This is a genomic window from Burkholderia sp. MSMB617WGS, from assembly GCF_001532025.2.
In the GTDB taxonomy this organism is placed as follows: Bacteria; Pseudomonadota; Gammaproteobacteria; order Burkholderiales; family Burkholderiaceae; genus Burkholderia; species Burkholderia savannae.
The window spans coordinates 2,000,713-2,116,055 of sequence record NZ_CP013458.1; the positions used below are offsets into that span (position 1 = coordinate 2,000,713).

General features: G+C 67.1%; 91 protein-coding genes and 3 pseudogenes (2 of these 94 only partly in view). 33 read left to right on the plus strand and 61 right to left on the minus strand.

Annotation, left to right across the window (positions count from 1 at the left end; genetic code table 11):
* Positions 1 to 734 carry the 5' portion of a rod shape-determining protein gene (locus tag WT60_RS29740; protein ID WP_038752503.1) on the minus strand. Its footprint begins 331 nt before the window's first position, so the window shows 734 of its 1,065 coding nt (coding positions 1-734); it begins with the start codon at positions 732 to 734; the stop codon falls past the left edge of the window.
* 296 nt (positions 735 to 1,030) lie between these two features.
* Here WT60_RS29740 and WT60_RS29750 point away from each other — a divergent pair, with 296 nt between their 5' ends.
* A complete protein-coding gene (locus WT60_RS29750) occupies positions 1,031 to 3,730 on the plus strand; it encodes a patatin-like phospholipase family protein (protein ID WP_060355762.1) in 2,700 nt (899 codons plus the stop codon).
* A gap of 425 nt (positions 3,731 to 4,155) precedes the next feature.
* On the opposite strand, the gene WT60_RS29755 is transcribed toward WT60_RS29750, so the two are convergent.
* Both WT60_RS29755 and WT60_RS29760 read right to left on the minus strand, forming a co-directional pair.
* On the minus strand, positions 4,156 to 5,271 hold the full coding sequence (locus WT60_RS29755; RefSeq protein ID WP_038752508.1) for an ATP-binding protein: 1,116 nt from the start codon (positions 5,269 to 5,271) through the stop codon (positions 4,156 to 4,158).
* Between the two features lie 391 nt (positions 5,272 to 5,662).
* Positions 5,663 to 6,373, minus strand: a complete 711-nt coding sequence (locus WT60_RS29760) for a response regulator (protein ID WP_038752513.1) — start codon at positions 6,371 to 6,373, stop codon at positions 5,663 to 5,665.
* 369 nt (positions 6,374 to 6,742) lie between these two features.
* On the opposite strand from WT60_RS29760, the gene WT60_RS29770 reads away from it, so the two are divergent.
* A complete protein-coding gene (locus WT60_RS29770) occupies positions 6,743 to 7,657 on the plus strand; it encodes a glutaminase (RefSeq protein WP_038752516.1) in 915 nt (304 codons plus the stop codon).
* Between the two features lie 570 nt (positions 7,658 to 8,227).
* Here the strand turns inward: WT60_RS29770 and WT60_RS29775 are convergent.
* From WT60_RS29775 to sfnG, 5 genes are all read right to left on the minus strand, one after another.
* Positions 8,228 to 10,033, minus strand: a complete 1,806-nt coding sequence (locus tag WT60_RS29775) for a tetratricopeptide repeat protein (RefSeq protein WP_060355763.1) — start codon at positions 10,031 to 10,033, stop codon at positions 8,228 to 8,230.
* Positions 10,034 to 10,324: 291 nt separating this feature from the next.
* Positions 10,325 to 10,612 carry a hypothetical protein gene (locus WT60_RS29780; protein ID WP_052145147.1) on the minus strand — a complete coding sequence of 96 codons (288 nt, stop codon included), beginning with the start codon at positions 10,610 to 10,612 and terminating at the stop codon, positions 10,325 to 10,327.
* Complete coding sequence (locus WT60_RS29785) at positions 10,609 to 11,115, minus strand: hypothetical protein (RefSeq protein ID WP_082758118.1); 507 nt, start codon at positions 11,113 to 11,115, stop codon at positions 10,609 to 10,611. The genes WT60_RS29780 and WT60_RS29785 overlap by 4 nt, the downstream gene beginning before the upstream one ends.
* A gap of 54 nt (positions 11,116 to 11,169) precedes the next feature.
* On the minus strand, positions 11,170 to 11,892 hold the full coding sequence (locus WT60_RS29790) for a ribonuclease T2 (RefSeq protein WP_038752524.1): 723 nt from the start codon (positions 11,890 to 11,892) through the stop codon (positions 11,170 to 11,172).
* A gap of 363 nt (positions 11,893 to 12,255) precedes the next feature.
* Positions 12,256 to 13,350, minus strand: coding sequence for a dimethylsulfone monooxygenase SfnG (gene sfnG, locus WT60_RS29800; RefSeq protein WP_038752527.1), 1,095 nt, complete (start codon positions 13,348 to 13,350; stop codon positions 12,256 to 12,258).
* 370 nt (positions 13,351 to 13,720) lie between these two features.
* On the opposite strand from sfnG, the gene WT60_RS29805 reads away from it, so the two are divergent.
* The 6 genes from WT60_RS29805 (at position 13,721) to WT60_RS29830 (ending at position 21,867) form a co-directional block, all read left to right on the plus strand.
* Positions 13,721 to 14,929 carry an efflux RND transporter periplasmic adaptor subunit gene (locus WT60_RS29805; protein WP_038752531.1) on the plus strand — a complete coding sequence of 403 codons (1,209 nt, stop codon included), beginning with the start codon at positions 13,721 to 13,723 and terminating at the stop codon, positions 14,927 to 14,929.
* Positions 14,930 to 14,931: 2 nt separating this feature from the next.
* Complete coding sequence (macB, locus tag WT60_RS29810; RefSeq protein ID WP_059648234.1) at positions 14,932 to 16,893, plus strand: macrolide ABC transporter ATP-binding protein/permease MacB; 1,962 nt, start codon at positions 14,932 to 14,934, stop codon at positions 16,891 to 16,893.
* A 9-nt stretch (positions 16,894 to 16,902) separates the two neighbouring features.
* Positions 16,903 to 18,294 carry an efflux transporter outer membrane subunit gene (locus WT60_RS29815; RefSeq protein ID WP_060355764.1) on the plus strand — a complete coding sequence of 464 codons (1,392 nt, stop codon included), beginning with the start codon at positions 16,903 to 16,905 and terminating at the stop codon, positions 18,292 to 18,294.
* A gap of 112 nt (positions 18,295 to 18,406) precedes the next feature.
* Entirely contained in the window at positions 18,407 to 19,021 is a 615-nt protein-coding gene (locus WT60_RS29820) for a TetR/AcrR family transcriptional regulator (RefSeq protein ID WP_236860896.1), read from the plus strand.
* A 43-nt stretch (positions 19,022 to 19,064) separates the two neighbouring features.
* Positions 19,065 to 20,093: an oxygenase MpaB family protein gene (locus tag WT60_RS29825; RefSeq protein WP_186448627.1), complete on the plus strand. Its 1,029-nt coding sequence runs from the start codon at positions 19,065 to 19,067 to the stop codon at positions 20,091 to 20,093.
* Positions 20,094 to 20,193: 100 nt separating this feature from the next.
* Positions 20,194 to 21,867, plus strand: coding sequence for a long-chain fatty acid--CoA ligase (locus WT60_RS29830; RefSeq protein WP_059578834.1), 1,674 nt, complete (start codon positions 20,194 to 20,196; stop codon positions 21,865 to 21,867).
* Between the two features lie 121 nt (positions 21,868 to 21,988).
* Here the strand turns inward: WT60_RS29830 and WT60_RS29835 are convergent, their stop codons facing one another.
* From WT60_RS29835 to WT60_RS29860, 6 genes are all read right to left on the minus strand, one after another.
* On the minus strand, positions 21,989 to 23,131 hold the full coding sequence (locus WT60_RS29835) for an enoyl-CoA hydratase/isomerase family protein (RefSeq protein ID WP_060355766.1): 1,143 nt from the start codon (positions 23,129 to 23,131) through the stop codon (positions 21,989 to 21,991).
* The gene (locus tag WT60_RS29840; protein ID WP_059578843.1) at positions 23,128 to 23,919 is read right to left on the minus strand and encodes an enoyl-CoA hydratase; all 792 of its coding nucleotides are present in this window, start codon (positions 23,917 to 23,919) and stop codon (positions 23,128 to 23,130) included. Before WT60_RS29840 ends, WT60_RS29835 begins: the two co-directional genes overlap by 4 nt.
* Positions 23,919 to 24,815, minus strand: coding sequence for a 3-hydroxyisobutyrate dehydrogenase (gene mmsB, locus WT60_RS29845; RefSeq protein ID WP_038752548.1), 897 nt, complete (start codon positions 24,813 to 24,815; stop codon positions 23,919 to 23,921). The genes WT60_RS29840 and mmsB overlap by 1 nt, the downstream gene beginning before the upstream one ends.
* Positions 24,816 to 24,828: 13 nt before the next feature.
* Positions 24,829 to 26,358: a CoA-acylating methylmalonate-semialdehyde dehydrogenase gene (locus WT60_RS29850; RefSeq protein ID WP_038752551.1), complete on the minus strand. Its 1,530-nt coding sequence runs from the start codon at positions 26,356 to 26,358 to the stop codon at positions 24,829 to 24,831.
* A 78-nt stretch (positions 26,359 to 26,436) separates the two neighbouring features.
* A complete protein-coding gene (locus tag WT60_RS29855) occupies positions 26,437 to 28,140 on the minus strand; it encodes an AMP-binding protein (RefSeq protein WP_059670022.1) in 1,704 nt (567 codons plus the stop codon).
* Between the two features lie 109 nt (positions 28,141 to 28,249).
* Entirely contained in the window at positions 28,250 to 29,383 is a 1,134-nt protein-coding gene (locus tag WT60_RS29860; RefSeq protein ID WP_059578852.1) for an acyl-CoA dehydrogenase family protein, read from the minus strand.
* Positions 29,384 to 29,545: 162 nt separating this feature from the next.
* On the opposite strand from WT60_RS29860, the gene WT60_RS29865 reads away from it, so the two are divergent.
* The 10 genes from WT60_RS29865 (at position 29,546) to phnY (ending at position 42,213) form a co-directional block, all read left to right on the plus strand.
* Positions 29,546 to 30,610: an AraC family transcriptional regulator gene (locus WT60_RS29865; protein ID WP_060355767.1), complete on the plus strand. Its 1,065-nt coding sequence runs from the start codon at positions 29,546 to 29,548 to the stop codon at positions 30,608 to 30,610.
* 77 nt (positions 30,611 to 30,687) lie between these two features.
* Complete coding sequence (locus tag WT60_RS29870) at positions 30,688 to 32,178, plus strand: nodulation protein NfeD (RefSeq protein WP_060355768.1); 1,491 nt, start codon at positions 30,688 to 30,690, stop codon at positions 32,176 to 32,178.
* Positions 32,175 to 32,945, plus strand: coding sequence for a slipin family protein (locus tag WT60_RS29875; protein WP_038752564.1), 771 nt, complete (start codon positions 32,175 to 32,177; stop codon positions 32,943 to 32,945). Before WT60_RS29870 ends, WT60_RS29875 begins: the two co-directional genes overlap by 4 nt.
* Positions 32,946 to 33,410: 465 nt before the next feature.
* Entirely contained in the window at positions 33,411 to 34,298 is an 888-nt protein-coding gene (locus tag WT60_RS29880) for a M24 family metallopeptidase (protein ID WP_038752566.1), read from the plus strand.
* A 49-nt stretch (positions 34,299 to 34,347) separates the two neighbouring features.
* Positions 34,348 to 36,138, plus strand: coding sequence for an SDR family oxidoreductase (locus tag WT60_RS29885; protein ID WP_038752569.1), 1,791 nt, complete (start codon positions 34,348 to 34,350; stop codon positions 36,136 to 36,138).
* Between the two features lie 36 nt (positions 36,139 to 36,174).
* Entirely contained in the window at positions 36,175 to 37,083 is a 909-nt protein-coding gene (locus WT60_RS29890; protein ID WP_038752706.1) for a metal-dependent hydrolase, read from the plus strand.
* A 677-nt stretch (positions 37,084 to 37,760) separates the two neighbouring features.
* A complete protein-coding gene (gene aepX, locus WT60_RS29895) occupies positions 37,761 to 38,672 on the plus strand; it encodes a phosphoenolpyruvate mutase (protein WP_038752572.1) in 912 nt (303 codons plus the stop codon).
* A 2-nt stretch (positions 38,673 to 38,674) separates the two neighbouring features.
* Positions 38,675 to 39,889 carry a phosphonopyruvate decarboxylase gene (gene aepY, locus WT60_RS29900; RefSeq protein ID WP_060355769.1) on the plus strand — a complete coding sequence of 405 codons (1,215 nt, stop codon included), beginning with the start codon at positions 38,675 to 38,677 and terminating at the stop codon, positions 39,887 to 39,889.
* Positions 39,825 to 40,703 carry a TauD/TfdA family dioxygenase gene (locus WT60_RS29905; protein WP_081989974.1) on the plus strand — a complete coding sequence of 293 codons (879 nt, stop codon included), beginning with the start codon at positions 39,825 to 39,827 and terminating at the stop codon, positions 40,701 to 40,703. Before aepY ends, WT60_RS29905 begins: the two co-directional genes overlap by 65 nt.
* 37 nt (positions 40,704 to 40,740) lie before the next feature.
* Positions 40,741 to 42,213 carry a phosphonoacetaldehyde dehydrogenase gene (gene phnY / locus WT60_RS29910; RefSeq protein WP_059578865.1) on the plus strand — a complete coding sequence of 491 codons (1,473 nt, stop codon included), beginning with the start codon at positions 40,741 to 40,743 and terminating at the stop codon, positions 42,211 to 42,213.
* A gap of 29 nt (positions 42,214 to 42,242) precedes the next feature.
* Here phnY and WT60_RS29915 read toward each other — a convergent pair whose 3' ends face one another.
* Complete coding sequence (locus WT60_RS29915; RefSeq protein ID WP_059578869.1) at positions 42,243 to 43,124, minus strand: LysR substrate-binding domain-containing protein; 882 nt, start codon at positions 43,122 to 43,124, stop codon at positions 42,243 to 42,245.
* Positions 43,125 to 43,240: 116 nt separating this feature from the next.
* On the opposite strand from WT60_RS29915, the gene WT60_RS29920 reads away from it, so the two are divergent.
* Both WT60_RS29920 and WT60_RS29930 read left to right on the plus strand, forming a co-directional pair.
* On the plus strand, positions 43,241 to 43,966 hold the full coding sequence (locus tag WT60_RS29920) for a sulfite exporter TauE/SafE family protein (protein ID WP_038752587.1): 726 nt from the start codon (positions 43,241 to 43,243) through the stop codon (positions 43,964 to 43,966).
* A 660-nt stretch (positions 43,967 to 44,626) separates the two neighbouring features.
* Positions 44,627 to 45,013: a DUF2917 domain-containing protein gene (locus WT60_RS29930; protein ID WP_038752589.1), complete on the plus strand. Its 387-nt coding sequence runs from the start codon at positions 44,627 to 44,629 to the stop codon at positions 45,011 to 45,013.
* 733 nt (positions 45,014 to 45,746) lie between these two features.
* Here the strand turns inward: WT60_RS29930 and WT60_RS29940 are convergent.
* From WT60_RS29940 to WT60_RS29955, 3 genes are all read right to left on the minus strand, one after another.
* Complete coding sequence (locus tag WT60_RS29940; protein WP_038752594.1) at positions 45,747 to 46,031, minus strand: hypothetical protein; 285 nt, start codon at positions 46,029 to 46,031, stop codon at positions 45,747 to 45,749.
* A 427-nt stretch (positions 46,032 to 46,458) separates the two neighbouring features.
* Positions 46,459 to 46,743, minus strand: a complete 285-nt coding sequence (locus WT60_RS34835) for a hypothetical protein (RefSeq protein WP_156432312.1) — start codon at positions 46,741 to 46,743, stop codon at positions 46,459 to 46,461.
* Positions 46,744 to 46,932: 189 nt separating this feature from the next.
* Positions 46,933 to 47,415 carry a TIGR02594 family protein gene (locus WT60_RS29955; protein WP_060355785.1) on the minus strand — a complete coding sequence of 161 codons (483 nt, stop codon included), beginning with the start codon at positions 47,413 to 47,415 and terminating at the stop codon, positions 46,933 to 46,935.
* Positions 47,416 to 47,814: 399 nt separating this feature from the next.
* On the opposite strand from WT60_RS29955, the gene WT60_RS29965 reads away from it, so the two are divergent.
* Positions 47,815 to 49,116, plus strand: coding sequence for an NCS2 family permease (locus WT60_RS29965; RefSeq protein WP_038752600.1), 1,302 nt, complete (start codon positions 47,815 to 47,817; stop codon positions 49,114 to 49,116).
* A gap of 1,029 nt (positions 49,117 to 50,145) precedes the next feature.
* Here WT60_RS29965 and WT60_RS29970 read toward each other — a convergent pair.
* Both WT60_RS29970 and WT60_RS29975 read right to left on the minus strand, forming a co-directional pair.
* Positions 50,146 to 50,433 carry a DUF1488 domain-containing protein gene (locus WT60_RS29970; protein ID WP_038752603.1) on the minus strand — a complete coding sequence of 96 codons (288 nt, stop codon included), beginning with the start codon at positions 50,431 to 50,433 and terminating at the stop codon, positions 50,146 to 50,148.
* A 605-nt stretch (positions 50,434 to 51,038) separates the two neighbouring features.
* Positions 51,039 to 51,233: a DUF2964 domain-containing protein gene (locus tag WT60_RS29975; protein ID WP_038752606.1), complete on the minus strand. Its 195-nt coding sequence runs from the start codon at positions 51,231 to 51,233 to the stop codon at positions 51,039 to 51,041.
* 268 nt (positions 51,234 to 51,501) lie between these two features.
* Between WT60_RS29975 and WT60_RS29980 the strand changes: the two genes are divergently transcribed.
* On the plus strand, positions 51,502 to 53,451 hold the full coding sequence (locus WT60_RS29980; protein ID WP_059670012.1) for a sigma-54-dependent Fis family transcriptional regulator: 1,950 nt from the start codon (positions 51,502 to 51,504) through the stop codon (positions 53,449 to 53,451).
* 175 nt (positions 53,452 to 53,626) lie between these two features.
* Complete coding sequence (locus tag WT60_RS29985; protein WP_059578903.1) at positions 53,627 to 53,917, plus strand: 2Fe-2S iron-sulfur cluster-binding protein; 291 nt, start codon at positions 53,627 to 53,629, stop codon at positions 53,915 to 53,917.
* A gap of 245 nt (positions 53,918 to 54,162) precedes the next feature.
* Here WT60_RS29985 and WT60_RS29990 read toward each other — a convergent pair whose 3' ends face one another.
* The 6 genes from WT60_RS29990 to WT60_RS30020 all read right to left on the minus strand — a co-directional run bounded on the left by WT60_RS29990 (position 54,163) and on the right by WT60_RS30020 (position 61,135).
* Positions 54,163 to 55,410, minus strand: coding sequence for a peptidoglycan DD-metalloendopeptidase family protein (locus tag WT60_RS29990; protein ID WP_060355770.1), 1,248 nt, complete (start codon positions 55,408 to 55,410; stop codon positions 54,163 to 54,165).
* 728 nt (positions 55,411 to 56,138) lie between these two features.
* The gene (locus WT60_RS29995) at positions 56,139 to 56,840 is read right to left on the minus strand and encodes an ABC transporter ATP-binding protein (protein ID WP_038752616.1); all 702 of its coding nucleotides are present in this window, start codon (positions 56,838 to 56,840) and stop codon (positions 56,139 to 56,141) included.
* Positions 56,840 to 57,613: a high-affinity branched-chain amino acid ABC transporter ATP-binding protein LivG gene (gene livG / locus WT60_RS30000; protein ID WP_038752619.1), complete on the minus strand. Its 774-nt coding sequence runs from the start codon at positions 57,611 to 57,613 to the stop codon at positions 56,840 to 56,842. Before livG ends, WT60_RS29995 begins: the two co-directional genes overlap by 1 nt.
* Positions 57,610 to 58,881 carry a high-affinity branched-chain amino acid ABC transporter permease LivM gene (locus WT60_RS30005; RefSeq protein ID WP_038752622.1) on the minus strand — a complete coding sequence of 424 codons (1,272 nt, stop codon included), beginning with the start codon at positions 58,879 to 58,881 and terminating at the stop codon, positions 57,610 to 57,612. Before WT60_RS30005 ends, livG begins: the two co-directional genes overlap by 4 nt.
* 8 nt (positions 58,882 to 58,889) lie before the next feature.
* On the minus strand, positions 58,890 to 59,816 hold the full coding sequence (gene livH, locus WT60_RS30010) for a high-affinity branched-chain amino acid ABC transporter permease LivH (RefSeq protein ID WP_038752624.1): 927 nt from the start codon (positions 59,814 to 59,816) through the stop codon (positions 58,890 to 58,892).
* A gap of 203 nt (positions 59,817 to 60,019) precedes the next feature.
* Entirely contained in the window at positions 60,020 to 61,135 is a 1,116-nt protein-coding gene (locus WT60_RS30020; RefSeq protein ID WP_038752628.1) for a branched-chain amino acid ABC transporter substrate-binding protein, read from the minus strand.
* Between the two features lie 859 nt (positions 61,136 to 61,994).
* Between WT60_RS30020 and WT60_RS30025 the strand changes: the two are divergent.
* A pseudogene (locus WT60_RS30025) lies at positions 61,995 to 63,120 on the plus strand (FAD-binding oxidoreductase); the annotation flags it as partial.
* Positions 63,106 to 63,240, plus strand: a complete 135-nt coding sequence (locus WT60_RS35790) for a hypothetical protein (protein ID WP_348982048.1) — start codon at positions 63,106 to 63,108, stop codon at positions 63,238 to 63,240. The pseudogene WT60_RS30025 and the gene WT60_RS35790, both read left to right, overlap by 15 nt.
* Before the next feature lie 312 nt (positions 63,241 to 63,552).
* On the opposite strand, the gene WT60_RS34125 is transcribed toward WT60_RS35790, so the two are convergent.
* A complete protein-coding gene (locus tag WT60_RS34125) occupies positions 63,553 to 63,786 on the minus strand; it encodes a hypothetical protein (protein ID WP_145986918.1) in 234 nt (77 codons plus the stop codon).
* A gap of 285 nt (positions 63,787 to 64,071) precedes the next feature.
* On the opposite strand from WT60_RS34125, the gene WT60_RS30030 reads away from it, so the two are divergent.
* From WT60_RS30030 to WT60_RS30040, 3 genes are all read left to right on the plus strand, one after another.
* Positions 64,072 to 64,362: a DUF3331 domain-containing protein gene (locus WT60_RS30030; RefSeq protein WP_038752632.1), complete on the plus strand. Its 291-nt coding sequence runs from the start codon at positions 64,072 to 64,074 to the stop codon at positions 64,360 to 64,362.
* A gap of 216 nt (positions 64,363 to 64,578) precedes the next feature.
* Positions 64,579 to 65,565 (plus strand): oxidoreductase, encoded by a 987-nt coding sequence (locus WT60_RS30035; RefSeq protein ID WP_038752710.1) that lies wholly within the window; start codon positions 64,579 to 64,581, stop codon positions 65,563 to 65,565.
* Between the two features lie 228 nt (positions 65,566 to 65,793).
* The gene (locus WT60_RS30040; RefSeq protein WP_059648261.1) at positions 65,794 to 66,105 is read left to right on the plus strand and encodes a DUF4148 domain-containing protein; all 312 of its coding nucleotides are present in this window, start codon (positions 65,794 to 65,796) and stop codon (positions 66,103 to 66,105) included.
* A gap of 574 nt (positions 66,106 to 66,679) precedes the next feature.
* On the opposite strand, the gene WT60_RS30045 is transcribed toward WT60_RS30040, so the two are convergent.
* The 5 genes from WT60_RS30045 to WT60_RS30065 all read right to left on the minus strand — a co-directional run bounded on the left by WT60_RS30045 (position 66,680) and on the right by WT60_RS30065 (position 71,203).
* Complete coding sequence (locus tag WT60_RS30045) at positions 66,680 to 67,636, minus strand: alpha/beta hydrolase (RefSeq protein ID WP_060355771.1); 957 nt, start codon at positions 67,634 to 67,636, stop codon at positions 66,680 to 66,682.
* A gap of 35 nt (positions 67,637 to 67,671) precedes the next feature.
* Positions 67,672 to 68,169 carry a thioesterase family protein gene (locus WT60_RS30050; RefSeq protein ID WP_059578917.1) on the minus strand — a complete coding sequence of 166 codons (498 nt, stop codon included), beginning with the start codon at positions 68,167 to 68,169 and terminating at the stop codon, positions 67,672 to 67,674.
* A gap of 2 nt (positions 68,170 to 68,171) precedes the next feature.
* Entirely contained in the window at positions 68,172 to 69,137 is a 966-nt protein-coding gene (locus tag WT60_RS30055; protein WP_038752642.1) for an L-carnitine dehydrogenase, read from the minus strand.
* A gap of 106 nt (positions 69,138 to 69,243) precedes the next feature.
* Positions 69,244 to 70,173 carry a 3-keto-5-aminohexanoate cleavage protein gene (locus tag WT60_RS30060; protein ID WP_038752712.1) on the minus strand — a complete coding sequence of 310 codons (930 nt, stop codon included), beginning with the start codon at positions 70,171 to 70,173 and terminating at the stop codon, positions 69,244 to 69,246.
* 79 nt (positions 70,174 to 70,252) lie between these two features.
* On the minus strand, positions 70,253 to 71,203 hold the full coding sequence (locus WT60_RS30065; RefSeq protein ID WP_059648266.1) for a choline ABC transporter substrate-binding protein: 951 nt from the start codon (positions 71,201 to 71,203) through the stop codon (positions 70,253 to 70,255).
* Positions 71,204 to 71,467: 264 nt separating this feature from the next.
* Here WT60_RS30065 and WT60_RS30070 point away from each other — a divergent pair, with 264 nt between their 5' ends.
* The 3 genes from WT60_RS30070 to WT60_RS30080 all read left to right on the plus strand — a co-directional run bounded on the left by WT60_RS30070 (position 71,468) and on the right by WT60_RS30080 (position 75,937).
* Complete coding sequence (locus WT60_RS30070) at positions 71,468 to 72,412, plus strand: GlxA family transcriptional regulator (RefSeq protein WP_059578921.1); 945 nt, start codon at positions 71,468 to 71,470, stop codon at positions 72,410 to 72,412.
* 486 nt (positions 72,413 to 72,898) lie between these two features.
* Positions 72,899 to 74,602, plus strand: coding sequence for a M36 family metallopeptidase (locus WT60_RS30075; protein ID WP_060355772.1), 1,704 nt, complete (start codon positions 72,899 to 72,901; stop codon positions 74,600 to 74,602).
* Positions 74,603 to 74,710: 108 nt separating this feature from the next.
* Positions 74,711 to 75,937, plus strand: coding sequence for a M28 family metallopeptidase (locus WT60_RS30080; RefSeq protein WP_060355773.1), 1,227 nt, complete (start codon positions 74,711 to 74,713; stop codon positions 75,935 to 75,937).
* 60 nt (positions 75,938 to 75,997) lie between these two features.
* On the opposite strand, the gene WT60_RS30085 is transcribed toward WT60_RS30080, so the two are convergent.
* Positions 75,998 to 77,140 carry a porin gene (locus WT60_RS30085; RefSeq protein WP_059648300.1) on the minus strand — a complete coding sequence of 381 codons (1,143 nt, stop codon included), beginning with the start codon at positions 77,138 to 77,140 and terminating at the stop codon, positions 75,998 to 76,000.
* A gap of 222 nt (positions 77,141 to 77,362) precedes the next feature.
* Positions 77,363 to 77,844: pseudogene (locus tag WT60_RS30090) on the minus strand (glycine betaine ABC transporter substrate-binding protein); the annotation flags it as partial.
* A gap of 223 nt (positions 77,845 to 78,067) precedes the next feature.
* Between WT60_RS30090 and purU the strand changes: the two are divergent.
* On the plus strand, positions 78,068 to 78,943 hold the full coding sequence (gene purU, locus WT60_RS30095) for a formyltetrahydrofolate deformylase (protein WP_059578928.1): 876 nt from the start codon (positions 78,068 to 78,070) through the stop codon (positions 78,941 to 78,943).
* Positions 78,944 to 79,020: 77 nt separating this feature from the next.
* Here purU and WT60_RS30100 read toward each other — a convergent pair whose 3' ends face one another.
* From WT60_RS30100 to WT60_RS30150, 11 genes are all read right to left on the minus strand, one after another.
* Complete coding sequence (locus WT60_RS30100; protein WP_060355774.1) at positions 79,021 to 80,676, minus strand: APC family permease; 1,656 nt, start codon at positions 80,674 to 80,676, stop codon at positions 79,021 to 79,023.
* Positions 80,677 to 80,855: 179 nt separating this feature from the next.
* Positions 80,856 to 81,719: a glycine betaine ABC transporter substrate-binding protein gene (locus tag WT60_RS30105; protein ID WP_038752661.1), complete on the minus strand. Its 864-nt coding sequence runs from the start codon at positions 81,717 to 81,719 to the stop codon at positions 80,856 to 80,858.
* A 109-nt stretch (positions 81,720 to 81,828) separates the two neighbouring features.
* Positions 81,829 to 82,989, minus strand: a complete 1,161-nt coding sequence (locus WT60_RS30110) for a hybrid-cluster NAD(P)-dependent oxidoreductase (RefSeq protein WP_059648286.1) — start codon at positions 82,987 to 82,989, stop codon at positions 81,829 to 81,831.
* Between the two features lie 19 nt (positions 82,990 to 83,008).
* Positions 83,009 to 84,277: an aromatic ring-hydroxylating dioxygenase subunit alpha gene (locus WT60_RS30115; protein ID WP_100185421.1), complete on the minus strand. Its 1,269-nt coding sequence runs from the start codon at positions 84,275 to 84,277 to the stop codon at positions 83,009 to 83,011.
* Positions 84,278 to 84,301: 24 nt separating this feature from the next.
* On the minus strand, positions 84,302 to 85,087 hold the full coding sequence (locus WT60_RS30120; protein ID WP_060355775.1) for a drug:proton antiporter: 786 nt from the start codon (positions 85,085 to 85,087) through the stop codon (positions 84,302 to 84,304).
* Entirely contained in the window at positions 85,084 to 86,256 is a 1,173-nt protein-coding gene (locus WT60_RS30125) for an electron transfer flavoprotein subunit alpha/FixB family protein (protein WP_060355776.1), read from the minus strand. Before WT60_RS30125 ends, WT60_RS30120 begins: the two co-directional genes overlap by 4 nt.
* Positions 86,257 to 86,260: 4 nt before the next feature.
* Positions 86,261 to 88,186 (minus strand): (Fe-S)-binding protein, encoded by a 1,926-nt coding sequence (locus WT60_RS30130; RefSeq protein ID WP_060355777.1) that lies wholly within the window; start codon positions 88,184 to 88,186, stop codon positions 86,261 to 86,263.
* 2 nt (positions 88,187 to 88,188) lie between these two features.
* On the minus strand, positions 88,189 to 90,252 hold the full coding sequence (locus WT60_RS30135; RefSeq protein WP_060355778.1) for an NADH:flavin oxidoreductase: 2,064 nt from the start codon (positions 90,250 to 90,252) through the stop codon (positions 88,189 to 88,191).
* A 55-nt stretch (positions 90,253 to 90,307) separates the two neighbouring features.
* Entirely contained in the window at positions 90,308 to 90,841 is a 534-nt protein-coding gene (locus tag WT60_RS30140; protein WP_059578959.1) for a DUF5943 domain-containing protein, read from the minus strand.
* 124 nt (positions 90,842 to 90,965) lie between these two features.
* A complete protein-coding gene (locus WT60_RS30145; RefSeq protein WP_059578962.1) occupies positions 90,966 to 91,937 on the minus strand; it encodes a dipeptidase in 972 nt (323 codons plus the stop codon).
* Between the two features lie 55 nt (positions 91,938 to 91,992).
* On the minus strand, positions 91,993 to 93,267 hold the full coding sequence (locus WT60_RS30150) for a serine hydroxymethyltransferase (RefSeq protein WP_060355779.1): 1,275 nt from the start codon (positions 93,265 to 93,267) through the stop codon (positions 91,993 to 91,995).
* Between the two features lie 460 nt (positions 93,268 to 93,727).
* On the opposite strand from WT60_RS30150, the gene WT60_RS30160 reads away from it, so the two are divergent.
* The gene (locus tag WT60_RS30160) at positions 93,728 to 94,753 is read left to right on the plus strand and encodes a GlxA family transcriptional regulator (RefSeq protein ID WP_038752680.1); all 1,026 of its coding nucleotides are present in this window, start codon (positions 93,728 to 93,730) and stop codon (positions 94,751 to 94,753) included.
* A 173-nt stretch (positions 94,754 to 94,926) separates the two neighbouring features.
* Here WT60_RS30160 and fdhA read toward each other — a convergent pair whose 3' ends face one another.
* From fdhA to WT60_RS30250, 16 genes and pseudogenes are all read right to left on the minus strand, one after another.
* Positions 94,927 to 96,126: a formaldehyde dehydrogenase, glutathione-independent gene (fdhA, locus tag WT60_RS30165; protein ID WP_038752682.1), complete on the minus strand. Its 1,200-nt coding sequence runs from the start codon at positions 96,124 to 96,126 to the stop codon at positions 94,927 to 94,929.
* Positions 96,127 to 96,622: 496 nt separating this feature from the next.
* Positions 96,623 to 97,252, minus strand: a pseudogene (locus tag WT60_RS30170) (substrate-binding domain-containing protein); the annotation flags it as partial.
* Between the two features lie 45 nt (positions 97,253 to 97,297).
* Positions 97,298 to 98,551, minus strand: a complete 1,254-nt coding sequence (locus WT60_RS30175; RefSeq protein WP_059582761.1) for an HlyD family efflux transporter periplasmic adaptor subunit — start codon at positions 98,549 to 98,551, stop codon at positions 97,298 to 97,300.
* A gap of 352 nt (positions 98,552 to 98,903) precedes the next feature.
* Entirely contained in the window at positions 98,904 to 100,466 is a 1,563-nt protein-coding gene (locus tag WT60_RS30180) for an efflux transporter outer membrane subunit (RefSeq protein ID WP_186448629.1), read from the minus strand.
* Between the two features lie 117 nt (positions 100,467 to 100,583).
* The gene (locus WT60_RS30185) at positions 100,584 to 101,633 is read right to left on the minus strand and encodes a glycosyltransferase family 2 protein (RefSeq protein ID WP_060822742.1); all 1,050 of its coding nucleotides are present in this window, start codon (positions 101,631 to 101,633) and stop codon (positions 100,584 to 100,586) included.
* 107 nt (positions 101,634 to 101,740) lie between these two features.
* Positions 101,741 to 103,318: a DHA2 family efflux MFS transporter permease subunit gene (locus tag WT60_RS30190; protein ID WP_038744240.1), complete on the minus strand. Its 1,578-nt coding sequence runs from the start codon at positions 103,316 to 103,318 to the stop codon at positions 101,741 to 101,743.
* Positions 103,315 to 104,634, minus strand: a complete 1,320-nt coding sequence (locus WT60_RS30195) for a nucleotide disphospho-sugar-binding domain-containing protein (protein WP_038744242.1) — start codon at positions 104,632 to 104,634, stop codon at positions 103,315 to 103,317. The genes WT60_RS30190 and WT60_RS30195 overlap by 4 nt, the downstream gene beginning before the upstream one ends.
* 249 nt (positions 104,635 to 104,883) lie before the next feature.
* Positions 104,884 to 105,783 carry an alpha/beta hydrolase gene (locus tag WT60_RS30200; protein WP_038744245.1) on the minus strand — a complete coding sequence of 300 codons (900 nt, stop codon included), beginning with the start codon at positions 105,781 to 105,783 and terminating at the stop codon, positions 104,884 to 104,886.
* 574 nt (positions 105,784 to 106,357) lie between these two features.
* The gene (locus WT60_RS30210) at positions 106,358 to 106,633 is read right to left on the minus strand and encodes a hypothetical protein (protein ID WP_059579720.1); all 276 of its coding nucleotides are present in this window, start codon (positions 106,631 to 106,633) and stop codon (positions 106,358 to 106,360) included.
* A gap of 311 nt (positions 106,634 to 106,944) precedes the next feature.
* A complete protein-coding gene (locus WT60_RS30220; RefSeq protein WP_059579704.1) occupies positions 106,945 to 107,256 on the minus strand; it encodes a hypothetical protein in 312 nt (103 codons plus the stop codon).
* 147 nt (positions 107,257 to 107,403) lie between these two features.
* Positions 107,404 to 107,763 (minus strand): DUF6277 family protein, encoded by a 360-nt coding sequence (locus WT60_RS30225; RefSeq protein WP_038755417.1) that lies wholly within the window; start codon positions 107,761 to 107,763, stop codon positions 107,404 to 107,406.
* 58 nt (positions 107,764 to 107,821) lie between these two features.
* A complete protein-coding gene (gene tssM, locus WT60_RS30230) occupies positions 107,822 to 111,325 on the minus strand; it encodes a type VI secretion system membrane subunit TssM (RefSeq protein WP_038755419.1) in 3,504 nt (1,167 codons plus the stop codon).
* A complete protein-coding gene (gene icmH / locus WT60_RS30235; protein ID WP_038755421.1) occupies positions 111,322 to 112,977 on the minus strand; it encodes a type IVB secretion system protein IcmH/DotU in 1,656 nt (551 codons plus the stop codon). The genes tssM and icmH overlap by 4 nt, the downstream gene beginning before the upstream one ends.
* Positions 112,978 to 113,059: 82 nt before the next feature.
* Positions 113,060 to 114,421: a type VI secretion system baseplate subunit TssK gene (tssK, locus tag WT60_RS30240; protein ID WP_038755423.1), complete on the minus strand. Its 1,362-nt coding sequence runs from the start codon at positions 114,419 to 114,421 to the stop codon at positions 113,060 to 113,062.
* Positions 114,418 to 115,011, minus strand: coding sequence for a type VI secretion lipoprotein TssJ (locus WT60_RS30245; protein WP_060355704.1), 594 nt, complete (start codon positions 115,009 to 115,011; stop codon positions 114,418 to 114,420). Before WT60_RS30245 ends, tssK begins: the two co-directional genes overlap by 4 nt.
* 5 nt (positions 115,012 to 115,016) lie before the next feature.
* Positions 115,017 to 115,343, minus strand: the 3' portion of a protein-coding gene (locus WT60_RS30250; RefSeq protein WP_038755427.1) for a DUF4150 domain-containing protein. The gene runs 63 nt beyond the window's last position; only the last 327 of its 390 coding nucleotides appear in the window; the start codon falls outside the window, past its right edge; the stop codon is at positions 115,017 to 115,019.

Genomic DNA, 115,343 nt, shown 5'->3' on the forward strand with positions numbered 1-115,343 from the left:
TCGGCGACGCTGCGCCCAACCGCATGGATCGATTCGCGCGGCACCCGGTAGCTCGCGGTGCCGATCGCCTTCTTCACGTGCTCGGCGGTGTGCTCGCCGAGCAGCACGCCGTACAGGTTGCGGACGTGATTGACGATCGCCGCGTCGAACTGGTCGCCGCCCACGCGAATCGCCTCGCGATAGACGATCCCGCCAAGCGCGATCACCGCGACCTCGGTCGTGCCGCCGCCGATGTCGACGACCATCGAGCCGACCGCCTCCGTCACCGGCAGCCCCGCGCCGAGCGCGGCCGCGAGCGGCTCGCTGATCAGGCTGACCCGCGACGCGCCCGCCGCGAGCGCCGCTTCGCGGATCGCGCGCTGCTCGACCGCGGTCGCGTTCGACGGCACGCAGATCGTGAACTCGACGCGCCGCCCGAACAGCGAGCGCGCATGCGACATATCGACGAACTGCCGCATCATCTGCTCGGCCGCGTGATAGTTCGCAACGACGCCGTGCCTGAGCGGCCGGACGGCTTCGAGATGCTCGGGCGAGCGCCCGAGGAGCGCCTTCGCCTGCTCGCCGACCGCCTCGACGCGCGCCTTGTCGGCCGGGCCGCCCCGCTTGCGGAAGCAGACGACCGACGGCTGATTCAGCACGACGCCGCGATCGCGGACGTAGATCTGCGTGCTCGCGGTGCCCGGATCGACCGCGACGTTGTGCGCAAAAAACCTTCCGAGAAAGGGTGCCGCCATCGTGAAGCCTCTATCGAATCTGGTGGAAGGATTGCGCGGATGCGTCGCCGGCCGCCCCCCCGGGCCGGTTGCCGGCGACGAGCACAATCCACTCAGTCGCTTAGCGGCAGGATGCCTGAATACTTTAGGAGATTTCATGAAATTTCTATAGAGCGTCAGGTCGCTTTGCACCGTGGGCCGGGGCGGATCGCGCCCGACGCGTGGCCGCGGGCGGGCAAAAGCGGTACTCTCTCGCTTTTGCCGATTCCGGATCGGTCCTCCCGACTGTTCAGCCCGACCACGCCATAGCAACGATAATGACGGTGTTCGCCTCTTCCGCCCGTCCGGGCGCTCGCGCCGCCGGCCTCGTGGCCGTCCTTCTGTTCGTCTGCGTCGCGGCGGGCCGGCCCGCGGCCGCCCATGCGGCCGACGCCGCGCCCATGGCGGGCGCCGTCGCGGCGCCGACTGCCGCGACGGCCGACGCGACGACACGCGCAATGGCCTCGCCGGGCGGCGCGCCGTCGGCCGGGACGTCGCCCGCCCCGGCATCGGCCGCATCGGCCGCGCCCGCCGACGCGGCGCCCGCCTGGTTCTGGGCCGCCCGGCAGCAGGCCGCAGCCGCGGTCTCGAATGCCGCCTCGAATCCCGTATCAAATCCCGCCTCGAATCCCGCCTCGAATCTCGCCTCGAATCCCGCCTCGAATCCCGCCTCGAATCCCGCGCCGAACATCGCCGCGAACGCCACCGCAGCGCCCACCGCTGCGGCGCCCGATCGGGCCGCCGCGCAAACGCCCGCGCAGGCCGCGACATCGCCGGCCGCCGCGGGCGAGCCCGTCTGCACGCCGGACGGCGGCAAGCCCGGCCGGCCGGCGATCGGCCTCGTGCTGTCGGGCGGCGGCGCGCGCGGCTACGCGCATCTCGGCGTGCTGAAGGTGCTCGAGGCGCACCGGATTCCCGTCGACTGCATCGCGGCGACGAGCATGGGCGCCGTCGTCGGCGGCCTGTACGCGACCGGAATGACCGCGCAGGAAATGGAGCGGCGGCTGTCGCAGGTGAACCTCGCCGACATCGCGTTCGACGTGACCGACCGTGCGGACCTGCCGCAAAAGAAGCGCGAGGACGAGCGCCTGTACATCGACAGCCTGACGATCGGCTTCGATTCGAAAGGCTTCAAGGCGCCCGTCGGGCTCGTGCAGGGCAACCGGCTGCAGGCGCTCCTCGCGAACTGGACGGCCGCCGTGCCGACCAACCAGCCGTTCGACCGGCTGCCGATTCCGTACCGCGCGATCGCGACCGACCTGCAAACCGGCCAGAAGGTCGTGCTCGACCACGGCTCGCTGCCGCTCGCGATCCGCGCGAGCATGGCGCTGCCGGGGCTCTTCTCGCCCGCCGAGATCGACGGCCGCGCGCTCGTGGACGGCGGGCTCGTCAGCAACCTGCCCGTCGACGCCGCGCGCCGGATGGGCGCAGACGTCGTGATCGCCGTCGACATCGGCTCGCCGCTGCGCCCGCTGAACGCGCTCGCGTCGCCCGCCGACGTGATGCAGCAGATGATCGGCATCCTGATCCGGCAGAACGTCGCCGAGCAGCGCAAGCAGCTGCGGCCGGACGACATCCTGCTTGCGCCGGACCTCGGCAAGCAGACCTTCACCGATTTCCAGACCGCGAACCAGTCGATCGCCGCGGGCGAGGCCGCCGCCGTCGCCGCGCTGCCGCGTCTCGAGCGCTACGCGCTGTCGCCCGAGCAATACGACGCATACCGCGCCTCGCACCGGCGGCCGCCGCCGCAGCCGATCCGCATCACGTCGATCGAGATCCGGACCAACGGCTCGTCGGTGCCGACGCAGATCGTGCGCAACGCGCTGCGCGTGAAACCGGGCGACCTCTACGATCCGCAGGCGGTGAGCGCCGACCTGCTGTCGCTCACGACGAGCGGCAATTTCGAGAACGTCACGCAGCAGATCGTCAACGAAAGCGACGAGCACCGGCTCGTGATCGACGCGCAGGAGAAGTACTGGGGGCCGAACTTCCTGCTGTTCGGGCTCGGGATGTCGAGCAGTTCGACGGACGAAGGCGGCTTCCGGCTGCATCTCGGCTACCGGCGGCCGTGGCTCACGCCGTCCGGCCTCGAATTCCGCGTGGATACGACGCTGGGCAGCGATCTGCAGTCGGCGCACGTCGAGCTGCGGCAACCGCTGTCGAACAAGATCGGCTACTACGTCGCACCGTATGCGGATTACCAGCGGCGTTTCGCGAACCTCTACAACGGGGAAAGCGACATCAAGGTCACGCAATACCGTATCCAGACGGCACGAGTCGGCCTCGATTTCGGGCTGCCGCTCGCGCGGCTCGGAGATTTCCGCGTCGGGCTCGCGTATACGCACCTGTCGGCCGCGCCGACGTACAACCTCCTGCTCGGCGAGTGGGTCGACGGCGACGCGTGGCTCCCGTCCTGGTACGCGCGACAGATCAACGCGCGCGCCCGGCTCGTCATCGACCAGCTCGACGATCAGGTCTTTCCGCGCAAGGGTTATTTTGCGGAATTCCGCGCCGAACGATCCCTCGCGACGAGCGACGACAAGTTCACCGACGTCTACGGCAAGCTGATGGTCGCCGAGCGTTTCGGCCGGCATAGCGTGAGCGCGAGCATCGAAGCGGGCAAGAGCTTCGGCGGCGTGAACCTCAGCAATCCGCTCGGCTACACGCTCGGCGGCTTCCAGCATCTGTCGGCGTACGCGGCCGACCAGTTGAGCGGCGATGCGCTCGTCTACGGGCAGATCACGTACATGAACCAGCTCGCGACGTTCAACGCGTCGCCGATCAAGGCGCTCTACGTCGGCGCGAGCGCGGAAGCCGGGAACGTGTGGTCGCTCGACTCGACGCCCAGCGGTCCGCTCAAGCAGAGCTACACGCTCTTCACGAGCCTCACGACCGCGTTCGGGCCGGTGTACGTCGGTGTCGCGTTCGCGCCGGGCGGGCGGCGCAACCTTTACTTCCAGCTCGGCCGCACGTATTGAGCCCGGGGGGCGTGAATCGGGAGCCGGCGACGCGACAAGATGCGGCGGGCACGATGCGAATCCGCACGGAACGAGCCGCCCCCCAAAAGCCATCTCCAAAAGACGCATGTGCATGCGGCAGGCCGGCTCGTCGACGAAAGCGCCGCGCGGCGCGGCGCGGGGCCGCGCCGTGGCGACGTCGCACGATTTCCTGCACCTGGTGCCGCGCCGAACCGCCAGCGCGTTGCCGCCCGGCGGTGCGAATCAGGGATGCAAACCGGCGGAGGCGCATCAGGCGGCGCGAGCCAACCGTGCGAACCGGGGGGCGAGAATCGGAAGTGCCAATCTGAGGTACGAATCGGAGACACTAATCGGAGGCGCCAACCGGAAGCGCGCATGCGCTGCCGCGCTCCGCTCGCCGCAAACGCGCGCGCCCGCGGCGCACGTCACACCGGCCAGCTCATCTCGAAGCGCGCGCCCCGCAGCAGCAACGGATCGACGACGGCGACGCGCCCGTTGTGCGCCTGCAGCACCTGCCGCGTGATCGCGAGGCCGAGGCCGTAGCCGGCCGTATGGCGATCGAGCCGCACGAACGCCTCGAAGATCCGCTCGCGCTCGTCGAGCGGCACGCCGGCCCCGTCGTCCTCGACGTAGATCTCGATATTGCCGTGGCGCATCCGCAGGCCCGCCGCGATCTGCCCGCGCGCGTGCTTGCTCGCGTTGCGCAGCAGGTTGCGCATCGCATACGACATCAGCCGCTTGTCCATCTTCACGCGCAAATCGGCGGGCAGCGCGACGCGCGCATCGATCGTCTTGCTCGGGTACAGCAGCGCGGCGTCGGCGACCTGCTTGTCGAACCACGCGACGAGCGCCGTCTGCTCGAGATTCGACTGCAGCGAGCTGTACTCGAGCCGCGCGTACGTGAGGCTCATGTCGATCAGCTCGTCGAGCTCGGTCACGTCCTGCTCGATGCTGTCGATCGCGTTCTGATATTCGGCCGCCGATCCCGGCTCGCGCAGGCTCTCGAGCGCGAAGCGCACGCGCGCGAGCGGCGTGCGCAGTTCGTGCGAGATGCCGTTCGTCAGGTCGCGCTGCGCGGCGATCAGCCGTTCCATGCGCATCGCGAGCGCGTTCAGCGTGCGCGCGAGCGGCCCGATGATCACACTGCGCGATTCGCGCGCGCGCGTGTTGAAGCGGCCGCCCGTGAAGTCGATCGCACGCTCGCGCACCATCACGAGATCCGACCACACGGGCCGCATCCACCGATAGCCGGCGAGCGCCGGCACCGCGAGCACGAACGCGGCGAGCGGCAGCGCGCCGCCCGGCAGCGCGTCGAGCGCGCGCCACACCGCGCGCGCGCCGAGCGCCGAGCACAGCGCCGCGATCGTCCCGCCGACCGTCACCAGCACGAGGCCGACGAGATGCAGATAGGTCCGCAGATAAAGGCGCGACCAGCTCGGAATCCGGTCGGCGCGCGTGTCTGTCCACGAGCGGCGGAAATGGAGCCAGCGCCATTTGCAATAGCGGAACGGGGACAATCGGTGCGCTTGCGTGCTGTTCATCATCGAGTCGCGAATGTCGGAAATCGGTGCGGTGAATCGTCGAGCGGAAACCGGCTGCGCCGGCGGCGGCGGCGGCGGCGGCGGCGGCGAACGGCCCCGGCTAGCCGGCGGCGGGCGCGCGGCCGGCTCGTCGGCCGTGCGGGCGGGCGCGAACGCAGCGGCGTTGCATCGGACAAAGCCGTCGCGAAAATCGCGTCGCCCCGTGTCATGTCATGTCATGTCGCGTCGCGCAACGTCGCCGCGCATCGCCGCGCCACGCGGCGATGCGCGCAAGGTTCGAGATCGCCGGCGCGGCACACGCCGTTTCGAACCGTCGAACCGTAAGACGCGCGGTCCAGCGTGCGGCCCGCCCGTGCGCGAGCCGCCGGCGCCGCACAGCTCGACGCGCAACTTACTCCCACGCGTTCTTGCTGAACTGATAACCCTTGCTGCGGATGGTCTTGATCCGCTGCGGGCTGCTCGCGTCGTCGCGCAGCTTGCGGCGCAGCTTCGAGATCCGGCCGTCGATCGTCCGGTCGAGGCCGTCGAATTCGACGCCGCGCAGTTGCAGCATCAGATCGTCGCGGCTCACGACCTCGCCCGCATGGCAGACGAGCACCCACAGCAGGTCGAACTCCGCCGAAGTCAGCTCGGGCGTCGTGCCGTCGGGCAGGTTGACGGTCCGGTTCGTGCGGTCGATCGTGAACTTGCCGAACGCGTAGCGCTCCGGCTGCCCGCTCGCGCCGTCCGCCTGGCGCACCGGCGCGCGACGCAGCTGCGCCTTGATCCGGGCGAGCAGGATGCGCGGCTCGACCGGCTTGTGCACGTAGTCGTCCGCGCCGAATTCGAGGCCGAGCAGCTCGTCGAACGGCTCGTCGCGGGCCGTCACCATGATGATGACGCCGTCGTAATGCTCGCGCGCCTCGCGGCAGATCTCGAAGCCGTCCTTGCCGGGCAGGTTCACATCGAGGATCACGAGATCGGGGCGCCCCGTGAGAATCGCGCCGACGGCGTCGTCGCCGTTCAGCACGGTGTCGACGACGTATTCGTGCTTGCGCAGGTAGCCCGCGATCAGCGTGGACAGGCGATTGTCGTCCTCGACGAGGAGAATCCGGAAAGGCATGGGCAAATCAGTCGATATGGAAGCCAAAGGTTTTTTGAAACAATCACTTAGCGCGAACAGGCGAAACTGACGCACCTACTTTGTAAGATCCTGAAACATTTGGAATGATACTGCGACACGCGCCGGCCGACGAACCTCTTGTGTCGGCGGCCCCGAAACCCCGCGTTCGCCGCCCGCGCGGCGCGGCTTCGGAACGCCCGGCGTGACGGCCGTCGCGGATGCGGCGCGTCGCTCGGCGAGGCAATCGGCCGCGGCCGCGCGTTCTCCCCCGCGCAGGCATGCGCCGCGCCACCGGTGCTTGACGAATTGCCGCCGAGAAGGTTCCATACGGGCTCGCTTGATACCCGCGGCGCGCCGCGTACCGATTCGATGAATTACCCAGCGATCCTAGAACGCATCCACGCCGAACTCGCGCCCTGGATCGGCGCAGGCCGCGTCGCCGATTACATCCCCGAACTCGCGAAAGTGCCCGCCGAGCGCTTCGGCATGGCCGTCGTCACGCTCGACGGCACAGTCCACACGGTCGGCGACGCACGCGAGCGCTTCTCGATCCAGAGCATCTCGAAGCTGTTCGCGTGCACGCTCGCGTTCCAGCTGCTCGGCGACGAACTGTGGCAGCGCGTCGGACGCGAACCGTCCGGCACCGCGTTCAACTCGCTCGTGCAGCTCGAAAGCGAACGCGGCAAGCCGCGCAATCCGTTCATCAACGCGGGCGCGCTCGTCGTCACCGACGTGCTGAGCCGCCGCTTCGTGCGCGCCGAGACAGCGCTCGTCGAATTCATCCGGCGCCTGACCGGCATCGCCGACATCGACTACGATTCGCGCGTCGCGCTGTCCGAGCTGCAGCACGCGGAGCGCAACCGCGCGATGGCGCATTTCATGGCGAGCTTCGGCAACATGCGGATGCCGCCGGAGACGGTCGTCGACGCGTATTGCCGCCAATGCGCGATTTCGATGAATTGCGTCGAGCTCGCGCAGGCCGCGCTCTTTCTCGCGAACGGCGGCGTCGCGCCCGCGACGGGCGCGCGGATTCTCGATCCGAGCTCGGCGAAGCGGCTGTCGGCGCTGATGTTGACCTGCGGCACCTACGACGCCGCGGGCGACTTCGTCTACCGCGTCGGGCTGCCGGCGAAGAGCGGCGTCGGCGGCGGAATCGTCGCGGTGCTGCCAGGCGAAATGGCGGTGTGCGTGTGGTCGCCGGGGCTCGATACGAACGGCAACTCGCTTGCGGGCACGTTGGCGTTGGAATGGTTGACCACCTATTCGGGGCGGTCGATCTTTTGAAGCGTCAAAGTCAGGCGCCACTCATTCTTTGCAACGGTGACAGGTCAATTCGGCACGCACCGGCACACTGAACGGGAAATTCGTCCTTTCGCGGCGATCGACCCAAAAGAGCCGGTCAAACAGCATTTTCGATCGGCGGCTGTAGGGCAAGCAAATATGAGCCGTTCGATCCCTAGGCGCGCGCGAACCCCCAGGGCCTGATCCGGGCAGCTCAAGCAGCATCCTGTTCACGGCGACGGGCAATCGAGGGATGGAGGAAAACGGAGCGTTCCGTGGAGTTTCCCACTTGCGCACAGGCATCTCGCTCATAGCGGGCATAGCCCTTCCGAGGACACGCCCGAAGCTCGTTCCTTGCACGAGCATGGAAAAAATGACGATCACGTAGGTCGCGGTGCCGTCAGATAAAAAACCGGGGAAAATGACTTCGACGAAAGGGGGGAGTATCTGTCCGACGCTGACACCAGCCATTCCCCCCAACGCGACAGCGTTAGGGGGAGACGCTGATTCAGCGACTGCAGCCGGAGTAACGCGCAACCACTTGCCCTGGCGCCCATCACAGAGCGTCGTCTTTCAGATCTGGTCGAGCCCGACGCGAGATAGCAGTTCAGAGAATCTGGGATCGAAGCGAGCGCTGTCGAAGGTAGGTTCTGTCCTGAGCTCAATGAAGTCAGGACTGTGCTCATCGTAGGCTTTTTCCAGCCAGCCGAAGGTCTGCTCTTTGTCCCCGAGCGATCCAAACACTTTCGCCATGTTGTAGGGGTGGACGTAGTGCTTCTCGGATTCCGTCTCCAGCGCATCCATGATCTGCTGCATGTCCGCGCGCATGCCGGCGGCAGCGTAGGTCTGGGCCAGCCCCATCAGCGTCTCAGTGCTCCTGCCGGAAAGCGTGACAGCCTTCTGCATTTCCTCGATTGCTTCATGGAACAACTTCTGTTGCTGGTAAACCAACCCCAGCCTGAAGTGAAGCAGAAAGTGGGTTGGATCGATTTCCAGGGCTTTACGGAGTTCTTCCCGTGCCGGGTCGTATTGCCGAGCAAGGTACAAGATGATGGCAACCGATGAATTCAGCACGGAATTCAAGGGGTCCATCTGTTGGGACTGCCTGACCCTGGCAATGGCTTCTTCGGCTCTGCCGGCCATCATGAGGTATTCCGCGTACCAGTAGTAGGCGATCGCGTGTCCTGGATTCAGTTCAATGGCGCGCAGGAAATCCTGTTCCAGATCGACCCAATCCCAATCGTGCAAACGTACATGGGCCAGTGACGCATAAGCCTCACCCAAATCGGGTTCAATCTGCAGCGCTTTCCTGGCTGCCATTTTTGCTTGATGAAACGTTTCGCGCGCAGGGCTCACGCCGCGACACGCAAGCATCGTGTAAGCATCGGCCACTCCGTCGTAGGCGGCCGCAAAGTTCGGCTGGTGTTCAATAGCGAGCTGAAAATACTCAATGCTCTTTCGCATTCCTTCTTCGGTGCGCTTGGACCAGAAGTGACGCCCCTTGAGATACGCTTCGTGCGCCTGCGCATCAATGACAGGAGCACGGTCTAAACGCCCTTGCTCGTGCGGCGTGAGCTTGATCTCGATTTCGCGGGCAATTGCCTTGGCCACCTCGATCTGGAGTGCCAGGATGTCACGTCGGTTCCCCTCGTAGGTCTCGGCCCAAAGGTGCGTTTCGTCGCTTACCCGGATGAGCTGCGCCGCAACCCGTACCCGATCTCCGGCACGCCGGACGCTTCCCTCAAGCACGTGGGAAACCCCGAGGTCTTGGCCGATCTGATGAATGGTCTTGGTCGTGGATTTGTAGCGCATCGCCGAAGTCCGGGCGATGACACCCAGGCGCTCCGGGCTGAGCCGGGCAAGTTGGGTGATCATGTCTTCAGTTAAGCCCTCACTGAAGTAATCATATTTGTCGCCGCCACCAAGACTTTCGAACGGAAGCACGACCAGTATCACTCGCCCCTCCGATAGCCATGGATGATTTGGGAGCGGTAATGCTTCCGGTTCACTCGGTTCGCTTTCCACCAGCGCCCCGTCGTTAGGTTGCAAGCGCCCCGCTCCATCCTCCGTGAGCGGCGGCCTTCCTGGGATGGCAGTGACCGGTCGGTGCCGGTTCCGATACAGCGCATCAGCCACAATGATTGCGATGCCAACAAAGACAATCACCGGCCGGGCATCGAGCGCTAAACGCGACAAATGCTCCACCCTCTCCGGTGCCGCAATATTGCGGACGAGTCGAGCAATGAATTCCTGCGGCGCGAAGCCGGTAAGCGCCAAGAGAACGCCCCCAATGAACCATTCGCTAACCCGCTCTCGCAACATCGCCCACAGGCGCCTCCTTATTCGCTGCGGGGTTCGTCCGTCTTTTTCGTCTTCCATGGCGTCCCCGCATAGAGTCGTGTCGACCAGGCGTTACGGTCCCTGACGCGGCACAGGAAGTGGGAGGTGGGCTAAGGCGTACACCCCGTCGCAATCTTCGCACGACATTGTCTATGCCTACACAAACAGCGCTCATTGTTCCTGTGGCACGAGATAGCGCAGCACTGCGGTCCGCAAATAGCCTTCAAGTGACTCGAACGATTCGTGCGCGCGGGAGGATCAAGAAGATTGCAATTCGTACCACGCCAACATAGCTACATGAATAACTATCTGCTTTTCTCAAACGAAAATCTACACACCACCGCGCAGACCACCCAGCCCGTGGAAATCAACAGATCCATGCCGTAGCGCTCGCGGATACCGGCGAGCCACGGCCCCGAATTGAAGGAAGGCCTCGGCATCGGCACGCGTCTTCCACCGATAGACGCCGCCTGCCCAGCCGTCCTCGGCATAAATGAACTGCTTGCAGGTGAGCCCCGGTACCGTCCGAAAGCCCGGCGCGATCTTGCGGAAATGCTCTTCGCAGGCCTTGATGTCGATGCTCGGCGGCAGACGATATTGGACGATTGCAGTGATCATGGCGCGTTCAGACTATCTGAACCGGAAACTCGTGGATCGTGTTGTTGCCGTACCTCAATCGGTTCCACTCGACGCATTCGGCGCTGAGTCCGGCCGGCAAGGTCCGTGGCGCGGGCGCGCAGAGCAACAACGCCCGGTTCACGGACTCGCGTGATCAGTTCCCACCATTGCCAACTGCGACGCTTGCGCTCGCCGACGAGATGCGATTCCTGCCAGCTTCCGTCGCCCACGCTTGCCTCCACGCGGGCAATCGGCCCGGCGCCGGACCAGGCAACCCCGCGGATGGCCAGTTCGCCGCACTGAACCTCCTGGCCGGGCGCCGGTTCGGTGATCAAAGCCCACACCTGCCGGAGCGTGACAGGCTCACGGACCGCCACGCCGCGCAAGAACGCAACGAAGAAACGACGTTCAAGCGGCATCGCGCCGACACCATCGACACCGATGCCGCCGCCCGGCTGTCCCGCCGCATCCGGACGATCCGCCGAACAAGCGCGCCCGTCCATGGATCGCGCAGCCCGTCCGAGCCGTTTCGCGCGGATCGAGCGAACGCCGCTCGCCTACTTCGCGATGTAGATCCCGGTCGTCGGGCACGTGCCCTGCGTGCCCGCATCCGTCACGAGCGACGCCGCGCTCGGGAACTGCGACGTCGCATCCGTCTTCACCGAAATCCACGCTTCGGTGAAGTAGCTGACATAGTTGACCTTCACGCATTTGAGCGACACCGCGCCGCGCGTGTTGCTGCCGAACGCGCCTTCGAACGCGTTCAGCAACTGCGTGCGCGTCACGGTGTTGCCCGCGTTCGATTGCAGGAACGTGTTGAACGACGTGGTCGACAGACGGCTCACCATCCCCGTCGCATTGTTCCAGTACGCATCGGCCGACGGCGCCTGCGCGCAAGTGCCGTGCTTGTACCACTCGTGCTTGTCGAGGCACGACGCAACGCCCGGCATGTACGTCGACAGCGTGGCGAGCGTCGACGAGCTGACCGGGTACGGGTCCATGCTGCACCACTGATGGCCGTTGTCGAGGTCGACCTCGTTTTGCGGCACACCGCAGAAGAACGGCTGGTTGCCGTCGTAATTGTTCGGCCACAGGCCGTGCAGCGACAGGTTCGTCGACGCGTACGAACCCGACAGCGCATTGCATTCGGTCGCGCTGTGCGTCGCGCAGAAGCCAGGCTCCCAGGACGATGCGAGCAACAGATAGTCGTATGCGTTGGCGGTGTTGCAAGCCGACGCGACGGCAAGCGCGCACGCGGTGCGCGCGAAGGTACGAAACATACCGGCCCCCCTCAGTATGGACGCGGCGGCCGCGCGAGCGACGCCGCGATGTTGGTGAACTGTCGGGTGCCTATTGTGCTTTCGTCAATATTGCAGCGGTGTGACTTTGCGAGGGCGCGACGACACAAGCCGCGCGATGGAGACGACGGTCGGCGCAAGACGAGCGAGGTTCGCGGCTGAGCCTGTGATCGCACGCGTCGGCGAGGATGTTCGGCGTGAAGGTTTCAAACGAGAACGCCAAACGGCGCGCCGTAAAGCGACACCTGCGCGCGCCGGCGGCTTCATCGTCGTCGAAAAAATACGTCGCATGCCGAATAATCACGCGGCCCCGCCGTCCCTCGTTCGACGGGACCGCCTTTCGCGTCAGGCCGGCTGCGCGTCGCGCTGCCGCTCCAGTTCACGCACGAGCGGCAGCACGCGCTTGCCGAAATACTCGACTTCCTCGAGATAGTGGAGGAATCCGCCCAGCACGAGATCGACGCCGATCGCCTTCAGCGCGACGATCCGCTCGGCGATCTGCTCTGGCGTGCCGATCAGGTTCGTCTTGAAACCGTCGTTGTACTGAACGAGATCGGCGAACTTCGAATCGGCCCACATCCCCTGCCCTTCGGGCGCGGCCTTGCCCGCCTGCTTGACCGCGTGGCCGAACGCATTGACGGCGTCGACGTCCGCGTGGAGCACGATCTCGTCGAGCACGTCGCGCGCCTCGCGTTCGGTGTCGCGCGCGATGATGAACGCGTTGACGCCGAACTTCACCTGCCGCCCCTGCGCGGCCGCTGCCGCGCGGATCTCGTCGATCTGCGCGCGGTGGCCGTCGAGCGTGTTGCCGTTCATGAAGTACCAGTCGGACACGGCGGCCGCCATCCGGCGCGCGGCCGGCGAATTGCCGCCCTGGAAGACTTCCGGATGCGGATGCTGCAGCGGCTTCGGCTTGAGCGTGTAGTCGTTGAATCGATAGAAGTCGCCCTTGAACGTGAAGTTGTCCTGCGTCCAGACGCCCTTCACCGCGCGAATGAATTCCTCGGAGCGGCGATAGCGCTCGTCGTGCTCGAGCCACGGCTCGCCGATCGCGGTGAATTCGCCCTTGAACCAGCCGCTCACGACGTTGATCGCGACGCGCCCCTGATTCAATTGATCGATCGTCGCGAGCTGCTTCGCGACGACGGCCGGATGCCACGGCCCCGGCAGGATCGCGGCGATCACCTTGAGGCGCTCGGTCGCGGCCAGCAGCGCGTGGCTGAACGCGACGGATTCGTGCTGATATTCGGCGCCGTAGCCGGCCGTGAAGCGGATCTGCGACAGCGCGTAGTCGAAGCCGCTCTTCTCGGCGAGCTGCGCGAGACGGCGGTTGTAGTCGATATCCCAGCTCGTGCGCTGCTCGATCTTGCTGACGACCAGGCCGCCGCTGACGTTGGGCACCCAGTAGGCGAACTTGAGGGGGTCCGGCTCGTGACTCATCGGATCGTTCCTTGAAGCATGAAGGGGACGGCGGGAAATCGGCGGCGCGCGGCCGGCCGGTCGGCGATGGCCCTCGGGCGCGCCGCCCGCGCGCGGCGTTCTGTCTCGGCGCATCGTAGGGCGGCCCGGTATTTCGGCCAACCAATGAATCCAGCTATCGATGCCCGCTGCGGCGAGATATGTAAATGACGCATTTCGGCGGCCAAAACGGCGCCGTTGCGCCGCTTCGGCCCGCGCCGTGTCACGAACTGTCGAAATATTGAGGAAATTTGTCGCCGCATTGAACCCGGCGCGCGTTTCCGTATTCCAATGTCCGGTTTGCATTTTCATTACAATTGCTCGCCTGCCACGCCTTACCGTTCTGCCTCCCATGAAAAAAAACCAACGCCGCTGGATCGCCGCGGCGGCCGGCGCCGTCGTGCTCGCCTCGCTCGCCGTGCTCTATCAGCGCTTCGTTGCGAAGGACAAAGCGCCGCGCTATCTGACCGCGAAGGTCGCCCGCGCCGATCTCGAGAACGCCGTGCTGGCCACGGGCACGCTGCACGCGTTCAAGCAGGTCGACGTCGGCGCGCAGGTGTCCGGCCAGCTGAAATCGCTGAAGGTGAAGCTCGGCGACAAGGTGACGAAGGATCAATGGCTCGCCGAGATCGACCCGGTGATCTCGCAGAACGAGTTGCGCCAGGCCGAGGCAAACGTCGACAACCTGGTCGCGCAGAAGCGCTCGAGCGCCGCGCAGTTCAAGCAGGCCGAGCTCGCGTTCAAGCGGCAGCAGCAGATGCTGCCCGACGACGCGACGTCGCGCCAGGATTACGAGGCGGCCGCCGCGACGCTCGACGTGCAGCGCGCGAGCCTCGTCGCGCTCGACGCGCAGATCCGCGCGGCGCGAATCAAGATCGAGACCGCGCGCGCGAACCTCGGCTATACGCGCATCGTCGCGCCGATGGGCGGCGAGGTAGTCGCGATCGTCACGCAGCAGGGCCAGACGGTGATCGCGCAGCAGCAGGCGCCCGTGATCCTGAAGCTCGCCGAGCTCGACACGATGACGGTCAAGGCGCAGGTGTCGGAGGCGGACGTGATCCGCATCCATCCCGATCAGGCCGCGTACTTCACGATCCTGGGCGAACCCGACAAGCGTTACTACGGCAAGCTGCGCGCGATCGAGCCCGCGCCGCAGAACTTCCTCGACACGCAAGGCGGCATCGGCGGCATGAGCGGCGGCGGCTCGTCGAAAGCGAACACCGCGGTGTTCTACAACGCGCTCTTCGAAGTGCCGAATCCCGGCCGCCGGCTGCGCATCTCGATGACCGCGCAAGTGAACATCCTGCTCGGCACCGCGCGCCGCGCGCTCAACATCCCCGTCGCCGCGCTCGGCGCGAAGGACAAGGACGGCACGTATCCGGTGCGCGTCGTCGGCGCCGACGACAAGGTCGCGACGCGCAAGATCCGCACCGGCATCAACAACAGCGTGAAGGTCGAGGTGCTCTCGGGCCTCGCGGAAGGCGAGCGCGTGATCATCGGCGATGCGAACGAGCCCGCGGCCGCGGGCGCGGGCGCGGCCGCGTCCGACGCGGGGAGCTGACGATGGCCGAGCCGCTGCTCCAGCTCACACAGGTCACGCGGCGCTTTCCCGCGGGCGACAAGGACGTCGTCGTGCTCGACGACGTGAATCTGTCGATCGACGCGGGCGAGATCGTCGCGATCATCGGCGCGTCCGGCTCGGGCAAGTCGACGCTGATGAACATCCTCGGCTGCCTCGATCACCCGAGCTCGGGCAGCTACCGGGTCGGCGGCCGCGAGACGAGCGAGCTCGAAAGCGACGAGCTCGCGCGCCTGCGCCGCGAACACTTCGGCTTCATCTTCCAGCGCTATCACCTGCTGCCGCATCTGTCGGCGGCCGCGAACGTCGAGATGCCGGCCGTCTACGCGGGCAGCGCGCACGCGCAGCGCCGCGAGCGCGCGCTGAAGCTGCTCGCGCGGCTCGGCCTGTCGGATCGCGCCGACCATCGGCCGAGCCAGCTGTCGGGCGGCCAGCAGCAGCGCGTCAGCATCGCGCGCGCGCTGATGAACGGCGGCGAAGTGATCCTCGCCGACGAACCGACGGGCGCGCTCGATTCGAAGAGCGGCCGCGAGGTGATCCGGGTCCTGCGCGAGCTGAACGCGCTGGGGCACACCGTCATCATCGTCACGCACGACGAGCACGTCGCCGCGCACGCGCGCCGCATCATCGAGATCAGCGACGGCCGGATCGTCGGCGACCGGCTCAACCCGCGCGCGGACGATGCCGACGGCGCGCGCGACGCGAGCGGCGACGCCGCGCCGCACCGCGCGCGCCGGCTGTCGGCGGGCGTCGGCCGCTTCGCCGAAGCGTTCCGGATGGCGTGGATCGCGCTCGTGTCGCATCGGCTGCGCACGCTGCTCACGATGCTCGGGATCATCATCGGCATCACGTCGGTCGTGTCGATCGTCGCGATCGGCGAAGGCGCGAAGCGCTACATGCTCGACGAGATCGGCAGCATCGGCACGAACACGATCAACGTCTATCCGGGCCGCGACTGGGGCGACAGCCGCGCGGACACGATCCAGACGCTCGTGCCCGCCGACGCCTCCGCGCTCGCCGAACAGATCTACGTCGACAGCGCGACGCCCGAAACGTCGCGCAGCCTGCTGCTGCGCTATCGGAACGTCGACGTCAACGCGCTCGTGAGCGGCGTGGGCGAGCGCTTCTTCCAGGTGCGCGGGATGAAGATGGCGCAAGGCATCGCGTTCGGCCCCGACGAAGTGCGCCGCCAGGCGCAGGTCGCGGTGATCGACGAGAACACGCGCCGCAAGCTGTTCGGCGCGAATCCGAACCCGCTCGGCGAAGTGATCCTGATCGACAACCTGCCGTGCGTCGTGATCGGCGTGACCGCGGAAAAGAAGAGCGCGTTCGGCGACATGAAGAACCTCAACGCCTGGGTGCCGTACACGACCGCATCCGGGCGTCTGTTCGGCCAGCGCCATCTCGACAGCATCACGGTGCGCGTGCGCGACGGCCAACCGAGCGACGCCGCCGAGAAGAGCCTGACGAAGCTGATGCTGCAGCGGCACGGCCGCAAGGATTTCTTCACGTACAACATGGACAGCGTCGTCAAGACGGTCGAGAAGACCGGGCAGTCGCTCACGTTGCTGCTGTCGCTGATCGCGGTGATCTCGCTCGTCGTCGGCGGAATCGGCGTGATGAACATCATGCTCGTGTCGGTGACCGAGCGCACGCGCGAAATCGGCATCCGGATGGCGGTCGGCGCGCGGCAGGCGGACATCATGCAGCAGTTCCTCGTCGAAGCCGTGACCGTCTGCCTGATGGGCGGCGCAATCGGCATCGTGCTGTCGTTCGGCATGAGCTTCGTGTTTTCTCTGTTCGTCGATCAATGGAAGATGGTGTTCTCGGTCGGCTCGATCGCGTCCGCGTTCCTGTGCTCGACGCTGATCGGCGTCGTGTTCGGCTTCATGCCCGCGCGCAACGCGTCGCGGCTCGATCCGATCGATGCGCTCGCGCGCGATTGAGGTGAAGCGATGACGATTCTCACGCCCCGCCGCTTCGCCCGTCGCGCCGTCGCGCTCGCCTGCGCGGGCGCGCTGCTGTCCGGCTGCGCGACGTCGTCGCGCCACGCGCCGCCGCCCGCGGTCGAGCTGCCCGCGCACTGGGCGTCGCCCGTCGCCGCGCAGGCGAGCGCCGCGCCCGACGACTGGTGGCGCCGCTTCGGCGACCCGACGCTCGATCGCCTGATCGACGGCGCGCTGCGCACCAACAACGATCTGGCGGCCGCGGCGATCCGCGTCTATCGCGCGCAATTGCAGGCGGGGCTCGCGGACACGAACCTGACGCCGAACGTCACGCTCGGCGCGAACGGCAACGTATCGCGCACGCTCGACACGCATCGGATGAGCCGCGCGAGCGGCGTCACCGCGACGCTCGGCTACGAGCTCGACCTGTGGGGCAAGCTCGCCGCGCAGCGCGACGCCGCACGCTGGGAGCTCGAAGCGACGCAGGCCGATCGCGACGCGGCGCGGCTGTCGCTGATCGGCACGACGGCGGCGCTGTACTGGCAGATCGCCTATCTGAATCAGCAGATCGCGTTCGGCGACGCGAACATCGCCTACGCGGCGCGCACGTTGAGGCTCGTGCAATCGCGTCACGACGCGGGCGCGACGTCCGGCCTCGACGTCGCGCAGGCCGAGCGCAACCTGTCCGCGCTGCGCGCCGACCAGACGCAGCTGATCCAGCAGCGCACCGAGAATCGCAACGCGCTCGCGATCCTGTTCGACCGCCCGCCGCAACGGCAAGCGGCCGAGCGCGACGCGTTGCCGGACGCGCCGCTGCCGGAAATCGCCGCAGGCATGCCCGCCGAGCTGCTCGGCCGCCGCCCCGATCTGCGCGCGGCCGAGTTCCGGCTGCGCGAGTCGCTCGCGAACGTCGACGTGACGCGCACGAGCTTCTATCCGACCTTCACGCTGACGGGCAGCGTCGGCACCGCGAGCACGAGCCTCGAGCGCGTGCTGCAGAACCCGGTCGCGACGCTCGGCCTCGGGCTCGCGCTGCCGTTCATCCAGTGGAACACGATGCAGTTGCAGATCAAGGTGTCGAAAACGCAGTACGAGGAAGCGGTCGTCAATTTCCGCCAGAACCTGTATCGCGCGCTCGGCGAGGTCGAGAACGCGCTGTCCGCGCGCGTGCAGCTCGACGCCGAGGCCGACGAACGCACGCTCGCGCTCGCACAGGCGCGGCGTGCGGAAACGCTTGCGAGGGCGCGCTTCGTCGCCGGCGCGACAGGCGTGCAGCCGTGGCTCGACGAACAGCAGCGGCTGCGCGATGCGCAAAGCGCGCTGGCGCGCGCCCAATTGGGCCGCCTCAACAATCGGATGAGCCTCTACAAGGCGCTGGGCGGCGCGGACCGGCCGTCCTGAGCGCAGCCCCAATCCGCGCGCGCCTCGCCGTTTCGAGTCCGCGCTCGAACGAATTCGCTTGCCGAAATCCTACGCCGCTGCATATATTTCCTACGCATGTGAAGGAACAGCGATGCAAGAACGTACTCGTGCCGCCCATTTGGGCCCCGAGCGCAGACGGCCGCAGGTGCTGGACGCCGCGCTGCGCATTGCCGTCACGCGCGGATTGGCGGGCGTGTCGATGGAAGCGATCGCGCAGGCGCTCGGCGTCACGCGGCCGGTCGTCTACGCGTGCTTCGCATCGCGCGAAGAATTGATCGACGCGCTGCTCGAACGCGAAGAGCGCCGCCTGTTCGACGGCGTGATTTCCGCGTTGCCGCACGAGCCGCCGTTCGGCGATCCGAAGCAATGGATGACGGCCGGATTCCAGGCGCTGCTGAAGGTCGTCGCCGAACACGCCGATTCGTGGCGGCTCGTGCTCGCCGCGGATCACGATCGCGACGCGGTCGAACGCTACGGCAATGCGCGACGCCGCGTCGCGCAGCAGGTCGGCGCGCTGATGGGGCCGATGATGAAGAAGGCGGGCGTCAAGCAGATCGACAAGAAGCTGCCCGTGCTCGTCGAAATCTTCATGTCGCTCGGCGACGGCGCGGTGCGCGCGATGCTAGGCGACGAACAGCAGTGGACGCCGGACGAACTCGGCGCATACGTGGGCCGGATCGTGCTCGGCGGATTCATGAAAGCCTGACGGCCGGATTCTTCCGATGGCGGCGCATACAGGAGACATTGCGATGGATTTAGTCAGGAATATTGATCGTCAGGATCGGAAACGACAGGAAGACTACGGTTTCTTCGGCCCCGATTCCCCGACCTGGCGCGTGTGGACCTGCCCCACCGCGCTCACCATCGGCTTTCAGCGCTCCGTCGTCGTCGAGGAGCTCGATCCGTTCCTGCTCGCGGCCGTCAACTCCCGGCGCGGCATCTACACGAACCCGAAGCTGCGCTACGACCGGACGATCCGGTATTTCGCGACGGTGGCGGTCGGCGACGCGCGCAGCGCGCTCGACGCGTCCGAGATACTCGTGAAAGTGCACGCGAAAGCGGTCGGCATCGAGCCCGTCAGCGGCAAGCGCTTCGACGCGAACGATCCGGATTCGCAGCTGTGGATTCTGCTCACCGGCTGGCATTCGGTGCTGATCGCGTACGAGCGCTTCGGCCCCGGCAAGCTGTCCGCGGCCGACGAAGCGCGCTATTGGGAAGAATGCGCGATCGCGGCCGAGCTGCAGACATGCCCGTCGTCCGCCGTGCCGCGCACGCGGCAAGGCATCCGCCAGTATTTCGCCGAGATGCGCCCGCGGCTCGCCGCATCGGAACTCACGCAATCGACGATGCGGTATCTGCTCGACGGCTCCCGGATCACGATCGACGCCAACACGTCGCGCGCCGCACGCCCGTTCCTGAAGCTCGCGGCATGGGTCATGCGCGCCGCGACGCTGTCGACGATGCCCGCGTACATGCGCGAGCTCGCCGGCATTCGCCAGCCGCATTGGATCGGCGCCGCCATCGCGCCGCTCGTGCGCGCCGCGATGAAGTTACTCGCGACGCAGCGTGCTTCGCTCGCGCTCGTCGACGCGATCACGCCGTCGACCCGCCCGGTCATCGAGCCCGTGATTCGAGGCGTGGCGCCCGAGCGCGGCGAAACGCTGACGCCCGCCGAGGCGCGCGAACGCTACGGCCGGATCAGCGCGGCGGACATCTATCGGCGAATCCTGCAAGGCGGCGCGGGCGAAGGCGCCGCGGAACCCGCGGCGGCGCGTTGACGCGCCGCGACGCAGGCTCGCGCCACGCATCGCCGATGCAGCCGAGCGATGCCGCGAGCCACTCGCGGCACGCCGAATACACCAACGAGGAGACACGAGAATGAACAGGATCTGGCTCGCGGCCTATCCGCCCGGCGTGCCGGCCGACATCGACACGTCGCGCTATGCGTCGCTCGTCGCGCTGATGGAGGCGAGCTTTCGCGACTATCGCGCGCGCGACGCGTTCGTCTGCATGGGCAAATCGATCACGTACGGCGAGCTCGACGCGCTGTCGCGCAAGCTCGGCGCGTGGCTTCAGTCGCGCGGCCTGTCGCGCGGCGCGCGGGTCGCGATCATGCTGCCGAACGTGCTGCAGTACCCGGTGGCGATCGCCGCGATCCTGCGCGCGGGCTATGTGGTCGTCAACGTGAACCCGCTCTACACGCCGCGCGAACTCGAGCACCAACTGAAGGACAGCGGCGCCGAGGCGATCGTGATCCTCGAGAACTTCGCGACGACGCTGCAGGCGGTGATCGCGAAGACGTCGGTCAAGCACGTCGTCGTCGCCGCGATGGGCGATCTGCTCGGCGTGAAGGGCGTCCTCGTCAATTACGTCGTGCGCCGCGTGAAGAAGATGGTGCCGGCATGGAGCCTGCCGTCGTACACGCGCTTCAATGCGGCGCTCGCGCAGGGCGCGCGGCATGCGCTGCGGCGCATCCCGATCGAGCCGAACGACATCGCATTCCTGCAATACACGGGCGGCACGACGGGCGTATCGAAGGGCGCGACGCTGCTGCATCGGAACATCGTCGCCAACGTGCTGCAGTCCGAAGCATGGCGCGCGCCGCTCGTCGAAGGCCGGCCGAAGGACGTGCAGTTCGTGACCGCGATCGCGCTGCCGTTCTATCACGTGTTCGCGCTGACGGTGTGCGGCTTCATGACGATCCACGCGGGCGGGCTCGGCGTGCTGATCCCGAATCCGCGCGACATCGGCGGGATGATCGCCGCGCTCGAAGGCTATCCGATCTCCGCGTTCCCGGCCGTCAACACGCTCTACAACGCGGTGCTGCATCATGCGGACTTCCCGAAGCTCGACTTCTCGAAGCTCATTGTCGCGAACGGCGGCGGGATGGCGATCCAGGACAGCGTCGCGAAGCGCTGGCACGAGCGCACGCGCGTGCCGATCGTCGAAGGCTACGGCCTGTCGGAGACGTCGCCGAGCGCGACCTGCAATCCGGTGACGATCGCCGCGCACACCGGCACCGTCGGCGTGCCGCTGCCGTCGACCGAGATCGCGATCCGCGACGATGCCGGCCGCGACGTGCCGCTCGGCCAGCCGGGCGAAATCTGCATCCGCGGTCCGCAGGTGATGGCGGGCTACTGGAATCGGCCGGACGAAACCGCGATGGTCATGACGCCGGACGGCTTCTTCAAGTCCGGCGACGTCGGCGTGATGGACGAACGCGGCTACGTGAAGATCGTCGATCGCAAGAAGGACATGATTCTCGTATCGGGCTTCAACGTCTATCCGAACGAGATCGAGGACGTGGTCGCGTCCCATCCGGGCGTGTACGAAGTCGCGGCGATCGGCGTGCCCGACGAGCATTCGGGCGAGGCGGTGAAGCTGTTCGTCGTGAAGAAGGACCCGGCGCTCACCACCCAGGACGTGCTCGCGTACTGCAAGGAACGCCTCACGAACTACAAGCGGCCGAAGCACATCGAGTTCCGCGCCGATCTGCCGAAGAGCAACGTCGGCAAGATCCTGCGGCGCGAGCTGCGCGACGCGGCTCGCTGAGCGCCGCATCGCGCGACGGCGCATCGATGCGCCGTCGCCCCCTTGCGGCGTCGCGCCGGACGGCGCGGCCCGGCGCACCCGGCGGCGCGCCGTCCGCCACGTCATTTCACGTCATGTCATGTCACGCCGCGCCGAGATCGGCGAGCGGATGCGTGTCGCGCTTCCACGGCGACGCGAGAAAATGCTGGACACGCTCGCGCTGCACCTCGACGAGCGACGCGGGCGCCCAGCCCGGCCTGCGATCCTTGTCGACGAGATGCGCGCGCACGCCTTCGCAGAAATCGCCCTCCTCGATCGCGTGCGCGACGATCCCGAGCTCCATCCGGAACGATTCGGCGAGCGTCATCTGCCGGCCGCGCAACAGCGCCTCGCGCGTGACTTCGAGCATCGTCGGCGAATGGCTCGTCAATGCGTCGAGCGTCGTCTGCAGCCATTGCCGGTGCTCGCGCGACAGCTCGTCGCGCATCAGATCCTGCCGCAGCGTCGCGACGATCCGCTCGACGCCCGAGCGCTTGTCGAAATGCCGGACGATCCACGGCATCTGGCTGTCGAGCGCCGCGTGCGGCACGACGTTGCACGGCGGCTCGAACACCGCGCGCAACGCGCGCAACGCGTCGCCCGACCAGTCCGCGCGCTCGAGCCGCGTCTCGAACGTGTCGAGCCACGACGACGGCACCGACAGATCGGCGAGCTTCGCGACGAGCGCGTCCGCGCCCGACAGCGTCGCGCCCGTCAGGCCGACGAAGAGCGACAGCTCGACAGGCAGCTGCGCGAGAAAGTGCGTCGCGCCGACGTCGGGCACGAAGCCGATTCGCGTCTCCGGCATCGCGATCTTGCTGCGCTCGGTCGACACGCGCAGCGCGGCGCCCTGCGCGAGCCCCATTCCGCCGCCCATCGTGATGCCGTCCATCAGCGCGACGACGGGCTTCGGGAACGTGTGAATCGCGTAATCGAGCCGGTATTCGTCGACGAAGAACGGCAGCCAGCCGCGGCCGCCCGCCTTCGCCATCCGGTAGAGCGCGCGCACGTCGCCGCCCGCGCAAAAGCCCTTGTCGCCCGCGCCGCGCAGCACGGCCGCGACGATCGAGCGATCGTCGCGGCAGCGTTCGAGCAACGCGGCGAGCGCGCGCACCATGTCGTGCGACAGCGCGTTGAGCGCGGCCGGCCGGTTCAGCGTGATCAGCGCGACGCGGTTTACGACGCGCATCTGCACGTCGCGCGCCGCCGTGTCGTGGCGAGCGTCGTGCATCACCGGCGTGCTCATTGCGGGTGCCCTCCGTCGGTGCGCCATTGCGGCTCGCGCTTGCCGAGGAACGCGGCGACGCCTTCGCGCGGTTCGTCGCCGTCGAACAGCTCGACGAAGCGCTCGCGCTCCACCGCGAGCGCCGCGCCGCGCGGCACGCCTTGCCGCACGAGGCCGATCAGCTCCTTCGCGACGCCGACCGCGCGCGGGCCGAGCGCGACCGTGCGGCGCGCGAGCTCGAGCGCCGCGTCGGGCGCGCGGCCCGTGTCGACGACTTCCTCGACGAGGCCGATGCGCAGCGCGGTTTGCGCATCGACGCGCACGCCCGCGAGAATCATCCGCTTCGCCCAGCCTTCGCCGACGAGCCAGGGCAGCGTCTGCGTGCCGAGCCCGCACGGCGTGAGGCCCACCGACGGCTCGGGCAGCGCCATCTGCGCGTGCCGCTCGGCGATGCGCATGTCGCACGCGAGCGCGCATTCGAGGCCGCCGCCCATCGCATAGCCGTTGATCGCGGCGATCGTCGGAAAGCGCGCGTCGTGCAACGCCTCGAACGCCGCGCCGAAGCGCGCGGCCATCGTGCGCGCCATCGCGTGATCGCCTTGCGCGAACGAGTTCAGATCCGCGCCCGCGCTGAAGAACTTCGGGCCGTCGCCCGTGACGACGAGCGCGCGCACGCGGGAATCGGCCTCGAGCCGCTCGATCGTGCGCTGCAGTTGAAGGAGCCCGTCCGCGCTGAACGTATTCGCGGACGGGCGCTTGAGCGTGACGAGCGCGATCGCGCCGTCGTCGGCGTAGTCGAGCTCGATCATCAGGCGTCCTTCTTGACCGGTTGATACAGGCGGATCACCGCGGAGAAATCGAGCTTGCCGTCGCCGCGGCTGCTCATCGTCTGATACAGCTGCTGCGCGAGCGCGCCGAGATACACCGGCTGCCGGACCTGCTTGGCCGCGTCGTTCGCGAGGCCGAGATCCTTCAGCATCAGATCGGTGCCGAAGCCGCCCGTGTAGCCGCGCGACGACGGCGCGGTCTCGATCACGCCCGGATACGGGTTGTACGTGTCCGAGCTCCAGCAGCGGCCCGTCGACGTGTTGATGATGCCCGCGAGCACCTTCGGATCGATGCCGAGCGACGCGCCGAGCGCCATCGCCTCGGACACGCCCGCCATCGTGATCCCGAGCACGAGGTTGTTGCAGACCTTCGCGACCTGCCCCATCCCGGCCGCGCCGCAGTGGACGATGTTCTTGCCCATCGCCGCGAGCACGGGCTTCACGCGCTCGTAGTCGGCGTCGCTGCCGCCGACCATGAACGTCAGCGTGCCCGCCGCCGCGCCGCCCGTGCCGCCCGACACGGGCGCGTCGACGAACGCGCCGCCGTTCTCGCGCACGAGCTCGCCGAACGCCTGCGCGCTCGCCGGATCGATCGTGCTCGAATCGATCACCATCGCGCCCGCGGCAAGTCCCGCCAGCACGCCGTTCTCCTGCGTGAGCACGGCGCGCACGTGCGCGGCCGCGGGCAGCATCGTGACGACGAACTCGGCGCCCGCCGCCGCTTCGCGCGGCGAGCCGGCGACCTGCGCGCCGCCGTCCTTCACGAGGCGCAGCGCGTCCTCGCTGAGATCGAACGCGCGCACCTCATGGCCCGCCTTCAGCAGATTGAGCGCCATCGGCGCGCCCATGTGGCCCAAGCCGATAAAACCGATCTTCATCGCGCCTCCCCGATCAGTGCAAGCGAATCGTCGTGTTGACGGCGCCCGCCGTCGCGTCGTCGTCGAACCAGCGCGCGGTGACGGTCTTCGTCTGCGTGTAGAACTGCACGACCTGCTTGCCGTACGGCCCGAGATCGCCGAGCTTCGAGCCGCGCGAGCCCGTGAAGCTGAAGAACGGCACCGGCACCGGAATCGGAATGTTGATGCCGACCTGGCCGATGTCGATGTCGCTCTGGAACTTGCGCGCCGCCGCGCCGCTTTGCGTGAAGAGGCCCACGCCGTTGCCGAACGGATTCGCGTTGACGAGCGCGATCGCCTCGTCGAGCGTGTCGACCGACATCACGCACAGCACCGGGCCGAAGATCTCGTGCGTGTAGATCGACATCTCCGGCGTCACGTCGGCGAAGACCGTCGGGCCGATGAAGTTGCCGTGCGGATAGCCGTCGACGCTCACTTCTCGGCCGTCGAGCGCGAGCGTCGCGCCTTCCTTCTCGCCGGTTTCGATGAGGCCGAGAATCCGCTGCTTCGCCGCGCGCGATACGACGGGGCCGACGTCGGTGCCGGCTTCCGCGCCCGCGTTGACCTTCAGCGTCTTCGCCTTCGCGACGATGTCGGGCAGCCAGTCGCGCGCCGCGCCGACGAGCACCGCGACCGACGTCGCCATGCAGCGCTGGCCCGCCGCGCCGAACGCCGCGCCGACGAGCGCGTTGACCGTCTGCTCGCGGTTCGCGTCGGGCAGGATCACCGCGTGGTTCTTCGCGCCCATCATCGACTGCACGCGCTTGCCGTGCTCGCTGCCGAGCCGGTACACGTGCGTGCCGACGGCCGTCGAGCCGACGAACGAGATCGCCTTCACGAGCGGATGGGTGCACAGCGCGTCGACGACTTCCTTGCCGCCGTGCACGACGTTGAGCACGCCCTTCGGCACGCCCGCCTCGATCGCGAGCTCGACGAGCTGCATCGTCGACAGCGGGTCCTGCTCGGAAGGCTTCAGCACGAACGTATTGCCGCAGACGATCGCCATCGGGAACATCCACAGCGGAATCATCGCCGGGAAGTTGAACGGCGTGATGCCGACGCACACGCCGAGCGGCTGGCGCAGCGAGTAGGTGTCCACGCCGCCCGCGACGTTCTCGGCGAATTCGCCCAATTGCAGCGAGCCGACCGAGCACGCGTGCTCGACGACCTCGAGGCCGCGAAACACGTCGCCTTCGGCGTCGGGCAACGTCTTGCCCTGCTCGGCCGTCAACGTCTTCGCGATCTGCGGCAGGTTCGCGCGCACGAGCTCCTGGAACTTCAGCATGATCCGCATCCGCGCGGAAAGCGGCGTGTTCTTCCACTTCGCGAACGCGGCCTGCGCTGCCTCGACGGCCGCGTCGACTTCGGCGGCCGTCGCGAACGGCACGCGCGCGAGCAGCTCCTGCGTCGCCGGATTGACGATGTCGCGCCACTCGGTCGCGTGGGATTCGACGAATTCGCCGGCGATCAACAGCTTCACAGTCGGCACGTGATGTCCCTTCTGGGACGACGGAGTTGCGTTCATCGTGAGATTCTCCTGGCTATGGCCGGCGGCGCGTCGCGCGCGCCGCCGGCCGGTTGATGCGAAGCGGCATGACGGGCGTCACTTGCCCTCGGCCGCGAAATCCTCTTCCCAATACTCGCCGGGCATCCGGCTCGACGCGTCGCCGCCGCGCTCCAGCTCGAGGCGGCGCAATTCGACGCGTCGGATCTTGCCGGAGATCGTCTTCGGCAGCTCGGCGAACTGCAACCTCCGAATCCGCTTGTACGGCGCGAGCCGCTCGCGCGAGAAGCGGAAGATGTCGCGCGCGAGCGCCTCGCTCGGCTCGTAGCCCGCGCGCAGCGTGATGAACGTCTTCGGCACCGACAGCCTCACCGGGTCCGGGCTCGGCACGACGGCCGCCTCGGCGATCGCCTCGTGCTCGATCAGCACGCTTTCGAGCTCGAACGGGCTCAGCCGGTAATCGGACGACTTGAACACGTCGTCCGCGCGGCCGACGTAGACGAAGTAGCCGTCGTCGCGGCGCAGCGCGATGTCGGACGTGCGGTAGTGGCCGCCGCGCATCGCGTGCGCGGTCGCCTCCGGATTGTTCGCGTAGCCCTTCATCAGGCCGACCGGACGCTCGACGCCCGGGCCCACCGGCAGCGCGACCTCGCCTTCGCTCGCGGGGGCGCCGTCCGGATCGAGCAGCGCGATCGCGTAGCCCGGCATCGGCCGGCCCATCGCGCCCGGCACGACCGGCTGCCCCGGCGAGTTGCCGATGAGGCAGGTGGTTTCGGTCTGCCCGTAGCCGTCGCGAATCGTCACGCCCCACGCCTTCTTCACGCGCTCGATGATCTCCGGATTGAGCGGCTCGCCCGCGCCGACGATCTCGCGCAGCTTCACCGCGAACGTCGCGAGCGGCTGCTGGACGAGCATCCGCCAGACGGTCGGCGGCGCGCACATCGTCGTCACCTGATATTTGACGAGCGCATCGAGCACGACCTTCGGCTCGAAGCGCGCATAGTTGAACGCGAACACGCACGCCTGCGCGTTCCACGGCGCGTAGAAGCAGCTCCACGCGTGCTTCGCCCAGCCGGGCGAGCTGATGTTCCAGTGGACGTCGCCCGGCTGCAGGCCGACCCAGTACATCGTCGACAGGCTGCCGACCGGATACGTGCGGTGCGTGTGCTCGACGAGCTTCGGCTTCGACGTCGTGCCCGACGTGAAATACAGCAGCATCGGATCGCTCGCGTGCGTGCGCCCGTCGGGCGTGAAGTCCGCGGGGGCCGCGTAGCCGTCGGCGAGCGGAAGCCACCCCGCGCGCGGCGCGCCCGCGACGATCTTCGTCACGTCAAGCCCCGGCTGCTCGAACTTCGCGGCTTCGTTCTCGTCGACGATCGCATAGCGCGCGCCGCCGATCTGCACGCGCTCGCGCACGTCGTCGGCGGACAGCTGCGTCGTCGCGGGCAGCACCACCGCGCCGAGCTTCATCGCCGCGAGCATCGTGTCCCACAGCTCGACGCGGTTCGGCAGCATCAGCAGAATGCGCTCGCCGCGCGCAACGCCGATGCCGCGCAGCCAGTTCGCGATCCGCGCGGAGCGCTCCGACATCTGCGCGAACGTGTACTGCGCGCCGTCGCCCGTCGCGGCGTCGACGATCCACAGCGCCGGGCGGTCGTTGCCGCGCGCGATCGCGTCGAAGTAGTCGAGCGCCCAGTTGAATTCGTCGAGCGCCGGCCACTTGAAATCGCGATATGCGCTCTCGTAGTCGGTGCGGTGGCGCAGCAGGAAATCGCGTGCGTCGAGAAACGCCTGTGCCGTCATCGTGTCGTCTCCTGTCGATCGGAGTCGGCGCTTTGGCGCTTACTCCGATCCCATGCAAAGCCATCCATGTTGCGCGAGTGCCTCTTCGCGGTGATTCGCGCGGCGGCGCTCAGAGCTGCCGCGCGATCACCATTCTTTGCACTTCGCTGGTCCCCTCGTAGATCTGCGTGATCCGCGCATCGCGGTAATGGCGCTCGACCTCGTAGTCGACGAGGAAACCGTAGCCGCCGTGGATCTGGATCGCGTCCGAGCACACCGCCTCGGCCATCTCGGACGCGAAGAGCTTCGCCTGCGACGCTTCGGACAGGCACGGCAGGCCCGCCGTGCGCAGCCGCGCCGCGTGATGCGTGAGAAGGCGCGCGGCGTTGATCTGCGTCGCCATGTTCGCGAGCTTCTCGGCGATCGCCTGATGCTCGGCGATCGGCTTGCCGAACTGGACCCGCTCGCGCGCATAGCGGCGCGCGCGATCGAACGCGGCGCGCGCGATGCCGATCGCCTGCGCGGCGATGCCGATGCGCCCGCCCTCGAGATTCGACAGCGCGATCTTCAGCCCCTCGCCGCGCTTGCCGAGCAGATTCTCCTGCGGAATTGCGCAGTTCTCGAGCGTGATCGCGCAGGTGTCCGACGCGCGGATGCCCATCTTCTTCTCGGGCTTGCCGACGATGAAGCCCGGCGTGTCGGCCGGCACGACGAATGCGGACAGCCCGCGCTTGCCTTCGCCCGGATCGGTCATGGCAAAAACGATCGTGAGGCCCGCGCGCGCGCCGTTCGTGACGAACTGCTTGCTGCCGTTCAGTATCCACTTGCCGTCGCGCAGCTCCGCGCGCGTGCGCAGGTTGTGCGCCTCGGAACCCGCGTGCGGCTCGGTGAGGCTGAACGCGCCGATCGTCTTGCCGGTCGCGAGATCGCGCAGCCAGCGCTCTTTCTGCTCCTGCGTGCCGTAATTCAGCACCGGCCCGCAGCCGACCGAGTTGTGCACGCTCACGAGCGTCGCACACGACGCGCAGCCGGCCGCGATCTCTTCGAGCGCGAGCGCATAGGCGACGTAGTCGGTGTACGATCCGCCCCAGTCGGCGGGCACGATCATGCCGAGAAAGCCGAGCTCGCCCATCTGCGCGACGACCTCGTCGGGCAGATGCGATTCGCGGTCCCACTGCGCGGCGTTCGGCGCGAGCGCCTCGGCGGAGAAGGCGCGCGCGGCGTCGAGGATCATCCGTTGATCTTCGGTGTAGAGATCGTCCATTGCTGTGTGTCTCCCGGGCGGCCAGCCGCGTCGTCGCGCGGCGCGCCTCGTTCGTTTTGTCTCGATAAGTCAAGTGTAGGCAACGCGCGGATTCTGTTCGATGCTCGCTTCGCTCAATTACACTGATCGTTTTTGCCATACCGCGCCACGGCACGCCCTGCGATGAAGCACGAAGAGAAGAAAGGCACCGTTTCGATCGCGCTCGTCGAGTCGAGCCTCGCGCTGTCGCGCCGGCGCGGCGTCGACGACGCGCCGCTCCTCGCGCAGGCGGGCATTGCCGCCGCGCTGCTCGCGCAGCCGAACGCGCGCGTGTCCGCGCGGCAATACGGCGCGCTGTGGAACGCGATCGCGCGCGCGCTCGACGACGAGTTCTTCGGCCAGGATTCGCATCCGATGCGCTGCGGCAGCTTCATCGCGATGAGCCAGGCGGCGCTCTCCGCGCGCAACGGGCTGCGCGCGCTCGCGCGCGCGGTCAACTTCATGCACTGCGTGCTCGACGATCTGCACGCCGAGATCGACGCGAACGCCGAGCGCGTGCGGCTGCGTTTCGTGCATCGCAACAAAGCGAACGCGCCGGCGATGTTCGCGTACGCAACCTATTTCATCATCGTCTACGGGCTCACGTGCTGGCTGATCGGGCGGCGCATTCCGCTGCTGCACGCGAGCTTTCGGTGCGGCGAGCCGCTCGCCGTCCACGAATATCAGCTGATGTTCTGCGACGACATGCGCTTCGATCAGCCCGATTCGTACGTCGATTTCGATCCGGCGTTCGCCGCGCTGCCCGTCGTGCAGACGGCGAAGACGCTGAAGCCGTTCCTGCGCGACGCGCCCGCGAGCTTCATCGTGAAGTATCGCAATCCGCACGCGTTCGGCGAGCGCGTGCGCGCGACGCTGCGCGGGCTGCCGCCCGCCGCGTGGCCGACCTCGCACGCGCTCGCCGCGCGGCTGCACGTCGCCGAGGCGACGCTGCGGCGCAAGCTGAAGCAGGAGGGCCTTTCGTATCAGTCGATCAAGGACGCGCTGCGCCGCGATCTCGCGTGCGAGGCGCTCGCCGATCCGGCCCGCACCGTCGCCGACGTCGCGGCGGCGGCGGGCTTCGCCGAGCCGAGCGCGTTCTACCGCGCGTTCCGCAAGTGGCGCGGAATGAGCCCCGCCGACTACCGCGACGCCGCACTCGCCGCGCGCGCCGCCGCTTCGCGCTTTCGCCGGAAACCGCCTACTCTTTAAACACCGGGCGCACGCCCTTCTCACGGCCCGGCTGCGGCGCCGCACCATGCGGCCGCGCGCCGCCGGCCGACACCGCGATGCAAACGCCCCACCCTTCGCCGCGCCCGCCGCCCAGGCACGGCAGGCTTCCCGCGCGGCTCGCGCGCGCGGCCGTGCTGGTCGGCCTGCTGCTCGCCTGCGCGGCCGCCGCCGCCGCGACGCGCGAGCCCGTCGTCGTGATTCCGGTCACGGGCGCGATCGGGCCCGCGAGCGCCGACTTCATCGTCCGCGGCCTCGAGCGAGCCGCGCGCGAGCACGCGCAGCTCGCGATCCTCCAGCTCGACACGCCGGGCGGCCTCGACACGTCGATGCGGCAGATCATCAAGGCGATCGTCGGCTCGGGCGTGCCCGTCGCCGCGTTCGTCGCGCCGGGCGGCGCGCGCGCGGCGAGCGCCGGCACCTACATCGTCTATGCGAGCCACATCGCGGCGATGGCGCCCGGCACGAATCTCGGCGCGGCGTCGCCCGTGCAGTTCGGCGTCGGCGGCCCGGCGCCGCCCGCCGCGCGGCGCGAGCCCGGCGCCGCATCCGGCGCGGCCGCGACCGACGCCGAGTCGACCGAATCCCGCAAGGCGCTGCACGACGCGGCCGCATACATCCGCAGTCTCGCGCAACTGCGAGGCCGCAACGTCGAATGGGCGGAGCGCGCGGTGCGCGAAGCGGTGAGCCTGCCCGCGAACGACGCGCTCGCGCAGCACGTCGTCGACCTGATCGCGAACGATCCGGCCGATCTCGCCGCGAAGCTCGACGGCAGCAAGATCGTCACCGCGACGGGCACGCACCGGCTCGACACCGCGCAGGCGCCGATCGAGACGATCGAGCCCGACTGGCGCAGCCGCCTGCTCGCGACGATCGCCGATCCGAGCGTCGCGCTCGTGCTCGTCACGCTGGGGATGTACGGAATCTTCTTCGAATTCGCGAATCCGGGCTTCGTGCTGCCGGGCGTCGCGGGCGCGATCAGCCTGCTCGTCGGCCTGTTCGCGCTGCAATTGCTGCCGATCAACTACGCGGGCCTCGCGCTCGTGATGCTCGGCATCGCGTTCCTGATCGCCGAGGCATTCCTGCCGACTTTCGGCACGCTCGGCGTCGGCGGCATCGTCGCGTTCGCGATCGGCGCGCTGATGCTGATCGACACCGACGTGCCCGGCTACGGCGTGCCGTGGCCCGTGATCGTCTCGCTGGCGGCCTCGGGCGCGATCCTCGTGTTCGGCGTGTCGGGCTTCGCGCTGCGCGCGCGGCGGCGGCCCGTCGTCACGGGCGCGGAGGCGATCGTCGGCAGCGTCGGCGAAGTGCTCGACGACGGGCTCGTCCCCGATCAGCCGCCCGAAATCGGCCCGAGCGCCGATCCGGCCGCACCGCTCGCGCCGTCCGCGGCCGGCTGGGCGCGCGTGCACGGCGAGCGCTGGCGCGTCGCGAGCGCGACGCCGATCGCGGCCGGCCGCCGCGTGCGCGTGACGGGCCGCAACGGCCTCACGCTGACCGTCGCCCCGCTGTACGACACCGCCCCACCACAAGGAGAACAATCATGATGGGCTTCACGTTCGGCTTCAGCAGCCTGCTGTTCGTATTCGCGCTGTTCGTGATCGCGTCGGCGATCCGCATCTTCCGGGAATACGAGCGCGGCGTCGTGTTCCTGCTCGGGCGCTTCTGGAAGGTCAAGGGGCCGGGCCTCGTGCTGATCATCCCGGTCGTCCAGCAAGTGGTGCGGATCGACCTGCGCACCGTCGTGTTCGACGTGCCCGCGCAAGACGTGATCACGCGCGACAACGTGTCGGTGAAGGTGAGCGCTGTCGTGTATTTCCGCGTCGTCGATCCGGAAAAGGCGGTGATCCAGGTTCAGCGCTACTTCGACGCGACGAGCCAGCTCGCGCAGACGACGCTGCGCTCCGTGCTCGGCAAGCACGAGCTCGACGCGCTCCTCGCCGAGCGCGAGCAATTGAACGCCGACATCCAGAAAACGCTCGACGCGCAGACGGACGCGTGGGGGATCAAGGTATCGGTGGTGGAGATCAAGCACGTCGACCTGAACGAGACGATGATCCGCGCGATCGCGCGGCAGGCCGAGGCCGAGCGCGAGCGGCGCGCGAAGGTGATCCACGCGGAAGGCGAGCTGCAGGCGTCCGAGCAGTTGCTGAAGGCCGCGCAGCGGCTCGCGCTGCAGCCGCAGGCGATGCAGCTGCGTTATCTGCAGACGCTCACGACGATCGCCGCCGACAAGAACTCGACGATCGTCTTTCCGTTGCCGATCGACCTGCTCAGTTCGGTGCTTGAACGCTTCGGCGGCGCACCGCGGTAATCCGTTGTGCCCGTCGCGGGCTGCCCCGTCGCGGCCCGCCGTTCGCCGCCTGGCGTCCGCCGTCGGCCGCGCCGTCCGCCGTCCGCCGTCCGCTGTCCGCTGTCCGCTGTCTGCCGTCTGCCCATCCGCCATCCGCCGATCGTCCGATCCGCCGGCTCGATGATTCGATGATTCGGCCGCCCGCCGGCCCGACCGCTCACTCGCCGGCCGTTCGTCCGGCAGATCGCTCCCCATTTCAACTTCCGTTTCGACGCCCATTTCGCCCCGTAGCAGCCCACGCCGCGCCGCCGCGCTTTTCGCCGACGAATTAGGAGAAGTACTCATCACAAACGCACGCTCGCGCGCGGTCAGTTGCTATAAGATGCTTACATTGATCAATGTCACATTTGCTGACGCAGCGCAATGACGGCACGCATCCGCGGCCGGCATCGCCGTTCAGAACGACGAAGAAAGGGAGACGACGCCATGGCCGAGCATCCGCTGCCGGAAATCCATATCGAAGAGCTGGACCAGTTCCGCTCCGTCCAGCAGCTCGCGTACCGCTGCGTCGAGACGGTCGGCGACATGCTGTACCCCGGCATCACCGAGAAGCAGGCCGCGAAGCTGATGATCGAATGGGCGCAGGACCACGGCGTGCACGACTGGCTGCACAAGCCGTTCGCGTGGTTCGGCGATCGCACCGCGTTCGAGGGCTTCTCGGGACTGAAGCACCTGGGCGGCTTCAACCTCGCATTCTTCCCGAGCAACCGCACGCTCGAGCCCGACATGCCGGTGATCCTCGACGTCGCGCCCGTCGTCGACGGAATCGTCGCCGACGTCGGCTACGCAACCTGTCTCGGCCACAACCCGGTCCTCGAGCAACTGCAGGACGACCTGATCGCGCACCGCGAGATGATCGTGAAGCTCGTCAAGGAGCGCCGCACGCTCGCCGAAGTCGCGCAGGAAGTCGACGCGCTGTGCCGCCGCCAGGGCGTCGAGCCGCGCCACAAGGCGTATCCGTTCAAGGTGCTCGCGCATCGCGTCGCGAAGCTGCACAAGCTGTCGAAGCCGCGTTTCGTCGCACGCTTCGGCCTCAACTCGACGCGCAACCTGCTGCTCGAGCAAACGCGCGCGGGCAAGGAACAGGGCTGGTCGCCGCTGTGGTCGATCGACGCGCGCTCCGATCACGCGCCGACGCCCGGCCTCTGGGCGGTCGAGCCGCATCTCGGCTTCGCCGGCGTCGGCGCGAAATTCGAGGAGTTGCTCGTCATCACCGACGACGACGCGTACTGGCTCGACGACGACCTGCCGCACGTGCGCCGCTGGCACGCGCGCGAGGCGAGCAAGCAGCTTGCGCAAGAACAGGCCGCGTGACCGGATTCGCCGCGCGCCCTCCTTTCCGACAACAAGACAAGACATCACGATGCAGCCTCTTTCCGACGAAGCGCCGCTCGCGCTGTTCGAATCGGTTCACGCCGAAACCGCCGTTCCGGCCGGCGACGTCACGCTCGCCGCGAAGACCTGGGGCGACGCGTCGCGTCCCGCCGTCGTGCTCGTGCACGGCTACCCCGACAGCAGCAGCGTCTGGCACCGCGTCGCGCCGCTGCTTGCGAAGTCTTACTACGTGATCGCGTACGACGTGCGCGGCGCGGGCCTGTCGACGAAACCCGCGCGCACGGCCGACTACCGGCTCGAGCGGCTCGTCGACGATTTCGTCGCGGTGATCGACGCGCTCGCGCCGAAGCGCGCGGTCCACGTGATCGGCCACGACTGGGGCTCGATTCAGGGCTGGGAGTTCGTCACCGAGCCGCGGCTCGCGGGGCGCATCCTGTCGTACACGTCGTGCTCCGGGCCGAATCTCGACCACGTCGGCTACTGGCTGCGCCAGCAGCTCGCGCGTCCGTCGCCCGCGTCGATCAAGCGTCTCGGCGGCCAGCTCGTGCGCTCGTGGTACGTGTATCTGTTCCATCTGCCGTTCATCCCCGAGCTCAATTGGCGTCTGTGGCTCGGCCGCGCGTGGCCTTCGCTGATGCGCCGGCTCGAGCGCACCGACGTCGGCCCGCGCCCGACGCAGACCGAGGACGGCGTGAACGGCGTGCGCCTCTATCGCGCGAACTTCATCCGCCGCGTGTTCGCGCCGCGCGAGCGCTACGCGCACGCGCCCGTGCAGGTCGTCGTGCCGCTGCGCGACAAGTTCGTGAGCCCCGCGCTGTCGGCCGACATCGCGCGCTGGGTGCCGGCCTATTACCGCCGCGAAGTGGCCGAGCGGCACTGGCTGCCGATGTCCGAACCCGAACGCTTCGCCGCGCTCGCGCAGGAGCTGATCGAAGCGGTCGAGACGGGCGCGGAGCCGCCCGCGCTCGCGCTTGCGCGCCGCGCGAGCGGCACCGGGCCGTTCGTCGGCAAACGCGTCGTGATCACGGGCGCGGGCAGCGGCATCGGCCGCTGCGCGGCCGTCGAATTCGCGAAGCAAGGCGCGTCGATCGTCGCCGTCGACATCGACGAGCAGGCGGCCGAGCGCACCGCGCTCCTCGTGCGCCTGCTCGGCGTCGAGGCGCACGTGCGGCGCGTCGACGTCGGCTCGGCCGACGACATGGAAGCGCTCGCGAATTGGGTCGGCGACGAGCTGGGCGGCGCGGACATCGTCGTCAACAACGCGGGCATCGGCATGGCGGGCGGCATTCTCGACACGTCGGCCGCGCACTGGGAGCGCATCCTGCGCGTGAACCTGTGGGGCGTGATCCACGGCTCGCGCCTGTTCGCGAAGCAGATGGCCGCGCGCGGCGCGGGCGGCCACATCCTCAACACGGCGTCGGCGGCCGCGTTCGGCCCGTCGCGCGACCTGCCCGCCTACGCAACGACAAAGGCCGCGGTGCTGATGCTCAGCGAATGCATGCGCGCCGAGCTCGCGGATCACGGCATCGGCGTGACGGCCGTGTGCCCCGGCTTCGCCGAGACCGGCATCATGGCGTCGACCCAGTACGCGGGCGCGAAGAGCGCGCAGGACGAAGCGCGGCTGCGCAAGCGCGCGACGAAGCTTTATCAGATGCGCGGCCTGAAGCCGGAGACGGTCGCGAAGGCGATGGTCGACGGCGTGCTGCAGAACAAGGCGGTCGTCGCGATCGGCGCGGAGGCGCACGCGATGCGTTTCGTCGGGCGCTTCACGCCGTGGCTCGGCCGGATGATCGCCCGCATCAGCATGGCGTCGCATTGAGCGGCAAAGCCGCCCCGACCGTTGGAGGAGACATCGATGAATGCCCCGGAAAATCACTACCTGATTAAAGCGCGCCACGTCAAATTCGATTTCGCCAAGACACCGATCCAGTGGATCGAAGGCGATCCCGAAAGCACGCACATCATCAACACGCTGAACCTGCTGTTCCCGGAAGGCGAGCTGTGGTTCTGCCGCGTGTACAACAAGGCGCTGCCCCTCATCACCGATCCGGCGCTGCACGCGGACGCCGACGGCTTCCTGCGTCAGGAAGCCGTGCATTCGCGCTCGCACGGCAGCGTGCTCAAGCACTACTACGAGCGGCATGGGATCGACACCAAACCGTTCACGCAGCGGATCAACTGGCTCTTCACGAAGGTACTGGGCGAACGCCCGCTCGGCCTGAAGATCGGCCACACGCGCTTCTGGCTGCGCCAGCAGCTCGCGGTGATCGCATCGCTCGAGCACTTCTTCGGCTATCTCGGCAACTGGGTGCTGAACGCGCGTGGGCTCGACGACGGCCGCGCCGATCCGACGGTCGTCGATCTGCTGCGCTGGCACGGTGCGGAGGAAGTCGAGCACCGGGCCGTGGCGTTCGACATTTACCAGCATCTCGGCGGCCACTATGTCGAGCGCGCGGTCCACATGACGTTCGTGATCCTGGTGCTGCTCTACTTCATCACGTCGGGCGCGAAGTACATGTACGAGCGCGATCCGAGCACCGGCCGCTATCCGGGCTTCGTGCTGTCGTGGTGGCGCGGGTCGCGCCGCGGCCATCTGCCGTCGTTCTGGAAGACGATCGGCGCGGCGCTGCGCTATTACCGGCCGAGCTACACGCCGCACGGCGAAGGCTCCACCGAGGTCGCGCTCGCATATCTCGCGCGCTCGCCAGCGGCGCAGGCCGCCGCGCACGGCGGCAACTGGGGAACGGGGAAGGCAGCGCCCTGACGCGACGGCGGACGGGCACCGTGCGAGCACGCGCGGGGCCCGATTCGATTCACTTTGTGTGCCCGCGTGCCGTCCGCTTCGCCGGCGCAGCACTCGTCGCTTCAGTTCAGCGGCGTCTCGGCCGCTCGCATCACCGCCTGGCCGGGTCGTCGCGCTTCGCCGGCTTGCCGTACTTCTCGCCTTCTCGCCTTCTCGCCTTCTCGCCTTCTCGCCTTCTCGCCTTCTCGCCTTCTCGCCTTTGAGCCTTTGAGCCTTTGAGCCTTTGAGCCTTTGAGCCTTCCGGCGCATCGAACGACGCACGTACCCACCTTGCTCGATTCGTGTCGCGCCGCGGCCGCCGCCCGCAGTCGCCGCGCATGCCACCGGAACCTGCGCCATTGGACAACCTCGGCACCTCGCGCTCGCCGCGCCGTGCCGCGCCGCCTTTCGATCCATTCGCCCCGCGCCATCCCGGCACACCTGGAAAACGCCTGTGCGCGCCGAGCCCCATGCCGCCGATGCCGAAAACGGAATGAACGCGCCGCTTGTTGCCGTCTCCGTCGATCCGTACATTCGCGGCACGCACGCGTGACTTTATTTCACGGAAGCCGGTTTGACATTGTCATCCAATCTTCATAAACAATAACAATGACGCCGAACTTAAATTATTAAATTGCTTCATTTACAAGGAGCAAATCGTGCCGATAAGAGAATTAATAAGCGCGCCGATTACCAACGAACAAAGACGTCGATCATTTCGGGACAAACTGGCGGCCGGCCGCGCGCTGCGCTTCATCGAAAGCCACAGTCCGATTTCCGCAATGATCAGCGAGAAGGTTTACGTGGCGGACGGTGCCACGCAATCCGAGTTCGACGGCTTCTGGTCGAGCTCGCTGACCGACTCGACGCTGCGTGGCCGACCCGACATCGAGATCCTGGACATCGCGAGCCGGCTGCCGAACGTCCAGCACATTTTCGATGTCACGACCAAGCCGCTCATCATCGACGGCGACACGGGCGGCAAGCCCGAACACTTCGCGCTGAATGTCCAGTCTCTGGAACGATCCGGCGTGTCGGCGGTGATTATCGAAGACAAAACGGGGTTGAAGAAAAATTCGCTGCTCGGCAACGACGTGATTCAACACCAGGAATCGATCGACGACTTCTGCGAAAAGATTCGCGTCGGCAAAGCGGCGCAGATCACCGACGATTTTCAGATCATCGCCCGCGTCGAAAGCCTGATTCTCGACAAGGGCATGCCGGACGCGCTCGAACGCGCGGCCGCCTACTGCGAAGCCGGCGCCGACGGCATCATGATCCACAGCCGGAAGAAGGACGCGGACGAAGTCGTCGAATTCGCGCAGCGGTTTCGCGCGCTCGGCCACGACGCGTATCTCGTCTGCGTTCCGACGAGCTTCAATGCGATCTCGTTCGGCGAGCTCGCGCGGCACTTCAGCGTCGTCATCTACGCGAATCATCTGTTGCGCGCCGCTTATCCGGCGATGCTGGCGGTCGCGGAAGGCATCCTCGCGCACGGCCGCACGCTCGAAATCGAGGAGCGCTGCCTGCCTGTCAATGAAATCCTGAAGCTCATTCCGGGAACCGCCTGACCATGAAATCGGAAGACCTGATCGGCATACTGACCGATGCCGGCGTCGACCTCGCGGCCGGCGTTCCGGATTCCTTATTGAAATCGTTCTGCGGTCGCTTGAACGATCCGGATTGTCCGCTTCGTCACATCGTCGCGAGCAGCGAGGGGGCCGCGATCGGCATCGCGATCGGCCACCATCTCGCGACGGGCCGCGTGCCGGCCGTCTACATGCAGAACTCCGGCATCGGCAATGCGATCAATCCGCTCGTGTCGCTCGCGGATCGCGCGGTGTACGGCATTCCGCTCGTGCTGATCGTCGGCTGGCGCGCGGAAATCGCGGCGGACGGCTCGCAAGCGCACGACGAGCCGCAGCACGCGACGCAGGGCCGCATCACGCTGCCGCTGCTCGACGCACTGTCGATCCGTCATCTCGTGTTGAACCGCGCGTACGACGATGACGCGGCGATCGCGCGGCTGATCGATGACGCGCGGCGCACGTCGCAGCCCGTCGCACTCGTCGCGCGCAAGGATACGTTCGACGATGCGCCCGCCCACCGGACGAACGTCGCACACGCGCAGCTCGGCAAAATGACGCGCGAACGCGCGATCGAGCTGATCGTCGAGCATGCGGGCGACGCGACGGCGATCGTGTCGACGACGGGCGTCGCGTCGCGCGAGCTCTATGAGCTGCGCGAACGGCTCGGCCAGTCGCACGCGCGCGATTTCCTGACGGTCGGCGGCATGGGCCACGCGTCGCAGATCGCGGTCGGCATCGCGCTCGCCCGCCCACGACAACAGGTGATCTGCATCGACGGAGACGGCGCGCTGCTGATGCATATGGGCGGCCTCGCGTACTGCGCAAGCGCGCCGAACCTCGTGCACGTCGTCATCAACAACGGCGTCCACGATTCCGTCGGCGGACAGCGCACGCTCGCCGCGCAGTTGCGGCTTTCGCACATCGCGGCATCGTGCGGCTACGCGTTCGCCCGGACCGTCGCGACGCCGATCGAGCTGGAGAGCGCGCTTCATCACGCAAGCCTCCTGGACGGCAGCGCGTTCATCGAAGTGACGTGCCGGCCAGGCTATCGAAGCGATCTCGGCAGGCCGCGCACGTCGCCCGCCGAGAACAAGCGCGGTTTCATGGCGTTCCTATCCCACAACGGAGCAACACATGATCGAAACGACCACGCGCAGGAAAGTGGCGTACAGGACGCTGTCCAGTGCGCTCGGCAGTGAGGTGTACGGCTTCGACACGCCGTTCCCTAACGATTCCGACGCCGTTCGGACGCTGATCGACGCGTGGCATGCGGGCGGCATCTGCCGGCTTCGCCAGCAGCGGCTCGGCATGGCGGAGTTCGTCGAGTTCAGCCGGATCTTCGGCAAGCCCGAACGCGCGCTGAACCAAGAGCAGAAGCTGACGTCGCGCGACGATCTGCCCGAGCTGATGATCGTGTCGAACATCTTGGAGAACGGCGTGTCGATCGGGCATCTCGGCTCGAAGGAAGCGTACTGGCACACCGACATGTGCTACACCGACGTGCCGCCCATCGCGAGCATCCTGTATGCGATCGAGGTTCCCGCGCATGGCGGCAACACCGAGTTCATGAACATGTACAGCGTCCACGACGCGCTGCCCGCGTCGCTGCGCAAACGGGTCGCCGGCCTGTCGATCAAGCACGATCGCAGCTACACCGCGGTCGGCGAGCTGCGCTACGGGTTCGACTCCGTCGTCGACGTGACCGCCTGCCCCGGCTCGGTCCATCCGATCGTGCGCGTCCATCCGGTCACGCAGCGGCCGTATCTGTATCTCGGGCGCCGATTGAACGCGTACGTCGTGGGCCTGCCCGTCGACGAATCGGAAGCGCTCCTCGACGAACTGTGGCGCTACACCCGGCTCGACGGCATCACCTGGACGCAGCGATGGGAAGTCGGCGACATCATGATCTGGGACAACCGCTGCACCATGCATCGGCGCGATGCGTTCGACGAGCATGCGCGGCGCCTGATGTGGCGCACGCAAATCGAGGCCGATCCCGCGCGGCCGCTGTAGCACCCGCGCATCCGACACGAACGATTGCGAGGCCCAATTGACCGCTCATCGCACCGCCGCTTTCGACCGCGTCGCGCGCGCGCTCGGCGCCCGTGGCAAAACGTCGTCCGGCACGACGCTCATCGTCAGCAATCCGTACAATCGCGAAACGATCGCCGAACTGCCGCTTAACGACGGCGACGACGCGCGGCGCAAACTGCAGGCCGCCGCGCGTTTCAGGAGCACGCTCAGCCGCCACGACCGCATCGCCGTGTTCGAAAAGGCAATCGCGTTGCTCGCGGCCGAAAAGCGCGACGCGTCGATCCTCGTCACGCTCGAATCGGGCCTGTGCCGCAAGGACACGATGTACGAGATCGACCGCGTGATCAACGTGCTGCGCGCGGCGATCGTCGAGCTGAACCGAGACGACAGCCAGACATTCTCGTGCGACAACACGTCGAGCGCCGACAAGCGCAAGATCTTCACCGTTCGCGAGCCGCTGCGCGGCGTCGTCGCCGCGATCACGCCGTTCAACCACCCGATGAACCAGGTCGCGCACAAGATCTGTCCGGCGATCGCGTCGAACAACCGCGTCGTGCTGAAGCCGTCGGACAAGACGCCGCTGTCGGCGCTGTACCTGCTCGATCTGTTTCGCGAGGCCGGATTGCCGGAACCGATGTTCGACGTCGTGATCGGCGAGCCGGACGTGGTCGGCTCCGAACTCGTTCGCAACGAGCATGTCGAACTCGTCGCGTTCACCGGCAGCGTCGCGGTCGGCAAGCGGATCGCCGAGATGGCCGGCTATCGGCGCGCGATCCTCGAGCTCGGCGGCAACGATCCGCTGATCGTGATGGAGGACGCCGACCTCGACCGCGCCGCGCGACTCGCCGCCAGGGGCTCCTACAAGAATTCCGGTCAGCGCTGCACCGCGGTCAAGCGCATCCTTGTCGAGCGATCCGTCGCGGGCAAGTTCATCGAACTGCTCGTCGAACACAGCCGAAGCTGGAAAACCGGCGATCCGATGGACGAGCACGTCGACATCGGCACGCTGATCGACGATGCGGCCGCGACCGAATGCGCGCGACGCGTCGACGAGGCGGCAGACGCCGGCGCACGCGTGTTGTTCGGCCATCGCCGCGACGGCGCCGCCTATGCGCCGACCGTGCTCGACCGCGTCGATCCGGCGCTGCGGCTCGTCCAAGAGGAGACGTTCGGCCCCGTGTCGCCCGTGATCACGTTCTCTGGCGTCGACGAAGCAATCGCGATCGCGAACGGCACGCGATACGGATTGTCATCGGGCGTGTGCACGAACCGGTTCGACTACATCATGCACTTGATCGCCCATCTCGATGTCGGCACCGTCAACGTGTGGGAGGTGCCGGGCTTCCGGATGGAAAGCACGCCGTTTGGCGGCGTCAAGGATTCAGGGCTCGGCAGCAAGGAAGGCATGCAGGAGGCGATCAAGAACTTCACGAACCTGAAGACCTATTCGCTGCCGTGGGGCCCGCTCGCGCAACCCGATGCGGCATGAAGGAACGGGCATGCGCGATGCGGCGCGCGTCAGCCGGCAGCCGCCGCCGCGAGCCAGTCCTCGAACTTGCGATGCAGCGCCGTCTTCTGAATGCCGATCGGCGTGACCACATAGTAATCGTGCGGCGCCACCCGGATGTCGCCGAACGGCGCGACGATCCTGCCGCTCGCGAAATCGCGGCTCAGCGTGACGACCGGCCCGATGCCGACGCCGAGATCGTCGACGATGCCCTGGAACGTCACATGAAAATGATCGAAGCGCTGCCGCCTCGTGAAGCGGTTCGCGTCCAGTTTCGCCGCAGCGAACCAGTCGTCCCAGTGGCGCGGGCGCGTTTCGGTTTCGAGGATCGTATGGCGTGCGAGATCCTCGAGACGATCGAGCGGCACGCGGCTCAGCAGCGACGGCGATGCGACGACCGTGTGATGATCGCTGAGAAAGCGGATCGCCGATTGGGGATTGAAGACCTGATCGTCGCGTCTTATCGCGACGTCGCAACTCCCGCCGCTCGGCTGTTGCTGCGTCGTGACGGTCAACACCTGCACCATCGCGTCCGGATGCGCGTCGCGAAACGCCGCGAGACGGGGAATCAGCCAGCGCATGCCGAACGTCGTCGGCACGCTGATGCGCAGCACTTGCCGCGCGCTGCCCTTGCCGTAGCGCTGAACGATGTCCGTCAGCGCGTCAAGCGCGCCGCCGAGCTCCTGCGCGAACGCTCGCGCATGCACGGACGGGACCATCCGCTGACCGTCCTTCTCGAAGAGGCTCGTGCCGAGCCACGATTCCAGCGTCTGAATCTGGCGGCTGACCGCGCTGTGCGTGACGCACAGCTCGTCGGCTGCCGCCGTGAAGCTTCCCGCGCGGCACGCGACCAAAAACGTTCGGATTGCCGCCAATGGGGGGAGTGCCGACATGGCTCGTACTTTATGTCACGGATGCGTGAAATTTTAGCACTGTGCCCGACTTGCCGATTGACTACGATGCAAGATCGTCCCCAATCCGGAGGTCGACTGGTCGAAGAGGATTTTCAATGACTGCTTATGCGATCGTATTGCTGATCGGCGTCGTCGCGGGCGTCGTCAGCGGCGTCATCGGAACCGGTGCGTCGATCATGCTGCTGCCGCCGCTCGTGTTCTATTTCGGTCCGAAGCAGGCCGTGCCGATCATGGCGATCGCCGCCGTGCTGGGCAACGTCTCGCGCGCGTACGTGTGGCGCCGCGACATCGCATGGAAAGCGTTCTTCGCCTATTCGATCGCCGCCGCGCCGGCCGCCATGCTCGGCGCGCGGACGCTGTGGGTGCTCAAGCCGCAATGGGTCGACTGCGCGCTCGGCGTGTTCTTCCTGTCGATGATCCCATACCGATACGTAGCAAGCCGAAACGAATTTTCATTGTCGGCGTGGCAGTTGTCCGCAGCGGGCGCGGTCGTCGGCTATCTGACCGGCATCGTGTTCTCCACCGGCCCGCTGACGCTGCCGATCTTCTCCGCCTACGGGCTGCTCAAGGGCGGCCTGCTTGCAACCGAAGCAGCGGCGTCGCTCGTCGTCTATGCGAGCAAGCTTGCCGCGTTCGGGCAGCTTGGCGGCCTGCCGCTCGACGTGGTGATCAAGGGCACGCTCGTCGGCGCATCGCTATCCGCGGGCATCTCGATCGGCAAGGCGGTCACGCTGCGCCTGTCGACGAGCGCGTTCCACCGGCTGCTCGATCTCGTGATGCTGTCGGCCGGCACGACGCTGCTGTGGGGCGCTATGCGCTGATTCGAAGCCCGTGCGTCAGCCGGACCGAATAGCCGCTGCGCGCTCGGCGCGCCACGTGCCATTCGCGTTTGCGGCGAAGCCACGTTGCCGATTCGGCAACGATCCGGCAACGATCCGTTTGCGGCTCGCGCTGCCGTCGCGGAGTCGAACGACTCGCCGTGCGCCGGTCCGCTCGATTCCGCGATACGGCACACGCGATCGCTTCACGTGGCCTCGCATTGCGCCACCGATCTGATGTCGACATCCCCCTTTCGACGACTCGGCGCCCGCGCCAGTCCGGCCGTGACGCGAACCACGCTGCCGCGGCGCAACGGATTCGTTCCGCCCTACTGAGGACCGCGCGCCGCGGCGGCATGCGCGCCGGCTGGCATCGTCGTCGCGAACGCCGCGTCGCGCCGGCGAACACGGCAATCGCGCTTGCCACAATATTTTCGTTGACAAGCCAACGAAGGATGACGAAACTCATCGACATGGATACGCGCCTGCACATCGCCATCGTAAATGCCCACCCGCCAATGAACGCCCGTTGTGGCGTGTCACCGGGGGCGCTCGCGCGTTAGCTATCCGCAACATCGGATGTCAAGAGGCCCCCGCCGGAAACGGTTGGGGCCTTTTTCATTGCGCTGCGCTCCTTCCGCCGGCTCTATTCAGGAGAAGACGATGGACCAGGCAAGCCGGTTGTTATTTCGTCCCGATTCGACGCGGCACGACGGATATGACGCGATCCAGCTGCCGCGCATGACGCTTCACTTCGCGCTCGAGCCGCGCGCGATGATGACGTGGCTTGCGCGCAGCCACACCGAGATCCGCGTGCTGAGCTCGCGCGTCTGGCTCACGCGCTCGTACAGCGTCGACGACTACTGGCTGCAGCCGGGTGACGTGCTGCACGTGCCGCGCGGCGAGCGCATCTGGCTCAGCGCCGACGGGCCGTCCGCCGCGGAGGTCTCACTGACGACGGCGTACGCGCGCCGGCGCGGCTGGATCGGCGGCATGATCGACGGGCTGCTCGACATCGCGGCGGATCTGACCAGTCCGCGCCCGCGTTGACGCGTCGTGCGAGCAGACGCAGAGGCATGCCGCGCCGGCTCGACGCGACAAACGCCGTTGTGAACCGTTTGGCGTCTGTTGCTTCGCGCGATGAAGCGAAGCAACGGACGCCTCGCGAAAGCGACGGTGAAGCTCACCGTCGCGTCGCATAAATTTCGCGCAGTCGCGTCGGCTTCTATCATCAGGACCGCTATGCATTTCGAAGCCGAGAGAAGCGAAATCAACAAGCGGCCGATCGATGCCGGTACCGCGTGACGCAACTTCGCCCGTCGCCCGCGTCGGTCGAATACCGTCGGCCGTGCGTCGTCATCGGATGCATCGGATCGGAGCGCTCACGCACGACCGATCGAACAAAATCGCGCGCGCCCTTCGAATCGCGATGCGCGCACGATGATCCGTCGACGCACGACAACTGCGAACTCGGTTCGCGCGGATGCCCCGCCGACGGCCAGCCGCCAGCCGCATCGCGCACGTCGTGCCGAATCGCGTGACCGCGAGCACGCGATTCGTGCATGCAAGCGCGCACGGCGTTTCAGGAAAAATGAGGAAACGTTGCGCGCACCGGTTCGGTCCGTTCCCCGAACGAACGCACGCAACGCATGTGTTGAACGACGACGCCCCGATCGATGAACGGCGCGCTCGAAATGGCGGCGAAGCGCGCACGACAAAGCGCGCCGAAAACATCGCGGCCGGCGGGCACGTGCCGCACGCCGCGAACCGTTCGCACGCGACGTTACGTGCTCGCCGCGAGACGCGGCCCCGACGCGCCGCGCACGGCCGTCGACGGCTCTTCGTCGGTCTTTTGCACCTGCGCGCTCACCCAAGGATCGATGCCTTGCTTCTGCACCTCTTCGAGAAACGACACGCGCGCGCGCCAGTAATCGGCCTGCAGCTTCGCGTCGATCACGCGCTGCTCGGCGGCGAACAACTCCATCCGTGCAGTCACGAGCATCGACGCCGCGCTCTTCTCGGGAGTGGGGGCGTGACGCAACGCCCATCGGCTGATCCAGTTCAACATGCTTGCCTCCGTATTGACGGATGAAATCGCGTGGGGCGCGTCCCACCTGCGAAACCCTGCCCCTGCACTCACCTTCAGCTGCCACTGCGAAATGCGCCGATTCCCGCGTCCGCTCCCGGCACCCGACGGCCCCGACGCGAGCATTGTCTCTATCCTAGTGAGAGAATCGCGTTAATGCGATGACGACTTGCATTCTTTTACACAAGCCACCTTATTGCAACATCCTAAAAAACAACGATATCCCATTGATCCAGAAGAAAAATATCCGTCGAAAAATATATGTAAACACCTATCTCTAAAATCAACGGATTTGTAGCAGGAATTGGGTGAATTTCCGGATGTCGATCGTTCGGCAGCGCATGCTTTCGACCGAAACCTTACGCCGATTCTCATGGACTTTTTTCTTTTCATGCGATTGGCGCGGGCATCATGCGGCCGCAAAGCCGGCGAGCTTGCCTGCCGTGCAATCCGCCAGGAATCGCGCGAGGCTGGCCATGCAGCCGCATGTTTCGACCGCGTACGTTCGAACATGACGCCGTACCGGCATGCACGACAATGGGGCGTCGCGCCGTCGCAGCGCGCGAGCACGCGCCATTGCGGCATGAAAGTCCATCACGTCGCATTCGGCCGATTTCGATGCGCCCACTCGGTCGCGCCTGCGATACGGCTCGCCGTTGCTTTCGAAGATATTACGATCGGCAATGCGAACCATGCGTGACGGTCCACCACTCGCACGCAACTTGTTCGCCACTCGTGCGCATATCAAGCCGTCATTCGTGCGCGGCGCGTCGACCCGCCACGCACCGCATGTCGTCGCCGGCTCGGCGTCGCGTGCGGCGCGCACAACGCGCGCAATGCGTCAGTCACGCGCAACGTTCATCCGCAAGCCGCATTCCGTCCGTCATCCGAGCCCGCCTTCGTCGGGCCACCGGTAACCGAGCAGCCTCGAACGCGCATACGCGAACTCGCGTACCGCGCCGCGCTGATTGCCGCCGAACAGATACACGCGTTCGTCGTCGTGCCGCACATAGAAGCCGACATGCCCTCGCCAGCTCGTCGGACGATCGCGCGTCAGCACGGCGACGCATCCATAGGCCGGCTCGCTCAGCGCACGGCCCCACTCGAGCCACGATCGCGCGAGCGCCGAGCCCGTTCCCGATATCCCGACGCGCGCGAAACACCAGTTGACGAACGACGAGCACCACGAAATCTTGTCGTCGTAGCCGGCGAGATTCGTGCAGCCGTTGTATTCGATGATGCGCGGATTGCTTGCGCCGACCCTGAAACGCCGAACGCCCTGTTCCGCGAGCGCGACGGACATCCAGGCAGGATGGCCGGCATCGGCTTGCTGTTCGCCGTGCGCCGGCACGACGCTTTCATGCATTCGAGCGATCGACGTCAAGCTGAACTCTCCAGTTCGTGAATAGGCGGCGCACCGGCACGGGCGTCGACGCCGTTCGTTGTTCGTTGTTCGACGCCGCCAGGGCGCCGCACGCGGCGCACGCCCTTCTCGCTACCGGCAAGCGGTCATTTTAACGACTCGCCGACGAACGCGTACGCGGACGCCACCCGCCCGAATTCTCGCCGCGCTCGCTGCGCGAGCCGCCGCGAGCGCGATGTCGAATCGCGATCAATCGCCGCAAATATATCGTCCCGCCTATGTCCGCTATTACAATCCGCCGATAGCCGCCCAATAGTGGCTGGTTACAGTACGTCCGCCACGCGGGCAACACAACTCACAAAGCATTCAGCAACACGACTACTCGACCGGAGAATCGCCCACATGGAATCGATCAAACGGTACTTCGGCTTCGCGGAAGCCGGAACCGACTTGCGCACCGAAATACTCGCGGGCGTCACCACGTTCCTGACGATGGCCTACATCATCTTCGTCAACCCCGCGATTCTCGGTGATGCGGGCATGCCGAAGGAATCCGTCTTCGTCGCCACGTGCCTCGTCGCCGCGCTCGCATCGGTCATCATGGGCCTGTACGCGAACTACCCGATCGCCTGCGCGCCGGGCATGGGCCTCAACGCGTATTTCGCTTACACCGTCGTCAAGGGCATGGGCTTTACGTGGCAGGCCGCGCTCGGCGCGGTGTTCATCTCCGGCTGCCTGTTCCTGCTCGTCACGCTGTTTCGCGTGCGCGAAGTGATCGTCAATGGGATTCCGAAGTCGCTGCGCATCGCGATCACCGCGGGCATCGGCCTTTTCCTCGGCATCATTTCGCTGAAGACGGCGGGCGTGATCGTCGGCAGCCCGGCGACGCTCGTCACGCTCGGCGATCTGCACAAGCCGACGACGGTCCTCGCGATCATCGGCTTCTTCGCGATCGTCACGCTCGATTACCTGCGCGTGCGCGGCGCGATCCTGATCGGCATCATCGGCGTGACGATCCTGTCGTTCTTCTTCGGCGGCAACGAGTTTCACGGAATCTTCTCCGCACCGCCGTCGATCGACGCGACGCTGTTCAAGCTCGACATCGGCGCCGCGCTGTCGACGGGCATCATCAACGTGATCCTCGTGTTCTTCCTCGTCGAGCTGTTCGATGCGACGGGCACGCTGATGGGCGTCGCGAATCGCGCGGGGCTCCTCGTCGAAGGCAAGATGCATCGCCTGAACAAGGCACTCCTCGCCGACAGCACCGCGATCGTCGCGGGCTCGGTGCTCGGCACGTCGTCGACGACCGCATACATCGAAAGCGCATCCGGCGTGCAGGCGGGCGGGCGCACCGGCGTTACCGCGATCACGGTCGCCGTGCTGTTCATTGCATGCCTCTTCATCGCGCCGCTCGCGAGCGTCGTGCCCGGCTACGCGACTGCGCCGGCGCTGCTGTACGTGTCGTGCCTGATGCTGCGCGACATGGTCGACGTGCCGTGGGACGATGCGACGGAGGCCGTGCCCGCCGCGCTCACCGCGTTGCTGATGCCGTTCACGTACTCGATCGCGAACGGCGTCGCGTTCGGCTTCATCGCCTACGGCGGCCTCAAGCTGCTGACGGGCCACGCGAAGCAGGTGAAGCCGATCGTCTGGATCATCGCAGCGATCTTCCTGTTCCGCTACTTCTACCTCGGCGCCGAATAACGGCGCGACGCGCGGCGGCGAACGCGCAAGCGACTGCCGCCGCAAACGGCTCGTCCGCGTCTGGACGCGCGGGCGACGACGCAGCCGTATGGGGAACGGTAATGCCGCGCGACGATGCGCGATCTCGGAAGCCGACGCAACGACGGCATGCGCCGGGCGACAGATTCGTCGGCAATGCTTGAATTCCCAACTAGCCCGCCGCCCGCGCGACAGTTGCGCGCCGGCAAGACGTCTCGCCGCGATCCGGCGGCGATTGTCACGCGTGCGGCTCCCATGCGCGCTTGCTCGTGCGTTCGCGAGGCTGCTATGGCCGCGACAGAACGCAATAGGAACGTCACCGCTGACGCATCCGCACACCGGCGAGAGTCCGACGTAATATCCGACCGAAGGACGTCAACGAAGCCGGCGTCCTCACTGCGAATTCCATTCGGCGCAGACAGCGACGCATTCGTCTTTAGGATAACCGATCGAACGAAGCTCGACCGCGAGCGACCGATTCGGCGCGCGGCCAATAAGCTCGCTTGCGCGGCGGAACGGCTCGTCGGCAACCGATGATTCGACGGTGCGAGAGTCGACTGCGAAGAGAGATCCGCGAAACATGCAACGCCGCGACAGTCGCGCCCGGAAGGAGCACGTGTTCTCATCGCGACCATTCGAAGCGCGCCTGCGCGCTCGTCGACAGGCGGCTCGATAAGCGAATCGATTAGCGGCTCAAAAAGCGGTTCGATAAACGGCTCGCAAGCGACCGAACGAAGCCCGACGAACAACCGACGCAGCGCTCGCGCAAGCGCAGCCGGCCACGGCCACGGCCACGCAACGCAACGCAACGCAACGCAACGCAACGCATCGTCGCGCGCATGCCGTCCACTGCCGCGAATCCTCAAATCAACGACCCGCAGAAGCGAACACGCCCGCGTGTCGACGCAGGCCTGCACGCCGCATCTCGCAAGCATGCCGAACGAATCCGCTCCGGCTCAAAAAAAACGAGCGCCACCCGCGGGCAGCGCTCGTTCGCGAAGTCGGCGCAATCTAGCGCACGTTCGCCTCGTAAAACCTGACGTACCCGCTTCTCAACACCACGCATTGCGCGCGGGTCTCGGACAACAGGCGTCGCGCCGCGGCCTCGATACGGAGCCGGTGCGCATCGAACGCCCCCACCATATCCTCGAAGCGCGGCGAAGCGGCACCGTAATGGTCCTCGAGCGCCTCGGCGGTGATATGGCATTGAACCGGCTCGCCGTCGACCATCGCCATGAACGCGAGCGTCAATTCGCGCCCCGAATATTCGGGCGCATCGTTCGTGAACTGGATCTGCATCGGAACCGCCTTTGCCGTAGCTCGAGAATGCAAGAAACCGCGTGCCGCCGGAAGGGTTCGCCGGCCGGAAGCGCGCGGGCTGACCGGAGCGGCTGTCGTGCGGCGAGCGGCGCGCGCTCGCCGGATGCTCCGGTTGACTTCACTTTAGTCGCTTTCCGGCACGACACAAGATTTCGTCAAAAAACCCTGCGCGCGCGCAGGCTCACGCGCATTCTTCTGTCAATTGACCGCGCAACGGCTTGACTGCAGGAAGAATCGTGCGATGAATCGTCGTGGGAATCGCACACCGGATTCGACTGCGAATCCCGGTGTCAGGCAGTTGCAAACGAGAGGGAGCGATGGTCCGCGCCGCATTTCCGCGTGCGGTTCGTCGACCGGCGAACTCCGCTCGCGGGCCGTCGGGTTTCGCGCGAACGAGCTTCGATGGCCTTCGCTCGAGTCGACGCGCGCACCGCCGCGCCAAAGCCCTTTATATTGCGACGGGCATGCGGGTTATATGCCGATCGCATTCGGCAGCGCTCGTCGCGTCGCACAACGCGCGAGCCGATCGGGCCCCACGGCGCCGCGAGCGCGCTCGCCGTCGCGCCGCCCGCAGGCCATCCCGCTCACTTCTTTTCGTCCTTCGGCCAGACGTTCAGTGCAACCGCGCAAGTCGTCACGCCGAGCGCAATCGCCGCAGCGCCATATCGCACCGCAGCATCCTGGTCGAACAACAATCCGTGGATCGCCACGGCAATGCCGGCCAGCGAGACGAACGTCGCGATCGCGGCGAGCACCACTCTCAGTTCCGTCCGAACCATGATGATTCTCCCCGAACGGATGCATGTCGCGGCGCATGCTGAATTGCGGGGACCGTTCATGATTTCCGCATCGGTCCGGGCGGGGCGCGGCGCGTGCGCACCCTGTTTCCATCATTGCAGGCCGGGGCACAAAAGCAAGCGAAATTCGATTTGCGGTCGCACATCGCGCGCGGCGCTTGTATGATGGGCGTGCCCGCGCCGCCACGTCCACCGCTGCGCCGGTCGAGCGGAGCGCACACTCCGTCGGCGGGCCCCATGGAGACAAGTCATGCCGCAATCTTCCGTGCTGCCCGCCGTGGCGAGCCGCGTCGACCTGCTCGCGCAAGCGCACGCCCGCTCATCGTCGGTGGGCCTGCGCGCATCCGAATTGCCCGATTTTTCGCCGCTGTCGCGCACCGCGCTGCGCGAACTGATCGACGGCAGCCAGTCGCTGTACACGCATGCGCGCCCGGTGATGGACACGCTGCACACGCAGATCGCCGACACGCAAAGCCTCGTGCTCCTGACCGATCGGGACGGCGTGATCCTGCACAGCATCGGCGACGCCGATTTCGTCGAGAAGGCGAATCGCGTCGCGCTCTGCCCCGGCGTGTCGTGGGCGGAGGACACGCGCGGCACCAACGCGATCGGCACGGCGCTCGCCTCGGGCCAGGCGCTCGCCGTCCACGGCGCCGAGCATTTCCTGCGCGCGAATCACGTGCTGACCTGCTCGTGCGCGCCGATCGTCGATCCCTTCGACCGCATCCTCGGCGCGTTGGACGTGAGCGGCGATCCGCGCGGCTTCAGCTCGCACACGCTCGCGCTCGTGAAGATGTCCGCGCAACTGATCGAGAATCATCTGTTCGCGAACCAGTGCGCCGACGCGCTGCGCGTGCGCTTTCACGCACACGACGAATTCGTCGACTCGCTGTTCGCGGGCCTCGTCGCGTTCAGCCCGAGCGGCGCGCTGATCGCGGCGAACCGCAGCGCGCAATTCCAGCTCGGCGCTGGTTTCGATGCGCTGCAGCATCGCGGCTGCGACGAGCTGTTCGGCCTGTCGTTCGCGAAGCTCGCGCAGCATGCGGCGCACGAGCCGCTCGCGTGCTTCGCGCTGACGCTCGGCAGCGGCGTGCGCGTGCGCGCGCGCTGTGAATTCGCGGATGCGCAGCGCACGGCCGTTCCGGTGACGAGCCGCATCGCGCCGCCCCGTAACGCCGAGAGCACGCGCGACGACGATCCCGACGCGATCACGTTCGCGACGCTCGACACGGGCGATGCGCGCATGGCCGCCGTGCTGCAGCGCGTCGGCAAGGTGCGCGGGCGCGACCTGCCGGTGCTCGTGCTCGGCGAAACCGGCACCGGCAAGGAATGGCTCGCGCGGGCGCTGCATCGTGCGTCGCCGCGCCGCGACGGTCCGTTCGTCGCGGTCAATTGCGCGGCGTTGCCTGATTCGCTGATCGAAGCGGAGCTGTTCGGCTACGAGGACGGCGCGTTCACCGGCGCGCGCAAGCGCGGCAGCCCCGGCAAGATCGCGCAGGCGGACGGCGGCACGCTGTTTCTCGACGAAATCGGCGACATGCCGCTCGCGCAGCAGGTGCGGCTGATGCGCGTGCTGCAGGAACGCGCGGTGATGCCGCTCGGCGGCGCGCGCGCGGTGCCGGTGGATTTGCGGATCGTCTGCGCGACGCACCGCGATCTGCGCGGGATGATCGCCGCCGGCACGTTCCGCGAGGATCTGTTCTACCGGATCAACGGCCTCGCGGTGACGCTGCCGGCGCTGGCCGAGCGCTCGGACCTCGAGACGCTCGTCGCCCGCGTGCTCGCGCGGCTCGCGCGCAGCGAGCCGATGCCCGCCGCCGTGTCGCCGGCCGTGCTCGCCGCGTTTGCGCGCTGCCGCTGGCCCGGCAATCTGCGTCAACTGACGAACGTGCTGCGCACGGCCGGGATGCTCGCCGAAGGCGAAACGCAAATCGACGTCGAGCATTTGCCCGACGATTTCTGGCTCGACTGCCCGCAGCCCGCGCGGGAAGCCACGGCGACACCCACCGACGGCGACGCGGCCGGCGCGGCAGCGGCGTTCGCCACCGCCGCGCCGACGCTGCAAGCCCATCAGTTCGCGCTGATCGACGGCGCGCTCGACCGGCATCGCGGCAACGTGTCGGCGGCCGCGCGCGAGCTCGGGCTCGCGCGCAACACCGTTTATCGACATCTGCGCAGACGACGGCCGCCGGGCGTCTGAATCGTCGGTGCCGCCGGTGCCGCAGCCAGCCGCGGACGGCGAGCGCGGCACCGCGCGTGCGGCCTTGCGTACGATGCGCAGATGGGCCGCGCTGCGTGCGCGGCGAAACGCGCGAGCGCATCGGGTATCCTTGCGGCTTCATCGTCCACGACACCGCGCCGCCGCTTACGATCGCATGACCGAAGAACGTTCGCACTGGGTGCGAGTCGAGCCGCTCGGAGCCGGCTTCGACGCGCCCGAATCGCTGTCGCTGCTCGAAGCCGCGGGCTTCGCCGGCGTATCGCTGCCACGCTCGTGCCGCAACGGCACGTGCCGGACCTGCCTGTGCCGTCTGCGCGAAGGCTCGATCGTCTACCGGATCGACTGGCCCGGCGTGAGCGCCGAAGAAAAAGCGGAAGGCTACATCCTGCCGTGCGTCGCGATCGCGCAATCCGATCTCGTCATCGAGGTGCCTGACGCCGAATGAACGCACGCGCGGGGATCGTGCAAGGAGATCGCAGGTGTCCGCGCCGGGCCGCGCACGGCGGGCATGATCGCATGCCGCCGCGCGCCCGCCCGACAGCCGGGCCGCCGCCGATCACATGGTCGAAAGACATGCACGGCCGCGTATCGAGCACGCTTCGCTCGACAGTCGACACCACACCGCTCGCGCCGCGAATCGCGCCGACGCCGCGCAACGCCTGCGTGCACGTGGACAGACAACGGCCGCCGTCATCGGCTGGTGCAGGCCGACACGACAGGATCGTTGCTCCCCGTATGGACGAAACCGTCCGACACCCATTGATTCGAGCCGAGTCGATACCAGAGCCGCGTCGCACCCCAGTTGCCCCGCACCGTATCGCCGTACGCATAGCACGCGAGCTGGACCGTCGCGCCGTTCGCGACGGTGCCGACGACCGAAGCGGACAGCGACGGCGCGCTGCGCAGGTTCACAGGCCCCGGCGCCTGCACGGTCGCCTTCACGGACGGCGACGGTTCGGCCGGCCCGCCGCTGTCCTCCGAGCCGTAATTGGTGAGTGACGCCTGCACGGACACGCGCCGCTGATTGCGGATCGCATAGCCCGAATACGCACCGCCGCCTTCGAAGAACTGCCAGCCGCCGATCGTCTTGCCGTTCACGGGCACATCGCTGCCGCCCTGGCTCAGCGCGAAGTGCACGTGCGGCCCGGTCGTCTGCCCACCGCACGGCAGGCCGTTGCCGACGCGCCCGAGGTATTCGCCCTGGCGCACGCGCGTGCCGCTGCCAGCCTGAGTCAGCTGAACCATGTGGTAGTACGTGGTCGCATAGCCGTTGTCGTGGACGACCTTGACGATCGCGCTGCCGTTGCGCTCGCAGCTTTTGTAGAGAACGCCGCCACGCGCGGCGAGCACCTGACCGTTGCCGATGGAAAAGTCGAGCGAGTTGAACGGGCGGCTTTCGCCGCTCCAGCCATGCGCGCCGCCCGTCCAATACCACGCGGCGCCTTGCTGCCACGGCAGCGCAAGCCCCGTCTGCCCCGCCGCCGCGCTCGGCCGCGACGCGGCGGGCGCGCGGCCTGCATTCAGATGCGCGCGCTCGTCGCGGGGCAGCAGCTTCGCCGGAGCCGCGGCGGCAAGCGCATAAAACGCATCGGTGCCTTCGATGCCGACGACCCATCCGTCCTTTGCGCGTTGCGCGACGAAGAGCTTCGACACAGGGTAGGCCGGCGAGTCGTTCGGAACGACCTGCGTAACGGTGCCGAACACCCATCCGGCCTCCTGATCCGACTTGATCGGCTCGATCACGTCGTCGCGCGCAGCGGGCGCGGCCGGCCCCTGCTTGCCGAGCCGAGTGGAGAAAGCCTGCCGGATTGCCTGCTGCAGGTCCGTTGCATCGACGGGCACCGCATACGCGGCGCCGGACAGGCCTGCCGCCATCAACGGCACGGCCATCAAACGCTTGATGGAATCGGATGCACTACGCCAGACCATCGGGCCCATAAGAACGCCTCCCTTATCAGTGAACGTCGTCATTTCGACGGACGGGACCGACTGCGGCCCGATGCGGTGTCGTCGGCCGACGCGACCACAGCGATCCCACGGTGAACCTTGACAGCTCGATTCGGACTGCTTAGCAGCTTGACCAAACCGACAAAGCCCTTACGCCCCGGGAATCATAGTGACTTTCCTCTAAAAGTAAACCTTGCAATCGACAAATCGATCGGATTTACGAAGGCAGCCATCCCGCTATTTCATCGATATTGGCACCAGAAACGTATATTGAAATAGTGATTGTTTCCGATATGCGCATGAGAATTTATTCGTCACGAAACGGCGAATAAGGAAGGAATCCGAATGATGTCGGAGCCGGATCGATCGATCTGACCAAGCATGTCCGTCATGCGAACAAGAACACAAAATGCCTTCTTTTTCAGGCGCTTAATGTCACGCATGCAATGATCCACGAGAATCACGGGCAACCGAAGAATCGGCCGACCGGATCAGGAAAGATCGACATTCACCGCGTTCATGATGCACGCCGATAAGATGCGGTTCTAAAAAATAAATGCCGTGATTACATGAATCCGTTCGAATCGGCGGTTATGTAACCTGAAACACAATCGCATTGACCGGAGAATGCGACCGAACGCGCCATGTTCTAATTTTCCGAGATGCGCGTTCGTCCGCCGGTTTCGTTGCGCGAGCGACGTGCCCGCGATGCCGCCGTCCTACGCGCCGAGATACGCGCTGCGGATTCCGTCGTTCGCCAGCAGGTTCGCGCCGGTGTCGGCGAGCACGACCCGCCCCGTCTCGAGCACATAGCCGCGATCGGCGACCTGCAACGCCTTGTGCGCGTTCTGCTCGACGAGGAACACCGTCACGCCCTCGTCGCGAATCGTCCGGATGATGTCGAAGATCTGCGCGATCACGAGCGGCGCAAGGCCGAGCGTCGGCTCGTCTAGCAGCAGCAGGCGCGGCCGGCTCATCAGCGCGCGGCCGATCGCGAGCATCTGCTGCTCGCCGCCCGACATCGTGCCCGCCCGCTGCCCCGAGCGCTCCTTCAGCCGCGGAAACAGGCGATAGACATGCTCGACGCCCTCGTCGATCTCATGGCGGCTCGCGAAGAAGCCGCCCATCTTCAGATTCTCCAGCACGGTGAGGCTCGGAAACACGCGGCGCCCTTCCGGCGAGATCGCGAGCCCCTGGCGCATGATCTCGTGCGTCGGCATCGCGGTGATGTCGCTGCCCTCGAACAGCACGCGCCCGCTCGACGCGCGCGGCGTGCCGCACACGGTCATCATCAGCGTCGTCTTGCCCGCGCCGTTGCTGCCGATCAGCGTGACGATCTCGCCCTTCTTCACTTCGATCGACACGCCCGACAGCGCCTCGATCGCGCCGTAGTGCGTATGGACCTTCTCCAGCTTCAGCATCACTCCTCTCCCAGATAGGCCTTGATCACGCGCGGATCGTTGCGCACTTCGTCGGGCCGGCCGATCGTGATCGGCCGGCCGTGCTCCATCACCAGAATGCGATCCGAGACGCCCATCACGAGACTCATGTCGTGCTCGATCAGCAGCACCGCGACGCCGAACTCGCGGCGCAGCCGGTCGATCAGTTGCTGCAGTTCGACCTTCTCCTGCGGATTGAGGCCCGCCGCCGGCTCGTCGAGCATCAGCAGGCGCGGGTTCGTGATCATGCAGCGCGCGATCTCGAGGCGGCGCTGATGGCCATACGAGAGCGTGCCCGCGGGCCGGTTCGCGACCGCCGTCAGATTCATCCGGTCGAGCCACACGGCCGCGCGCTCGAGCGCGTCGCGTTCCGCGCGGCGATACGCGGGCGTCGCGAAGAGGCCGTGAAAGAGCCCCGACTTCACCTGCCGATGCTGCGCGACGAGCAGGTTCTCGACGACCGTCAGCGACTTGAAGAGCCGAATGTTCTGGAACGTGCGCACGAGCCCCTTGCGCGCGACCAGGTGGCTCGTCAGCCCGCCGATCGAATGGCCGTCGAGCACGACGCTGCCCGCCGTCGGCCGATAGAACCCGCCGATGCAGTTGAACACCGTCGTCTTGCCCGCGCCGTTCGGGCCGATGATCGCGAACACCTCGTCGCGGCGCACGTCGAAATCGATCCCGTCCACCGCGAGCAAGCCGCCGAAGCGCATCTGCAGCGCGGACACCTTCAACATTTCCGTCGTCGCGCTCATTGCGGCAGCTCCACGTGGGGGCGGCTCGCGGGCAGCAGGCCCTGCGGACGCCACATCATCATCAACACCATCACGAGGCCGAACATCAGCATCCGGTATTCGGCGAAACCGCGCGCGATCTCGGGCAACAGGGTCAGCAGGATCGCCGCGAGAATCACGCCGAGCTGCGAGCCCATTCCGCCCAGCACGACGATGGCGAGAATCAGCGCGGATTCGATGAACGTGAACGACTCCGGATTCACGAGCCCCTGGCGCGCCGCGAAGAACGCACCGCCGATGCCGGCGAACGACGCGCCGAGCGTGAATGCCGACAGCTTGATGCGCGTCGGATTGAGGCCGAGCGAGCGGCACGCGATCTCGTCGTCGCGCAGCGCCTCCCATGCGCGACCCATCGGCATCCTGATCAACCGGCTCGTCACGAAGAGCGTGAAACAGACGAGCAGCAGCGCGATCAGGTACAGGAAGATCACGACGTGCTCGCCGCTGTACTCGAGTCCGATCAGCTCGTGGAAGGTTTTCGCGCCCTCGACGCTCGCGCTTCGCGCCATCTCGAAGCCGAACACCGTCGGCTTCGGGATGCCGGAGACGCCGTCGGGGCCGCCCGTGATGCTCGTCAGGTTGTTCGCGAGCAGGCGGATGATCTCGCCGAAGCCCAGCGTGACGATCGCGAGATAGTCGCCGCGCAGCCGCAGCACCGGAAAGCCGAGCACGAAGCCGAACGTCGCCGACGCGAGCGCGGCGAGCGGCAGGCATTCCCAGAACGTGAGCCCGAAGTACTGGTTGAGAAGCGCATATGTGTAGCCGCCGACCGCATAGAAGCCGACGTAGCCCAGATCGAGCAGGCCGGCGAAGCCGACGACGATGTTCAGGCCGAGGCCGAGGATCACGTAGATGAGCGCGAGCGTCGCGACGTCGATCGCGCCGCGCGAGCCGAAGAACGGCCACACGAAGCCGAACGCGACGAGCGCCCAGACGATCGCGCGCTGCTCGCGCGCGCCGAGCGGCGGCGTCGCGGGCATGCGCACGGCCGCCTTCGCGCGCACGAGCGCGGGCTTGAACAACTGAAACAGGAACACGGCGGCGACCGCGATCCAGACCGGCCGCCAGTGCGCTTCGAGAACGACCTGATAGCCGTCGAGCTTCAGCTGAAGGCCGAGGATCGGCACCGTGAGGATCGCGGTCAGCACGGCGGCCGTCACCGCGTGCTTGAGCGATCGCACGGCCGGCACGCCGGCCGTCGTGCGGACGGAAGTCATCGCTTGATTCATGGGCGGCCTCACACCTTTTCGATGTCCGACTTGCCGAGCAGGCCCGTCGGACGGAACAGCAGGATCAGCACGAGGAGGCCGAAGGCCACCACGTCCTTGTACTCGGCGGGCATGTACCCGGAGGCAAAAGTCTCGGCGAGACCGAGCAGCACGCCGCCCAGCATCGCGCCGGGAATGCTGCCGATGCCGCCCAGCACCGCGGCCGTGAACGCCTTGATGCCCGCGACGAAGCCGATATACGGATTGAGCTTGCCGATCGTGAGCCCGATCAGCACGCCGCCCACCGCGGCGAGCATCGCGCCCAGCACGAACGTGAACGAGATCACGCGGTTCGTGTCGATGCCGAGCAGGTTCGCCATCCGCATGTCTTCCGCGCACGCGCGGCATGCACGGCCCATCCGCGAATGCGAGATGAACAGCGTGAGCGCGATCATCAGCACGATCGTCACGCAGACGATCAACAGGCGCGCATACGGCACCGTCACGTCGAAGTCGCCGCCGACGTGAATATCGAACGCGCCGGAGATCAGCACGGGCACCGACATGTCGCGCGCGCCCTGGCCGATCTGTACGTAGTTCTGAAGAAAGATCGACATGCCGATCGCGGAGATGAGCGGCACGAGCCGCGGCCCGCCGCGCAGCGGCCGGTACGCGACGCGCTCGACCGCGAACCCGTAGAGCCCCGTGACGACGACCGACACGACAAGCGCCGCGCCGAGCACGAGCGGCAGCGGATAGCCCGCCGACGTGCCGATCGCGGTCAGCGTGACGAGTCCGACGTATGCGCCGATCATGTAGATCTCGCCGTGGGCGAAGTTGATCATGCCGATGATCCCGTAGACCATCGAATAGCCGATGGCGATCAACGCATAGATCGCGCCCAGCGTGAGGCCGTTGACCAGTTGCTGGGCGAATTGAGGAAAGAATTCATTCATGCGGGAAGCTCCCGTTCGCGCCGACGCGCATGCATGCGCCGCCGCTCGCGAAAGCGGCGGCGCATGCAGCGCACGGGCGTCCGATCTCGATGCGCCCGCCCCGCGGCGGCCCGCTTGCGCGACGGCGCAGGGCCAGCGCAGGGCCAATGCGACCCGCCCCGCTCGAACGTGCAGCGGGGCGGAAGGGCGGGCAGATACTCCAGTTAGTTGGCGGCCGTCTTGGTCGCGTCCTTGTGCCACTTGTAGACGACGAACTTGAACGATTTCAGGTCGCCCTGCGCGTCGTACGACACCTTGCCGATCGGCGTGTCGAAGCTGTGCTGGTGCATGTACGCGGCGACCTTCGCCGGATCGGTGGTCTTCGCGCCCGCGATCGAATCGGCGATGATCTTCACGCCGGAATACGCGGGCATCTGGAACGTGCCGTTCGGATCGCGCTTCTTGTCGGCGAACGCCTTCACGAGCGCCGCATTGGCCGGATCGGCGGTGAAGTCGGCGGGCAGCGTGACGAGCATGCCTTCCGAAGCCGGGCCGGCGATCGCCGTCACGTCCTTGTTGCCGACGCCTTCCGGTCCCATGAACACGGCCTTCACGCCCTGTTCGCGCGCCTGGCGCATCAGCAGCCCCATTTCCGGGTGATAGCCGCCAAAGTAGACGAAGTCGACGCCCTGCGACTTCAGCTTCGTGACGACCGCCGAGTAGTCGGAGTCGCCCGCGTTGATGCCTTCGAAGATCACGACGGGCACCTTCGCCGCGTCGAGGTCCTTCTTCACCGCCGACGCGATGCCCTGGCCGTACGACTGCTTGTCGTGCAGCACGGCGACCTTCTTCGGCTTGACCTTGCCGATGATGTACTGCGCGGCGGCCGGCCCCTGCTGGTCGTCGCGGCCGATCGTTCGGAACACGAACTTGCGCTTCTTGCCCTCGGTCAACTGCGGCGCGGTCGCCGACGGCGTGATCATCACGATGCCTTCGTTCTCGTAGATGTCCGACGCCGGAATCGTCGAGCCCGAGCACACGTGGCCGATCACGTACTTGATCTTCTGGCTGACGATCTTGTTCGCCACCGCGACCGCCTGCTTCGGCTCGCACGCGTCGTCCATCATCACCACCTCGAACTTATTGCCGCCCGCGCCGCCGGCTGCGTTGATCTGCTCGATCGCCGTCAGCGCGCCGGCCTTGACCATGTCGCCGTACTGAGCGACCGAGCCGCTCATCGGGCCGGCAATGGCGATCTTCACGGTTTCCGCATGGGCAGCGGCGCCGGCTGCAACGAGCATCGCGGCGAGAGAGATGGACGAAAGACGGGACAGCATCATCAGGAGCTCCTCGATTATGTTTAGTCATACGGGCAAGGCAACATGACTTGCGCAATCGAACAACACCCGTGGACGAAACGACTTGGAGCACGCCCGAGACGGAAAGACGGACCTGCAGATGGAACAGCGCTTGCGGGGCCCGGCAGTGTCAGCCGCCGTCGCGAGCGACGGAGACCTTGGTTCGGAAAGACAACGTGATGCGTCTTGTATTGCGCAAGCGATTCGCCTGCCCCGCTTACCTCACTGCTCGTCGGACGGATATGCCGACAGCCGTTGGCAAGGCAGCCGAAATTATAGGATCGTTTTTCATCCATCTGACCAGAATTAACGGACGAATCAGGGAAAACACGCAGTCCGCGCGGCCTCTCGGGCGCTCGGTTGCGCCCGTCGTTCGCATGTTGCACCGCAGCCGGATTCGACGGCCGCGCGACCGTTCGCGCAACCGCCTCGCGCGATTTCCCTTTCGCCGCGGACGTTTATCGCGACGCTGCGGCGCACCGTAAGACGAGCCGAACCCGATCCGGACGTCGAGCGACGGCGGCACGCGATTCGACCTCCGCAGCGAGGTACGACCGCCCGACCATCCGAACGACACGAGCGCCATGCAATATCCGCCGGCATGCGCGCATATACCGGCAATTTCATCGGGGACATAGCAGGCATTTTGGAATTTCGATGAAATAATGCGAGCGCGCAATCGGTCAGCCGGCCCTTTCATTTTCCCGTCGAGCCGGCTTGCCCGGTTCAGGCGGCACCGTGCCGGCCGGTCGCGCGATTCGCCCGCCGTTCGACTCCGATCCAACTCCGATCCGGCGGAAATCGGCCGCCGTTCGCACCACGCATCATTTACGCTCGCTTCATGGATTTCGACGTCATCGTTCTCGGCGCCGGCATCGTCGGCGTATCGGCCGCGCTGCATCTGCAGGATCGCGGCCGCAGGGTCGCGCTCGTCGACCGCGGCGCGCCCGGCGGCGGCACGAGCTTCGGCAACGCCGGGCTCATCGAGCGGTCCTCCGTCGCACCGTACGCGTTTCCGCGCAACCCGCTCGCGCTGCTGCCCTACGCGATGAACCGCTCGACCGAACTCTATTGGGATCGTGCGTCGCTGCCGTCGTTCGCGCCGTGGCTCGCGCGCTTCTGGTGGGAATCGTCGCCGCGCCGCCGTGCGGCCGCCGCGCGCGACATGCTGCCGCTCATCGAACTCAGCGTCGCCGAGCACGATGCGCTGATCGCGCGCGCGAACGCCGGCGACCTCGTGCACGCGCGCGGCTGGATCGAAGCGTATCGGACGCCGGAGCGCCTCGAGCATGCGGCGCGCGGTGCGCGGCGCGACGCGAGCCGGCACGGCCTGCGCGTGGCGACGCTCGACGCGTCCGCGCTCGCCGCGCAAGAACCCGCGCTCGGCGCTGGGTTCTGCGGCGCGCTGCACTGGCTCGACCCCAAGAGCGTCGTCGATCCCGGCGCGCTCGTCAAAGCGTACGCGCGGCTCTTCGAGCGCGACGGCGGCGCGCTGCTCGAAGGCGATGCCGCGAGCGTCGAATCGAGCGGCGACGGCTGGAACGTGAGCACGGCCGACGGCGTCGCGACGGCGCGCGAAGTCGTCGTCGCGCTCGGCCCCTGGTCGGATACCGTGTTCGCGAAGCTCGGCTACCGGATACCGCTGCGCGAAAAACGCGGCTACCACATGCATTACGCGCCGCCCGACGGCGCGCCGCTGTCCGCGCCCGTCGTCGATCTCGAGCACGGCTACGTCGTCGCGCCGATGCGCGGCGGATTGCGGCTCACGACAGGCGTCGAGATCGCCGCGCGCACGCTGCCGCCGACGGGCGTGCAGCTCGCGCGCGCGGAGCGCATCGCGCAGCCCGACGTTCAGGCTCGGCCCGCGGCTCGATCCCGCGCCGTGGCTCGGCTTTCGGCCGTGCATGCCGGACATGCGCCCCGTGATCGGCGCGGCACCGCGACACCGCGGCATGTGGTTCGCGTTCGGCCACAACCATCACGGGCTCACGCTCGGCCCCGTCACGGGGCGCCTGCTCGCGGAAATGATGTGCGGCGAGCCGACCGTCGCGGACGTCGCGCCGTTTCGCGTCGAGCGGTTTCTGTGATTCGAAGCGGGAAGCCGCGGGAGCGCGGGGGGCGGCAGCGGCATTCGATACGCCGGCACGCTCGCTCGCGCACCGTGACGAGAAGCGCCGCCGCGAATGCATGCCCCATATGCGTTCCAACGGCAAAGGACCGGCCGACATAATCCGTGCATCATGTCGCTCGCCACGCGCCGCATGACCGATTCGCTATTCGCCCACTAAACAAAACCCGCGCGGCGGCGAAACTCAGGAGCGATATTGCGCGATCGTCGAAGCGCGACGAGCGCCTAATCGGTCATCGCGCAACGAGCAACGGGCTACGCCGCCCGCGAATCATTGCACGTTGAACGAATGGTGCTTTGCAATTTTCACAACGAACATCGTCTGAACAATCAATGCAGTCGAATCGAATGCACGAATAACCGAATTGCACTCGAACGCGCCGCGCGCAAAACGATCGCGCAAACCGTCTTCGCGTTGAAGCGAGAAACCTTGACACGCGGCGCAACAACGTGACAAAGCACTCGCCCGCACCGCATGCGCGCGCCGCGCGATGACGATCCGCAAACGGCGAATGCCGCGTGCAGCAGGCTGTGGCGCGGCTCGGACGCGTTCTCGCACTCCGTTCGCGCACCATTCGAGTGAACGATTCCGCACTCCACTTTTGCCCGCAAATGGAAATCGATTGTTTCTAAATCGGCAAAAAGTAATTTGAGCCAGACAGGATGTTTTTTCCGCGCGAGCGCGCTTACATTTAGCGCACCCCTCTAATGGAAATCGCTACGGAATCGACGGAAAGCAGTTGCAATAACTGCCTAGGCCGATACCGCACGAGCTTTAGGAAACGGCAAAATGAAGTCCTCCAAATCCCAGCCTGTGCTCGATCCCGCTGACGTTCACGTCGAAATCCTCGAACGCTCCGACACGCTGCTCGTCGTCCGCTGGGTCGAACCCGGCCGCTGCCACTACGGCGAGCAACGCTGGCGCCGCCGCTTCGCGCAACGCACCGGCACTTGTGCGCTGTCGCGCCAGGTGATCCACCGCGGCGACGAAGTGTTCCGCCCCGCCGAGCGCCCGGCGCCCGCCAATGCAGGCGCGATGATTTCCGCCGCCGAAGTGCTCGGGCACGCGAGCGGCAAGTAACGCCGCGCCACACCACGCGGTTAGAGCGGCGTCTCTAGCCTGCTTCTTGTCTTCGCCGTCTTGCGTCACTACCGTTACATCAATCAATGTAACGGTGTAAAGGGTGCGAACGGCGGAAACGCCGACGCTCCGCTGCACCGGGCCCAGGGCCCATTCGCGCAAACGGCGGGCCCGAGAACGCGCTGCCCGACGGCGCGCCAACGGATGGAGACGAAGATGCATGCATGGAGCGCGCAACACGTGCTGCCGCAAGGCGGAAAAGTCGCGGTCGTCACCGGGGCCAACAGCGGCCTCGGCTGGCAGATCGCGGAAACGCTCGCCGCCAAAGGCGCGCAAGTGGTGATGGGCTGCCGGGAGTCGGCGAAGGGCGAACTGGCCGCGCACACGATCCGCACCCGTTATCCGCGCGCCCGGATCGAAGTCGAAGCGCTCGATCTCGCCGATCTCGCATCCGTGTGCCGCTTCGCCGACGCCGTCACCGATCGCCACGGCCGCGTCGACATTCTCTGCAACAACGCAGGCGTGATGTTCCTGCCGCTGCGCCACACGCGCGACGGCTTTGAAATGCAGATGGGAACGAACCACCTCGGCCACTTCGCGCTGACGGGCCTGCTGCTGCCCGCGCTGCGCGCGTCGCACCGCGCGCGCGTCGTGACGATGTCGAGCGGCTTCAACCGGCTCGGCAAGATCCGTCTCGACAACATGCTCGCCGAGCGCGGCTACAACAAGTACCGCGCATATTGCGACAGCAAGCTCGCGAACTTGATGTTCACGCTCGAGCTTCAGCGCCGCTTCGATCGCGAGGGGCTGTCGATCCTGAGCGTGGCCGCGCATCCGGGCTACGCGGCCACGAACCTGCAGTTCGCCGGCCCGGCGATGGAGAATTCGTCGCTCGGCTCATTCGCGATGCGCGTCTCGAACCGGCTCGTCGCGCAGCCGGCCGAGGTCGGCGCGCTGCCCGCGATCCACGCGGCAACGGCGGCCGACGTCGTAGGCGGCGCGTACATCGGCCCCGCGCACCTGTGCGAGACCCGCGGCTATCCGGCCGACGCGCGCATCCCGCACCAGGCGCGCGACGCGCAGATGGGCGCCCGCCTATGGGAAAAATCCGAACAACTGACCGGCGTGCGCTATCTCGACACACCGTCGCCCGGCTCGCGCCGCGGAAACTCGCGCTACGACGCGACGTTCCGTGCGCTCTGAAGCATTTCGCCAAGCCCAAGCTTGCCGCTTCGCCCGCTGCCCCCGCAGCGGGTGGGCGGTTTTTTTTTGCTGTGACACCCCACCGCTTGCGGTCTGGATTTTTTCAATTTACGAAAAGATATTTCGCGAAAGCCAGCGTTTACCCGTAGGACCCCGAAGACTACGATGTAACCAATCGCTTAAGACATGGTGTCGAAAGCGAAATCGATAAAACATTCGGAGGTTCTCATGAAATCGCTCGTTTACGCTGTCGTCGCCGCTTCCGCCCTGAGCGCTTCGTTCGGTGCGTTCGCGCAATCCAACCCGTCGCTGAGCCGAGCGCAAGTTCGCGCGGAGCTGGTCCAGCTCGAGAAGGCCGGCTACCACCCGGGCGTGTCGAGCCCGTACTATCCGGAAGACATCCAGGCTGCCCAAGCACGCGTGCAAGGCGCCGCCGACACGAGCGGCTACGGTGCGCAAGCCACGCCCGTCGCGCACATCGGCGCGCCGGCCGCCACGGCTCCCCGCTCGCCGCGCGATTCGATCTACTTCGGTCAGTAAAGCAGCACGCGCGCTGCGCGGCCCCGCCTGATCCGGCAGCCGCGCAGCCTGAAATCCGCATGGCGCACCGGCCGTTTCCGCGCGCCATCGCCCCCATTCGGGCCCCTAACCTCCGCCGCTCCGCAAGGAGCGGCTTAGCCTGGGCGCCTGGCGCCTAGGCGCTTTTTCGGCTAAGGCGCAAGTTCGCCGCTACGGCGGCCCCGTCAATCGAAACACGGTCGATCCTTACACAATATGTAAGGATCGATTTTGTTCATGCGTGCCTTGCATGCACGCGTCGTGCGCGGGCCGTATCGAGCATCGGCACGGCCCCTCCTCAGCGCGCGGCATGACGCGCATTCGGCTACAAAAACACTCGCCCGCATCCTGCCCGGTCACATTCCAATCGACGCGAACCTCTCGATTTCGCGTCGACGTCGATCGTTTCGCCCGGCTCGCATCCGCTTGCCGAGCGACGCGATGCGGCGCGTGCTGCGTGTGTATTCCCACCGCCCACCATCTTTCCCGATGCGATCGGTGAACGCTCGTCCGGCGCCGCCGTCCGAAGCGCCGCGCGTTCGGCGCACTTCACGCGTCACGCGCCGGGCGCGACCAGAAAATCGCATACGATCCGATGCATCCGCGCGGCCTGCGGACTCGTGTCGAGTGCGCGCCAGCAACCGTGGACGAGCCCGTCGCCGTGCCAGAAGCGCGCGACGCCGCCCGCCGATCGAATGCGCTCCGTATAGACGCGCGCATCGTCGCGCAACGGATCGTGCTCGGCGCCGACCGCCAGCACGGGCGGCAAGCCGTCGAAGCGCCGCGCGCCGAGCGGCATCGCTTCTCGCGGCGGTTCGGCATCGCCCCAATAGAAGCGGCGATACGCGTGAACGTGCGCGAGCGTAAGCATTGGCGCGTGCGCCTCCGCCTCGCGTGCGGGCGATTGCGGCTCGAAGCCGAGCATCGGATAGACGAGCGCGACCGCGCACACGCCGCCGCCCTCGCACCCGTCATCACCATGCGCCGCGCGACCGCCGTCGCGCAGCGCCGTCGCAACCGAAGCCGCGAGCGTGCCGCCCGCGCTGTCGCCGGCGAGCCGAAGCGGCAATGCAATCGGGCGGAACGGCAGCCGGCCGTCGAGCGCCGCGACGCAGACCTCCAGACAATCGTCGAGCGCGGCCGGCGCACGATGCTCCGGGGCAAGCCGATAATCGACGGCGATCACGTCGAGCCCCGTGTCCGCCGCGATCCGGGCGGCGATGAGCGCGTGACTGTCGAGCGAACCGACGACGAAGCCGCCTCCGTGAAAGAACAGCACCGTCCCGCGCGCTTCGGAGCGCCGCGAACGATAGCGCCGCAAGCCGATCGTGCGGCCGTCCGCCGCGGCGAAGTGCGCGTCGGTCACGTCGATGTCCGCAGGCAACGCGGGCGTCCACGCCGCGGCGAAGCGCTCGTAGAGCACGCGCTGTTCGGCGATCGGGCGCGATGCGGCATCGTCCGGATACCACACGGCGACACGCGCGACGAACGCATCGATTTCCGGTTCCAGCATCGCGCGCCTGCGTCGGTTCGTCGATCCGCGTCGCGTCAGCGACGCGCGGGCAGACCGATCACACGCCCGGCGTAAGCCGGCTCGGGATACCCGCGCTGCCGCGCATGCAGATTCGCGATCCGCTCGGCGACGTCGGCGTCGAACGGCGCCGCCTTCGGTCCGCTCGTGTCGACGTGCAGCAGCATCTGTTCGCTCGCCGACACCGCGCCGTCGGCCCCTTGCGCGAACATCTCGAGATACAGATGCAGCCGCTTCGCGTCGTGCGCGAGCACGCGCGCATCGACCCGCACGCGCGTCCCCTCCTTGATCTCGTGCAGATAGTTGACATGCGCCTCGAGCGTATAGACGGAGCGGCCGCGCGCTTTGCGCGCCGCGTCGTCCAGACCGATCGCGTCGAGCAGCGCATCCGTCGCGAAGCTGAAGATCAGCAGATAAAACGCATCGCGCAGATGCCCGTTGTAATCGACCCATTCCGCGCGCACCGTGTCGCGGTGAATCGTCAGCTCCGTCGCTTGCGTCGCGGCCGTCGTCATCGTCAATCCTCGTAGCGCATCCCGTGGCGCGCCTTCACCGCGGCGATCGCCGCGATCACTTCGGTGATGCATTCGTCCCGATAGCGCTCGAGTTCCTTGATGCTTCGGTGTCCTTGCTGCTCGGCGGTGCCTTCGACGACGCGGTCGATCAGCGCATCGGTCAGCTTCGGCGCGACGAGCTTGGTCCAAGGCAGCTCCAGAGCGGGACCGAACTGCTGCATGAAATGACGCATGCCGGCCTCGCCGCCTGCCAGTGTATACGTGAGGAACGTGCCCATGAACGACCAGCGGATGCCCGCGCCGAAACGGATCGCGTCGTCGATCTCGCCCGTCGTCGCAACGCCTTCGTCGACGAGGTGCAGCGCCTCACGCCACAGCGCCTCGAGCAGGCGGTCCGCGATGAAACCCGGCACTTCCTTGCGCACCCGCAGCGGCCGCATGCCGAGCGCGCGATAGACGCCGATCGCCGCATCGACGGTTTCGGGCGCGGTGCGCGCGCCGCCCAGCACTTCGACGAGCGGCAGCAGATAGACCGGATTGAACGGATGGCCGACGATGCAGCGCTCGGGATGCCGCGCGCGTGCATAGAAATCCGTCGGCAGGAGGCCCGACGTCGACGACGCGATGATCGCATCGGGCTTCGCCGCCCGGCTGATCTGATCGTGCAGCTCGAGCTTCAATGCTTCGCGCTCGGGCGCGCTTTCCTGAATGAAATCGGCGCCGGCGACGCACGCTTCGATCGTCGAGACGAAACGCAAGCGCGCGGGCGACGCGCCGGACGCGAGCCCGGCGCGCTCGAGCGCGGGCCACGCGTTCTCGACGTTCGCGCGCAATTGTTGCTCCGCGCCGCCGGCGGGGTCCCAGGCGACGACGTCGAGCCCGTTCGCGAGCGCGCGCGCAACCCAGCCGCTGCCGATGACGCCCGCGCCGATCGCCGCGAACGTGTTGATTTCGGTGATGACAGCCATGAATCTTCGATCCTTGAACGAGAAGATGACGCGAAAGGGCCGATCCGGCGCGGCGTGCGCGCACGGCCGCTCCCGCAACGTTGTCCGGTGCTGCGCCGCGCTCGCGCTATGCGGATTCGGCGATCGCGCGCCGCTCGAGCGGACGCTCGCCGCGCGGCGGCAAGCCGAGCTTGCGTCGCCCTTCGGCCGGCGTCAGCACGCGAGCGCCGAGGCGCTCGACGATCTCCCGCGCGCGCTCGACGAGCGAGCCGTTCGTCGCGTGCACGCCGCGATCGAGCCACAGGTTGTCTTCGAGACCGACGCGCACGTGGCCGCCGAGCAGCATCGCCTGCGCGACCATCGGCATCTGCATCCGGCCGATCCCGAAACCCGCCCAGTGCGCGCCGGGCGGCAGGTTGTCGACCATCGCCTTCATCGTGCCGGTGTCGGCGGGCGCGCCCCACGGAATGCCGAGGCAAAGCTGGAAGAGCGGCGGATCGTCGAGGAGTCCTTCTTTCAGCAGTTGCTTCGCGAACCACAGATGGCCCGTGTCGAAGATCTCGAGCTCGGGCTTCACGCCCAGTTCCCGGATTCGCTTCGCGCCCGCGCGCAATTGCGCAGGCGTCGATACGTAGATGTAATCGCCGTCGCCGAAATTCAGCGTCCCGCAATCGAGCGTGCAGATCTCGGGCAGCAGCTCCTCGACGTGCACGAGCCGCGTCAATCCGCCGACGAGGTCCGTGCCCTTGCCGAAGCGCATCGGGTCTTCGCCCGCGCCGATCTCGAGATCGCCCCCCATGCCGGCCGTCAGATTGATGATGACGTCGACGTCGGCCGAGCGAATCCGGTCGACCACCTCGCGATACAGCTTCGGATCGCGGCTGCCGCGGCCCGTCAGCGGATCGCGCACGTGGCAGTGCGCGACCGTCGCGCCCGCCTTCGCGGCTTCGATCGCCGCATCGGCGATCTGCTTCGGCGTGACCGGTATCGCCGGATGCTTGCCGACCGTGTCGCCCGCACCCGTCACCGCGCACGTCACAATGACTTCCTGATTCATCGCTGTCGCCTCGTTCAGATTCAAATTCGAATTCGGATGCGCGCCGCCGCGCCGATATCATGGGCGGCGAACCTTAGGCTCAGAGCCCCAGATAAGCCTTCACCGCGGCAAGACCATCCCTGCCGTCGTAGGTCTTCACGCCGGCAAGCCAAGCGTCGAGCGCCTGCGGGTTCTTCTTGAGGTACGCCTTCGCGGCTTCCGCCGGCTTCACCTTGTTCATCACCGCCTGCATCAACTGGTTCTCCATTTGCGTCGTGAAGCGCAAATTGCCGACGAGCTTGCCCGCGTTCGGGCAACGCGTCATGTAGTCGGGCGCCGTCAGCGTATACACGCGCGCTTCGCCGTAGTTCGGACCGAACGCCGCGTCGCCGCCCGACAGATAGTTCATGCTGATCTGAATGTTCATCGGATGCGGCTCCCAGCCGAGGAACACGACCCACTTCTTGTCGCGGATCGCGCGTTCGACCGTGACGAGCATCCCCGCCTCGCTCGACTCGACGAGCTTGAAGCCGCCGAGCCCGTACTGGTTCGTGTCGATCATCTTCTGGATCGTCGCGTTCGCGCTGCTGCCGGGCTCGATCCCGTAGATCTTGCCGTCCAGCTCGGCGCGGTGCTTCGCGATGTCGTCGAACGATTTCAGCCCGGCTTGATACACGTAGGCCGGCACCGCGAGCGTCGCCTTCGCGCCCGACAGATTCGGCGGCTCGACAACGGCGATCGACTTCGAATCGAGGAACGGCTGCAGTTGATGCTGCTGCACCGGCCACCAGTAGCCGAGCGACACGTCGATCTGCTTGTTCTTGAGGCCTGCGAACGATATCGGCACGGACGAGATCGTCGTCGTCGGCTTGTAGCCGAGACCGTCGAACAGCAGCGACGCGAGTGCCGTCGTCGACGTGATGTCGGTCCAGCCGATGTCCGCGAAACGCACGTTGCGGCATGCGGCCGAATCCTGCGCGAAGGACGGCAGCGGCAGCGCGCATGCGGTGGCGAGCGCGGCGCCGAGTACGAGTGTCGTGGTGGACTTCATGGTGGCCTCCCTGTTCGACGGATTCCGCAGGCAATTCAAGGGGACGACAGGCCTGCACCGTGGGCTCAAAGTTAACGGGCCATATTCGCGGCAAGGCGACCGACGGCGACCTTTTCTTGCCTGTTTGCGACTATGCGTAAAAACCATTAGATCGACGAATCGTCAGGCATGGCGGCGATTGATCGGCATGTATCGCGCGACGCGCCTTGCCTGCCTGCGTCCTGCTTGCTACGCTCGGCCCATTGCTTCCGAAGCACACGCGCGATGCCAGAAGAGTTCCATTTCCTGCTGATGCCCGGTTTCTCCGCGCTAGGCTTCATGTCCGCCGTCGAGCCGCTGCGCGTCGCGAACCGCTTCAGGCCGAATCTCTATCGCTGGCGCATCGTGAGCGCAGACGGCGCGCCCGTCGTCGCGAGCAACGGCATCTCGCTGAACGCGGACGCCGCGTTCGCACAGATCGAGCATGCGCACACGATCTTCGTGATCGCGGGCTTCGACCCGCTCGCGTGCTACACACGCACGCTCGGCGACTGGCTCAAGCGCGAGTATCGGCGCGGCGCGACGACGGGCGGCATCGACACCGGCAGCTTCGTGCTCGCGGAAGCGGGAATCTTCGACGCGTCGCATGCGCTGACGCTGCACTGGGAAGCGCTCGCCGCGTTCCAGGAGCGCTATCCGCGCCTGAAAACGACGCAGGAGTTGTTCGAGATCGACGAGCGGCGCATCACCTGCGCGGGCGGCACCGCGTCGATCGACATGATGCTCGACCTGATCGGCCGCCGGCACGGCGCCGATCTCGCCGCGACGATCTCCGAGCAGTTCGTGCTGAGCCGAATCCGCCAGCGCTCCGATCGCCAGCGGCTCGAGATCGCCGCGCGCTACGGGGTACACAACCGCAAGCTGATCCAGGTGATCGGAACGATGGAGCATCACATGGAAAGCCCGCTGCCGTCCGACACGCTCGCGCAGGCAGTCGGCGTCACGCGCCGCCAGCTCGAGCGGCTGTTCAGCACGATCCTCGGCGATACGCCGACGCGTTTCTATTTGCGCCTGCGGCTCGATCGCGCGCGCGAACTTCTTCAGCAGACCGATATGACGGTCGCCGCTGTATGCGCGGCATGCGGCTTCGAATCGCCTTCGCATTTTTCCCGCACTTATCGCGCGCAATTCGGCGCGAGCCCGAGAAGCGACCGCAATACGCTGCGCTGAACCGCATGCTGCGCTGAGCCGGACGCGTTGCCGCAACCGCGATTGCGGCGGTGCAAAATCGCGCGCCGCCAGACCGTTTTCGCTTATCGAACCGCCCCTCGAAAATAATTCGAAATATCATTGAAAATATTCTGTAACATGTTCTAAAAATAGATAGGCAGACTAACGACGTGAAATTCCAGTACGGCTGGTCATTTGCCGAATAGAAAAGCAGCATTCCAAATATTTATTCCGAGGGGTTTGTAATGACGATGCTCATACAGCCATCGCAGCGCTTGCCGTTTGCTCCGCCCGCCGCTCTCTGGCGGTTCCCCGTCCCTCCACCCCGCACGCTTCGCGCGCGCTGATTCCTCTCGGCGTCGCGCCGCTTTCGTTGTTGTTTCGCCCGCCTGCACCGGCCCGTCGAGGCCGGCGCACGGGCCAGGTCGTCCCTGCGGTTCCCGTGGTTTCGTTTGTTATCCAAACCTTTGAAGACGAGGACAATCTATGCAAACATCCGTCAAAGCGTTGCCGTTCGCACTGAGCCTTGCCATCGGCCTCGGCGCCGCGCTGCCTGCGTGGGCCGATTCGAAGGCCCCGAATCCGCAAGAAGAAAGCCGCCGCGCGAGCCTCACGCGCGGCGTCGTGCCGCCCGTGGAGAAGGCCGGCAAAACCGGGCAGTTCCGCCCGGGCGCCGTCGCCGTCACGCTCGCAAGCCCGTCGTTCCACGCGAAGAAATCCGACGCGGCGACGATGGCGCGCGAGTTCGTCGCCGCGCGCGCCACGCAGCTCGGCCTCGACAAGACGGCGCTCTCGAATCTCGTCGTCGCGTCCGAACGCGCCGACGCCGATTTCACCGTCGTCCGCTTCCAGCAGCGCGCCGCGGGCCTGCCTGTCTACGATAGCGACATCGCCGTCACGGTCGCGTCCGACGGCCGCGTGCTGTACGTCGCGAGCAACGCGGTGAACGGCGTCGCCGCCGTGTCGAGCAAGACGCAGGCGGTCGACGAGCAGCAGGCGCTCGATCGTGCGCGCGCATACCTCGGCGTCGGCGGCTTCGCGAGCGTGCAGTCGCAACTCGTCGCTTTCGTCGACGGCGCGGGCACCCATACCGCGTGGAAGGTTCGCGGCAAGCCGCAGGACAGCCTGCGCGGCGATTGGGAACTGGTCATCGACGCGAACAGCGGTGAAGTGCTGCGCGCCGAAGACAAGGCATCCTATGCAACGGACGGAACCGGGCTCGTGTTCCTGCCGGACCCGCTGTCGTCGACCAAAAGCAGCTACGGCAGCACCGGCTACAAGGACAACAACGACGCCGACTCACCGCAATTGAACGCCGCGCGCGTGCGCGTGACGCTCAAGGATCTCGCGCAGACGAGCGGCGGCTACAAGCTGACGGGGCCGTACGCGTCGTGCATCGACTTCGATTCGCCGTTCGACAACGCGTGCCCGGTGCAGTCGTCGCCGACCTTCGACTTCACGCGCTCGAACCTGTACTTCGAAGCGGTGAACGCGTACTACCACATCGACACCTTCCTGCGCTACGTGAACCTCACGCTCGGCATCAAAGCGTTGCCCTATCAGTATTCCGGCGGCGTCCAGTACGATCCGCACGGCGAATCCGGCGCCGACAATTCGTCGTATTCGTCTGGCTCGGGCCGGTTGTCGTTCGGCCAGGGCGGCGTCGACGACGCCGAGGACGCGGACGTCGTGATTCACGAGCTCGGCCACGGTATCCACGACTGGATCACGAACGGCGGGTTGTCTCAGGTCGAGGGCCTGTCCGAAGGCACGGGCGATTACCTCGCGGCTGCGTACAGCCGCGATTTCAATCAATGGAGCCCGTCCGACGCGCAATATAACTGGGTCTACAACTGGGACGGCCACAACGAGTTCTGGCCCGGCCGCGTCACGAACTACAACGTCGGCCGCACGTACGCGCAGGTCCGCAATTCCGAGATCCACACGGCCGGCCAGTACTGGGCGTCGTGCAACATAGTCGCGCGCGACGCGATCGGCGGCACGGCGATGGACAGGGCATTCCTGAAGGGGCTGTCGATGACGAACAGCTCGACAAACCAGAAGGCCGCGGCTCAGGCCGTGCTAACCGCGGCGGCGGCTCTCGGCTACAGCAGCGCGCAGCTCGATGCGATCGGCAACGCGTACAACAAGAGCTGCACCTACGGCGTGACCGTGCCGCAAAAGCTGTAACCCGCATCGAGAAAAAGACCTAAGCGACAACGTACGCGGAGCGCGCGGCGCGATCTGCCGCGCGCCCTTCCCCACGACCGTATCTCCCTCAACCTGAGGAGATCGAACATGTCCAAGCTCCAGCACGTCGCCGCCGCGGTATGCGGCGCCCTCTACGTGTCGGCCGCCCACGCCGCGCCGGTGTGGATCACGCTCGCCGATCCCGCGTTCCGCGAACTGCGCCTGATCGATCCCGCCGCGACGAGCCGCTACAGCACGGCCGTCGCGACGGGCAACGCCGCACGCACCGAGACGGTCCACGTCGCGCAAATCGACGATTCGCAGCTCGAATCGCTGTCTCAGGCGATACGCCGCACGCGCGGCCACGGCCCCGGCTTCTTCGTCCACGCCACATTCGACGAAGCGCGCACGTCGCTGCAACCGAGTGTCGCCAAGCAGACGGCCGCGATCGACTACCCGATCACCAACTCCCAGCAGGTCCGCAACTGGATCTCGCAACTGCAGGCGAGCAACATCGTCAGCACGATCGTGTCGCTGTCCGGCTTCACGAACCGTTACTACACGACGTCGCACGGCGTCGCCGCATCAGACTGGCTCGCGCAGCAGTGGAAGCAGCTCGCCGGCTCGCGCGCCGACGTGACCGTCGAGCAGTTCACGCACACCAGCTGGCCGCAAAAATCCGTGATCCTGACGATCAAGGGAAGCGATCCGGGCGCGGGCGTCGTCGTGATCGGCGGTCATCTCGATTCGACGGTCGGCCGCACGAGCGAAAACACGCGCGCGCCGGGCGCCGACGACGACGCGTCCGGCATCGCGAGCCTTACCGAAGCGCTGCGCGTGCTGCTCACCAACCGCTATCAGCCCACGCGCACGCTGAAGTTCATCGGCTATGCTGCGGAAGAAGCAGGCCTGCTCGGTTCGCAGGCGATCGCGAAGCAGTTCAGGGCGCAGAACGTGAACGTGGTCGGTGCGTTCCAGCTGGACATGACGAACTACAAGGGAGATCCGAAGGACATCTACCTGATTACCGACTACACCAACTCAGCGCAAAACACGTATCTCGCGAACCTGGCGAAAACCTATCTGCCCGAGCTGACGGTGGGCACTTCGCAATGCGGGTACGCGTGTTCCGATCACGCATCGTGGAACGCGCAAGGCTATCCGGCATCGTTCCCGTTCGAAGCGGACCAGAACGACAATCCGTACATCCACTCCGCGTACGACACGCTCGACCGGTCGGACTCACAGGGCAATCACGCACTGAAGTTCGGCAAGCTCGCGCTCGCGTATGCGGCCGAGCTGGGCGGCGGACTGACGCCGTCCGCCAAGCGGTAAGCCGCGACGGGAGCGGCGCGCATCGCACGCCGCTCCCGAGCCGGAGCGTGTCGCCGCGGGTCAGAACGAGTGACGCATCCCGATGCGAATGTCGGCTTGCGTCTGCGTGCTGGACGGCGTGAAGCTGTAGCCGATCACGGCATCGACGCCGTTGGACGCGCGCAGGTAGTCGCCGGAGAGGTAGACGTCCGTGCGCTTGGACAGCAGATAGTGAACGCCGGCCGATCCCTGATTCCAATGATGGCCTTCGAAGCGCGTGTGCTGGTAGCCGGCGACGAAGCTGAGCGCCGGCGTGAACTGGTACAGGCCGCCGCCTTCGTAGACCTGCATGTGCGACGTGTTGCCGAAGCCCTTGATCGTCGTATACGTGAAATTGCCGGACAGCGTCAGCTTGTCGAGCGTGTAGCTCGCGCCGACGCCGAGCGTCCCCTGGCTGTCGACGTTCATCGGCGTATTCGCGAACAGGTCGGTGACCTTGCCCGTCGCCGGATCGACGCTGACGGTCGGCTGGCCGAGGAACGTCCTCGTGCCGATCATCGCGTACGGATCGAACGCATAGATGCCGGAAGGATTGTTCAGATGCGTGTAAGCCGCGCCCACCGACAGATTGCCTTGCGTGTAATTCGCGCCCGCGCTCCACGCGCTGTTGCGATGGAAATCGCCCGCGACGTTGCCGAACGAATACATCGCGCCGAACTTGAAGCCGCTGAAGTCATTCGACAGGAACTTGACGGAGTTCGGCAGACGGTCGCCGTTGAAGCGGTCGAAGTCGCCCTGGTGGATCGCATAGCCGCTCGCCCACGCAGAGATGTTGTTCAGATAGACCATCTCCTCCGTCATGTCGAGCTGATTGCCGAACGACAAGGTTCCCCAATTGTTCTGCAATCCGACGTAAGCCTGCCGGCCGAATTCCGCGCCGCCGAAGCCAAGCTGGCCGTTACCCAGACGAAAGCCGCTCTCGAGCACGAAGACCGCCTTCAAGCCGCCGCCGAGATCTTCGGTGCCCTTGAAGCCGATCCGGTTGCCATACGACACGCCGTCGTCGAACTTGAAGACGTGCGAGCCGCCCGTGTTGTTGACGTACGTGACACCGGCATCGAGAATCCCGTACAGCGTGACGCTGCTCTGCGCGTGGCTTGCGCCCGGCGCGATTCCGATTGCGAGCGCGATCGCGCTCATCACGGCAACATTCGATTTCTTCATTGTCGGCACCCCACCCTGCCCATTCGATAAGAAAAAAGATTCCCGCCTTGACCACGCGAATCCGCGACTATTGCTGAAACGACGCACCACTCCGACGGCCGTTGCGCATCTCGCACACAATCGGATGCCGTTGGCGAAAAATACAAACCCATTTTTCGCCCTACCCGTCTCCAGGCGACGTCGAATGGTCACGATGCGACGAACCGGTCCGAAGCCGACGTCGGCCGTCAGCGCGGCTCGCGCTGCAGGCAAGCGCAGCGCGCCGTTCGCGGTGGTCACGCCGCCGAGCGATTCGTCGACAAGCGGCGAATGCGTGCGCGACGCGCGTTGCGCGGCGCCCACAGCGGAGCGTCTATCCTGCAGCATCGCGGCGATTGTTCCGTTCTCCAGATTGACTGTGAACGTCATCCGCCGGAACAGGCGCGCGAGAGATTCGCTCACTGGTTCGAGAAATCCGCGCGTGCGGCGGTGTCGCCGATTGCGCCTCTGGAGGTCGGGCCAAAATACGCGTCCCCGCCCGACAGGTGAACGAGATGGGATGCCGTATTCATCAGATGCGGCTCTCAGCCGAGGAATTCGATCCGTTGGCGGCCTCGCACCGCGCATTCGACCTGCGTCAGCATCCCCTTCTCGCTCGGTTCGACGAGTTGCCCGTTCGCCGGCTCGAGCGCCTCGTCCGCAATCGCCCGTTTGCCCGCAGGCGCGCGCCGTGCCGCTGTTTCGATGCTGCTTCGATGCTGTTTCGCTGCCATTTCGCCGCCGGTTGCCCGACGCGTGCGCGTGACGCCCCACGCATTGGCGCGCCGATTCCAGCGGCGCGGCGATTCGGTTCTATCCGCATTCGATCCGGCTTGATTAACTTGTGCGTCGCCTCGGAAGCCCGGCACTCGCGCCGGGCACGAGACGCCATCGAGTCAGAGGAAACACATGTCCGTTCCACAACGTCCCCTTCAGTTCGTGCTGACGCTGTCGTGCCCGAGCGCGGCGGGCCAGGTCGCCGCCGTCGTCGGGCTGCTCGACCGGCATCGTTGCTACGTCGACGAGCTGACCGTCTTCGACGACGACCTCAGCGAGCGCTTCTTCGTGCGCTGCGTGTTCCATGCGACGGGCGACGTCGATTCGCTGCGCATCGACGCGCTGCGACGCGAGTTCGAGCCGATCGCGACGCGCTTTCGCATGCAATGGGCGATCCACGACGTTGCCGCGCGGCCGAAGGTGCTGATCATGGTGTCGAAGCTCGAGCATTGCCTCGCCGACCTGCTGTTCCGCTGGAAAATGGGGGAGCTGAAGATGGACATCGTCGGGATCGTGTCGAACCATTCGGATCTCGAACCGCTTGCCGCGCAGCACGGGCTGCCGTTCCGGCATTTCCCGATCACGGCCGACACGAAGGCGCAACAGGAAGCGCAATGGCTCGACGTGCTCGAGACGAGCGGCGCCGAGCTCGTGATTCTCGCGCGCTACATGCAGGTGCTATCGCCCGAAACGAGCGCGACGCTCGCGAACCGCGCGATCAACATCCACCATTCGTTCCTGCCCGGATTCAAGGGGGCGAAACCGTACCACCAGGCGCATGCACGCGGCGTGAAGCTGATCGGCGCGACCGCGCACTTCGTCACCGACGATCTCGACGAGGGGCCGATCATCGAACAAGTGGTCGAGCGCGTCGATCACTCGTACCGGCCGGAGCAACTGCTTGCGGTGGGACGAGACGTCGAATGCATCACGCTTGCGCGTGCGGTGAAGGCATTCATCGAGCGCCGCGTGTTCCTGAACGGCGACCGGACCGTGGTGTTCCAGTAGCGCGCACGGCGCGTTCGCCGATTCGCGACGGCCCGGATGCGCCAATGCATCCGGGCATCCCCGCCGGCGCACGCCGGCTATCGAACCCAAGCGAAGTAATAAGACATCCCGATCGTCAGCACGGCAGCCGCGAGCGCCGCGTATGGCGCCGCATTCAGCCACGTGCGGCGCGCCGGCACGACGAGTTCCATGTCACGCTGCATCTGCGTGGGGAAACGACCGCGATCCTGCCAGTAGTGCCGATAGACGAATACCGGCACGATCAGCAGCATCGCGATCAAGCCGTTGCGCAACGTACCCGCGCCTTGCAGGTCGGCGCCCGCGCCGACGTAGACAAGATTCGCGTAGCCGCAGATCGAGCCGAGCACGAGCAGCCACGTCGGACAACGGAACGGCCGCTCCCATCCGCCGCGATCCATCCGGTGAATCCAGCCCGACTGCAAATTCAGGAAGACGAACAACATGTAGCAGACGTTCGAGATCGACAGCACCGTCATGTAGTCCGACATCAGCAGCAGCACGAGGTTGAAGCCGAGATCGGTCCACATCGCGCGCGTCGGCGCGCCGTGCTCGTTCACGTGCGACAGGTACTTCGGCAGCCAGCCGTCGACCGACGCCTGGTAGAGCGTTCGTGACGAGCCCATCATCGACGTCATCACGATCAGAAGGATCGACAGCATCAACATCACGACGATCGCGTTCGCGATCCACGCGCCGCCGCCGACGATGCGCGCCATCGCTGCCGCGACGCCCGTGCCGTCACCGATGCGCGGATCGAGCATCGCTGCGGTGCCGAGCGCGCCCTGGAACGCCATCGGCACGAGCGTCATCACGATCAGGCACAGCGCGCCCGACCAGAAGATCGCCTTCGCGGTATCGCGACGCGGATCGCGGAATTCGCGCGTGTAGCAGACGGCCGTTTCGAAGCCGTACGAAGCCCAGCCGGCCATGAACATCGCGCCGAGCGCCATCACGACGCCCTGCCCGTTCCAACTGCCGAACGTGGCGGCGGTGAGATTGCCCTGCGCGTCGTGGCCGAGCGGCAACAACGGCAGGAGATTCGACATCGGCACGTCGCCCGTGACGAACGGCACGATGCCGACGATGAGAAGCGGCGTCAACGACGCGATGCCGAGAATACGCTGCGTGCGTGCGGCTTTCGATGCGCCGCTGTGCTGCAACTTGAACGTGATCAGCAACAGGATCGTCGCGATCACGAAGGTGGCGTTGACCCGCAGGGTCAGGCCGGGTTTGATGAAACCGAGATCGGCGAGCGTCCATTGCCAGTGCAGGATCGCTGCGTCGGCCGGGAACAGGCTGGTGAGCGCATAGCTTGCCGCGAGGCCGCAGCCGAGCGCGAGCATCGGCGACCACGCGAGCCAGTTGCACCACACGGAAACGGGCGCGATCAACTTGCCGTATCGCACCCAGCCGATCGCACCGTACACCGATGCGCCGCCCGATTTATGGGGAAATAGCCCGGAAATTTCCGCATAAGTCGCGCTTTGAATCAAACCCATCGTGATCGCGGCGATCCACACCGCCCACGCGGGCTGGCCGATCGTCGCGCACACGCCGCCGATCGTGAACAGCACGCCTGCCGGCACGCCGCTCGTTACCCAAAATGCGTCCTTCCAACTGAGGCCACGATGCAGCGTGCGGCCTCTTTCTTCATGTGAGATGGTTGCCTCAATCTCGCTGGTGCTGCGCGCGCGCAGTCCTGCTTGACTCATCCAAAATCCTCCTGTGAAGACTCCGCACAAGGGTACATTTTAACAACACTTCGTTGTGCGAGTCGAAAAATGTCAAAAATCCTGCGGGGAAACCCGCTATTTTTGCGAATTAGTTCGGATACCTTCGAATTTTCTCCCAACCGCTCAAGCCCGACCACACGGGCCTGAGCGCACGAACGTCACTGCGCGGAAGCGGTCCATTCGCCGACGCGATCGCCATGCGCGGCGATCCATGCGTCGGCCGCCGCTGCGGGCTTCGATCCGTTCTGGATCGCGAGCATCACGCCGTCGATCTCGCCCGGCTTCCACTGGAACTTCTTCAGGAACGCGACAACGGGCTTCGCCTTCGTTTCGAGCGCGGGATTCACGACGCTATCGACGTGTTCCGCTTCGCCGTAGACCTTCTTCGGGTCGTCGAGGAAACGCAGCTTCCATTTCGCGAACATCCAGTGCGGCGCCCAGCCCGTCACGACCACCGCCTTGTTCGCATGGATCGAGCGTGCGAGTTCCGCCGTCATCGCGCTGCCCGAGCTCGGCATCAGCGAATAGTTCAGACCATATGCCTTGATCGTGTCGTCGGTCTTGCGCATCACGCCTGCGCCCGCGTCGATGCCGACGATGCGGCCGGAAAACTCGCCCTTCTCCGCGTTCAAATCGTCAATCGACTTCGCTTTCACGTAGCTCGGCACGATGAGGCCGATTTTCGCGTCGGGGAAATTAGTGCCGAGATTGACGACCTTCGTCTTGAACTGATCCCAGTACGCACCCTGCGTGACGGGTAGCCACGCGGAGAGCGTCGCGTCGAGATCGCCGCGCGCGACGCCCTGCCACATCACGCCCGCCGCGACCGGCACGAGCTGCACCGGATAACCGAGCTTCATCTCGATGATGCGCGCGGCGACGTTCGACGTCGCGACGCTGTCGTCCCAGCCTTCGACATAGCCGATCTTCAACGTCGGCTTCGTATCGGCCTGCACAGGCGCGACGGCGGCGAGCATCATCGACAGCACGCCGCAACCCATTAGTTTCGCGAGGAATTTCATGATCGATCTCCTTGAGGTTGTCGGAAAGCGAAGGGCCTCTCTAGGTTCTTCAATCACAATTGCCCGGTATCGTTCTTTTACGACACGTTCTTGCGCGCCCGCGACGCGCTCACTTGTCGACGACGAGATCCGACAGCGGCTTGCTGCAACACAGCAGCACCATGCCCTGATCGATCTCGCGCTGACGAATGCCGCCGTTGTGCTTCATGTCGACCTGGCCGGACACGAGCTTCACCTTGCAGGTGCCGCACATGCCCTGCGTGCACGACGCGGGCAGACGCACGCCCGCGCGCCGTGCCGCGTCGAGCACGTGCTGGTCCGAGCCGCATGCGATCTCGCGATTGCTCTTTGCGAACGCGACCGTGAATTGCCGCGCCTGCGCATCGCCCGAAGCGTCGCTCGACGTATCGGCCGATGCGGCTTCTCCGTCGAGGGTGCGCGCGCCGTTTTCGGCGAGCGTCTCGAACGAGAAGCTCTCTTCGTGATAGCGGCTGAGATCGAACCCGGCTTCGTCGAGCATCTCGCGCACCGCCTTCATGTACGGCGCGGGCCCGCACGTGAAGACCTCGCGCTCGAAGAAATCCGGTGCGATCAGCTTGAGAAGCGGCAGCGACAGAAAGCCCGTCACGCCGTGCCAGTTCGTGCGCGCGCCGAGCCGCTCGCAGACGAACGCGGCGCGAAAGTTCGCATGCGTCGACGCGATCAGGTCGAGCTCGCGCGCGAAGATGATGTCGTCCGGCGTGCGCGCGCTGTGGACGAACACGATGTCGCGATCCTCCGCGAGATCGTGGTGCGCGCGGCTCATCGACATCAGCGGCGTGACGCCCGAGCCCGCTGACAGGAACAGATACTTGCGCGCCGGATGCCGTGCGCACGTGAACTCGCCCGCCGGGCCGAGCACGCGCAGCGGCGCGCCCGGCTGCAGGTTGTCGTGCAGCCAGTTCGACACCTTGCCGCCCGGCACGCGCTTGACCGTGATCGAGATCGTATGCGGCCGCGCGGGCGACGACGAGATCGTGTAACAGCGGTTGATCGTCTCGCCGTCGATGTCGAGCTCGAGCGTGACGAACTGACCAGGCTCGAACGAGAACGCGCGCCCCTGCGGCGAACGGAAGAAGAAGCTCTTCACGTCGTGCGTTTCCTGCCGCACGTGACAGCAGACGAGCGTCTCCTCGACGTCGCTCGTCCAGCGCTCCGGCAGCGCCTGCCAGAACGCGGGGCGCGTCACGCGGCTGTCGGCCGGTTCGAAATTCGCGGCATCTCGCATCATGTTGCGCTCCGTCGTCGTGCTATGCGCCGAAATGCGCGGCGAGGCGGTCGATGTACCACTCGCAGAACTTCTCGACGAGTCCTTCGGTGTACGGAGAATATGGGCCCGGCTCGTACGCGGAACTCGCCGCGCCGCGTTGCGAGAACTCGACGAGTGCGCGATCCTGGTCGTTCGTCGCGTTCCAGACGGCCGTCAGGTTCTTCACGTCGTAATCGATGCCTTCCTTCGCGTCCTTGTGAACGAGCCATTTCGTCCGCACGAGCGTCTCGCCGGCCGACAGCGGGATCACAGAGAACGTGACGATGTGGTCGCTCATGAAGTGGTGCCACGAATTTGGCTGCGTCCAGAACGACAGCCCGCCGAGATCGGCGCGGCGGAATTCGCCGAGCAGCTTCTTCGACGCGACCTTCGCGTCGAGCGTCTGCGATTCGCCGCTGCGGTCGAGCGGCAGCCGCTGCGTGCGAAAGCCCGTCACGTCGGTCAGGCGCTCGACCTCGACGGACGGCAGGCTCAGTGCTTCCCACTGCGCGGCGCGCTCGACGCAGGTGCGCTCGAACGCGGCCATCCCTTCGGCATTCGCGGGCGACGGCTGATAGCCGAAGCCGTATTCGTACAACGAAATGGTCAGCTCCGGATGGTTCGCGACGCAGTGATAGCACTCGCGATTGTTCTCCATCGTCAGCTTCCAGTTGCCTTTCTCGATGATGTCGACCTGCGCGGCGATCTTCGTGTTCGGCAGATCATGCGGCAGCAGATACGGCTCCATCGCCGCGCGCATCGTCGCGAAATCGGCAGGCGGCTCGTCGGCCAGGCACACGAACAGGAGCCCCGCGAGATTCTGCAGATGAACGGGCTTCAGACTATGCTTGCAGCGATCGAACTTCTCGCCCATATGCTCGGCGAACATCAACTGGCCGGTCAGGTTGTACGTCCAGCTGTGATACGGGCACACGATGTTGCCGACGGAGCCTTTTTCTTCGTTGCACAGTCGTGCGCCGCGATGGCGGCACACGTTATGGAACGCGCGGATCTCCATGTCGTCGTCGCGCACGATCAGAATCGAATCCGCGCCGAGCTGAACCGTCACGTAATCGCCGGGCTCGGGCACGTCCGGCTCGACACCCACCTGAATCCAATGCCGCCGAAAGATCGCGTCCATGTCGAGCGCGAAGATCTGGTCGCTCAGATAGAACGGGGCTTCGAGGCTGTAGCCCGCCTTTCGCCGGGCCACCAGCGCGCGGATGTCTGTCGATACTTTCATCGTTTGCTCCGGATTCCTTGCATCCATGGTGTTGTTGCCGACAGGCCTCGTTCAGTAGTCGATGAGCTGATGCTCGCGCAAATACGCAAGGATCACTTGTGCTTTTTCGACCGAACTCCCTTCAATTACGACGTTTCCGCCGCGGCTTTCAGTCGTCGTAGCGGACAGCATCCGCGCGTGGCCGGAGCGCTTGTCGGCCGCCGCGAGCTTCACCGGCTTGCGCTCGGCCGGACGCGTCGTCCATCGCGCGGCATCGGCCGACGGGCGCACCGCGGCGCGCGTCGCGCGCACCTCGCCCGCGCGCAGCCGCGCATACGCGTAGCGCGGCTGCGCATTCGCGAGCGGATGCACGGCGACGACGGCAGGCAGCGCCGCGTCGACACGCCTACGAACGCCTTTCGGCAAGAATTGCCTCAGCGTCGCGCGTCCCGCGTCGATGCCCACGTCGACCGCCGCACCCGCGAACCGCCAGCCGAGCGCCGCGGCGATGCGGTACGGCAGCATGCCCGTGTCGTATGCGCCTTCGGCTCGCGTGCCGGTCAACACGAGATCGTGGCCGCGCACGCGCTCGGCGAGCGCGGCGGCAGCGTCGTCGCCGTCCGCGCATTCGAGCACCTCGACGCGCGCCGCGCCGAGCGCGAGATAGTCGGCCAGCGCCGGGCAGCGCGGATCGCCCGCGTGGATAACATCGAGCCGCGCACGATGTTCGGCCGCCAACGCGCGGCCGATCTCGAGCGCGGCCGCATCGTTGCGGCTGTAACGCGGCGCGCCCGACACCGGATGGCGCCCTACCGACACCAGCACCGCGATGCTTGCCAGCTTGCGATTCGCGTTCATGCAGCGGCTCCCATGTATTCGCTTTCCCTCGATGCGGCGCTCGATCGCCCATGCGTGGCGCGAGCCGCGCTCACCGCGTCGATCAGCGCGGCGATCGTCGCCTGCGCATCGCCGACGATCGTCAGGTTCGCGCGCTTGACGATCGGCGCGCTGCCGTCGAGATTCACCGCGATCACGTGACGGCAATCCTTGATCCCCTGCAGGTGCTGAACCGCGCCCGAAATCCCGAACGCGATGTACACGCTCGCGTCGACCGTCTTGCCGGTCGCGCCGACCTGCTTGTCGCGCGTGAAATGCCCGTTGTCGACCGCGACGCGGCTCGCGCCGATCGCCGCGCCGAAGGTTGCCGAGAGCGTCTCGAACGCGGCGACGTCGGTCACGCCGTTGCCCGCCGACACGATGAAGTCCGCTTCTTCTAGCGCGACCTGCGCGGCGTCGATCTCTTCGAGGCCCAGGTCGTGGTAATGGTCGCCGGACGAAGCACGTGCGTCGAAAACGGCATCGAGCGCGCGCTCGAGCGCCGCGCCGACGAACGGCAGCTTCGGGTCGACGGCGTTCGGCGCGAGCAGCACGACGTCGGGCAGCGTGCGCGTCGCGAAGCTGCGTTTCGCGTCGACGTACACGCCGACGTGATCCGTCGCGATTTCGGCGACGTGCGTCGCGACGCTCGCGTTCGTGGCCGCCGCATAGCGTCGGCCGAGATCGCCGTCGCCCGTCGCGTTGTCCGGCATGAACACGTGCTGCGGCGACAGCGCCGCCGCGCACGCGCGCAGCGCATCGAGCTCGCGCTCCGGCGCGAACGCGCGGCGGTCGAAGCCGCGCAGCACGATCAGCGTGTCGGCGCCGAGCGCGCCGGCGTCATCGTTTAGTTCTCCGAACACGACGAGCGCGACTTCCGTGTGCGCATCGGCGAGCAACGCGGCGGCCGCGAGCGTCTGGCGCGCGTGCTCGTCGAGCGCGCCGCGCTCGCTGTGCGCGGCAACGAGGAACACGCGCTTCGCGTCCCGCACGACGCGCACCGGCTTCGTGGCCGTCGCGCCGTGCGCGTGCGGCGTCCACCGCGCGGCGTCGCCGGATGCGCCGCCCGTCTCGCCGAGCGTGATGCGTTTGAGTCCGGCCGCGGTGACGACGAACGGCCGGCGCGGATCGATTCGTTTGAGCGTGGTCATCGGGTCACTCCAGCGAGGCGGCGACGAGTTCGGCGACGTCGAGCACGTCGGGCCGCGGGCCGACGACGCCTTCGAGCATCGCGGTGCAGTTCGGGCAGCCGACCGCGACGACATCCGCGCTTACCGCGCGCGCATCGGCGATCCGGATGTCGGGAATTCGCTGCTTGCCCGGAATGTCGGTGAGCGGTGCGCCGCCGCCGCCACCGCAGCAGCGGCCGCGCATGCCGTGACGCTCCATCTCGACGACCTGGATGCCGATCGTCTTCAGAAGCTTGCGCGGCGCTTCAGTCTCGCCGTTGTAGCGGCCGAGATAGCAAGGGTCGTGATAGGTGATGCGCTTCTCGCGCAGCGCCTCGGCCGCCTGCGGCTTGATCTTGCCTGCCGCGACGAGCTCGGCGACGAACGTCGTGTGATGCTTGACCGTGTAGCGGCTGCCGAGCGCGCGGTACTCGTTGCGCAGGCTGTGCATCACGTGCGGATCGGCCGTCACGATCTGCTTGAACGACAGCGCGCCGAGCGTGCCGATCAGGCGCTTCGCCATCTGCTGAAACGTCGCTTCGTCGCCGAGCCGGCGCGCGACGTCGCCCGTATCGGTTTCCGCGCGGCCGAGCACCGCGTAATCGACGCCCGCGTGGTTCAGCACCTTCACGAGCGCGCGCAGCGTGCGCTGATAGCGCATGTCGAACGCACCCTCGCCGGCCACGATCAACACGTCGACGTTGCGCCCCGGCTGCGCGACGGGCGCGCTCAGATCGACCGACCAATCGTAGCGCGCGGCCGCGTCGTAGCCGCCCATCGTGCCCGTCTCGCGCAGGTTCGCGAGCACTTCCGCGCCCTTGCCGGGCACGGCGCCGTGCACGAGCGTCTGGTTGCGCCGCATGTCGACGATCGCGTCTACGTGCTCGATCAGCATCGGGCACTCCTGCACGCACGCGCGGCACGTCGTGCACGACCACAGCGTGTCGGCCTCGATCAGCGACGACACGATCGGACGCTGCGGGCCGCCGCCGTGCTGGCCGACAGGAATGCCGGGCGTCGGGCTGCCCGCGTAAGCGGCGTCGGTGCCGCCCGCCATCCCAATGACGAGATCCTGAATCAGCTTCTTCGGATTGAGCGGCTGACCCGACGCGAACGCGGGGCACGCGGCCTCGCACTTGCCGCACTGCACGCACGCATCGAAGCTCAGCAGTTGGTTCCAGTGGAATTCGGCCGGCTTCGCGACGCCGTACTCGTCGTGTTCGATGTCGGACGGCTTCAATGCGGTCGGCGGCGTCGCCGCGCCATTGCCGGTGTACGGCTCGCGCGTCGCCGCAAAGCGTTCCTGGCGCGGGTGAAACGCGAGATGCAGGAGACCCGCGATCGCATGCTTCATCGGCCCGCCCTTCGCCGCGCCGAGCGTCATCGCGAACGCGCCGACGCCGATCAGCATCGCGCAAAGCACGGCGAACGCGCCCGACATCGCGGCCGTCGGCACGAGCATGAACAGCACGAGCCCGAGCGAGAACGCGCCGAGCAGCCACGGCAGCGTATTCCACGGGCCGCGCGACAAACGCGCGGGCACGTCCTTCGCATGGCGGCGGCGCCAGACGAACACCGCGCCGACGAGCATCGAAAGCGCCGCCAGAAAGATCAGCTTGTCGAGCCACGGCGAGTAGATCGCGAGCCCGTAGTTGACGAACACGAGCGCGAGCGCGGCGAGCGCGCCGCCCGCCGTCGCGACGTGCGTCTTCGCGATATACGGATCGCGCGCGACCACGTGATGCAGATCGACGAAGTAACGCTTCGGAATCGCAAGCAGATTCGCGAGCCCGAATGCGCCGGGCGCGCTCGCGCGGCCGAGCCGCCAGTACGACGAACGCTTCGCGACCGCGAACGCGAGGCCCGCGAGCGACAGCCACAACAGCGCGGTGATCAGGATGGCCGGATTCATCGTCAGAAATCCTTCACGAGGCGCAGCGCGTCGTAGATCGCGCCGTGGATGTTGTGCATCGAGATGCAGTCGCCGACGCGAAACAGCAGGAAGCGGCCGTTGCCGAGCGCCTCGGAAAGGCACGGTTGCGGCTCGGCGGCGAACAACTTGTGCACGTCGATCTGCCCGCGATTGACCGACTCGGGCTTCAGCTTCCAGTACAGCGCGTCGTTCGGCGCGATGCCGTTCTCGATCACGACCTGATCGACCGCGCGCTCTTCCTGCTCCTCCGTGTATTCGTTGCGCAGCACCGCGATCTTCTTGCCGTCCTCTTCGTACACGCGATCGAGCCAGTAGTTCGGCGTGTGGATCACGCCCTGTGCGTACAGGCGGCGATAGAAGATCGGGAACGTCGTGCCGCCGCAGTCGTCGGCGATCTTCACGTCCGGCGTGACGATCTCGACATTCGCGCCGCGGCTCGCGATGAAATCGGCGACGCCCGCGCCCGCATGCGTGCTGACGCCGTCATAGACGAGCACGTTCTTGCCCGGCTCGACGCGGCCCGACAGGATGTCCCACGAGCTGACGGCGAGCCCGTCAGCGACGCCCCACGCCGGCACCTGATCGGTGAAGCTGCGCCCGCCCGTGGCGAGCACGATGATGTCCGGCTTCTCGGCCATGATCATTTTCTCGTCGGCTTCGACCCCGAGCCGCCGATCGACGCCGAGCCGCTTCGTCTCCATGTCGAACCAGCGCACGATGCCCGCCATCTGCTCGCGCTGCGGCGCCTTCGCGGCGAGCACGATCTGGCCGCCGACTTCCGTGTTCTTCTCGAACAGCACGACGTCGTGGCCGCGCGAACGCGCGACGCGCGCCGCTTCGAGCCCTGCGGGCCCCGCGCCGACCACGACGACCTTGCGCCTCGGTCCACGCGACTTCTCGATCACGTGCGGCATCGTCGCCTCGCGCGACGTCGCCGCGTTCTGCACGCACAGCACGTCGAGGCCGTTGTACTGGCGGTCGATGCAATAGTTCGCGCCCACGCACTGCTTGATCTCGTCCTCGCGGCCGTCGCGGATCTTGATGACCATGTGCGGATCGGCGATCTGCGCGCGCGTCATGCCGACGAGATCGACCATTCCGCTCGCGAGCAGGCGCTCGGCCTGGCCCGCGTCGCGAATGCTCTGTGCGTGCATCACCGGAATCTTGACGACCGACTTGATGCCCGCCGCGAGATGCACGAACGGCTCGGGCGGCAGCGCCATCGGCGGCATGCAGTTCGCGAGCGTGTTGTGCGTGTCCGCGCCGGAGCCGATCACGCCGAGATAATCGATCAGGCCCGTCTCGGACATCGCCTGCGCGATCTCCTTCAATTGCTCGTGACCGAGGCCGTCCTCGTGAAACTCGTCGCCGCACATCCGCAGGCCGACGCAGAAGTCGCGGCCGACTGCCTCGCGCACGGCCTTCAGCACCTCGACGCCGAAGCGCAGCCGGTTCTCGAGGCTGCCGCCCCATTCGTCGGAGCGAAAGTTCGTGCGCGGGCTCCAGAACTGGTCGATCAGATGCTGGTGCGCGGCCGAGATCTCGATGCCGTCCATCCCCGCATCCTTCACGCGCTTCGCGGCCGCCGCGAAATCGCCGATGATCCGCCGGATTTCCTCGACCTCGATGATCTTCGCGTTGCCGCGATGCACCGGCTCGCGCACGCCCGACGGCGACATCAGATGCGGCCAGTGCTCGCCGTGAAATGCGGAGCGGCGGCCCATGTGCGTCGCCTGGATCATGATCTTCGCGCCGTGCCGATGCATCGCTTCGGCGAGCCGCGCGAGCGGATCGACGATCTTGTCGGTCGACAGATTCACCGACTTCCACCAGCCTTGCGGGCTGTCGACCGACACGGGGCTCGACCCGCCGCACACGGCGAGGCCGACGCCGCCCTTCGCCTTTTCCTCGTAGTAGCGGATGTAGCGATCGCCGGGCAACCCGCCCGGCTCCGCATACACCTCCGCATGCGCGGTGCTGACGATCCGGTTGCGCAGCGTGAGCTGATTCAGCGTCAAGGGTTTGAACAGATTGGGATAGCGCATCGCGGGCGACCTCTTGCGTTCTCGTGAGCGTGACGTTGGCGTGGAAGATGTCGTGTCAGTGCGAAAGCGGCGACACTTCGAACACGCAATGGTCGTGGCCTTCGGCCGCGCATCGCGTTTCCTTCGATTGCGCGCGCGGCGCGCGCTTGCCTTCCGGCGTCGTGTCGTTGACCCAGTCCATCGCGCCCGCGAACCAGCCGGCGAACATGTAGCAGAGCTTGCCGACCTTGTCCGGCTGCGCGAGCACGAACGACGAATGGCGCAGCTCGATCTTCGCGCGCGCGGCCTCCGGCTCGGCCTCGACGATCGAGAACAGGCCCCAGCCGCGCTGCGACAAGCGCTTCAGGTAATGCTCGAACACCGCCATCCCTGCGATTCCGTGCTGCTTCGCTTCCTTGTCGCACCAGTGGTACGCCGACTTGTAGCCGGCTTGGTAGAGGATGTCCGCGTAGACGTCGCGGCCGAGCGCCTCTTCGACCGCCGTATGGTTGTTCGTGAAGAAATGGCGCGGCACGTACAGCATCGGCAGCGCGTCGGTGGTCCAGACGCCGGTGTTCGGATCGACGTCGATCGGCAGTTGCGGTTGCATCGTGTGACTCCGTGGGGTGAAACGCGCGGCGTCTTCGCGCACGCGCGGCATCGTCCGCGCGCCGTCGCTCGTTGCGCGGGCGCGTCCTGAATCGAATCGGTTGAAAACGAAGAATGCGGAACGCCTACGCGCCCCAGACCTCCTTGAACACGCGCACCCAGTTCTCGCCCATGATCTTGCGGATGCGCGACTCCTTCCAGCCGGCACGCGCCATCGCGGCCGTCAGGTTCGGGAATTCGCCGATCGTTCGGATGCCTTCCGGATTCACGATCTTGCCGAAATTCGTGAGCCGGCGATAGCGGCCCTTGTCGTGCGTGAGCCAATCGAAAAAGTCGACGCTGTAGCCCTGCGTGAAATCGGTGCCGATGCCGACTGCGTCCTCGCCGATCAGGTTCACGACGTAATCGATCGCCTCGATGTAATCGTCGATCGTCGCGTCGATCCCGCGCTTCAGGAACGGCGCGAACATCGTCACGCCGACGAAGCCGCCCGCGTCCGCGATCTCCTTCAACTGTTCGTCGCTCTTGTTGCGCGGATGCTCCTTGAGCCCCGACGGCAGGCAATGCGAATAGCAGACGGGCTTCTTCGAGAACGCGATCGCCTCCGACGACGTATTGCCGCCGACGTGCGACAGGTCGACCATGATCCCGACACGGTTCATCTCGGCGATCACCTCGCGGCCGAAATCCGACAAGCCGCCGTCGCGCTCGTAACAGCCGGTGCCGACGAGGTTCTGCGTGTTGTAGCAAAGCTGCACGACGCGCACGCCCATGTCGGCGAACGCCTCGACGTAGCCGAGGTTGTCCTCGAACGCGTGCGCGTTCTGGAAGCCAAGAATCACGCCCGTCCTGCCTTCCTGCTTCGCGCGAAAGATGTCGTCGGTCGTGCGCACGAGCGTCAGCAGCTCGCCGTTGTCGCGAATCTGCTTTTTCATCAGCGCGATGTTGTCGACCGTCTTCGTGAAGTTCTCCCACACGGACACCGTGCAGTTCGCGGCCGTCACGCCGCCCTTGTGCATGTCCTCGAACACCGAACGTTCGAACTTCGAAATGTTCAGGCCGTCGATGATGATGCTGTCCTGATGCAGCGTGCTCATGAATTCTCCAGTCTTGTCTGCGCGTCGGTCGTCGTGCGAAGGCGCGGCGTTCGGTTCAGTAGATCGGGAAGCGCTCGCAGAGCGCGAAGATCTCGCGGCGCACGCGCTGCTCGGCCGCGTGATCGCCTTGCGGGTTCGTGCGCAGCGCGTCGAACACCTCGAGAATCAGCCGGCCGACCTCGCGAAACTCCGCCGCGCCGAAGCCGCGCGTCGTGCCGGCCGGCGTGCCGAGGCGAATGCCCGACGTGATCGTCGGCTTTTCGGTGTCGAACGGAATGCCGTTCTTGTTGCACGTGATGCCCGCACGCTCGAGCGCCTGCTCGACCTGCGCGCCCTTCAGCCCCTTCGGGCGCAGATCGACGAGCAGCAGGTGATTGTCGGTGCCGCCCGTCACGAGATCGACGCCGCCCGCCTTCAGCACTTCGCCGAGCGCCTGCGCGTTCGCGAGCACGCGGTCGATGTAGATCTTGAAGTCGCCCGTCAGCGCCTCGCCGAACGCAACCGCCTTGCCGGCGATCACGTGCATCAGCGGGCCGCCCTGCAGGCCGGGAAACACCGCCGAGTTGATCTTCTTGGCGATCTCCTCGTCGTTCGTCAGCACGAAGCCGCCGCGCGGGCCGCGCAGCGTCTTGTGCGTGGTCGACGTGACCACGTGCGCGTGCTCGACCGGATTCGCGTGGCGGCCCGCGGCGATCACGCCGGCGATGTGCGCCATATCGACCATCAGCTTCGCGCCGACGCCGTCGGCGATCCGGCGGAAGCGCGCGAAGTCGAGCGCGCGCGGATAGGCGGAGAAGCCCGCGATGACGAGGCTCGGCTTGTGCCGCTGCGCGAGTTCCTCGACCTGGTCGTAGTCGATCAGCATCGTGTCGCGGTTCACGCCGTACTGGACGGCGTTGAACCATTTGCCGGACAGCGCGGGCTTCGCGCCGTGCGTCAGGTGTCCGCCCGCGTCGAGCGACATCCCGAGCACCGTTTCGCCCGGCTTCGCGAGCGCGAGCATCACCGAGCCGTTCGCCTGCGCGCCGGAATGCGGCTGCACGTTCGCATAGCCGGCATTGAAGATTCGCTTCACGCGATCGATCGCGAGCGCCTCGACTTCGTCCGCGAACTCGCAGCCGCCGTAGTAACGCTTGCCCGGATAGCCTTCCGCATACTTGTTCGTCAGCACCGAGCCCTGCGCCTCGAGCACCGCGCGCGACACGATGTTCTCCGACGCGATCAGCTCGACCTGCGACTGCTGTCGTTCGAGTTCCTTGAGGAGCGCGCCGCGCACGGACGCGTCGCGCTCGGCGAGCGATTGCGAGAAGAAGGGATTGGCGTTCGACATAGGGCGTCTCGTCACTGAATTTTGAGGGGCTCCGCAGCGGGCTCGAAGGCCCGCCGCGCGACGTCTTGGCGTCCCGCCGCAGCGGCTGCCGACGGCTCTATTCTTGTCGTTCGGATTTTTCGCCTATTGATGAATTCAGACGCGTTCTTTCCCTTTTCCGACATGTTCGTCACTTTTGAACAAGTGACCGGTCGTGCGTTTTTGCGGTAGCCGCCGCGACCGAGGCGGCCGCCGCAGCCGCGGCGCGGCGGCGGCTGGCGGCCGGCACTGGCCCGGTGCCGCCGCTGCACTCGGGCGGCGCAGCCGCTCACGGTTACGGTGCGGTGCAGCGAAAGGCCGCCGACAGGCGGCCGCCCGGATCTAGGGTTTAGCCGTATGGCACGCTTGTTGCGCTCGATTTCACAATACGCGAGCCGAGCGCCCCGGCCGCATCAAGATCAGATCCAAGGAACGCTTCCCCATGTCGCCCGACCGCACTGCGTCGCTGTCTCATTTCGCGTTCATGCCGCTGCCCAACTTCACGATGATCGCGTTCACGAACGCGATCGAAGTGCTCAGGATGGCCAACTACCTGAGCGGGCAGCCGCTTTACCGCTGGTCGATCGTCAGCCCGGAAGGCGGCTTGGTCACGGCGAGCAACGGACTCGCGGTCGACACCGGCCCGGCCGACTGCGTCGGGCAACCGGACATCGTGTTCGTCTGCGGCGGCGTCGACGTGCAGCGCGCGACGCAGCCCGAGCATCTCGCGACGCTGCGCCGCTTCGCGCGCGCGGGCGTCGCGCTCGGCAGCCTGTGCACCGGCACCTACGCGCTCGCGAAGGCGGGGCTCCTCGCCGGCTATGCGTGCGCGATCCACTGGGAAAACCTCTCGGCGCTGAAGGAAGAATTTCCGGACACCCGCTTTCTGAAAGAGCTGTTCGTGATCGATCGCGATCGCGTGACCTGCACGGGCGGCGTCGCGCCGCTCGACATGATGCTGAACCTGATCGCCGCGCGCATCGGCACCGCGCGCGTCACGCAGATCGCCGAGCAGTTCATCGTCGAGCACGTGCGCGACACGAGCGCGCAGCAACGAATGCCGCTCGTCGCGCGGCTCGGTTCCGCGAACAAGTCGCTGTTCGAGGTGATCGCGCTGATGGAGAACAACATCGAAGAGCCGCTGTCGCGCGAAGAGCTCGCGCGGCTCGCGAACATGTCGCAGCGGCAGTTGCAGCGCCTTTTCCGCGAGCATCTCGGGATGACGCCGACGCACTACTACCTGACGCTGCGCCTGCGCCGCGCGCGCGAGCTGCTGCTGCAAACCGACATGTCGATCATGCACATCACGATGGCGTGCGGCTTCCAGTCCGCGTGTCACTTCAGCAAGAGCTATCGCGACGCGTTCGGCACCGCGCCGACGCGCGAACGCCGCAAGCAGGTTGCGCCGCTCGCGCAACCCGCGATGCCGGGCGGCGCACCCGCGCCGGCGATGATGTTGCACGCCTGAGCGCGCTCGTCCGCGCGAGCGGCGCCGGATTCGGCGGCTCCGGCTCCATTGGCAACTTCGCTTTTCGTCGGACTTCGCACCCCAAAACGAATGGCCCGCCGGCTCTGCGAACCGGCGGGCCATGTTCGTCGCCCGGCAGGACACCCGATCGCGGCGGGCCGCCTATGCGCGCATCATGCGGCCTTCAGCATCCCGTGCGGATCGATGACGAATTTGCGCGGCGCGCCGCCGTCGAACTTCTTGTAGCCTTCCGGCGCATCGTCGAGCGAGATCACCGCGACGTTGACGATCTTCGCGATCGGCAACCGGTCGAACAGAATCGCCTGCATCAGGTTGCGGTTGTATTTGAGGACGGGCGTCTGGCCGGTATGGAACGAGTGCGACTTCGCCCAGCCCAAACCGAAGCGGATGCTCAGGCTGCCGTGCTTCGCGGCGACGTCGGCGGCGCCCGGATCGTCGGTCACGTACAGCCCCGGAATGCCGATCGCGCCGGCGGGCCGCGTGATTTCCATCAGCGAGTTCAGCACCGTCGCGGGCGCTTCCTCCGCATGGCCTGACGAACCGTGGCCGTGCGCCTCGAAGCCGACGCAGTCGACCGCGCAATCGATCTCCGGCTTGCCGAGGATCTGCTCGATCTGCTCGCCGAGCGTCGCGTCCTTCGACAAATCGACAACCTCGAAGCCCATCGCCTTCGCATGCGCGAGACGCTCGGCGTTCATGTCGCCGACGATCGTGCACGCGGCGCCGAGCAGGCGCGCCGACGCGGCGGCTGCCATCCCGACAGGGCCCGCGCCCGCGACGTAGACGGTCGAGCCGGGCTTCACGCCGGCCGACACCGCGCCGTGATAGCCCGTCGGCAGGATGTCGGACAGGCAGGTGAGATCGCGGATCTTCGCCATCGCCTGATCGCGGTCGGGGAACTTCAGCAGGTTGAAATCGGCGTAAGGCACGAGCACGTATTCGGCCTGGCCGCCGATCCAGCCGCCCATGTCGACGTAGCCGTACGCGCCGCCCGCGCGCGACGGGTTCACGTTCAGGCACACGCCCGTGTGCTGCTCCTTGCACATCGCGCAGCGGCCGCACGCGACGTTGAACGGCACCGACACGAGATCGCCGATCTTCAGCGTCTCGACGTCGCGGCCGACTTCGATCACCTCGCCCGTGATCTCGTGACCGAGCACGAGGCCGACGGGCGCCGTCGTGCGGCCGCGCACCATGTGCTGATCGGAGCCGCAGATATTCGTGCTGACCACCTTCAGGATCACGCCGTGGCCGATCGCGCGACCGCTCGGATCGACCATCTTCGGGTAGTCGATCTTCTGCACCTCGACCTTGCCCGGCCCCTGATACACGACACCTCGGTTGCTGCTCATCGCATTGTCTCCATGTCTCGTTGGCGGTGCGCCGCGCCTCGCCCGGCCCGCGCGCTCGGGCGCGTCGGACGGGCTTGCAGCGAGCTTTCCGAGGGTAGTCCGCGAGCCGGGGGGGCGAGCGTCCAAAAACCGACATCGGCTTGGCTGCGGCCGACATCGGAGCGGTAACGGTGGAGGGCAATGGCGATGGCGCTGGTGACTGAGGCGGCGGTGACTGAGGCGGCGGCGACGATCTGCGATCTGCGATCTGCGATCTGCGTGCTGCGTGCTGCGTGCTGCGTGCTGCGTGCTGCGTGCTGCGTGCTGCGTGCTGCGTGCAGTGGGCAGTGGGCAGTGGGCAGTGGATAGTAATCGGCGATTTGCGATTTGCGATTTGCGATTTGCGGCGTGAGCCGTGCGACATGCAATCGCCTCGGCATAACGCACGCATTGCGCCAAGCGGCGTCATGCTGCACGACGCAATGCGTGCGTCGCAACATCTTGCGTCCGGTGCGCGTCAACCGCCGAGCGGCCCGTCCGTATCGCCCGGCTCGACAACAGGCGACGCGAGCCGATGCGCGATGCCCGGCGGCTCCGCGATGACGCCGAGCATCAGCTCGGCAATCGCCAAGCCGGACGCTTGCCCGGTAGGCTGCACCACCGCGGTCGCCCGGTGCGGAAACGAGATGTCGCGCGACACGCCGTCGTAGACGATCAGCGATATGTCGTCGACGAAGCGCCTGCCGCTCTCGACGATCGCCCGGAACGCGCCCGCGCCGGCGATGTTGTTGTCGACGACAAGCGCGCTCGGCTGGCTCGGAAGCGCGAGCAAAGCCTGCGTCGCATCGTAGCCGCCGTCGCGCGTGAATGCGCATTCGCGAAACAGCGCGGAATCGAGCTCGATCCCCGCTTCGCGCAGCGCGCGCTCGAAGCCCGCGCGCCGCTGCGCGGCGAAGTTCAGCGTCTGCGGCGCACACGCGAGCGCGATGCGCTGATGCCCGAACACGATCAGCCGCTGCACAGCCGCGTGCGCGCCCGCCTCGTTGTCGAAATCGAACCACGCATACGGCGCAGCGCTGGCGGTCCAGCCATATGCGACGAACGGAAATTCGCGCTCCTGAAGAAAACGGATTCTCGGATCGTCAACGAACATTCGCCGCGTCCCGTCGTTCGACATGCCGCGAGCGCCTCGTCACCGGCCGCCGTCGTTCTCCCGAATCACCGCCTCCGCCGCCGCGTCGGCCTCGCCCGCATACCCGTCGTGCACCTGCGTGCGCAAGCCCGGCAGCGGCGCCTCGCCGTCGAGCAGATGCCCGCCCCGCTCCTTCGTGCGGACCGTCGCCTTCATCGACAGCCCCACCCGCAGCGGATGCGCCGCCAGCTCCGACGGCTCCAGCGAGATCACCACCGGCACCCGCTGCACCACCTTGATCCAGTTCCCCGCCGCGTTCTGCGGCGGCAGCATCGAGAACGCGCTCCCCGTCCCCGCCGAGAACCCCTCCACCCGGCCCCGATACGTCACCCGCGCGCCGTACAGGTCCGACTCGAGCTGCACCGGCTGCCCCACCCGCATGTGCCGGATCTGCCCTTCCTTGAAGTTCGCCTCCACCCACACCTGCCGCAGTTGCACCACCGACATCAGCGGCACCCCCGGCCCCACCTGCTGCCCGATCTGCACCGACCGCTGCCCGACCGTCCCGTCCACCGGCGACACGATCGTCGTGCGCTTCAGGTTCCGGTACGCGAGCTTGAACTGCGCGCCCGCCTGCTGCACCGCCGGGTTCTGCCCGGCCGGCCGCTCGCTGCCCAGCGCGCGCGCCGCGTCCAGCTGCGCCTGCGCGCCCGCCAGCGCCGCCTGCGCGTTCGCCAGCGACGACTTCGCCCGCGCCAGCTCCTCCGGCGCCACCACCTCCACCGACGCCCCCACCCGCGCCCGGTACGCCTGCTGCGCGAGCTTCAGGTCCGCCTCCCGCGCCTTCACCGTCTCTTCGTACATCCCCATCGACAGCCGCGTGTTCGCCACCTGCCGCACCGCCTGCGCGAGCTGCGCCCGCGCCTGCGCGTACGCCGCCGACGCGTCCGCGTCGTCGAGCTTCACCAGCACCTGCCCCGCCTTCACCCGCTGCGTGTCCGTCACCAGGATGTCGGTCACCGTCCCCTGAATCTGCGCGGCGATCTGCACGACGTTGCCCGCCACGTACGCGTCGTCGGTCTCCTCGCTAAAGCGGCCGACGAGGAACCAGTAGAGCGCCGCCGCGAGCGCGACGATCGCCAGCAGTCCGAAGAACAGCGTGAAGCGGCGGCGGCGCGTCGCGCGGCGCGCGGCGAGCGACGCGGCCGCGTCGGGATGCGCGTGCTCGGACGCCGGCGTCGCGTGCGCGCCGTCCGCGGTCGTCGTATCGTTCGGCGCCTTGGCGCGCCGGGTGTGAGTGGCGGTGTCGTTCAAGGTCTTCGCGTGCGTGATGTCGGTGGCGCTATCGTGCGTTGGCCGGGCATGCCCGGGCGGCGTCGCGGATCGCTCCGGAGGGCTTCGATGTTCGGTTGCAGTGTCGGTTGAATCTCTCGTATTCACAATGGAGGTGGCGCTCGTGGTGATGTCTTCCTACTTGATGGTGCTCGATGCGTTGATGCCCGATGCACCCGCGCTCGATGCGTTCGTGCCTGATGCATGCGCGCTCGACGCTCCCGAATAGCATTGCATCGCCCGCCGAAGCATGCATCGCGTCGACCGCCATTCGATCGCCGCCGCGCGTTCGCCCGTCGCTTCGACCGTCCGCCGAATCCCGCGACCGCACCGGTCAGTCGCGCTGCGGCTCGTTCGCCTCGGCCGGCCGCGACGCCGCCGCGAACGGCTTGCCCGCCTGCGCGAGCGGCCCGCCGCTCGCCTGCCGCGCGTCGAACCCGCCGCCCAGCGCCCCGATCAGCCCCACCCGCAACGTCCGACGCCGCGCTTGCAGCTCGATCGCGTGCGAGCGCTCGTCCAGCAGCGTCAGCTTCGCCAGGTTCACGTCCTTCCGCATCCCCATCCCGCGACGGTGCCGGTCCTCCGCCAGCGCCACCATCCGCTGCGCCGAGCACACCGCCTGCTGCTGCTCCTTGAGCAGCGCATCGACCGTCGACAGCGACGTCAGCTGCCGCGCCACCTCGCCCAGCGCCCCATCCACCGTCTGGTTGTACAGCGCGAGCGCCACGTCCGCGTTCGCCACGTCGCCGCCCAGCTTCGCCTTCAGCCGGCCGCGATCGAAGATCGGCAGCGACAGCGCCGGCCCGATCGAGCCGCCCAGCGCATCGTGCTTGAACAGCGACGCCGGCGCCAGCGCGAACAGCCCGCCCAGCGCCGCCAGGTTCACGTCCGGGTAGAACGACGCGCGCGTGCCGTCGATCGACGCATACGCCGCCTCCACCCGCAGCCGCGCCGCGACGATGTCCGGCCGCCGACCCAGGAGCCCCGCCGGCAGCCGCGCCGGCAGCGGCGCGTCCGCGAGCGGCGCGAGCTTCGGCCGCGCGAGCGACAGCCCCCGCTCCGGCCCGCGCCCCGTCAGCACCCCCAGCTGCAGCTTCTGCAGCTGGATCTGCTCGTCGAGCAGCGCGATCTGCTCGAGCAGCTTGCTGCGCTTGAGCGCCGCATCGTCCGCGTCGTAGCCGTTGTCGATCCCGCGCGCCGCGCGCTCGCGCAGCACCGTCTCGACCTGCTCGCTCGAGCGGCGCTTGAGCAGTAGCAGCTCGCGCAGCGCGTACGCGCGGTCCAGCTCGCCGTACAGCGTCACGATCGCCACCGACAGCGTGAGCCGCGCCTGCTCCGCCTCGACCCGCGCCGCGTCGCGCATCGACATCAGCCCGCGCGTCGCCGCCGCGTTCTTGCCCCACAGATCCAGCTGGTAGTTCAGCCCGACGAACAGCGACGACGACGACACCACCGACTCGCCCACGAGCGGCACCGACACCGGCAAGCCGTTCAACGTCGTATTGATGGTGCCGCCCGAGCGCGGCACGTGCGCCTTGCTGAGCGACGCGCCCGCCGTCGCGGTGAGCCCCGTGAGCGATTCGAACTGCTGCAACTGCGACTGCGCGACGCCGATTCGCGCCTGCGCGGCCTGCAGCGTCGGGTTCTGCTGCAGCGCTTCGGCGACCAGCGCGTCGAGCTGCGGATCGCCGAGCTGCCGCACCCAGTCCGGGCTCGGCCATGCGCCGTGCGTGGCGCCGCCCGTCGTCTGCGCGAGCGCGTCGTCGCCGGGCTCGCGCGGCGCGAGCGTCGGCTTGAACCCCGACGGCACGCAGCCGGCCAGCGTCCATGCAAGCGCCGCCGCCGCGAACCAGCGCGCCGCGCGTCCTCCTGTCGTTCTCGTTGCCGCCTGATTCATCCGCGTCGTCATTCCTTCATGCGCACTGAGTTGCGTGTCGTGACGTGATGTTGAAATGCGTCGGATTCGACCAATCGTCCGCTTGCAATCCCGTTTGTATCGACAACCTGTTCGATGTCATCTCGCGACGATCTCGCCGTCGCGCTCCAGGGAGTCCGGCGTCGCGTCGCGGCGAGATTCGTTCGGGTGACTGAACGATTCAGGCTGACCGGCTCCTCGATGCGGCTCGCGAGCCGCCGTGCCCGAGCGCGCCTCGTCGAACGATCCGAGCCGCCCGAACACGCCGTCGAGCACGCCCAGCGCGATCCCCCGCAGCTTCGCCCCCTTCTCCCGCTCGCACAGCACCACCTGGATCACCTGCCACACCGTCAGCAGATTCGGCACCAGCGCCACCGGAAACCGCAGCCCGTACTGCAGCCCCAGCTGCATCGCGTTGCGCGCGCCGTAATACCGCCGCTGCCACGAGTGATGCATCGCGGTCAGCTCGAACGGCCCCACCTTGTGCCGCCGCCGCGCCCCGATCCGGTGCGTCAGCACCAGCGACGGCACCACGTACAGCGGCACGTTGTGCGCAAGCGCGCGCAGGCAGTACTCGGTGTCGACGTGGTCGATGAACAGCGCCTCGTCGAACCTTCCGAGCCGCGCGTACGCCGCCCGCGAGATCACGCTGCCCGACGAGATCAGGAACGCGCAGCGCTGCGGCGCCGTCTCCCCTTCCACCCGCACCCGGCGCACCGTCACGCCGCTCGTCATCAGCTCCGGCAGGAAGCGCGCTTCGTTCGCGTCGTAGATCCGCGGCCCCGCGACGAACGCGCCCGCGCCTGCCCCCTCGCCCAGCCGCGCGCACGCGTCGCGCATCTGCGCGAAGTACCCCGCCGGCACCGTCGAATCCTGGTCGAACAGCGCCACCGCGTCGACGCCCTGCGCGAACAGCGCCGACAGCCCCGCGTTGTACGCGCCCGCCACCCCGCCGCGGTTGCCCTGGTGCCGCCATACGATATTCCCCCGCGACGACAGCGCCCCCACCCGCTCGCGCGCCGCCGCGTGCTCGTGCGGCGTGTTGTCGACGACCACGAGCGCGTCGCTGTCGCGCGCGAGCGCCTCCAGGCCCGACAACTGCTCGTCCGTCGGGTAATACAGAATCACCAGCGCGCCCAAGCTCGTCATCGCTCTTCCCTCGGTGGTTCGGGTGCTCGCCGCGCACCCTATCGCTGCGCCAAGTCGTCAGGACTTCGACGCATCGCCCTTCGCCCTCACACCCGGAGCATGGCACCTCAATGCCCCATCGTCGCCGCCGCGCCCCGCTTCGGCCGCGTCAGCCACATCAGCCCCGCCAGCAACACGCACGTCCCGCTCGCCATGTAGAACATGTCGTTCGTCGCCATCATGTACGCCTGCTGCCGCACCACCTGGTGCAGCGAGCTCAGCTCCCGCGTCCCGTGCAGACCCATCGCGTGCAGCGCGTCCACGTACCGCTGCGTGTTCTCCGACGCTCGCGTCACCGACTGCGACACCACCGCGTAGTGATACGTCGCCCGGTTGTCCCACCACGTCACGCTCAGCGCCGTGCCGAACGCCGCCGACAGCGTCCTCAAGAAGTTCGACAGGCTCGACGCCGCCGCCAGCTTGTCGTCCGACACCCGCGACAGCGTCGCCGCCGTCAGCGGAATGAAGAAGCACGGCAGCCCCATCCCCTGGATCAGCCGCGGCGTCACCACCTGCGCGAACGTCATCGTCAGCGTGAAGTGCGTGCTCCACCACATCACCCCCGCGAACACCAGGAATCCGAACGTCACCAGCACCCGCGCGTCCACCCGGCTCGCGTACAGCCCCACCAGGATCGAGAACACCAGCGCCAGCACCCCCATCGACGCCGTCGCCAGCCCCGCCTGGTACGCCGTGTAGCCCATCACCGACTGCAGCCACAGCGGAAACACCACCCCCACCACCGAGAAGCTCATCATCCCCAGCGAGATGATCACCACGCAGAACGTGAAGGTCCGCTCCCGGAACAGGCTCAGCTCCACCACCGGATGCGCCTCCCCCAACTCCCAGATCAGCAGCGACACGAGCGACACCCCCGCCACGATCGCGAGCGTCGTGATCAGCGACGAATCGAACCAGCCCCGGTCGTGGCCCAGATCCAGCACCGCCTGCAGCGCCCCCACCCCGATCACCAGCAGCACGATCCCCGTCACGTCGATCGGGCTCGCCTCGCCCCGCTGCTCCTGCGGGTGCAGCATCAGCGTGCACACCGCGAACGAGAACAGCCCGATCGGCAGGTTGATCAGGAAGATCCACGGCCACGAGAAGTTGTCGATCAGCCAGCCGCCCACCACCGGCCCCAAGATCGGCGCGAGCAGCACCGTCATCCCCCACAGCGCCAGCGCCAGCGTGCGCCTGGCCGGCGGGAACGCGCGCAGCAGAATCGTCTGCGACAGCGGCACCATCGGCCCCGAGAACAGCCCCTGCAGCGCCCGGCACGCCACCAGCACCTCCAGGTCCCGCGCGAGCCCGCACAGCAGCGACGTCAGCGTGAACAGGATCACCGACGCGACGAACAGCCTCAGCTCCCCCACCCGCCGCGCGAGCCACCCCGTCAGCGGCACCGCGATCGCCGCGGCCACCGAGTACGAGCTGATCACCCACGTCCCCTGGCTGTTCGACACCCCGAGGCTGCCCGAGATCGCCGGCACCGCGACGTTCGCCACCGTCGAATCCAGCACCTCGATGAACGTCGCGAGCGACAGCGCGAACGTCAGCAGCGCGAGCCTCGCGCCGCGCAGCGCCGGTGCGGCCGGCGCCGGCGGCGCGCTCGCGGCCCGATCCGCCGGCAACGCTTGCGCGCTCATGCCGGCTGCGCCTGCCGCGCCGCCACCCCCGGCGCGAAGCGCTCGATGAAGCGCGCCGCCTCGTCGCAGCCGTTCGGCTGCGCCGCCATCCGCGCCCGCACCTCACCGCAGCGCGCCGCCATCGCCTCGTCGCCCAGCACCCGCAGCAGCGAGCGCGCAAGCGGCTCGCCCCGCACCGGCGCGTCCAGCCGCACCCCGCAGCCGCTCGCCGCCACCCGCTGCGCGTTGTCGAACTGGTCGTGCGCGAACGGCGTCACCACCTGCGGCACCCCCGCCGCGTACGCCAGCGACGCCGTCCCGATCCCGCCGTGATGCACCAGCGCCCGGCAGCGCGGCAGCAGCGCCGCCAGCGGCACGTAGCGCCGCTTGAGCAGCGTCACGCCGTTGCGTGGCGCATCATCGTGCGCCCTCGTTCCCGTTGGCCCCGTCGTCCCGTCCGATGCCGCCGGCGCGTCCGGCGCGAGCAGGATGCCCCGCACGCCCGTCGCTTGCAGCACCTGCGTCACCGCCCGCTCGTAGGTCCGCCCGTCCACCAGCGTCGAGCCCGCCGTGAACACCACCGGCGCGTCGCCCGACGCGACGAACGCGTCCAGCTCCGGGTCCGCCTCGTGCGGCCCCGCGTCGTTGAACAGCGGAAACCCGCTTTGCAGGTGATTCGCCGGCCAATCCCGCTGCGCCGGCGCGAACCACGACGGAAACAGGCACAGCACCCCGTCCGTCGAATGCAGCCACCGCCCCAGAATCCGCCTCGCCGGCGCGAGATCCAGCGCCTGCCGCACCGCGTTCAGCTCCGGCCCGCACACCCGGTCCAGCACCTGCCGCTCGATCAGCGTCATCAGCCCCGCCTTCACCGCCAGCGGCAGCCCCGCCGGGATCGTCAGCCGCTTGTGCGTCGGCGGCGCGTGCGCCGACAGCAGCGTCGACGGCGACACCTGCACCGACACGTAGCGCGTCCCGTAGCGCTCCTGCATCAGCCGCGCCGAGAACGCCCACAGCGTGCCCACCAGCACCGTGTCCGCGTCGCTCAGCGCGCGCAGCGCGTCGAAGTGCGGCCGCACCACCGGCGCGATCACCCGCCACAGCGTCTTGAACGACGTGCGCGGGTCCCACAGCGCCGGGTCCGCCATCGCCTGCGCGTACTCCCGCGCCGTGCCCACCGGCACGAACGCGAAGCCGCTCGCGCGCACCGCCGCCTCGAACGGCGGATGCGTGCAGAACACCACCTCGTGGCCGCGCGCCGACAGCGCCCGGCCCACCCCGAGCAGCGGGTGCACGTCCCCCGCCGACCCGATCGCCGTCACGATTACTTTCGACATCGCTTCGTCACTCGATTGCGCGCGGCAGCCGTCGGCGCGACCGCGAAACGTTCGAACCGGATCGTCCGTCGCCGGCCGGGGTTCGGCCGCCTGCCGTCGGGATCTTCCGTTGAACGAACCGTTCCGTGACACGAACGCGCCTTGCCGTCGCCGCGTCACGCGGCGCGCGCCACGCCTGCCTGCCTGATTTGAACGAGCCGCGACACCGGCCGCGCGCGAACGCCCGCCTGCCTCGGCCCACGCACGCCGTTACGACAGCGCCGGCATCTGCCCCAGCGGCGCGAGCGCCTCGCCCTGCGCCTCGTCCCGCGCCGCGCTCGCCCGCTCCTCGCCGAAGAACCCCAGGATCGCCGTGCGAACCTGCTCCTGCTGCTGACGCCCCTCGAGGTCCAGGAAGTGCCCCGCCTGCCGGATCGTCGCGAACTCCGCCCGGCGCACGTACGCCGCCAGCCGACGCACGTCCGACGACGTCGTGTACTCGTCCAGCTCCCCGTTGATGAACTTCACGTCGCAGCCGATGTTGCGGAATTCCGGCAGGTACTGCTCCGGCTGCATCGACAGAATCTGGTCGACGTGGAACGCCACCTGGTCCTGCTCCTTGCGCGGCAGCTTCGTCAGGTAGCGGTAGTTGTACAGCTTCATGATCCGCGGCAGGTAGCGGCCCACCGTGTCGTTCAGCAACTGCGCCGCCTTCAGGTTCTCGCCCGCCGCGATGTGATCGCGCGCGCGCGTCACGTAGTCCGTCATCGCGTCGTTCAGGAACGGCGAGAACGACGCGACCACCGCACGCCGCACGCTCGCGCAGCCCCGCGACAGCGCGAACAGCGACGCCACCCCGCCCCACGACACCGACAGCAGGTAGCTCGGCTCGAACCGCTCGGCCAGGTGCAGCAGAATCTCGACCTCGTCGTCCTTCGTCAGAATGTACTCGCCCGGATTGTGCTGGCGCGACTGACCCGCGTACGGCAAATCGAAGCACACCGCGTTCAGGCGCTCGCCCAGGTAGCGAATCGTCTGGCCGAACGACGCCGTCGTCGCCAGCGCGCCGTTCACGAGGATGGCCGTCTCGAAGGCCGGATCGAACACGTGACGCTCGACGTGGACCTTCAGTCCGCTCGGCAGCGCAACGACCTGTTTCTCGATAGGCATGGCGTTTCTCCCGCATCTGCTCGGCAAATGAGCTGATCCCGCGCCCTTCTCGGACGCCTCCACGTAGCCGCCCGCCCTCCCGCGCGATCTGCCCGCCCTGCCTCGCGCGCGCCGTGACGACTACCCACTCGCCGGAGCCGCGCATCGCCATGCCGCATTCGCAACAGGCAATACGCCTCCCCGGGCCTGTCGCGGTTCCCCCGCTCCCTTTAGCCCGTGGTCTCCAGCGCCTCTATCTCGCATGACGCCTCTTGATGGAATAAATACTTTCCGACGTCTTGCCGCCCGAATTACCGTTGCGCGGCGACGTGTGTTATTGAACCGAGGATTCTGCGATGCAGCATAAGATATCGAATCCTAAATGTAAACATTTTTAATTCGATTTTCATTTTTCGAAGCAAGTTTCGAAAATGCACTCTCTTATCACCATCATGTCGATATGGAATTATCGAATAAGCCCAATCGAGCATTTACGGCACCACTTTTGAAAAACGACATCGCACCCTTATCTCGATCCGAGCGCACACGCGAGAATCGCCGCCGCCGAAACCGCGCCGGCGCACGCGGGCCGAGCTCAACGTCCGCCGTTCGCGAGCCCCATGTACATCACGCGGCTATTGTCCGCCGGGTCGACCATCACCCGCACTCGCTCGCCGACGCGCGGGATATTCCCCAAATCGATGAATTGCTTGATCGTCACGTCCCACGATGCGCCATTGTGGTGAATGCGCAGCTCGACGCGCATCATCGGCACGTTATTCAGCGTCACACCGGTTTGGCCGATATTCACGACATCGGCCACGGCCTCATAACCATTCTTCACAACGGTCTGAGCCCGAACCGACGACATGACCGTCGACAAAGTCATTGACGTCGTCACTACCACGAAAATCAAGACAATCGCCACCAATACGCCGACGACGCTGATTATCGAAGTCTGGAACATAAATGCGCTCCCTTTCCGTCAATAAGACACTCCTGGTTGATTTCGAGAAGAGCCTCGATTACTCCCCCCGTAAATCGACGGTTATACGATAGTTTCATGATCGTCCAATCAGCTTTCGCGACGAAGACGCAACGCGCCGCACGTCGCGAAAGCCGTCCGACCCGCCGCATCGCCCACATGGCGGCCTGCGGCCGGCTCGATGCGCGGCCGCTCGGTTACTTGCGCGCTTCGTTCAGCGTCGCGTCGCTCGTCTCCTTAGTGGACGAGGTCGACGAAGTCGTCGGAGTCGACGTGGCCGCCGCCGACGACGACGGCGAGCGCACCGAATCGATCGCCTTGCGCGTGCGCGTCGACGTCGCCTGCACCGCCTCGTCGGTCGCCGAGCGCACGCCCTGGTTGACCTGCGACGTCGCCGCCTGCGTCACCTGCTCCTTCACCGACTGGAACAGCTGACCCAACTGCGCATGGCTGCTCATCGAGATGAGCCCCACCACGATCCCTGCCACGATTTGCTTCGTCATCGACATCTCTCCATCCTCACAAAAGATTGAAACGGGCGCGCCGGCGCGCGCCCGGAATTCGCCTGTGCACTGCCAGGCGTCGCGCGGCGCGCGACGACGCCCGCGCGCGAAGCGCGCCGACGCCGACGCAGCTGCCCACGCAGCCGAACCGCATCACTTTCCGGTCCTGAACGGCGCGAAGAAGATCGACGGCATTTCCTCCGGGAAGCCGACGGCGTTGGTCGGACGCAGGTCGCGCATGTCGACGTTGAAGTCGTAGGTCTTCTGACGCTGCTGGTTGTCCTGGTGGATCATCACCTGCTTGTCGACCGCGGACTTGATCGACGACATGTGCTCGAGCATCTTCGAGCCCACATCCTGCACGTTGCCGATCAGGTTGCTCGCGTTGCTCGACGACGCCGTCGACAGATTCGGAATCGAATCCATGAACGGCTTGGCCATCGAGCCGCTCGCATCCTGCCCGTACTGGTGCGCGTTATTGCATGCGGCGAAGATTTCCTTCGGATCAATCATGTCTTGCTCCTTTTCAATGTGCGCGCCCTGCGGCGCATGAATACCGATGCTCGACGCATCACGACGGACACCTGAACGACTGCAGGATGCCCGACCATATCGGCGACGGCAGCGTGAGCGCCTGCCATTCGATGCGTACCGTGCCGAGGCTCGTCTGATACAGCCGCTCGCGACGGTCCGCCGTACCCGTGCCGCCGATCGCCTGCCCCGCGTCGAAGAAGCGGAACAGCGCCCACGGCCCGTCGAACTGCAACGTCGTCATCCGGCCGTCGACGGACTTCAGTTGCAGCTTGATCGCGAGCTGCGTGTTCTGGTTGGTCCAGTCGATCCGGTGCGGCGACGTCACGCCGTGCGCGAAGCGCAGCGTCTGTCCGCCGACCACGAGCTGCGCTTCGGACAACTGCGAATCCATGTCGATGAAGCGCAGCACGGTCGACACACGCAAGTGCCCCGAATCGTCGAGCATCGCGCCGCGAATGCGGTCGGCCGTCTCGTACGAATTGAGGACCGACTGGCTGACCATCCCGTTCGGCCCGCCGTTCGAGCGCAGCGCCTGCCACGGCTTCGCGGACGTGTCGACGTACGCGGCGAGGTGATCGCGGAAGTACGTCGCCATCAGGCCTTGCGAGCTGAACAATCGTTCGAAGTCCTCGACGCCCGCGTCCGCCTGCGTGTTGCGGCGCAACGGATAGCGGCCCGTGAAGCCCTGATCGCAGACCATCTTCGTCGCGCCCGCCGCGCCGCGATTGAGCAACGCGCCGGATTCGCGCGTCGTCATCGTGCTGCCGCTGCTCACGAGGTCGAGCATGATTCCGCGCACGGGCTCCGGCTGACGCGCGGCCGTCTCCTTCAGCCGCGAGAACGCGTCGTACTGCGCGGGCAGCACCTGGCCCGCCTGCAGCGCGCCGTTGACGAGCCCGAGCTGCCGATACAGCGGCTCGAACAGGCGCGACAGCGGATTGGTGGCCACCGAGCTGTTGCGGTTCAACTGCGCGGCGAGCTGGCGGATCGCCTGGAAGTGCTCTTCGACGACGTGCTCGGGCAGCAGCACGGTCCGATAGTGCTGGCCGCTCAGCTCGCCGACGATCTGCCGCCGGCCCTTCTCGAAGCGGTACTTCTGCCGATCGATCCAGCTGTCGATGTTGCCTTCGTCGCTCGCGCCCGTGAGCGTCGTCTCGCGCGCGGCGAAGCGCAGCAGGTTCGCGAGCGGCGACTGCGCCTCCATCATCGCGGCCGCGAGCTGCGACGCGTCGTCGAGCCCCGTCACGCCGCGCACCGTCACGTCGTTCAGGAAGTTCTGCCAGGCGCCGATGTAGTCCTGAAGGAACTGGTTGCGCGCGGAATCGGCGAGCTTCTGCACGAGCCCGTCGATCTGGAAGCTGTTGCCCGACAGCGTCTCGTCGCGCAGCACCCAGCTCTCTTCCTCGAGCATCGCGCGCGCGCTCTTCTGCAACCTCGGCAGGAACACGTCCGTGTAGCCCGCGCGCGTGAACCAGCCGGACACCGCGGTATCGGTCGACGGCACGTTGCTGCGCATGCGCAGGCTCATCGCCGCCTCGAAGCCCGCCGCGCGCGACAGCGAAATGTCGTTCACCTGCTGCGGCAGCCCCTGTGCGTGGATGTGCTGCAGCACGCGCGTGACGAGCGGAATCTGCGCGGCCTTCGCGCGCGCCGAGCGCACGAGGTTCGCGTCCTCCGGCGTCGCCGGCACGTTCTTCAGCGATATCAGCGTGCGCACGTGCGCGAGCAGCGAGCGCCGGTCGTCGTCCGAGTACTGGCCGCCCGACAGCGTGTCCCAGCGGCCGTCGAGCCAGCGCACGACGTCGTCCGCCGAGCGTCGATCAGGACGGCAAAGCATCAGGTAGACCTTCAGCGTCTGGTAAATGTCGCCCGGCGTGCCGTCGACCTGCGACACGAGCGTGCGCCGCACTTCGTTGTACAGCTCCGGCATCAGCATCTTCTGCAAGTGCCGGTAATAGGTGTCGCGCGCCGTCTCGGCGACGAGCCCGTGCTCGAAGTACGGCGTCGCCATCCCCTGCGCGGCGTCCTCGGCCTGCAGCTGCGCGTAGCGCATCTGGTTCGCGATCTCGATGAGCGTCGAGCCGCCGTCGTTACCGTACGACGCATCGGCCTGCGCGAGCCGCTTCGCCTCGGTGAACTGCGCCCACACGCCGTCGAGGTAGTCGCGCTCGGTGACGTAACCCCAGCCGAACCACAGCAGGAGGCCCAACACGACGATCGGCACCGCGCTCCAGCGCAGCGCGTCGCCCAGGCGGCCGCGCCACGATTTCGGGCCGCTCGGCCGCACGGCGTCGCGCTCGAGCGACACCTGCCGGATGAGCGGCGTCCACAGCTCGTTCAGCGACCGCGACGGCACCGGCAGCCCCGCCGCGCCGGCGCCCGCCGCGGCCGCCGGATGCGCATCGGCGAGCTCGGCCATCGAGCCGAGCCACACGCCGCGCAGCCGCGCGGCCGTACGCGTGTCGCCCGGCGCGAGCGCGACGTGCAGCCATGCGACGAGCGCCTTCTGCATGCGGCTCAGCGTCTCGACGAAGCGCAACTGCGCATGGTTCATCGACACCTCGGTCGCGGCGGGCGCGGAATACAGCACCTGCTGCTGCACCCGCTGCTGCAGGCCTTGCAGCGCGTATTGCCACGTCGCGTCGGCGCGCGCGGCGTCAGCCTCGGCGCCGTCGTCAGGCAGGCTGAAGCCGACGCCCCTCACCCACTTCGACGCGTCCAGCAGCGACAGCGTCGACACCGCGCCGTCGAGCCGATCGAGCCCGTTCAGCGCGACGTACACCTGCACCTGCTGGCCGAACGCCTCGTGCATCTCGTCGAGCCGCGCGCGCACCGAGTCCGCGAGACGCTTGCGCGCGTCGAGCGGCGCATCGATCATGTCGACGCCGTCGAGGCACAGCACGACGCCGCTGATCGGCGCGCCCTTGCGCAGCCGGCGCATGCCGCGCAGCAGCTTGCGCCAAGCTTCGAGCTCGGCCTCGTCGACACCCGCGCGCAGGCTCCAGCGGCCGCCGACGTCGAACCACACCGCTTCGCGCGTGATCCGGAAGTTGAAATCGTCGCCGCGGCCGTACGTCGCGTCGGAACCGAGCACGCGGTCCTGCACCGAGCCCGACACGTTGACCGCCTTCGCGACGAAGCTCGTCTTGCCACTGCCTTCCGAGCCGAGCACCAGATACCACGGCAGCGTCGCGCGATGCTGGCGCGTGAGCGCGCCGACCCAGCGCTTCCAGCGGCCGCGCGGCTCCTTCTGCCAGCGCTCCTTCAGTTGCTGGTCGAGGGTGCGCAGATGCTTGTCGACGAAATCGAGCTGCTTCGTCTTCGGCGCGACCTTGACCTGCCGCGGACTCATCGCGAGCCGCGCCCAAAGGCGCGCAAGCGTCGGCCAGAAGCCCCAGATCAGCACCAGCGCGACGAGGATCTCGCGCACCCACACGGGGCCGAGCGGGTGATAGATGCCGAACGCGAAGAGCGGCCCCACCCACCAGATCAGGATCGCGATCAGGATCGCCGCGAATACTCTCAAGCTCGTGCGAATCATGGTTGACGGCCCTCCGTCGTCGCATAAGGCAGTTGTCCTTCAGGCGCGATCTCGACGCCTTCCGGCATCGCCGGGCGCATCGGGACCTGGCCGGGCTTCTCCGGCTGCTGCAGGTTCAGGTTGCGGTCGTGGCGCTGCGCGCCGTCGGGAATCACCTTCCACAGCACGTCGACGCGGCGGTTGCGTTCGTACGCGGCGGGCGTCTTTGCCGTGTCGATCGGCTGCCCGTCGCCGCGCCCCGAATACTCGATGTTGCGCTGCACCGAGTTCTCCGGCGCGCGCGCGCCGCCCGGCAGCGCGGTCTTGCGCAGTTCGTCGGCGACGGTGCGCGCCCGCGCTTCCGACAGCGCCTGGTTGTCCGGGAACTCGCTCGTGCGAATCGGCCGCGAATCGGTGTGGCCGATCACCTCGAGGTCGCCCGGCCACGGCGCGAACGCGAGGCCGAGCCGCTCGATGTTGTGCATGAAGTCCGGTCGCACGTTCGCCTTGCCCACGTCGAACGCGCCATCGCTCTTGAACACGAGCAGCCAGCCTTGCGGATGCTTGTACGCCGTGAGCCACCCTTCCGTCAGGATCTGCGGCAGCGGCGGCGGCAGCGTCTCCGCGATGTTGATCGTGCGCGTGGGCGGCATCCACGCGGCGAGCGCGTTGCGGATCGGCCGCCCCTGCGAATCGAGCCACAGGCTGATCGCGCCGTAGGCGAGCGCCAGCACGCCGAGCGCGACGACCGCCGCGCGGCCGGCCGTCCACCACGAGCGGCGCCGCTTCGCGGGCGTGACGAGATCGGTGCCGAGCGGCTCGGGCGGCACGTGATGCCAGATGAGCGCATGCAGCTGCGAGCGCAGGTCCTGCAACAGCACGTCGCCGCGATCGAGCACGCGGTAGCGGCCCTGCCAGCCGAGCGACAGGATCAGTTCGTAGAACGACAGAAGCGAGATCGGCGGCTCGGGGGCCTTCATCCAGCGCGACAGGTCGGCGAACGCGTCCTCGCCGCCCCACGCGTCGTCGTGGAATTCGACGAGCAAGCTGCGCTCGCCGTCGTAGACGACCTGCGAGTGCTCGCGCGCCGAATCGTTGACGGTCTCGTCGAGATACGTGCAAAGCAAGTACGACGCGTCGCGGATCTGCTCCCATTCGCAGCCGGAGCCGGCAAGCCGCTCGCGGTAGAGCCGCACTTCGAGCCCGAGCTGCGTGCGGATCGCGGCCTGGTTGAGCGGCCCGGCCGCGAGATGCCGCTGCAATTGCAGCACCGCGGGCAGCGCGTGCGACACGAACGGGTTGTTCCAGCTCGCCTGCTGCAACCCCGCCTTCATGATCGCGGCCTGCTCGCCCTGCGGGTTGTAGACGACGGGCGACGCCCCGCGCGTGTCGGCGGGCGCCGCGGCGCCGCCCGGCACCGGGAATTGCAGCACGGCGGGATTGCGGGGCGAGCCGTCGGCATGCGGCAGCGCGTCGCTCACGGGATGCGCGCTCGCCGCGCCGCCCGACGATGTGAAGCTCGGCGCACCCGAGCTCGCCGCGCCGCCCGACGCGGCGACGTTCGTCGTGCCGGTGGTCGACACGGCGGAACTCGACATCGCCGCGCTCGACAGCGACGACAGCGTCGGAATCCGCGTCGCGAGATCCGGATTCGCCGCCGCGCGATCGAGCATGTTGGACGCCATCGATACGCGGCGCAGCGTGGTGGACAGGTTTCGTAGCAGGCTCATAGCAGATTGCGTCTCATGTCGTGGGTCACGCCACCTTGCCGTCTCTCAGCCCCCAGGCTTCGAAGCGAAGATCGGGGAAATCGCCGACGATGCGCAGCGCCATCGCCGAGCCGGCGAGGGTCTGCTTCCAGAACGGGTCGGTCGATTCCACTTCGAAGTACGTGCTTTGGGCGTAGTAGGGAATCTGGCGCGGGGGATTGGGCAACGCGTTCAGACGCGCGCCCGGCAGTTGCAGGTCCACGAGCTTCTGGATCTGCTCGACGGCGCCCAGCTTCGTCTGCTGCGGCAGCAACTGCCGCAGCTTCTCCGCCGGCATTGCGGCCGAAAACGCGAAAATCAGTTTCTTCAGGTTCCACTGCTTGTCGATGATGCAGATGTGCACCTGATCGCCGCGATCCTCGAAGCGCAGCGGCAACACCGGCGTCTCGATCACGCGCGCGAGCGCCTGGCGCAGCATCATCGCGAGCGGCTCGAAGCTCGTCTGAAGATCGTCGTGGTTGTAGCCGAGCTCGCGATCGGCGAGCTCCTCGTCGACGCCCGGCAGCACGCTCAGGCGCCCGAGCAGGCCGACGAGCTCGTGGTACAGCATCGCGGGCGGCAGCGGATCGAACGCGTCGAGGTTCGCGAGACGCATCCGGTACTCGGCGATCGCCTGGCGCAGCAGCAGCTCGATCAGATCGGCGACGCCGCCGCCCGTCGACAGCACGCGCTGCGCTGACGTGCTCGCGAGCCGCACGCGCAGCGTGCTCTGCAATTCGTCGATCAGCGAGCGCAGCACGAGATGCGCGCGCGTGTCGAGCAGCGGCGGGATGAAGCGCGGATCGAGCGACACCGTGCGGCTCGCATTGCGGCCCGCGACGCGCGCGATCGGCAGCGCGACTTCATCCGAACGCAATTGCGACTTCCAGCAAAGGCGCGAAACGAGCTGGCCCGTCTCGATCGTCAGGCGCCGCGGCGTGCCGGGCGCGTCGAGCCCGACCGCGAGATCGGGCACTTCGGTCGACACCGCGCGATAGCGCGACGCCGATGCGACGTCGCCGAACGCCATCTCCGGGCCGCCCGTGCGCGCGGCTTGCAGCGCGAGGCACGCGATGTCGCCCGCCTGCGCGAGCTCGGTCTCGAGCGGCGGCGGCAGCGGATCGTCGGACGGCAGCGAGAACGCGGTGCCGTCCTGGAACACGCCGCGCGCGTGGCGCAGCCCGAGCCTGCCGAGCCCGAGGCCGTCCTGATCGAGATCGAGCAGCGTGAAGCCCCAGCCGTGATTCGACGTCTGACCGAGCCGCAGTGCGGCCTGATGCGCGAGATGCCGCTCGAGCTGCTGGAAGTGCTGCGTCTCGATCAGCATGCCGTCGCTCCACGCGACCGGTCCTACCGGCAGACTACTCATTGCCTGCTTCTCCTTGTCCCATAGGTGGTTTTCGTCTTGCGCTCGGGCGACGGCTCGTCGATGCGCACGGCCGATGCGGACATCACACCGCCGACGGGCACCGGCCCCGGCAACAACGCGTTGTAGATGCCGTCGCGGTCAAGCCAGACGGCCATGTGAATCAATCCGCGGCCCTCGACGCGCACGCGCAGCGGCGCGTAGTTCGCCGGCCGACGCGCGTAGTCGGCGTCGGCGACGAGCCAGAGATCGCCCGAGCGCGGCAGGCTCAACGAGAACTGCAGCACCTGGTTCGGCGCGATCACGTGGCGCGAATCGGCGACGACCGTGCTGTCCTGCCCGCGCGATGCGCACGACGAATCGTCGCCGCCCTGCGTCGGCAGCCAGTCGGCCGCGGTCACGACGTACACGCACGTCTGAATCGGACGCGCCTCGCCAGCCGGCGCGGCGTTCAGGCGGCCGCCGCCGACGAGCGTCACGTGCAGTTGCCGCGGTTCTTCCGGCTTCGACGACGAGAACGCCGAACAACCGGCGAGCACGCCGAGCGCGAGCGCCGCCGCGATCGATTTGAAGGGGCCCATCTTGCGACGCACGATGTTCAGCTGAGAGTCATCGTGATCGTCTGCGACGGAACAGCGGAAAAACCGGCCGTGTTCTGGTTGTTCGGCAGGTTGGTGTCCGTGAGCCGCGTCTGCGGCGCACCCTGGATCATCACCTTGCTCGAGCCTTTCGCGTGTCGCGACGGCCCCGACACCGTGCCCGACGCGACGCCGCCCATCGAGCCCGGCTCGTCGCTGTGAGTGACCGGAATGATCGTGTTCAGGTTGTGCACCGGACCGCCCGCATAGATGATGTTCGGCACGTTCGGCACGGCCTCGGGCTTGTTCGCGATGTTCGTGTACGGCATGGGAATGGCGAGGGGCGG

Bases quoted from the DNA above. Each gene is read 5' to 3' on its own strand.
- WT60_RS29890 (WP_038752706.1), top strand. From the start codon at position 36,175: ATGAATGCCCCGGAAAATCACTACCTGATTAAAGCGCGCCACGTCAAA.
- WT60_RS30065 (WP_059648266.1), bottom strand. From the start codon at position 71,203: ATGAAGTCCACCACGACACTCGTACTCGGCGCCGCGCTCGCCACCGCA.
- WT60_RS29855 (WP_059670022.1), bottom strand. From the start codon at position 28,140: ATGACGGCACAGGCGTTTCTCGACGCACGCGATTTCCTGCTGCGCCAC.
- WT60_RS29840 (WP_059578843.1), bottom strand. From the start codon at position 23,919: ATGATCGAGCTCGACTACGCCGACGACGGCGCGATCGCGCTCGTCACG.
- WT60_RS29755 (WP_038752508.1), bottom strand. From the start codon at position 5,271: ATGAACAGCACGCAAGCGCACCGATTGTCCCCGTTCCGCTATTGCAAA.
- WT60_RS30050 (WP_059578917.1), bottom strand. From the start codon at position 68,169: ATGACGACGGCCGCGACGCAAGCGACGGAGCTGACGATTCACCGCGAC.
- aepY (WP_060355769.1), top strand. From the start codon at position 38,675: ATGAAATCGGAAGACCTGATCGGCATACTGACCGATGCCGGCGTCGAC.
- WT60_RS30140 (WP_059578959.1), bottom strand. From the start codon at position 90,841: ATGCAACCGCAACTGCCGATCGACGTCGATCCGAACACCGGCGTCTGG.
- WT60_RS34835 (WP_156432312.1), bottom strand. From the start codon at position 46,743: ATGGTTCGCATTGCCGATCGTAATATCTTCGAAAGCAACGGCGAGCCG.
- livG (WP_038752619.1), bottom strand. From the start codon at position 57,613: ATGAGCGCGACGACGGAAATGTTGAAGGTGTCCGCGCTGCAGATGCGC.
- WT60_RS30020 (WP_038752628.1), bottom strand. From the start codon at position 61,135: ATGATGCTGTCCCGTCTTTCGTCCATCTCTCTCGCCGCGATGCTCGTT.
- WT60_RS30085 (WP_059648300.1), bottom strand. From the start codon at position 77,140: ATGAAGAAATCGAATGTTGCCGTGATGAGCGCGATCGCGCTCGCAATC.
- WT60_RS29820 (WP_236860896.1), top strand. From the start codon at position 18,407: ATGCAAGAACGTACTCGTGCCGCCCATTTGGGCCCCGAGCGCAGACGG.
- WT60_RS29815 (WP_060355764.1), top strand. From the start codon at position 16,903: ATGACGATTCTCACGCCCCGCCGCTTCGCCCGTCGCGCCGTCGCGCTC.
- WT60_RS29955 (WP_060355785.1), bottom strand. From the start codon at position 47,415: ATGCATGAAAGCGTCGTGCCGGCGCACGGCGAACAGCAAGCCGATGCC.
- WT60_RS29830 (WP_059578834.1), top strand. From the start codon at position 20,194: ATGAACAGGATCTGGCTCGCGGCCTATCCGCCCGGCGTGCCGGCCGAC.
- WT60_RS30225 (WP_038755417.1), bottom strand. From the start codon at position 107,763: ATGATTGATCCGAAGGAAATCTTCGCCGCATGCAATAACGCGCACCAG.
- WT60_RS30185 (WP_060822742.1), bottom strand. From the start codon at position 101,633: ATGACGAGCTTGGGCGCGCTGGTGATTCTGTATTACCCGACGGACGAG.
- WT60_RS29760 (WP_038752513.1), bottom strand. From the start codon at position 6,373: ATGCCTTTCCGGATTCTCCTCGTCGAGGACGACAATCGCCTGTCCACG.
- WT60_RS29785 (WP_082758118.1), bottom strand. From the start codon at position 11,115: ATGGACGGGCGCGCTTGTTCGGCGGATCGTCCGGATGCGGCGGGACAG.
- icmH (WP_038755421.1), bottom strand. From the start codon at position 112,977: ATGCTCGATCGCGCGGCGGCGAATCCGGATCTCGCGACGCGGATTCCG.
- WT60_RS29915 (WP_059578869.1), bottom strand. From the start codon at position 43,124: ATGTCGGCACTCCCCCCATTGGCGGCAATCCGAACGTTTTTGGTCGCG.
- WT60_RS30075 (WP_060355772.1), top strand. From the start codon at position 72,899: ATGCAAACATCCGTCAAAGCGTTGCCGTTCGCACTGAGCCTTGCCATC.
- WT60_RS29980 (WP_059670012.1), top strand. From the start codon at position 51,502: ATGCCGCAATCTTCCGTGCTGCCCGCCGTGGCGAGCCGCGTCGACCTG.
- WT60_RS30110 (WP_059648286.1), bottom strand. From the start codon at position 82,989: ATGATGCGAGATGCCGCGAATTTCGAACCGGCCGACAGCCGCGTGACG.
- WT60_RS29995 (WP_038752616.1), bottom strand. From the start codon at position 56,840: ATGCTGAAGCTGGAGAAGGTCCATACGCACTACGGCGCGATCGAGGCG.
- WT60_RS29865 (WP_060355767.1), top strand. From the start codon at position 29,546: ATGAAGCACGAAGAGAAGAAAGGCACCGTTTCGATCGCGCTCGTCGAG.
- WT60_RS29920 (WP_038752587.1), top strand. From the start codon at position 43,241: ATGACTGCTTATGCGATCGTATTGCTGATCGGCGTCGTCGCGGGCGTC.
- WT60_RS30100 (WP_060355774.1), bottom strand. From the start codon at position 80,676: ATGAGTCAAGCAGGACTGCGCGCGCGCAGCACCAGCGAGATTGAGGCA.
- WT60_RS29805 (WP_038752531.1), top strand. From the start codon at position 13,721: ATGAAAAAAAACCAACGCCGCTGGATCGCCGCGGCGGCCGGCGCCGTC.
- WT60_RS30160 (WP_038752680.1), top strand. From the start codon at position 93,728: ATGTCGCCCGACCGCACTGCGTCGCTGTCTCATTTCGCGTTCATGCCG.
- purU (WP_059578928.1), top strand. From the start codon at position 78,068: ATGTCCGTTCCACAACGTCCCCTTCAGTTCGTGCTGACGCTGTCGTGC.
- WT60_RS30005 (WP_038752622.1), bottom strand. From the start codon at position 58,881: ATGAATCAAGCGATGACTTCCGTCCGCACGACGGCCGGCGTGCCGGCC.
- WT60_RS29930 (WP_038752589.1), top strand. From the start codon at position 44,627: ATGGACCAGGCAAGCCGGTTGTTATTTCGTCCCGATTCGACGCGGCAC.
- WT60_RS29875 (WP_038752564.1), top strand. From the start codon at position 32,175: ATGATGGGCTTCACGTTCGGCTTCAGCAGCCTGCTGTTCGTATTCGCG.
- WT60_RS30145 (WP_059578962.1), bottom strand. From the start codon at position 91,937: ATGAGCACGCTGCATCAGGACAGCATCATCATCGACGGCCTGAACATT.
- tssM (WP_038755419.1), bottom strand. From the start codon at position 111,325: ATGATTCGCACGAGCTTGAGAGTATTCGCGGCGATCCTGATCGCGATC.
- WT60_RS30115 (WP_100185421.1), bottom strand. From the start codon at position 84,277: ATGGATGCAAGGAATCCGGAGCAAACGATGAAAGTATCGACAGACATC.
- WT60_RS29850 (WP_038752551.1), bottom strand. From the start codon at position 26,358: ATGAACGCAACTCCGTCGTCCCAGAAGGGACATCACGTGCCGACTGTG.
- WT60_RS29975 (WP_038752606.1), bottom strand. From the start codon at position 51,233: ATGGTTCGGACGGAACTGAGAGTGGTGCTCGCCGCGATCGCGACGTTC.
- WT60_RS30055 (WP_038752642.1), bottom strand. From the start codon at position 69,137: ATGGCTGTCATCACCGAAATCAACACGTTCGCGGCGATCGGCGCGGGC.
- WT60_RS29870 (WP_060355768.1), top strand. From the start codon at position 30,688: ATGCAAACGCCCCACCCTTCGCCGCGCCCGCCGCCCAGGCACGGCAGG.
- WT60_RS29750 (WP_060355762.1), top strand. From the start codon at position 1,031: ATGACGGTGTTCGCCTCTTCCGCCCGTCCGGGCGCTCGCGCCGCCGGC.
- WT60_RS30200 (WP_038744245.1), bottom strand. From the start codon at position 105,783: ATGCCTATCGAGAAACAGGTCGTTGCGCTGCCGAGCGGACTGAAGGTC.
- WT60_RS29825 (WP_186448627.1), top strand. From the start codon at position 19,065: ATGGATTTAGTCAGGAATATTGATCGTCAGGATCGGAAACGACAGGAA.
- WT60_RS30180 (WP_186448629.1), bottom strand. From the start codon at position 100,466: ATGAATCAGGCGGCAACGAGAACGACAGGAGGACGCGCGGCGCGCTGG.
- WT60_RS29970 (WP_038752603.1), bottom strand. From the start codon at position 50,433: ATGCAGATCCAGTTCACGAACGATGCGCCCGAATATTCGGGGCGCGAA.
- WT60_RS29990 (WP_060355770.1), bottom strand. From the start codon at position 55,410: ATGGGCCCGATGGTCTGGCGTAGTGCATCCGATTCCATCAAGCGTTTG.
- WT60_RS30150 (WP_060355779.1), bottom strand. From the start codon at position 93,267: ATGTCGAACGCCAATCCCTTCTTCTCGCAATCGCTCGCCGAGCGCGAC.
- mmsB (WP_038752548.1), bottom strand. From the start codon at position 24,815: ATGAAGATCGGTTTTATCGGCTTGGGCCACATGGGCGCGCCGATGGCG.
- WT60_RS35790 (WP_348982048.1), top strand. From the start codon at position 63,106: ATGTGGTTCGCGTTCGGCCACAACCATCACGGGCTCACGCTCGGCCCC.
- WT60_RS30210 (WP_059579720.1), bottom strand. From the start codon at position 106,633: ATGTCGTCGGTTCGGGCTCAGACCGTTGTGAAGAATGGTTATGAGGCC.
- WT60_RS29885 (WP_038752569.1), top strand. From the start codon at position 34,348: ATGCAGCCTCTTTCCGACGAAGCGCCGCTCGCGCTGTTCGAATCGGTT.
- macB (WP_059648234.1), top strand. From the start codon at position 14,932: ATGGCCGAGCCGCTGCTCCAGCTCACACAGGTCACGCGGCGCTTTCCC.
- WT60_RS30045 (WP_060355771.1), bottom strand. From the start codon at position 67,636: ATGCTGGAACCGGAAATCGATGCGTTCGTCGCGCGTGTCGCCGTGTGG.
- WT60_RS30195 (WP_038744242.1), bottom strand. From the start codon at position 104,634: ATGTCGAAAGTAATCGTGACGGCGATCGGGTCGGCGGGGGACGTGCAC.
- WT60_RS30190 (WP_038744240.1), bottom strand. From the start codon at position 103,318: ATGAGCGCGCAAGCGTTGCCGGCGGATCGGGCCGCGAGCGCGCCGCCG.
- WT60_RS30060 (WP_038752712.1), bottom strand. From the start codon at position 70,173: ATGAATCAGGAAGTCATTGTGACGTGCGCGGTGACGGGTGCGGGCGAC.
- WT60_RS29880 (WP_038752566.1), top strand. From the start codon at position 33,411: ATGGCCGAGCATCCGCTGCCGGAAATCCATATCGAAGAGCTGGACCAG.
- WT60_RS30125 (WP_060355776.1), bottom strand. From the start codon at position 86,256: ATGACCACGCTCAAACGAATCGATCCGCGCCGGCCGTTCGTCGTCACC.
- livH (WP_038752624.1), bottom strand. From the start codon at position 59,816: ATGAATGAATTCTTTCCTCAATTCGCCCAGCAACTGGTCAACGGCCTC.
- WT60_RS30120 (WP_060355775.1), bottom strand. From the start codon at position 85,087: ATGAACGCGAATCGCAAGCTGGCAAGCATCGCGGTGCTGGTGTCGGTA.
- WT60_RS30030 (WP_038752632.1), top strand. From the start codon at position 64,072: ATGAAGTCCTCCAAATCCCAGCCTGTGCTCGATCCCGCTGACGTTCAC.
- WT60_RS29780 (WP_052145147.1), bottom strand. From the start codon at position 10,612: ATGATCACTGCAATCGTCCAATATCGTCTGCCGCCGAGCATCGACATC.
- WT60_RS30220 (WP_059579704.1), bottom strand. From the start codon at position 107,256: ATGTCGATGACGAAGCAAATCGTGGCAGGGATCGTGGTGGGGCTCATC.
- WT60_RS30070 (WP_059578921.1), top strand. From the start codon at position 71,468: ATGCCAGAAGAGTTCCATTTCCTGCTGATGCCCGGTTTCTCCGCGCTA.
- WT60_RS30040 (WP_059648261.1), top strand. From the start codon at position 65,794: ATGAAATCGCTCGTTTACGCTGTCGTCGCCGCTTCCGCCCTGAGCGCT.
- fdhA (WP_038752682.1), bottom strand. From the start codon at position 96,126: ATGAGCAGCAACCGAGGTGTCGTGTATCAGGGGCCGGGCAAGGTCGAG.
- WT60_RS29905 (WP_081989974.1), top strand. From the start codon at position 39,825: ATGATCGAAACGACCACGCGCAGGAAAGTGGCGTACAGGACGCTGTCC.
- tssK (WP_038755423.1), bottom strand. From the start codon at position 114,421: ATGAGTAGTCTGCCGGTAGGACCGGTCGCGTGGAGCGACGGCATGCTG.
- WT60_RS29835 (WP_060355766.1), bottom strand. From the start codon at position 23,131: ATGAGCACGCCGGTGATGCACGACGCTCGCCACGACACGGCGGCGCGC.
- WT60_RS30135 (WP_060355778.1), bottom strand. From the start codon at position 90,252: ATGCGCTATCCCAATCTGTTCAAACCCTTGACGCTGAATCAGCTCACG.
- WT60_RS29860 (WP_059578852.1), bottom strand. From the start codon at position 29,383: ATGGACGATCTCTACACCGAAGATCAACGGATGATCCTCGACGCCGCG.
- WT60_RS29770 (WP_038752516.1), top strand. From the start codon at position 6,743: ATGAATTACCCAGCGATCCTAGAACGCATCCACGCCGAACTCGCGCCC.
- WT60_RS30130 (WP_060355777.1), bottom strand. From the start codon at position 88,186: ATGAATCCGGCCATCCTGATCACCGCGCTGTTGTGGCTGTCGCTCGCG.
- WT60_RS29940 (WP_038752594.1), bottom strand. From the start codon at position 46,031: ATGTTGAACTGGATCAGCCGATGGGCGTTGCGTCACGCCCCCACTCCC.
- WT60_RS30080 (WP_060355773.1), top strand. From the start codon at position 74,711: ATGTCCAAGCTCCAGCACGTCGCCGCCGCGGTATGCGGCGCCCTCTAC.
- WT60_RS29790 (WP_038752524.1), bottom strand. From the start codon at position 11,892: ATGTTTCGTACCTTCGCGCGCACCGCGTGCGCGCTTGCCGTCGCGTCG.
- WT60_RS30035 (WP_038752710.1), top strand. From the start codon at position 64,579: ATGCATGCATGGAGCGCGCAACACGTGCTGCCGCAAGGCGGAAAAGTC.
- WT60_RS29985 (WP_059578903.1), top strand. From the start codon at position 53,627: ATGACCGAAGAACGTTCGCACTGGGTGCGAGTCGAGCCGCTCGGAGCC.
- WT60_RS30105 (WP_038752661.1), bottom strand. From the start codon at position 81,719: ATGAAATTCCTCGCGAAACTAATGGGTTGCGGCGTGCTGTCGATGATG.
- WT60_RS29965 (WP_038752600.1), top strand. From the start codon at position 47,815: ATGGAATCGATCAAACGGTACTTCGGCTTCGCGGAAGCCGGAACCGAC.
- sfnG (WP_038752527.1), bottom strand. From the start codon at position 13,350: ATGAGTCACGAGCCGGACCCCCTCAAGTTCGCCTACTGGGTGCCCAAC.
- WT60_RS29775 (WP_060355763.1), bottom strand. From the start codon at position 10,033: ATGGAAGACGAAAAAGACGGACGAACCCCGCAGCGAATAAGGAGGCGC.